Annotated in this window: 100 protein-coding genes and 2 tRNA genes (2 of these 102 running past the window's edge); 54 read left to right on the plus strand and 48 right to left on the minus strand. The window is 59.5% G+C overall.

The genetic code is table 11. From position 1 onward, the window contains the following. The 11 genes from hpt to HER32_RS15675 all read left to right on the plus strand — a co-directional run. Nucleotides 1–503, plus strand: partial view of a hypoxanthine phosphoribosyltransferase gene (gene hpt / locus HER32_RS15625; RefSeq protein ID WP_168682535.1) — the 3' portion only. Its footprint begins 37 nt before the window's first position; 503 of the gene's 540 nt are visible here — the last part of the coding sequence; its start codon lies off the left edge, out of view; its stop codon occupies nt 501–503. Between the two features lie 110 nt (nt 504–613). Continuing rightward, nucleotides 614–1,237 (plus strand): adenylate kinase, encoded by a 624-nt coding sequence (locus tag HER32_RS15630; RefSeq protein ID WP_168682536.1) that lies wholly within the window; start codon nt 614–616, stop codon nt 1,235–1,237. A gap of 217 nt (nt 1,238–1,454) precedes the next feature. Further along, on the plus strand, nt 1,455–2,450 hold the full coding sequence (obgE, locus tag HER32_RS15635) for a GTPase ObgE (RefSeq protein WP_168682537.1): 996 nt from the start codon (nt 1,455–1,457) through the stop codon (nt 2,448–2,450). A 235-nt stretch (nt 2,451–2,685) separates the two neighbouring features. After that, nucleotides 2,686–3,261 carry a nucleotide exchange factor GrpE gene (locus HER32_RS15640; RefSeq protein WP_168682538.1) on the plus strand — a complete coding sequence of 192 codons (576 nt, stop codon included), beginning with the start codon at nt 2,686–2,688 and terminating at the stop codon, nt 3,259–3,261. 113 nt (nt 3,262–3,374) lie between these two features. Then, on the plus strand, nt 3,375–4,514 hold the full coding sequence (dnaJ, locus tag HER32_RS15645; RefSeq protein WP_168682539.1) for a molecular chaperone DnaJ: 1,140 nt from the start codon (nt 3,375–3,377) through the stop codon (nt 4,512–4,514). Nucleotides 4,515–4,936: 422 nt separating this feature from the next. After that, nucleotides 4,937–5,446, plus strand: a complete 510-nt coding sequence (locus tag HER32_RS15650; RefSeq protein WP_168682540.1) for an RNA polymerase sigma factor — start codon at nt 4,937–4,939, stop codon at nt 5,444–5,446. A gap of 167 nt (nt 5,447–5,613) precedes the next feature. After that, on the plus strand, nt 5,614–6,090 hold the full coding sequence (locus HER32_RS15655; RefSeq protein ID WP_168682541.1) for a hypothetical protein: 477 nt from the start codon (nt 5,614–5,616) through the stop codon (nt 6,088–6,090). Between the two features lie 144 nt (nt 6,091–6,234). Beyond that, on the plus strand, nt 6,235–7,185 hold the full coding sequence (locus HER32_RS15660) for an ABC transporter ATP-binding protein (RefSeq protein WP_168682542.1): 951 nt from the start codon (nt 6,235–6,237) through the stop codon (nt 7,183–7,185). 48 nt (nt 7,186–7,233) lie between these two features. Further along, nucleotides 7,234–8,568 carry an ABC transporter permease gene (locus HER32_RS15665; protein WP_168682543.1) on the plus strand — a complete coding sequence of 445 codons (1,335 nt, stop codon included), beginning with the start codon at nt 7,234–7,236 and terminating at the stop codon, nt 8,566–8,568. A gap of 304 nt (nt 8,569–8,872) precedes the next feature. Beyond that, nucleotides 8,873–9,358: a hypothetical protein gene (locus HER32_RS15670; RefSeq protein ID WP_168682544.1), complete on the plus strand. Its 486-nt coding sequence runs from the start codon at nt 8,873–8,875 to the stop codon at nt 9,356–9,358. Next, nucleotides 9,333–10,235 carry a ChaN family lipoprotein gene (locus tag HER32_RS15675; protein WP_232066278.1) on the plus strand — a complete coding sequence of 301 codons (903 nt, stop codon included), beginning with the start codon at nt 9,333–9,335 and terminating at the stop codon, nt 10,233–10,235. Before HER32_RS15670 ends, HER32_RS15675 begins: the two co-directional genes overlap by 26 nt. Nucleotides 10,236–10,344: 109 nt before the next feature. On the opposite strand, the gene HER32_RS15680 is transcribed toward HER32_RS15675, so the two are convergent. Then, nucleotides 10,345–10,692 carry a HesB/IscA family protein gene (locus HER32_RS15680; protein WP_149070079.1) on the minus strand — a complete coding sequence of 116 codons (348 nt, stop codon included), beginning with the start codon at nt 10,690–10,692 and terminating at the stop codon, nt 10,345–10,347. 169 nt (nt 10,693–10,861) lie between these two features. On the opposite strand from HER32_RS15680, the gene HER32_RS15685 reads away from it, so the two are divergent. Further along, nucleotides 10,862–11,398, plus strand: a complete 537-nt coding sequence (locus HER32_RS15685; RefSeq protein WP_149070078.1) for a hypothetical protein — start codon at nt 10,862–10,864, stop codon at nt 11,396–11,398. A gap of 84 nt (nt 11,399–11,482) precedes the next feature. Here HER32_RS15685 and bshA read toward each other — a convergent pair whose 3' ends face one another. Both bshA and HER32_RS15695 read right to left on the minus strand, forming a co-directional pair. Next, nucleotides 11,483–12,622: an N-acetyl-alpha-D-glucosaminyl L-malate synthase BshA gene (bshA, locus tag HER32_RS15690; RefSeq protein WP_168682545.1), complete on the minus strand. Its 1,140-nt coding sequence runs from the start codon at nt 12,620–12,622 to the stop codon at nt 11,483–11,485. 186 nt (nt 12,623–12,808) lie between these two features. Next, entirely contained in the window at nt 12,809–15,763 is a 2,955-nt protein-coding gene (locus HER32_RS15695; RefSeq protein ID WP_149070076.1) for a glycoside hydrolase family 3 N-terminal domain-containing protein, read from the minus strand. A 288-nt stretch (nt 15,764–16,051) separates the two neighbouring features. Between HER32_RS15695 and mutL the strand changes: the two genes are divergently transcribed. The 3 genes from mutL to HER32_RS15710 all read left to right on the plus strand — a co-directional run bounded on the left by mutL (nt 16,052) and on the right by HER32_RS15710 (nt 19,824). Next, the gene (mutL, locus tag HER32_RS15700; protein ID WP_168682546.1) at nt 16,052–18,034 is read left to right on the plus strand and encodes a DNA mismatch repair endonuclease MutL; all 1,983 of its coding nucleotides are present in this window, start codon (nt 16,052–16,054) and stop codon (nt 18,032–18,034) included. A 76-nt stretch (nt 18,035–18,110) separates the two neighbouring features. After that, entirely contained in the window at nt 18,111–18,896 is a 786-nt protein-coding gene (locus HER32_RS15705) for a rhomboid family intramembrane serine protease (protein WP_149070074.1), read from the plus strand. A 40-nt stretch (nt 18,897–18,936) separates the two neighbouring features. Further along, on the plus strand, nt 18,937–19,824 hold the full coding sequence (locus HER32_RS15710) for a rhomboid family intramembrane serine protease (protein ID WP_149070073.1): 888 nt from the start codon (nt 18,937–18,939) through the stop codon (nt 19,822–19,824). Between the two features lie 105 nt (nt 19,825–19,929). On the opposite strand, the gene HER32_RS15715 is transcribed toward HER32_RS15710, so the two are convergent. The 3 genes from HER32_RS15715 to tilS all read right to left on the minus strand — a co-directional run bounded on the left by HER32_RS15715 (nt 19,930) and on the right by tilS (nt 23,174). After that, a complete protein-coding gene (locus tag HER32_RS15715) occupies nt 19,930–20,637 on the minus strand; it encodes a DNA alkylation repair protein (RefSeq protein ID WP_168682547.1) in 708 nt (235 codons plus the stop codon). A gap of 113 nt (nt 20,638–20,750) precedes the next feature. Beyond that, on the minus strand, nt 20,751–21,692 hold the full coding sequence (gene mdh, locus HER32_RS15720) for a malate dehydrogenase (RefSeq protein ID WP_168682548.1): 942 nt from the start codon (nt 21,690–21,692) through the stop codon (nt 20,751–20,753). Between the two features lie 153 nt (nt 21,693–21,845). Further along, the gene (gene tilS, locus HER32_RS15725) at nt 21,846–23,174 is read right to left on the minus strand and encodes a tRNA lysidine(34) synthetase TilS (RefSeq protein WP_168682549.1); all 1,329 of its coding nucleotides are present in this window, start codon (nt 23,172–23,174) and stop codon (nt 21,846–21,848) included. Nucleotides 23,175–23,414: 240 nt separating this feature from the next. Between tilS and HER32_RS15730 the strand changes: the two genes are divergently transcribed. The 8 genes from HER32_RS15730 (at nt 23,415) to HER32_RS15765 (ending at nt 31,616) form a co-directional block, all read left to right on the plus strand. After that, nucleotides 23,415–25,139, plus strand: a complete 1,725-nt coding sequence (locus HER32_RS15730; RefSeq protein ID WP_168682550.1) for an OstA-like protein — start codon at nt 23,415–23,417, stop codon at nt 25,137–25,139. A 53-nt stretch (nt 25,140–25,192) separates the two neighbouring features. Then, nucleotides 25,193–26,020, plus strand: coding sequence for an outer membrane protein assembly factor BamD (locus tag HER32_RS15735; protein WP_149070068.1), 828 nt, complete (start codon nt 25,193–25,195; stop codon nt 26,018–26,020). A 138-nt stretch (nt 26,021–26,158) separates the two neighbouring features. After that, nucleotides 26,159–26,491: a DNA-directed RNA polymerase subunit omega gene (locus HER32_RS15740; RefSeq protein ID WP_149070067.1), complete on the plus strand. Its 333-nt coding sequence runs from the start codon at nt 26,159–26,161 to the stop codon at nt 26,489–26,491. Between the two features lie 21 nt (nt 26,492–26,512). Beyond that, on the plus strand, nt 26,513–27,070 hold the full coding sequence (locus HER32_RS15745; protein ID WP_410503879.1) for a flavoprotein: 558 nt from the start codon (nt 26,513–26,515) through the stop codon (nt 27,068–27,070). A gap of 95 nt (nt 27,071–27,165) precedes the next feature. Then, a complete protein-coding gene (locus HER32_RS15750; RefSeq protein ID WP_232066279.1) occupies nt 27,166–27,849 on the plus strand; it encodes a phosphopantothenoylcysteine decarboxylase in 684 nt (227 codons plus the stop codon). 25 nt (nt 27,850–27,874) lie between these two features. Then, on the plus strand, nt 27,875–28,756 hold the full coding sequence (locus tag HER32_RS15755; RefSeq protein WP_232066489.1) for a DUF4835 family protein: 882 nt from the start codon (nt 27,875–27,877) through the stop codon (nt 28,754–28,756). A gap of 234 nt (nt 28,757–28,990) precedes the next feature. Next, nucleotides 28,991–30,664: a DNA repair protein RecN gene (gene recN, locus HER32_RS15760; protein WP_168682552.1), complete on the plus strand. Its 1,674-nt coding sequence runs from the start codon at nt 28,991–28,993 to the stop codon at nt 30,662–30,664. Between the two features lie 133 nt (nt 30,665–30,797). Further along, complete coding sequence (locus HER32_RS15765) at nt 30,798–31,616, plus strand: enoyl-ACP reductase (RefSeq protein WP_149070062.1); 819 nt, start codon at nt 30,798–30,800, stop codon at nt 31,614–31,616. A gap of 60 nt (nt 31,617–31,676) precedes the next feature. On the opposite strand, the gene HER32_RS15770 is transcribed toward HER32_RS15765, so the two are convergent. Then, complete coding sequence (locus tag HER32_RS15770; protein ID WP_168682553.1) at nt 31,677–32,297, minus strand: DUF3885 domain-containing protein; 621 nt, start codon at nt 32,295–32,297, stop codon at nt 31,677–31,679. 272 nt (nt 32,298–32,569) lie between these two features. Between HER32_RS15770 and HER32_RS15775 the strand changes: the two genes are divergently transcribed. From HER32_RS15775 to HER32_RS15785, 3 genes are all read left to right on the plus strand, one after another. Beyond that, nucleotides 32,570–34,669, plus strand: a complete 2,100-nt coding sequence (locus tag HER32_RS15775) for an ATP-binding protein (RefSeq protein WP_168682554.1) — start codon at nt 32,570–32,572, stop codon at nt 34,667–34,669. Nucleotides 34,670–34,757: 88 nt separating this feature from the next. Beyond that, nucleotides 34,758–35,801 carry a 3-dehydroquinate synthase gene (gene aroB / locus HER32_RS15780; protein ID WP_168682555.1) on the plus strand — a complete coding sequence of 348 codons (1,044 nt, stop codon included), beginning with the start codon at nt 34,758–34,760 and terminating at the stop codon, nt 35,799–35,801. 64 nt (nt 35,802–35,865) lie between these two features. Then, nucleotides 35,866–37,137, plus strand: a complete 1,272-nt coding sequence (locus HER32_RS15785; protein WP_232066280.1) for a 3-phosphoshikimate 1-carboxyvinyltransferase — start codon at nt 35,866–35,868, stop codon at nt 37,135–37,137. Nucleotides 37,138–37,199: 62 nt separating this feature from the next. Here HER32_RS15785 and HER32_RS15790 read toward each other — a convergent pair whose 3' ends face one another. From HER32_RS15790 to HER32_RS15815, 6 genes are all read right to left on the minus strand, one after another. Beyond that, nucleotides 37,200–38,003, minus strand: coding sequence for a helical backbone metal receptor (locus HER32_RS15790; RefSeq protein ID WP_232066281.1), 804 nt, complete (start codon nt 38,001–38,003; stop codon nt 37,200–37,202). Between the two features lie 63 nt (nt 38,004–38,066). Continuing rightward, nucleotides 38,067–39,137 (minus strand): M42 family metallopeptidase, encoded by a 1,071-nt coding sequence (locus tag HER32_RS15795; protein ID WP_168682556.1) that lies wholly within the window; start codon nt 39,135–39,137, stop codon nt 38,067–38,069. A gap of 36 nt (nt 39,138–39,173) precedes the next feature. Beyond that, nucleotides 39,174–39,704 carry a GNAT family N-acetyltransferase gene (locus tag HER32_RS15800; RefSeq protein WP_232066282.1) on the minus strand — a complete coding sequence of 177 codons (531 nt, stop codon included), beginning with the start codon at nt 39,702–39,704 and terminating at the stop codon, nt 39,174–39,176. A gap of 10 nt (nt 39,705–39,714) precedes the next feature. Continuing rightward, a complete protein-coding gene (locus HER32_RS15805; protein WP_168682557.1) occupies nt 39,715–41,280 on the minus strand; it encodes an acyl-CoA carboxylase subunit beta in 1,566 nt (521 codons plus the stop codon). 150 nt (nt 41,281–41,430) lie between these two features. Next, nucleotides 41,431–44,028 carry an ATP-dependent Clp protease ATP-binding subunit gene (locus tag HER32_RS15810; protein ID WP_168682558.1) on the minus strand — a complete coding sequence of 866 codons (2,598 nt, stop codon included), beginning with the start codon at nt 44,026–44,028 and terminating at the stop codon, nt 41,431–41,433. 139 nt (nt 44,029–44,167) lie between these two features. Next, entirely contained in the window at nt 44,168–44,788 is a 621-nt protein-coding gene (locus HER32_RS15815; protein ID WP_168682559.1) for a WbqC family protein, read from the minus strand. Nucleotides 44,789–44,905: 117 nt separating this feature from the next. On the opposite strand from HER32_RS15815, the gene HER32_RS15820 reads away from it, so the two are divergent. Beyond that, nucleotides 44,906–45,778, plus strand: a complete 873-nt coding sequence (locus tag HER32_RS15820) for a hypothetical protein (protein ID WP_149070054.1) — start codon at nt 44,906–44,908, stop codon at nt 45,776–45,778. Then, nucleotides 45,775–46,692 carry a lysophospholipid acyltransferase family protein gene (locus HER32_RS15825; RefSeq protein ID WP_232066284.1) on the plus strand — a complete coding sequence of 306 codons (918 nt, stop codon included), beginning with the start codon at nt 45,775–45,777 and terminating at the stop codon, nt 46,690–46,692. Before HER32_RS15820 ends, HER32_RS15825 begins: the two co-directional genes overlap by 4 nt. A gap of 78 nt (nt 46,693–46,770) precedes the next feature. Here the strand turns inward: HER32_RS15825 and HER32_RS15830 are convergent, their stop codons facing one another. After that, entirely contained in the window at nt 46,771–47,400 is a 630-nt protein-coding gene (locus HER32_RS15830; RefSeq protein WP_149070053.1) for an L-threonylcarbamoyladenylate synthase, read from the minus strand. A gap of 190 nt (nt 47,401–47,590) precedes the next feature. Further along, nucleotides 47,591–49,786, minus strand: a complete 2,196-nt coding sequence (locus HER32_RS15835; protein ID WP_149070052.1) for a Calx-beta domain-containing protein — start codon at nt 49,784–49,786, stop codon at nt 47,591–47,593. Between the two features lie 126 nt (nt 49,787–49,912). Here HER32_RS15835 and mltG point away from each other — a divergent pair, with 126 nt between their 5' ends. From mltG to HER32_RS15885, 10 genes are all read left to right on the plus strand, one after another. After that, nucleotides 49,913–50,986 (plus strand): endolytic transglycosylase MltG, encoded by a 1,074-nt coding sequence (gene mltG / locus HER32_RS15840; protein WP_168682560.1) that lies wholly within the window; start codon nt 49,913–49,915, stop codon nt 50,984–50,986. Nucleotides 50,987–51,009: 23 nt separating this feature from the next. Beyond that, nucleotides 51,010–51,321, plus strand: a complete 312-nt coding sequence (locus HER32_RS15845) for a hypothetical protein (protein ID WP_168682561.1) — start codon at nt 51,010–51,012, stop codon at nt 51,319–51,321. A 16-nt stretch (nt 51,322–51,337) separates the two neighbouring features. Beyond that, nucleotides 51,338–51,835, plus strand: coding sequence for an acyl-CoA thioesterase (locus HER32_RS15850; RefSeq protein ID WP_168682562.1), 498 nt, complete (start codon nt 51,338–51,340; stop codon nt 51,833–51,835). Between the two features lie 60 nt (nt 51,836–51,895). Next, the gene (locus HER32_RS15855) at nt 51,896–52,849 is read left to right on the plus strand and encodes a YihY/virulence factor BrkB family protein (protein WP_232066285.1); all 954 of its coding nucleotides are present in this window, start codon (nt 51,896–51,898) and stop codon (nt 52,847–52,849) included. An 82-nt stretch (nt 52,850–52,931) separates the two neighbouring features. Then, a tRNA-Ser gene (locus tag HER32_RS15860) sits at nt 52,932–53,018 on the plus strand. A gap of 56 nt (nt 53,019–53,074) precedes the next feature. After that, a tRNA-Ser gene (locus tag HER32_RS15865) sits at nt 53,075–53,159 on the plus strand. 292 nt (nt 53,160–53,451) lie between these two features. After that, a complete protein-coding gene (locus tag HER32_RS15870) occupies nt 53,452–54,129 on the plus strand; it encodes an SOS response-associated peptidase (RefSeq protein WP_168682563.1) in 678 nt (225 codons plus the stop codon). Nucleotides 54,130–54,313: 184 nt separating this feature from the next. Then, nucleotides 54,314–54,673, plus strand: a complete 360-nt coding sequence (locus HER32_RS15875) for a hypothetical protein (protein ID WP_168682564.1) — start codon at nt 54,314–54,316, stop codon at nt 54,671–54,673. Between the two features lie 27 nt (nt 54,674–54,700). Continuing rightward, complete coding sequence (locus HER32_RS15880) at nt 54,701–56,332, plus strand: PAS domain-containing protein (protein ID WP_168682565.1); 1,632 nt, start codon at nt 54,701–54,703, stop codon at nt 56,330–56,332. A 256-nt stretch (nt 56,333–56,588) separates the two neighbouring features. Then, nucleotides 56,589–59,627 (plus strand): M4 family metallopeptidase, encoded by a 3,039-nt coding sequence (locus HER32_RS15885; protein ID WP_168682566.1) that lies wholly within the window; start codon nt 56,589–56,591, stop codon nt 59,625–59,627. A gap of 84 nt (nt 59,628–59,711) precedes the next feature. On the opposite strand, the gene HER32_RS15890 is transcribed toward HER32_RS15885, so the two are convergent. Both HER32_RS15890 and HER32_RS15895 read right to left on the minus strand, forming a co-directional pair. Beyond that, nucleotides 59,712–60,503, minus strand: a complete 792-nt coding sequence (locus tag HER32_RS15890; protein WP_168682567.1) for a TVP38/TMEM64 family protein — start codon at nt 60,501–60,503, stop codon at nt 59,712–59,714. Between the two features lie 90 nt (nt 60,504–60,593). Then, nucleotides 60,594–62,711, minus strand: coding sequence for a hypothetical protein (locus HER32_RS15895; RefSeq protein ID WP_168682568.1), 2,118 nt, complete (start codon nt 62,709–62,711; stop codon nt 60,594–60,596). A 218-nt stretch (nt 62,712–62,929) separates the two neighbouring features. On the opposite strand from HER32_RS15895, the gene HER32_RS15900 reads away from it, so the two are divergent. Further along, the gene (locus HER32_RS15900) at nt 62,930–64,192 is read left to right on the plus strand and encodes a zinc dependent phospholipase C family protein (protein ID WP_168682569.1); all 1,263 of its coding nucleotides are present in this window, start codon (nt 62,930–62,932) and stop codon (nt 64,190–64,192) included. Between the two features lie 82 nt (nt 64,193–64,274). Here HER32_RS15900 and HER32_RS15905 read toward each other — a convergent pair whose 3' ends face one another. The 7 genes from HER32_RS15905 to HER32_RS15935 all read right to left on the minus strand — a co-directional run bounded on the left by HER32_RS15905 (nt 64,275) and on the right by HER32_RS15935 (nt 72,337). After that, a complete protein-coding gene (locus HER32_RS15905; RefSeq protein WP_168682570.1) occupies nt 64,275–64,688 on the minus strand; it encodes a hypothetical protein in 414 nt (137 codons plus the stop codon). Between the two features lie 210 nt (nt 64,689–64,898). Continuing rightward, the gene (locus HER32_RS15910; protein WP_168682571.1) at nt 64,899–65,333 is read right to left on the minus strand and encodes a hypothetical protein; all 435 of its coding nucleotides are present in this window, start codon (nt 65,331–65,333) and stop codon (nt 64,899–64,901) included. Nucleotides 65,334–65,445: 112 nt separating this feature from the next. Beyond that, nucleotides 65,446–66,858 (minus strand): TolC family protein, encoded by a 1,413-nt coding sequence (locus HER32_RS15915; RefSeq protein ID WP_168682572.1) that lies wholly within the window; start codon nt 66,856–66,858, stop codon nt 65,446–65,448. Nucleotides 66,859–66,913: 55 nt separating this feature from the next. Next, a complete protein-coding gene (locus HER32_RS15920; RefSeq protein ID WP_168682573.1) occupies nt 66,914–69,994 on the minus strand; it encodes an efflux RND transporter permease subunit in 3,081 nt (1,026 codons plus the stop codon). 45 nt (nt 69,995–70,039) lie between these two features. After that, complete coding sequence (locus tag HER32_RS15925) at nt 70,040–70,498, minus strand: GNAT family N-acetyltransferase (RefSeq protein WP_168682574.1); 459 nt, start codon at nt 70,496–70,498, stop codon at nt 70,040–70,042. A gap of 6 nt (nt 70,499–70,504) precedes the next feature. Next, complete coding sequence (locus tag HER32_RS15930; protein ID WP_168682575.1) at nt 70,505–71,680, minus strand: efflux RND transporter periplasmic adaptor subunit; 1,176 nt, start codon at nt 71,678–71,680, stop codon at nt 70,505–70,507. Between the two features lie 162 nt (nt 71,681–71,842). Beyond that, nucleotides 71,843–72,337: a ferritin-like domain-containing protein gene (locus HER32_RS15935; RefSeq protein WP_168682576.1), complete on the minus strand. Its 495-nt coding sequence runs from the start codon at nt 72,335–72,337 to the stop codon at nt 71,843–71,845. A 134-nt stretch (nt 72,338–72,471) separates the two neighbouring features. Here HER32_RS15935 and HER32_RS15940 point away from each other — a divergent pair, with 134 nt between their 5' ends. Continuing rightward, nucleotides 72,472–72,825, plus strand: a complete 354-nt coding sequence (locus HER32_RS15940; protein WP_168682577.1) for an MGMT family protein — start codon at nt 72,472–72,474, stop codon at nt 72,823–72,825. A 6-nt stretch (nt 72,826–72,831) separates the two neighbouring features. On the opposite strand, the gene HER32_RS15945 is transcribed toward HER32_RS15940, so the two are convergent. Continuing rightward, nucleotides 72,832–74,064 (minus strand): hypothetical protein, encoded by a 1,233-nt coding sequence (locus HER32_RS15945; RefSeq protein WP_168682578.1) that lies wholly within the window; start codon nt 74,062–74,064, stop codon nt 72,832–72,834. Between the two features lie 363 nt (nt 74,065–74,427). Between HER32_RS15945 and HER32_RS15950 the strand changes: the two genes are divergently transcribed. Next, a complete protein-coding gene (locus tag HER32_RS15950) occupies nt 74,428–77,229 on the plus strand; it encodes a TonB-dependent receptor (protein ID WP_168682579.1) in 2,802 nt (933 codons plus the stop codon). 81 nt (nt 77,230–77,310) lie between these two features. On the opposite strand, the gene HER32_RS15955 is transcribed toward HER32_RS15950, so the two are convergent. From HER32_RS15955 to xseA, 6 genes are all read right to left on the minus strand, one after another. Then, the gene (locus HER32_RS15955; protein ID WP_168682580.1) at nt 77,311–77,724 is read right to left on the minus strand and encodes a response regulator transcription factor; all 414 of its coding nucleotides are present in this window, start codon (nt 77,722–77,724) and stop codon (nt 77,311–77,313) included. Between the two features lie 64 nt (nt 77,725–77,788). After that, a complete protein-coding gene (locus tag HER32_RS15960) occupies nt 77,789–78,571 on the minus strand; it encodes a sensor histidine kinase (protein WP_168682581.1) in 783 nt (260 codons plus the stop codon). Nucleotides 78,572–78,617: 46 nt separating this feature from the next. Next, nucleotides 78,618–79,361, minus strand: coding sequence for a hypothetical protein (locus HER32_RS15965; RefSeq protein ID WP_168682582.1), 744 nt, complete (start codon nt 79,359–79,361; stop codon nt 78,618–78,620). Then, the gene (locus tag HER32_RS15970; RefSeq protein WP_149070028.1) at nt 79,361–79,675 is read right to left on the minus strand and encodes a hypothetical protein; all 315 of its coding nucleotides are present in this window, start codon (nt 79,673–79,675) and stop codon (nt 79,361–79,363) included. The genes HER32_RS15965 and HER32_RS15970 overlap by 1 nt, the downstream gene beginning before the upstream one ends. A 120-nt stretch (nt 79,676–79,795) precedes the next feature. After that, nucleotides 79,796–80,095, minus strand: a complete 300-nt coding sequence (gene xseB / locus HER32_RS15975) for an exodeoxyribonuclease VII small subunit (protein ID WP_149070027.1) — start codon at nt 80,093–80,095, stop codon at nt 79,796–79,798. A gap of 61 nt (nt 80,096–80,156) precedes the next feature. Continuing rightward, nucleotides 80,157–81,644, minus strand: coding sequence for an exodeoxyribonuclease VII large subunit (gene xseA, locus HER32_RS15980; RefSeq protein ID WP_168682583.1), 1,488 nt, complete (start codon nt 81,642–81,644; stop codon nt 80,157–80,159). A 169-nt stretch (nt 81,645–81,813) separates the two neighbouring features. On the opposite strand from xseA, the gene HER32_RS15985 reads away from it, so the two are divergent. Beyond that, entirely contained in the window at nt 81,814–83,922 is a 2,109-nt protein-coding gene (locus HER32_RS15985; RefSeq protein ID WP_149070025.1) for a M13 family metallopeptidase, read from the plus strand. 120 nt (nt 83,923–84,042) lie between these two features. Here the strand turns inward: HER32_RS15985 and HER32_RS15990 are convergent, their stop codons facing one another. After that, entirely contained in the window at nt 84,043–84,783 is a 741-nt protein-coding gene (locus HER32_RS15990; protein WP_168682584.1) for a peptidylprolyl isomerase, read from the minus strand. A 79-nt stretch (nt 84,784–84,862) separates the two neighbouring features. Then, nucleotides 84,863–86,083, minus strand: coding sequence for a zinc dependent phospholipase C family protein (locus HER32_RS15995; RefSeq protein ID WP_168682585.1), 1,221 nt, complete (start codon nt 86,081–86,083; stop codon nt 84,863–84,865). A 126-nt stretch (nt 86,084–86,209) separates the two neighbouring features. On the opposite strand from HER32_RS15995, the gene HER32_RS16000 reads away from it, so the two are divergent. Then, entirely contained in the window at nt 86,210–87,280 is a 1,071-nt protein-coding gene (locus HER32_RS16000; RefSeq protein ID WP_149070022.1) for a hypothetical protein, read from the plus strand. On the opposite strand, the gene HER32_RS16005 is transcribed toward HER32_RS16000, so the two are convergent. The 3 genes from HER32_RS16005 to HER32_RS16015 form a co-directional block, all read right to left on the minus strand. Continuing rightward, nucleotides 87,261–87,908 carry a hypothetical protein gene (locus HER32_RS16005; RefSeq protein ID WP_149070021.1) on the minus strand — a complete coding sequence of 216 codons (648 nt, stop codon included), beginning with the start codon at nt 87,906–87,908 and terminating at the stop codon, nt 87,261–87,263. The two genes, HER32_RS16000 and HER32_RS16005, sit on opposite strands and share 20 nt — an antisense overlap. Nucleotides 87,909–88,024: 116 nt before the next feature. Then, nucleotides 88,025–88,543: a CinA family protein gene (locus HER32_RS16010; RefSeq protein ID WP_149070020.1), complete on the minus strand. Its 519-nt coding sequence runs from the start codon at nt 88,541–88,543 to the stop codon at nt 88,025–88,027. A 112-nt stretch (nt 88,544–88,655) separates the two neighbouring features. Then, nucleotides 88,656–89,954, minus strand: a complete 1,299-nt coding sequence (locus tag HER32_RS16015; protein ID WP_168682586.1) for a metal-dependent hydrolase family protein — start codon at nt 89,952–89,954, stop codon at nt 88,656–88,658. 155 nt (nt 89,955–90,109) lie between these two features. Here HER32_RS16015 and HER32_RS16020 point away from each other — a divergent pair, with 155 nt between their 5' ends. Beyond that, nucleotides 90,110–90,361, plus strand: a complete 252-nt coding sequence (locus HER32_RS16020) for an acyl-CoA-binding protein (RefSeq protein ID WP_149070018.1) — start codon at nt 90,110–90,112, stop codon at nt 90,359–90,361. 91 nt (nt 90,362–90,452) lie between these two features. Here HER32_RS16020 and HER32_RS16025 read toward each other — a convergent pair whose 3' ends face one another. Continuing rightward, on the minus strand, nt 90,453–90,680 hold the full coding sequence (locus HER32_RS16025; protein WP_149070173.1) for a CDGSH iron-sulfur domain-containing protein: 228 nt from the start codon (nt 90,678–90,680) through the stop codon (nt 90,453–90,455). A gap of 66 nt (nt 90,681–90,746) precedes the next feature. Next, nucleotides 90,747–91,274 carry a GNAT family N-acetyltransferase gene (locus HER32_RS16030; RefSeq protein ID WP_149070017.1) on the minus strand — a complete coding sequence of 176 codons (528 nt, stop codon included), beginning with the start codon at nt 91,272–91,274 and terminating at the stop codon, nt 90,747–90,749. 138 nt (nt 91,275–91,412) lie between these two features. On the opposite strand from HER32_RS16030, the gene HER32_RS16035 reads away from it, so the two are divergent. Continuing rightward, nucleotides 91,413–92,066 carry a hypothetical protein gene (locus tag HER32_RS16035; protein WP_149070016.1) on the plus strand — a complete coding sequence of 218 codons (654 nt, stop codon included), beginning with the start codon at nt 91,413–91,415 and terminating at the stop codon, nt 92,064–92,066. A gap of 11 nt (nt 92,067–92,077) precedes the next feature. Here the strand turns inward: HER32_RS16035 and HER32_RS16040 are convergent, their stop codons facing one another. After that, on the minus strand, nt 92,078–92,521 hold the full coding sequence (locus HER32_RS16040) for a hypothetical protein (protein ID WP_149070015.1): 444 nt from the start codon (nt 92,519–92,521) through the stop codon (nt 92,078–92,080). Between the two features lie 289 nt (nt 92,522–92,810). Between HER32_RS16040 and HER32_RS16045 the strand changes: the two genes are divergently transcribed. After that, nucleotides 92,811–93,434, plus strand: a complete 624-nt coding sequence (locus tag HER32_RS16045) for a deoxynucleoside kinase (protein WP_149070014.1) — start codon at nt 92,811–92,813, stop codon at nt 93,432–93,434. Nucleotides 93,435–93,649: 215 nt separating this feature from the next. Here the strand turns inward: HER32_RS16045 and HER32_RS16050 are convergent, their stop codons facing one another. From HER32_RS16050 to HER32_RS16060, 3 genes are all read right to left on the minus strand, one after another. Beyond that, nucleotides 93,650–94,321, minus strand: a complete 672-nt coding sequence (locus HER32_RS16050) for a DUF2461 domain-containing protein (RefSeq protein ID WP_149070013.1) — start codon at nt 94,319–94,321, stop codon at nt 93,650–93,652. Between the two features lie 56 nt (nt 94,322–94,377). Further along, nucleotides 94,378–95,181, minus strand: a complete 804-nt coding sequence (locus tag HER32_RS16055; RefSeq protein ID WP_168682587.1) for a DUF547 domain-containing protein — start codon at nt 95,179–95,181, stop codon at nt 94,378–94,380. Nucleotides 95,182–95,367: 186 nt separating this feature from the next. Further along, nucleotides 95,368–96,186: an MOSC domain-containing protein gene (locus HER32_RS16060; RefSeq protein ID WP_168682588.1), complete on the minus strand. Its 819-nt coding sequence runs from the start codon at nt 96,184–96,186 to the stop codon at nt 95,368–95,370. 94 nt (nt 96,187–96,280) lie between these two features. On the opposite strand from HER32_RS16060, the gene HER32_RS16065 reads away from it, so the two are divergent. Then, on the plus strand, nt 96,281–97,048 hold the full coding sequence (locus tag HER32_RS16065; protein ID WP_168682589.1) for a DUF3667 domain-containing protein: 768 nt from the start codon (nt 96,281–96,283) through the stop codon (nt 97,046–97,048). A gap of 84 nt (nt 97,049–97,132) precedes the next feature. On the opposite strand, the gene HER32_RS16070 is transcribed toward HER32_RS16065, so the two are convergent. Beyond that, on the minus strand, nt 97,133–98,770 hold the full coding sequence (locus tag HER32_RS16070; protein ID WP_168682590.1) for a S8 family peptidase: 1,638 nt from the start codon (nt 98,768–98,770) through the stop codon (nt 97,133–97,135). Nucleotides 98,771–99,081: 311 nt separating this feature from the next. Here HER32_RS16070 and HER32_RS16075 point away from each other — a divergent pair, with 311 nt between their 5' ends. The 3 genes from HER32_RS16075 to HER32_RS16085 all read left to right on the plus strand — a co-directional run bounded on the left by HER32_RS16075 (nt 99,082) and on the right by HER32_RS16085 (nt 103,895). Continuing rightward, nucleotides 99,082–101,754, plus strand: coding sequence for a PIG-L family deacetylase (locus HER32_RS16075; protein WP_168682591.1), 2,673 nt, complete (start codon nt 99,082–99,084; stop codon nt 101,752–101,754). A gap of 258 nt (nt 101,755–102,012) precedes the next feature. Further along, a complete protein-coding gene (locus HER32_RS16080; protein ID WP_168682592.1) occupies nt 102,013–102,153 on the plus strand; it encodes a hypothetical protein in 141 nt (46 codons plus the stop codon). Beyond that, nucleotides 102,150–103,895, plus strand: a complete 1,746-nt coding sequence (locus tag HER32_RS16085) for a sodium:solute symporter (protein WP_168682593.1) — start codon at nt 102,150–102,152, stop codon at nt 103,893–103,895. Before HER32_RS16080 ends, HER32_RS16085 begins: the two co-directional genes overlap by 4 nt. Nucleotides 103,896–104,018: 123 nt before the next feature. Here HER32_RS16085 and HER32_RS16090 read toward each other — a convergent pair whose 3' ends face one another. The 4 genes from HER32_RS16090 to HER32_RS16105 form a co-directional block, all read right to left on the minus strand. Beyond that, nucleotides 104,019–104,903, minus strand: coding sequence for a DUF2911 domain-containing protein (locus HER32_RS16090; protein ID WP_168682595.1), 885 nt, complete (start codon nt 104,901–104,903; stop codon nt 104,019–104,021). Nucleotides 104,904–105,030: 127 nt separating this feature from the next. Continuing rightward, entirely contained in the window at nt 105,031–106,773 is a 1,743-nt protein-coding gene (locus HER32_RS16095) for an ABC transporter ATP-binding protein (RefSeq protein ID WP_410503880.1), read from the minus strand. Nucleotides 106,774–107,054: 281 nt separating this feature from the next. Continuing rightward, nucleotides 107,055–107,513 carry an energy transducer TonB gene (locus tag HER32_RS16100; RefSeq protein ID WP_168682597.1) on the minus strand — a complete coding sequence of 153 codons (459 nt, stop codon included), beginning with the start codon at nt 107,511–107,513 and terminating at the stop codon, nt 107,055–107,057. A gap of 53 nt (nt 107,514–107,566) precedes the next feature. Then, nucleotides 107,567–109,051, minus strand: a complete 1,485-nt coding sequence (locus tag HER32_RS16105) for a sodium:solute symporter (RefSeq protein WP_168682598.1) — start codon at nt 109,049–109,051, stop codon at nt 107,567–107,569. A 391-nt stretch (nt 109,052–109,442) separates the two neighbouring features. Between HER32_RS16105 and HER32_RS16110 the strand changes: the two genes are divergently transcribed. Continuing rightward, entirely contained in the window at nt 109,443–110,882 is a 1,440-nt protein-coding gene (locus HER32_RS16110; RefSeq protein ID WP_168682599.1) for a T9SS type A sorting domain-containing protein, read from the plus strand. An 80-nt stretch (nt 110,883–110,962) separates the two neighbouring features. Here HER32_RS16110 and HER32_RS16115 read toward each other — a convergent pair whose 3' ends face one another. Next, nucleotides 110,963–111,979, minus strand: coding sequence for an MBL fold metallo-hydrolase (locus tag HER32_RS16115; protein WP_168682600.1), 1,017 nt, complete (start codon nt 111,977–111,979; stop codon nt 110,963–110,965). Nucleotides 111,980–112,181: 202 nt separating this feature from the next. On the opposite strand from HER32_RS16115, the gene HER32_RS16120 reads away from it, so the two are divergent. From HER32_RS16120 to HER32_RS16130, 3 genes are all read left to right on the plus strand, one after another. Further along, entirely contained in the window at nt 112,182–113,243 is a 1,062-nt protein-coding gene (locus HER32_RS16120; RefSeq protein ID WP_232066286.1) for a cyanophycinase, read from the plus strand. A gap of 69 nt (nt 113,244–113,312) precedes the next feature. Continuing rightward, nucleotides 113,313–114,356 (plus strand): cyanophycinase, encoded by a 1,044-nt coding sequence (locus HER32_RS16125; RefSeq protein WP_149070170.1) that lies wholly within the window; start codon nt 113,313–113,315, stop codon nt 114,354–114,356. A gap of 182 nt (nt 114,357–114,538) precedes the next feature. After that, on the plus strand, nt 114,539–114,791 hold the start of the coding sequence (locus HER32_RS16130) for a hypothetical protein (RefSeq protein WP_168682602.1). The gene runs 401 nt beyond the window's last position; 253 of the gene's 654 nt are visible here — the first part of the coding sequence; its start codon is at nt 114,539–114,541; the stop codon falls past the right edge of the window.

Below are 114,791 nucleotides of genomic sequence, written 5' to 3' on the forward strand. Positions count from 1 at the left end.
TTGCTCCCTACTTGTCGGCGGCGCAACTCCAGGCTACCGTCACGGCACTGGCCGCCCGCCTCAACCACGACTATGCCGGCAAGCAGCCGTTGTTTGTAGCCGTGCTGAACGGCTCGTTCATGTTTGCGGCCGATCTGATGAAGCAACTGCACATTCCCTGCGAAATCACCTTCATTCGGGTGGCTTCCTACCAGGGCACCGGCAGCACGGGCAAAGTGCAGGAAGTAATGGGCTTGTACGAAAAGCTCACCGACCGCCACGTGGTGCTGCTGGAAGACATTGTGGATACCGGCCACACCATGCGCATGCTCCTGGATACGCTGGGCGAGCATAAGCCGGCCTCGATGGAAGTGGCCACGCTGTTTCTGAAGCCCGAGTGCTTGCAGCATGAGCTAGAGCTGCGCTACATCGGCCAGGAAATTCCCAATGACTTCATCGTGGGCTACGGCCTCGACTACGATGGACTGGGCCGCAACTACCCCGACGTGTACACGGTAATCTAGGTAGTTGACTTTTGACAATATTCTATTGAACTGCCCACAACGGCTTTTGCCTGCGAAGTAGTATCTTTCCTCTCCGCCCTCATTTACTTTTCCGCGAAACCACTCGCTATATGCTGAATATCGTGCTCTTCGGCCCTCCCGGCGCCGGCAAAGGAACGCAAAGCCAAAAACTGATTGCCCGCTACAACCTGGTGCACCTTTCCACCGGCGACCTGCTGCGTGCCCAGATTGCGCAGGGTACGGAGCTGGGCCTGCGGGCCAAAAAGCTCATGGACGAAGGACTGCTCGTGCCCGACGAAGTGGTTATCGGCATGATTAACTCGGCCCTGAACGACAACAAGCAGGCCGCCGGCTTTATTTTCGACGGCTTCCCACGCACGGTGCCCCAGGCCGCAAGCCTCGATGCTCTGCTTTCCCAGCACGACACCAAAGTATCGTGCATGGTGGCCCTGGAAGTAGCCGAGGAAGAGCTGGTAACGCGCCTGCTGGAGCGCGGCAAAACCTCCGGCCGCCCCGACGACCAGAATGAGGAAAAGATCCGCAAGCGCGTGACGGTATACAACACCGAAACCGCCCAGGTAGCAGGCTACTATGCCCAGCAGCAGAAATTTCACGCCCTCAACGGCATCGGCGCCATCGACGACATCTTCGGACAGATCTGCGGCATCATCGACCGGCAGCAGCCCGCCCCTTCTGAAAGCAGCCGTCAGGCAACCGACGAAGTAAAAGCGTAACTTTGCGACTCTAGTTCGCATAAAACTGTCATCCTGAGCGAAGCGAAGGACCTTACCACGACTGAACGAGGCGTTTCGGCGTCCAACGTTCATTTGGTGTGAGGTCCTTCGCTTCGCTCAGGATGACAGCTGTTTTTCAGACAACTCATGTTAGTGGCTGAATTTAAGGAGCTCATTTGCTTCTGAATTCTAGCCTCTAGCTCCTAACTTCTCAAGAGTGGCTTCCAACAACTTTATCGACTACGTCAAAATCAACTGCCGCTCGGGCAAAGGCGGGGCGGGTTCGCACCACTTTTTCCGGGCCAAGGGCCTGCCCAACGGTGGCCCCGACGGTGGCGACGGGGGCCGGGGCGGCCACATCATTCTGGAAGGCAGCTCCCAGCTCTGGACGCTGCTGCACCTGCAGTACCAGAAGCACCTGATTGCCAAGCCCGGCGAAAACGGCGGCGAAAACCTGCGCACCGGTGCCCAGGGCGACGATATCATTATTCAGGTACCCTTGGGTACCGTAGCCCGCGACGCCGAAACTGGGGAGAAGAAGCTCGAAATTACCGAAGACGGGCAGCGCCTCATCCTCACGCCCGGCGGCCGCGGCGGCCTCGGCAACGACCACTTCAAGTCGGCTACCAACCAGGCGCCGAGCTACGCCCAGCCCGGTGAGCCGGGCATTGACGAGTGGGTGATTCTGGAACTCAAGCTGCTGGCCGACGTGGGCCTTGTGGGCTTCCCCAACGCCGGCAAAAGCACCCTGCTCTCGGTGGTATCGGCCGCCAAGCCTAAGATTGCCGACTACGCCTTCACTACCCTCACGCCCAACCTGGGCGTGGTGGCTTACCGCGACTATAAGTCCTTCGTGATGGCCGATATTCCCGGTATCATTGAGGGCGCGGCCGAAGGACGCGGGCTGGGCCACCGCTTCCTGCGCCACATCGAGCGCAACTCCATCCTGCTGTTCATGATCAGCTGCGACTCGCCCGATATCAACGCGGAATACCAAGTGCTGCTGAGCGAACTGCAGCAGTTCAACCCTGAACTGTTGGACAAGCAGCGCCTGCTGGCCATTACCAAATCGGATATGCTGGACGAGGAGCTGGAAGCCGAAATCCGGGCCACGCTGCCCACCGACCTTCCCACCATCTTCATTTCCAGCCTCACGAACAAAAACATCCAACAGCTAAAAGACTTGATCTGGCAGACGCTGCATGCCAAGTAAGAAGTAGAAATAGGTCGTCATTCCGAGCGCAGCCGAGGAATCTTGCGGGTTGAGGTTGTAATAGTAATTACCACGCTAGCAAGATTCCTCGGCTGCGCTCAGAATGACGTTCTGCTTATGCAATCTACACTTGTGCCAAACTGGCAGCCCTAACCCCTTTGGCAAACTCCTTGCGCCCGCAGGGTGCCCAACGGCGAATCCCGTGAAAAACCCCTTCCGACGATATTTTTCGAAAATGGCTGACGAACAAAACCTGCCGCAAGACGACAACCTGACCGGCAACGCCGACCACGTAGCTGGCGAAATGACCGAGGAAACCACCGGCCCCGGCGAAGCGGCGGCTTCGGAGGGAGCCCCCCATGCCTCCGGCTCCAAAACCGATGCCGAGCTGGCTGACCTGAAAGATAAATACCTGCGCCTGGCCGCCGAGTTTGAGAACTACAAGCGCCGCACCACCAAGGAGCGCGCCGACCTGTTCAAAACCGCCAATCAGGAGCTGATGGTGGCCCTGCTGCCCGTTCTGGACGACTTCGACCGCGCCCGCCACCACACCAAAGACACCGACGACGCCAACGCCGTGCGCGAAAGCGTGGACATCATCTACAACAAGCTCCAGAAAACCCTGAGCCAGAAAGGCCTGGTGACCATGGAAGCCAAGGGTGGTGATTTTGACCCCGAACTGCACGAGGCCATTACTCAGATTCCGGCTCCCTCGGAAGACCTGAAAGGCAAAATCGTGGATGAAGTGGAGAAAGGCTACTCCCTCGGCGACCGGGTAATCCGTCACGCCAAGGTGGTACTGGGCCAGTAAGACAAATAGAATTGTCATGCAGAGCGTAGCGAAGCATCTCGCTAGTGTAGTAGTATTAAAACAGCACGCGAGATGCTTCGCTACGCTCTGCATGACAGCCGAAGTATAAGAACATGGCAACGAAGCGAGATTTTTACGAAATACTGGGCGTAGCCAAAAACGCTTCGGGCGACGAGATTAAGAAGGCCTACCGCAAGGTGGCCATCAAGTATCACCCCGATAAAAACCCCGACGACCCCACCGCCGAAGACAAGTTCAAGGAGGCGGCTGAGGCGTACGAAGTGCTGAGCGACGAGCAGAAGCGCGCCCGCTACGACCGGTACGGCCACCAGGGCATGGGCGGCGGCGGAGCTGGCCCCAACATGGAGGATATTTTCTCCCAGTTCGGCGACATTTTCGGAGGCGGCGGCTTCGAGGGCTTCTTCGGGGGCGGGGGCCGCGGCCAGGGTGGCCGGCGCGTGCGCAAGGGCTCCAACCTGCGCATCAAGCTCAAGCTCGACTTGGAGGAGGTAGCCAACGGCGTGGAGAAAAAGATCAAGGTGAAGCGCTACGTGGCCTGCAACACCTGCTCCGGCACCGGTGCCAAAAACGGCACCGACCTCAAAACCTGCCAGACCTGCCAGGGCCAGGGCCAGGTAAAGCGCGTGGTGCAAACCATGCTGGGCCAGATGGTGAGTGCCTCTACCTGCCCCACCTGCGACGGCGAAGGCAAAGTAGTAACTAGCAAGTGCGACGTGTGCCACGGCGACGGCCGCCAGCTCAACGAGGAAGTTATTCCCATCAACATTCCGGCGGGCGTAGCCGAGGGCATGCAGCTGAGCATGAACGGCAAAGGCAACTTCCCGGAGCGCGGCGGCGTGCCCGGCGACCTGCTTATTCAGATTGAGGAGGAGCCGCACGAGACGCTCAAGCGCGACGGCAACAACATCATGTTCGAGCAGTACATCAGCTTCGTGGATGCGGCTTTGGGGGCTAACCTGGAGGTGCCCACCATTGAAGGCAAGGTGAAGATCAAGGTGGAGCCGGGCACCCAGCCGGGTAAAATCCTGCGCTTGCGCGGCAAGGGCATCAAGGACCTGAACGGCTACGGTCGCGGCGACCAGCTCATTCACCTCAGCGTGTGGACGCCCAAGAACGTGACCAGCGAAGAGCGGGAGCTACTTGAGAAGCTGCGCGACGCCCGCAACTTCACGCCTAATCCGGGCAAAAACGAAAAGGGCTTTTTCGAGCGTGTGAAGGAGTATTTCCAATAAGACCACGGATTAGCGCGGATTTTAGCGGATTTTGTAGACGATTGTTTGGCCCGCCTTTCCTGATAGGGAAGGGCGGGCTTTTTCGCGCGCGTGGGTCGGGTGTTTTAAGTTATAGGAACGTCATGCTGAGCGAAGTCGAAGCATCTCTACCGCTTCGTTGTGTTCCTAACCAGTCATAGTTTATGGGGCCGTGCCGGTTGCTGTTCGGAACCTGTTACCCAACTGCTTTACGGAGACAAATGGGCTTGTACCCTATTCCGTACTACTTTCAGAATAAGGTACACGTCTGCACCCTATTCTGAATTGTCTCCGCAATAAGGTACACGGTTGGAACAAGGCCGGTGGTAGCCGGAAAATATTTTTCCGGTCGCCTGTAATGCCGCCGCCAAAGCGCCGATATATGCAGCAAACTTACCTACCGCATGTCTGCTGCCCCGATGCCGGAGTTCCTTAGGCTGCTTAATGAGTACCAGCCGCTGCTGCGGCGGGCGGCGCGCCTGTACTGCCCCGATGCCGACGACCGTCAGGATCTTTACCAGGAGATAGTATTGCAGTTGTGGCGGGCCTGGCCACGCTATGCAGCCCGCGCCGACATCAAAGTCAGTACCTGGCTTTACCGCGTGGCCCTGAACGTGGCCATATCGGATCTGCGCCGCCGCACCCGTATGCCCGACCCCGCCTACTTTGGCGCCGCCACTCTGCCCGACCTACCCACCCCCACGCCCGATGGCCCCGACGCCGACGATCTGGCCCAGCTTTACCGCGCTATTGAGCGGCTTTCCCAGGTAGAAAAGGCCTTCGTGTTGCTCTACCTCGAAGAGCGCACTTACGAGGAAATGGCCGACATCCTCGGCATCACCCAGAATAATGTACGCGTGAAAATGCACCGCGTGCAGGATAAGCTTCGCCAACTTCTTCCCCTCGTTGCCTGATGGAACTCGATGATTTTCGCCAAAGGTGGAAGCTGTCAGCTACGGTACCCGCTACTGAGGTACCCGCCACCGAACAGACACTCCGGACCATACGCACCGCATCCAACTCGTTGAACCCTTTGCTACGCCTGAAAAAAAATGCTTCCAAAGAGCTAAGTTGGGTAATCATGGCCTTCGGGCTGAATGTCTTGAATGTCCTGGTTTTTGCCCGCCACTCCGTGAGTCTGCAGCGGTTTGCAGCAGGCGTATTGCTCATGCTGGTAGTGGTTGGCCTGATTGTTTACCGGCGTCTGCAGATAATCCGGGAAATGGAGCAGCAACAGGCCAACGTGTTTGATGTGCTGAACAGCCGCATCGTCCAGTTTCGCCAGCTTATGCGCCTGCACGACTATGTAGGGGTAGTGTCGCTGGTCATCCTGGTTATCACGGTAGTTGTAGTGCGTTTTAAGGACTTGCGGGCTTATCTAAATGCCCCTCAACCTGACGGGAACTGGCATCTGCTCGTAGCGGTAGGCGTGGCACTGGCTGTGGTGGGTGTCATCTACGCTGCTTTTGTCGTGGGAAAGCGGGAGCACCAGCGCCGCTATGGCCGCCACCTCGACCAGCTGGAAGCTGCCCTCCGGGAACTGGAGGACGTGCGCTAACGAATGGGGGGCGGCGCGGTTCGGGGGTATTTTATGCCCGTTCAACCCCGGTAGCGGCCCGTTTGGTTGGAATTTCTGCGCAACCTGCATTTGAATCCTGTAATATTACACAAGCAACTCTCTTCCTTTTGGCCTTTCTGAGCTATGAAACCCATTCTACAAGTCCAAGACGTTCGTAAGCAGTACGCCAACCACACGGCCCTTGATGGCGTGAGCCTAGAAGTGCCCGAGGGCTCCATCTTCGGGCTGCTGGGTCCCAACGGAGCTGGCAAAACCTCCCTGATCCGCATCATCACCCAGATTACCGGCCCCGATGGCGGCCAGGTGCTTTTTCGCGGAGAGCCGCTGAATCCCTCGCACATCGGGCAGATTGGCTATCTGCCTGAGGAGCGCGGCCTCTACAAGAAGATGAAAGTAGGCGAGCAGCTGCTGTACCTGGCCCAGCTCAAGGGCTTGTCGAAAGCCGATGCGACAACCAAGATCAAGCGGTGGCTGGATCGGTTCGACATCAAGACCTGGGCTGATAAAAACGTGGAGGACCTCAGCAAGGGCATGCAGCAGAAGGTGCAGTTTGTGGCCACCGTGCTCCACGACCCGGCTTTGCTCATCCTTGATGAGCCATTCTCGGGCTTCGACCCCATCAATGCGAACCTGCTGAAGGACGAAATCCTGGCCATGCGCGACCAGGGCACCAGCATTATTTTCTCCACCCACCGCATGGAGTCGGTGGAGGAAATGTGCGACCATATTGCCCTCATTAACCGCTCCCAGAAAGTGCTGGACGGCCGCGTGCGCGACGTGCGCAACGCCTACCGCAGCCAGACCTACCAGGTAGAAGGCACCGGCAAGCTCCTGCTCATACACCCCGATTTTGAGGTGCTGGAGCAGAAGGAGCGCGAAAACGGCCACTTCTACGCCCGCATCCGCATTGTGCACGGCACGCCCAACGATCTGCTGCGCTACCTCATCGGGGCCGGGCAGGTGGAAGTGCAGGCCTTCCGGGAGCAGATTCCGAGCATCAACGAAATCTTTATCCGGCGCGTGCGCGAAACCCACCCCGACTACGTGCCCGAAACCGACTCGATGCCCGCGTAACCTTGCCCACACGTCTTTCCTCTCTCAACCGACCTCAACTCCCGAGCTATGTCTAAAATCTGGCTTATCGTGCAGCGCGAATACCTCACCCGCGTACGCAAAAAGAGCTTTATCATCATGTCCCTCATTGGGCCACTGCTCACGGTGGCGTTCATCGCCGTGCCGGTGCTTATCGCCAAAATGTCGGGCGACGATAAGGTGGTAGCCGTAGCCGATGCCGGCAACCTGTTTGCCGATAAGCTCCCGGATGCCAAGGACGACATCCGCTTCGTGCGTAGTACCCCCGACCTGGCGCAGGCCAAGAGTGACTTCAAAGCCGGGAAGTTCGACGCGTTGGTGTACATCCCAAAGCTCGACCTCACGAATCCCACCGGCTTTCAGGTTTTCTCCCGTAAGGGGCTGAGCGTGTCGCTCGAAAACGATATCAACCGCGCCATTAACCAGCAGATTGAAAACCGGCGGCTGGCTCAGTCTGGTATCGACCGGGCAACCCTGGATAAGCTCAAGGCCAATGTGGATCTGGAAACGGTGACGCTGAGCGACACCGGCGAGAAAAGCTCCAGCTCCGGCGTGAGCACCGCGGTAGCGTATCTCTGCGGTTTTCTCATCTACATGTTCATTTTCATGTATGGGGTACAGATTATGCGCGGGGTAATGGAGGAAAAAACCAACCGTATTGTGGAAGTAGTAATTTCCTCCGTGAAGCCCTTTGAGCTAATGATGGGCAAAGTGCTGGGAATTGCGGCCGTGGGTTTTACCCAATTGGCCCTGTGGGTGCTGCTTTCGGTAGGCATCAGCACGGCTATGGCGGGCTCGCTCAGCCCCGAAAAAGTGGTGCAGGACCGGGCGGACCGGGCCACGGCCATCGTGCGCCCTGATACGGTGAAGGACAAAGCGGCTAAGCAGGACAACGTGGCGGTGAAAATGATGACGGCCTTCCGCAATTCGGACCTGAATGTGCCGCTTATTGTGGCGTGCTTCCTGTTTTACTTCCTCGGCGGCTACCTGTTCTACGGTTCGCTGTTTGGGGCTATTGGCTCGGCCGTGGACAGTGAAACTGACACGCAGCAATTTATGCTGCCGGTCACCATGCCGCTGATACTCACCTTCGTGGTATCGCAGGCCATCCTCACCACCAACCCCAATGGCACCGTGGCGGTCTGGATGTCTATCATCCCCTTTACTTCACCTATTGCCATGGTCATGCGGCTACCATTCGGGGGAGTGCCCATGTGGCAGTTGGGCTTATCCATTGCTCTGCTCATTGGCGGCTTCGTGTTCACTACCTGGCTGGCGGGCCGCATTTACCGCGTGGGCATCCTTATGTACGGCAAGAAAGTAAGCTACGGGGAGCTGTCGAAGTGGCTGTTCTACAAAGGGTAAAGGGTAGTAGCCTGATCTGACGCTCTTACAAGCCCCACAGCTCGCCGCTGTGGGGCTTTTTGCTGATACCCGGTTGTCTTGTTCGTAGCAGGTTGCTTGTACCGCTGCTTTGGGAAGATCCAAAACAGCGGTACCCTATCTCGCCTCTGCTTGTACATACCTTTTCGCTTTCCGGACAAACCATGTACAACGGCAAAACGAGTGGGTACAAGTATTGTCGAAACCTTCTACTGCTTGTACAGCCCATAGCCCGGAAAGGCTGGGCCGGAACGCGTATCTTGCTCCTGCCTTAGAATAAACTGCTATGTTCAAAAATATACCCCGATTGGGCTTGTGGCTGGCCCTGCTGCCGCTGGCCGCCTGCCAGGATAAACTCGAAGAGCTGAAAGATGCCACCCGCTTTTCGGTGGCGTTGCGCGTGAAAGGGGAGAACCTGACCGGGCTGGGAGCGGAAATGGACTATGTTTCTACCCGCAATACCCTTACCAAGCCCGAGGCAGGGCCCAGCGGCCACCATACCTACGCCATTTCCGCCGATACCACGTACCAGTTGGGCGAGTTCGGCGTGTACGACGATGTGCTGGCCACCATTGTGCTCCGTAAAGCTACCTGCGACGCCACCACGCACCCCCGCCCAGGCAGCTACCTGAAGCTCGATATGCTGGTAAACGGGGTGGTGTACGATACCGAAACGCTGAGCAGCACGTCTGGGGCGCAGGTTACCTGCACACCCTACTGGACCATCAGCGTGGGGCCAACCTCCGATGGCGACAGTGACTGGGATGATTAAGCGCCGCATCATTTGGGCGTTGGCCCTTTGTCTGCTGGCGGTGCCTAGTATGCAGGCCCAGGACCGGCCCGCTTACCGCCTGTTCACGGCCAAAGGCAAGCCCGTAAGCTTCGGCACGATGCTGAAAGACCTGGCCAGTGCCGAAGTGGTGCTGTTCGGGGAGCAGCACAACGACCCCATGGCGCACTGGCTGGAGCTACAGGTAACCAGGGAGCTGGCCCAGCGCAAAACCGGGCAGTTGGTGCTGGGGCTGGAAATGTTTGAGCGCGACGTGCAGCCCCTGGTGCAGCAGTACAACACCGGCGAGCTACCCGACCAGGCCTTCGAAGAGCAAAGCCGCCCCTGGCCCAACTACGCCACCGACTACAAACCGCTGCTCCAACTGGCCCGCCAGCAAAAGTTTGCGGTAGTGGGCACCAACGTGCCGCGCCGCTACGCCTCGCAGGTAGCCAAAGGCGGCCTTGTGGCCCTGGAAAGCCTGCCGGCCGAAGAAAAAGCCTGGCTGGCCCCACTGCCCATCACCGTTGACTTCACGCTGCCCGGCTACGCCAACATGGCTAAGATGTTTGGCGGTGATGCCGCCCACGCAGCCGGGGTGCAGAATATCATCCAGGCTCAGGCCCTGAAGGATGCGACCATGGCCTACTTTATCCGTCAGAGTCGCCAACCCGGCCAGCTGCTACTGCATATCAATGGCAGCTACCACTCGGATAACCACGACGGCATTGTGTGGTACCTGCGTCAGGCCGAGCCGGCCCTCCACATCCGCACCATCAGCACCGTTACCCAGGAGCAGCTCCAGAAGCTGGATAAGGAAAATCTACAAAAAGCCGATTTTGTGCTGGTAGTGCCGGCCGATATGACGAAGACGTACTAAGTATTGTTCAGCTCACTTTTCTCTGCGCAAGATGAGAAGGGGTAACAGAAAAGCCCCGACAACCAAAGTTGCCGGGGCTTTTGCTTATACAAAATTTTAAAAGAAGTGCTTACGCCGAGAACGAAGAACCGCAGCCGCAGGTGCTCTTAGCCTGGGGATTGTTGAAGACAAAGCCACGGGCATTCAGGCCGTCCTGAAAGTCAACTTCCATGCCCATCACGTACATGGCGTGCTTCTTATCCATCACCAGCCGAACCCCGTCCAGGTCGAAGGTCTCGTCCTGTTCCTTGGGTTTGTCGAAGCCCAGCAGGTAGCTCAGGCCCGAGCAGCCGCCGCCCTGCACGCCCACGCGCAGGCCATATTCGGCCGGGACGTTCTTGTCACGGAGAATGTTTTTCACCTCTTCCAGCGCCCGGGGCGTGAGGTTGATGGGAGCAAGTTTCGTGGCGGTTGCCATAGTGTGTGCAGTAGAAGAAAAGTAGGCGGCAAAGATACAACGCCGGAAGCTGCCATACCACATTCCGGTTTGGAGCTATAACACGCAGCTAGCCCCGCTGGTTCAACGTATATCTTTGCACGCCTTCTGCTCTCGTTTGTCTTCATCTTTTTCTTCTCTTTCTCCTTTTATGGATACTTCCACGTACGTTTTCGACCTGCTAAAAATTATTCTGCCGGCCATTATTGTGGGAGGAGCCATTATCTGGCTGGTACAGCAGCACCTGGAAAAAGAGCAGCAACGCCGGCTGATTGAGCTTCGCCTCGAAAACAGCAAGACCACCTTGCCGCTCCGTTTGCAGGCCTATGAACGCATCACGCTGCTGCTGGAGCGCATTACCCCCAACAATCTGTTGGTTCGCCTCAGCAGCGCCGGACAAACGGCGGCCGACTACCATCGGCTGTTGCAGCAGGAAATCCGGGCCGAGTACGAGCACAACCTGAGCCAGCAGCTGTACATGAGCCCCGAAACCTGGGAATACGTGAAGCAAGCCAAGGAAAATATCCTGACGATGGTAAACCGCGCTTACCATGCCCTGCCAACTCCACAACAGGCGCGGGGCACGGAACTGGCCAAGCGCGTGCTGGAAACCATGATGGTAGAAGAAACCGACCCCACGGCCCAGGCGCTGCTGGCTGTAAAGCGCGAAGCCGCCAGCCTGTTTTGAATATATTAATGGGGTTGAATGTGCTAAGGTGATAATGGTTGTTCTTTCATTAGCACCTCAGCACATTCAACCCCATTAACACATTTATAAATTAGCCATTACCGAGTCGATAGCGCGCTGGTAGCAGGCTTCGTAGAGCGGAACGATTTTGTCGGTAGCAAATAGCTCGGCGTGGGCCCGGGCAGCGGCTTTGAAGCGCGGCAGGTTTTCGTCGGCCAGCACGTACAGGGCGTTTTTTACCATATCATCTACGTCGCCTACCTGGCTGACCATGCCGGTCAGGCCATGCTCGTTCAGTTCCGGAATACCGCCGGCATCGGTGCTGATGACGGGTACTTCGCACGACATGGCCTCCAGGGCAGCCAACCCGAAGCTTTCTTTCTCGGAAGGCATCAGGAACAGGTCCGACACGCTCAGCACTTCTTCCACGGCTTCGAGCTTACCCAGGAAGCGCACATCGTGGCTGGAGAGGCCCAGGTCGCGGCATAGCTTCTCGATGCGGGGTCGGTCGGGGCCGTCGCCCACCAGCAGCAGCTTGGCGGGCACCTGCTGCCGCACGCCATCGAAGATGCGCACCACGTCTTCCACCCGCTTCACCGAGCGAAAGTTGGACGTATGAATCAGCAGCTTTTCCCCATCGGGGGCAATAGCGGCTTTGAAGTGGCTCTTGTCCTGCTTTTTGAAGCGGGTAAGATTGATGAAGTTGGGAATCACCTCGATGTCCTTTTCAATGGCGAAGTACTCGTAGGTTTCCTTGCGCAAATCCGCTGAAACCGCCGTTACGCCATCCGACTGGTTGATGCTGAACGTAACCACCGGCTCGTAGCTGGCATCCTTGCCTACCAGAGTAATATCGGTGCCGTGCAACGTGGTGATGATGGGCACCCGGATGCCTTTGGTAAGCAGAATCTGCTTAGCCATAAAGGCTGCGGAGGCGTGCGGAATGGCGTAGTGCACGTGCAGCACATCCAGCTTCTCATTCTGCACAATATCCACCATTTTGGAAGCCAGCGCCAGCTCGTAGGGTGGGAACTGAAACAGCGGATACGCCGGCACAAACACCTCGTGGTAGAACAGGTTCTCGTTGAAGAAGTCGAGCCGTACGGGCTGGCTGTAGGTGATGAAGTGCACGCGGTGACCTTTCAGGGCCAGGGCTTTGCCTAGTTCAGTGGCTACTACGCCGGAGCCGCCGAAGGTGGGGTAGCAGACAATGCCAATGTTCATGAGATGGATGCTTTAGCAGGAGCGGGCGTGGAGCAAAGGCGCCCGGTGGGAGGTGAGTAACAGGAAATACAGCGGATAACACCGAAAGCTGCACCTTACAAAAAAACTGGCGGCGAATCATCTGGGAAGATGGTCCGCCGCCAATCGGCAAAATCAGTTAAGAAGCGCAGAACGCAGGACAACAGATCATGTTTTCTGTAAGGACTTGTAGATAACGTCGTGGATGCGCGTACGGATGTTGAGCTGACGCAGCTTGTTGTTACCCGCGTCGGGGTACACCCGATTGGAAAGAAAGATATACACGATTTTGTTTTCGGGGTCCATCCACACGCAGGTGCCCGTGAAGCCGGTGTGGCCGAAGGTGCTGGCGGGGGAGAGGTTGCTGGTGGGTCCTTCGGGCTTGCTAGGGTCGCCGTGGTCCCAGCCCAGGCCGCGGCGGTTGCCAGCTTCCGTAGAGCGGGCAAACTCGGCCACTACCGGGCTCTGGAAGTACCGCTGTCCGCCGTAGCGGCCATTCTGCAGGTTCATCTGCATGAGGATAGCCAGGTCATTAGCATTCGAGAACAAGCCGGCGTGCCCACTCACGCCGCCAATCATGGCGGCGGCTTGGTCATGCACGGTGCCTTGCACCAGCGTGTGGCGGTAGTAGGTGTCGTTTTCGGTGGGCGCAATGCAGGACTTGGGAAACTTATCCAGCGGGTGGTAAGTCATCGTAGCCAGCCCCAGCGGGCCGTAGATGTTTTCCTGCAGGAACTTCTCAATGGGCTGGCCCAGCAGCTTCTCGCTCAGTCGCTTGAGTACGATAAAGCTCAAGTCGCTGTACTCAGCCGGGTACTTGCCTTTTACTTTCGGCAAAAGCCCCGAGCGTACCGTCCACACCCACATGGAGTCCTCGGCCGATTTGGTGCTGTAGGTGCCGGGCACTACCTCGCGCGGAAACGCGTCGGTGCGGGTGCTGGCGTAGAAGGTGGGCTTGAGGCCGGTTTTGGTCACCGTCCGCTCCCAGAAGGGAATGCCGGGCTTGAGGCCGGCCTGGTGGAGCAGTACGTCGCGCACCACCATATCCTTCTTATTGGAGTTCTTCAGCTCGGGCAGGTAGTCGGAGAGCTTGGCGTCGAGGTTCAGCTTACCTTGGTCTTTCAGGTACATGATGGCCTGCAGGGTACCCGCCACTTTCGTTACCGAGGCAATATCGTAGAGCGTGGAGCTGGTAACGGGGTTAGCTTTATCGTAGGTGGTATAGCCGTAGCTTTTCTCATACACCACTACGCCGTCTTTGGCTACCAGAATCTGTCCACCCGGGGAGGCCGCGTAGGCCACGGTTTCGAGGGCAATGTTGTCGATCTGGGCCAGGATACGCGAATCCATGCCAACACTCTCAGGTGTACCGTAGCGCAGGCGCCGGAAGTCAGGCGTAGGCAGGCCGGTGCCAGCTTTCAGGTTTTCCGAAACTGTAACGGGCAGCTGGCCTTTAGCGGGCAGGGCTCCGAACAGGATTTGTGGTACCACCAGCTGCGAAGCCGCGTTGTCTTCGTAGCCGCACACCAGCGTCCGGGCGCTTTCCAGGTATTTCAGCGCGTAGGCATTGCCCATGGCCACTACCACCACTTTTTGCTTGGGGTTGGCCTGCAGGCGCTGAATAAAGCGCAGTGCCCCTTCGCCCAGCCCGTAGCTGTGCGTGGGCGTGTTGTTCATGCTGTGCAGGCTCACCACCACCGTATTATAAGGGGCCAGGCGGCTCACCAGCCGGTCGAAGGTAGAGTCGGGGGCGTAGCGGTTGGGTACGGCATAGGTGGCACAGGGCAGGTAGTTGCCCATGGTCTGGCCCAGCACGTTGCCAACCGGGGCACCAATGGCAATGGAAGCCATGCGTAAGGTGTCAAGCCGGTGGAAGGGCAGCAGGTCGTCCTGGTTTTTGACCACCGTAATGGCGTGCTCGTAGATGCTCTGCTGTACAGCACGGCTCAGGGGCCGGTTCAGGTTTTCAGTCAGGCGCGCTACATCTACTGGCTGGTAACGGTTAAGCCCGGCCCAGAACTTGGCCCGCAGGATCTTGCGTACCCGGTAGTCGATGTCCTCCTGGGAAATGCGGTTGGCCGCCACCATCTCCTTGATCTTCTGGACGGCCATGGGCACATCCTCCGAGAACAGCAGCACGTCGTTGCCCGCCATCAAGGCTAGAGCATCCAACTCACCGGCCTTATACAGGTTCGAGACGCTCTTCATGTTGAGCGCATCGGTGAACACGAGGCCTTTATAATTCATCTTCTCCTTCAGCAGCCCTGTAACAAGGTTGCGCGAAAGGGTAGTAGACTGGGTGCGGAGCGTGTCGAACAGCGGCATGTACAAGTGGGCCACCATCACGCCCATCACGCCGGCTTCAAACGATTTCTGGAAGGGGTAGAGGTCTACACTCGACAAGCGCGCCATGTCGGTATTGATAACCGGCAGGGCTACGTGCGAATCCGTATCGGTGTCGCCGTGGCCGGGGAAGTGCTTGGCTACGGCAATAACGCCGTGGTCCTGCAGGCCCCGCACGTAGGCTACGCCCAGCTTGGCTACGTCTTCCTTGCTTTCGCCGAAGGAGCGGTTGCCAATAACCGGGTTCGACGGATTGGAGTTGACGTCCATCACCGGCGAGAAACTCACGTGCACGCCCAGGGTTTTGAGCTTGAGGGCAATTTCGCGGCCCATCTGGTACACGTACTGGTCGTCGTCCATGGCACCCAGCGTCATCTGCTTGGCGAAGTGCATGCTGGAATCAAGGCGCATGTCGAGGCCCCATTCTGCATCCATGGCAATGAGCAACGGCACCTGGGCGGTGCTCTGGTAACGGTTGGTGAGCAGAGCTTGCCGGCGGGGGCCACCTTGCAAAAACATCAGCCCGCCAATGTTGTAGTTCTTGATCAGGAACTCCAGGTACTGGGCGTGCTTGCGGTCCTTGTTGGAATAAGCCGCGACCATAAACAGCTGCCCGAGGCGCTGGTCGGGGGTGAGCGAGGTGAAAACGCTATCTACCCACGACTGCTCGGCGGCGCTGGACGGCCGAATGTCCTTGTCCTTAGGGGCAGAAGATGAAATGATTAGACCCGTAAAGGCGAGAAAAACCAGTAAGAGCCTAATTCGAAAATCCTTTAGCATCTACTCCCGTTATGGTGGCCTACAATTGAATGCGAGCGGAAATACCCCTACTTTTGCCAGCACTGAAAAGTTCCCGCCGGGGCGGCTGTTTACCCTTTGGCGCCACGCCAAACTTCCCGGTAAACGCGCTTCTCACTGCCCCAAATCGGGCCTCCGACCGATACCCTACGGGTACAGGCTGACCGCAAACTTACGGATAATTTCCCGGGGCTGGACGCGTTGAATATCGTGCCAGTTGAATTTTTTTTCGGTAACCCGTTCATTTTCAAGCCTAGTTTTTTCTTTCGCATGCCCGATGTTATCCAGCTCTTACCCGAATACCTGGCCAACCAGATTGCCGCTGGCGAGGTGGTGCAGCGGCCGGCTTCGGTAGTGAAAGAGCTGCTCGAAAATGCCGTTGATGCCAACGCTACCCAGGTGCAGCTTATTGTGAAGGACGCCGGCAAGCAACTGGTGCAGGTGGTCGACAATGGCGCCGGCATGAGCCCCACCGATGCCCGCATGAGCCTGGAACGCCACGCCACCAGTAAAATCCGCACCACCGACGACCTGTTCCGCATCCGCACGCTGGGGTTCCGGGGCGAGGCCCTGGCTTCCATTGCCGCCGTGGCCCAGGTGGAGCTGCGCACCAAGCAGCGCGACCAGGACACAGGGTCCCTGTTGTTGGTGGAAGGCTCCCAGATCAGCAGCCAGCAGCCCGTGGCCTGCCCCGATGGCACCAGCATCAGCGTGAAGAACCTGTTCTTCAATGTACCGGCGCGGCGTAACTTTTTGAAAAGCAATGCGGTGGAGATGCGCCACATCTTGGACGAGTTTCAGCATGTAGCGCTGGCGAATCCGCAGATTACGTTTTCGCTCTACCAGAATGAATTGGAGGTATTCAACCTGCCGGCTGGGAAGCTAAGTCAGCGCATTGTGGCCGTGCTCGGTAATTCCTACAAAGAGCAATTGGCTCAGGTAGAAGAAGTGACGCCCTTTATTGCCGTGCGCGGGTTCATTGGTAAGCCGGAGTCGGCCAAAAAAAGCCGGGGCGACCAGTTCTTCTTCGTCAACAACCGGTTTATTCGCTCGGCTTACCTCAACCACGCCGTGCTTACGGCCTACGAGGGCCTGCTGCCCAAAGACACGCACCCGTTTTACGTGCTGTTTCTGGAACTCGACCCCAAGACCATTGACATCAACGTGCATCCTACGAAGACGGAAATCAAGTTTGAGGACGAGAAAACCGTGTATGCCATTGTGCGGGCCGCCGTGAAGCAGAGCCTGGGGTTGCACAACATGGCGCCCTCTCTGGACTTCGACGGCGACGTGAACTTCGCACCTATTCAGCCCCTGCGCCTTTCGGGGAACGAGCGGAGCTCCTTCGACCCCGACGATGCTCCCCGCGATGCCCTGGCTTCGGCCGCGGCCCGGGCGGCTGGCAGCAAAGCCTCTCCCCGCGACAAAAATGCCCGCCCTGATGCCTACGAGCGGCAGATTCCGCCCCGGCCCACGGAGCAGGCCAAACGCGAGCTGGAGGAGTTTTACAAAGCCCTGGGTCAGGTGAGCGTGCCCGATGTGGAGCACGAAGCCACGGCTAAGGGCGTGCTGGTACCCTCGGCTGTGGCGTTTACGGCGGCGCAGGCCGTGCCCCCAGAGCTGCCCGTGACCCCGGCGGCGGCTCCCGCGCCCCAACTGCCCCTGCGCGACACCGGTGGCCCCGGCCACAAGGTGCTGCAGGTGCACCAGCAGTACTTGCTGGTACCGGTAAAATCGGGGATGATGCTGATTGACCAGGTAGCGGCGCGGGAACGGATTCTGTACGAGCAATACGCTGCCGAGCTGGAGCGCGAAAACGGTGCTTCCCAGACCCTGCTCTTTCCGCGCACCGTCACCTTCACGCCCCAGGACTTTGCCGTGTTGCTGGAGCTGACTGAAACCTTGCAGGCGTTGGGCTTCCGCTTCTCCGAGTTTGGCAAACATACTATTGCCGTGGAGGGCATTCCGGCTGATGTACCTGCCCGGCACGAAAAGGAGCTGCTGGAAGGCCTGATCGAGCAGTTTCGAACCCACGCCGGGCCGGTGAAGCTGGACCGCCGTGAGCAGGTGGCCCGGGCGCTGGCGCGGCGGGTGGCGGGCAGCGCCGGGCAGGTGCGCCTCTCCGAAGTGGAAATGAACGCCCTCGTGGATCGGCTGTTTGCCTGCCAAGTGCCCAACTACGCCCCCGATGGCCGCCGCACCCTGGTGTTGATGGAATTGGGGCAGCTCCAGGATTTGTTTCGCCGCCCCTGATACTTTCGCTTCGCGGGCGGCGCTGAGGCCACCTTTTCCGTACAACCCGCGTCTATTTCGTTCGTCCCTGCTGCCTATGTTTCGCATCACCCCGGTTGTCCGGAACCTCATTCTGATTAATGTGCTCCTGTTTTTCCTGCAGGGCATGTTTCCCGAGCTCACTGTGTATGGCTCCCTGCATCCCATTGGTTCGTCTCTGCTCTACCCCTGGCAGTTTGTAACCTACATGTTTCTGCACGGCGGACTTGGACACTTGTTTTCCAACATGATTACCCTGCTGTTTTTCGGCGCCTCGCTGGAAGACGTCTGGGGCGGTAAGAAACTCGTTACGTTCTGGCTTATCTGCGGCCTGGGGGCCGGCATCCTTTACCAGGGGGTGCGTTACTACGAGCTGCGGGAAATGAACGAAAGCCGGTTGGCCTTTCACGAGCAGCCCTCGGGCGTAGCCTTTGCCGAGTTTTTTCGGGAACACGTGCCGCAAGCTGGCGAGTCGTACGCTCTGGTAGCGCGGCAGATGCAGAAAACCCCCGACGATGCGCAGTTGATGGAGGGCGCGAAGCAAACAGTGGACGCCATTTACCGCCAGGCCATGGATAGCCCGCAAAGTGGCATGCTGGGAGCCTCGGGGGCCGTGTTCGGTATTCTCTTCGCGCTGGCGTACCTATTTCCCAACCAGAAGATGTTTATTTTTCCGTTGCCAATTCCCATCAGCATCTGGCTGTACGTTTTCTTGTTTACGGCCTATGAACTCTGGAAAGGCATCCACCCCACGCCGGGCGACAACGTAGCCCACTTTGCCCACCTGGGCGGAATGCTCGTTGGGTTCATCGTGTTAAAAGTCTGGGAACGACGCGGGGTTTAGTGCTTGCCTGGTGTCGTTTGTATTTACTGCCCTACCACCCATGAGTATATTCCAAGACATCCGCACCGCCTTCAGCCGCCGCGACAACGCCCTTAATCAGCTGCTGCTGATCAACGTGCTGGTGTTTGTGGCCTTCCTGCTGTTTCGTACGATAATCTTCCTGGCTACTCAGAACCGGCAGGGGCATATGCCAGTGCTAGAATGGCTGGCATTGCCCTCGGTGCCCGGGACCTTGCTCACCCGCCCGTGGACGCTGCTCACCTACAGCTTCATCCACTTCGATTTCTTTCATATCCTGTTCAACCTGCTGAACCTGTACTGGTTTGGGGCGCTGGTGCGCGAGTACCTCGGCGACCGGCGCCTAGTAAGCCTGTATGTGCTTGGGGCACTGGCCGGTGCTGCTCTGTACCTGCTAGCGTTCAATCTGCTGCCTGTATTCCGGGGCACGCCGGCCATCCTCTATGGGGCTTCAGCCAGCGTTACGGCCGTTATTTTAGCTGCGGCTACGCTGTTGCCTGATTTTACGTTCAGCATCATCTTGCTGGGCCCCGTGCGCATCAAGTACATTGCTGCCGTACTGGTCATTGTTTCCATTGCGGGCGTCAATGGCGGCAATCCGGGGGGAGAAATAGCCCACATCGGTGGGGCTATACTGGGCTACTTTTTTATCAAACAGCTCCAGCGTGGGCGCGACCTGGGCCGCCCCGTGCAGGCCGTTGGCGACTGGGTAGGCCGACTGGTAACGGGGCGCCCCAACCTGCGCGTTACGCACCGCAGCCGCCCGGTAGAGTCGACTACAAAAGCTACTGGCCCCCGCAAGCCCGGCCAGGAGGAAATCGACCTGATTCTGGATAAGATTTCCCGCTCAGGCTACGAGAGCCTCTCCAAGGAAGAAAAGCAGAAGCTCTTTAAAGCCAGCCAGCAGTAAAAACCGCGTATTGAACAGATAAGCCGGGCGGATAAAACGGATGGGTGCCTGAATTGGTAAAGGTGTTAATACGCCCAGCAGGCCGCTGAAAAAGCTGAGTTACTCTTACTGGGATAAGTAGTGCTGACGACGCGCCGGGGGTAGCTTTTCAATGGCGTAGCGCAGCATCGTGCGGGGCATAGTGGGAGCGTGGTCAGCCAGAAACTCTTCCAGAGCGTCCTCGTTGCGCTTGCCTACTTCCCGCAGCATCCAGCCAGTGGCTTTATGAATCAGGTCGTGGCGGTGGGAGAGTAGCTGCTCAGCCAAGGCAAACGTGTCGGCAAACTGGCCCTTGCGGATGAATGCCAGCGTCGAGACGATGCTCATGCGCTGGCTCCAGAGGTGAGCCTCTGCCACCAAGTCATACAGCGGCTCCCGGTCCTGCGTGAGCAGGTAGCCACCCACAATGGTTGGGCAGGTCACATCCACCAAATCCCAGTTATTGATAAACCGCCGGTTCAGCAGATACCGCTCATAAATAGCCTGCCGCCCGGCGGGCCCAACCTTGGCAAACTGCAGCGTCCAGATGATAAGGCCAATGGAGCGGCAGTCGTGCCAGGGATTCTGCACCAGCTGCTCCACATCCGGCAAGGGCAGGCTCCGAAACTCCCGCGCCAGCCGCCGCTGCTGGGGCATGGAAAGTCCCAGGAACTGGTCGCCTTCGCCGTACTGCCCGGGGCCGGTCTGAAAAAAGCGTGCTACCGCTATTGCCCGTGTTGGGTCGGCCAGGGAGTGAATGCGGGCTAGCAGGTCGGCGCCAGTAGGATGAGACATGGTTTTATGGGACGTATTGAGAAAGTTAGAGCCTAAGCGCCTGTACCAGAGTTTTCACAAAAAAAGCTTCCCCGTTGAGGAAGCTTTTTTTGTGGATGGCAGCCGGGTAGTGGCTACGCGGAGGCTTTGCCCATGTTGTCGAGGGCGTCCATTACTTCTTTTACGTGGCCGCGGGAAGTTTCCAGCAGGGCCTTTTCGTCGTCGTTGAGCTGCAGCTCAATTACTTTCTCAATGCCGCTTTTGCCCAGGATAACCGGAGCGCCCAGGTACACGCCGTCGATGCCGTACTCGCCTTTCAGCTCGATGCACACGGGGAACACGCGGCGCTGGTCGCGCACAATGGCTTCTACCATCTGGGCCGCAGCGGCGCCGGGAGCGTACCAGGCCGAGGTGCCCATCAGCTTCACCAGCTCACCGCCACCTACGGCCGTGCGCTGCACAATGGCGTCGAGCTCGGCCTTGCCGATCAGCTCGGTTACGGGGATGCCGCCCACGGTGGTGTAGCGGGGCAGGGGCACCATGGTGTCGCCGTGGCCACCCATGAGTACCGCCTGAATGTCTTTGGGGCTCACGTTCAGCGCTTCAGCCAGGAAGGCGCGGTAGCGGGCCGTGTCCAAGATGCCGGCCATGCCAAACACCTTCTCGCGGGGTAGGCCTGAAGTGAGGTGCGCCTGGTAGGTCATCACGTCCAGCGGGTTCGACACCACGATGATGATGGTGTTGGGCGAGTACTTCACCACCTGCTCCGTTACCGACTTCACGATGCCGGCATTCACCGAAATCAGGTCGTCGCGGCTCATGCCGGGCTTGCGGGGCAGACCCGAGGTAATAACTACCACGTCGGAGTCGGCGGTGCGGGCGTAGTCGTTGGTGACGCCCACGGTGCGGGAGTCGTAGCCAATGATGGGGGCTTTCTGCCAGATGTCAAGCGCTTTGCCTTCGGCAATGCCTTCCTTGATGTCAACGAGGATGATTTCGTTGGCAATTTCGCGGGTGGCCAGTACATCGGCGCAGGTTGCGCCTACGTTGCCGGCTCCAACTACGGTAACTTTCATCAGTGGATGGAATTGGGGTGAACGTGTGGGATGGGCGTAAAGCTAAGCCATAGAAGTGAGAAGGTGAGCCATGAGAAGGGAGACTTTTATGCTGGCGACCTTACGCGTGGCACAAAGTCTCATATCTAACTTCTCCCCTCCGACATCTGACACCTACATCCGCTTTACCATCAGCACCCGCTCGGTTTCTTCGGTCACCTTAAATCGGTCGTCGGGCCGGAAACCGATAACCCAGGCAATTTTGCCGTCGGCGGAGCAGAGCACCTGCACGTTGTCTTTCAGGTTAAGGGGCACTTTCTGGTCAATAAGGAAGTCAGAGAGCTTCTTTTTGCCTTTCATGCCGATGGGCATAAACCAGTCACCTTCCTGCCAGGCACGTACCGTGAGCGGAAACTTGAGCACATCGGCATCCAGGGCAGCTACGGCTTTGCCTTTCGGGACTTCGTAGCCCTCGACTATTTCGTGCAACTCGGTGCGCAGGTGCAGTCCATCTATTTTCAAGGTTTCCTGCCCGGCCTGCAGCTGGTGCGTGCCGAACTTCTGGAGCTTACGCGGCGTGATGACCAGCTGGTCGCGGTCCTTCACTAGCTGATGCGTGGGCGAATCGAAGCGGCGGCCCGGCTCGGCCCCAAAGCTTTGTACAATGTCTTTGGTAACCAGATACGAGAAGCCGAAGGGCCGCAGCAGCTCGTGCAGCACCACGGCGGTGGCGGCGGTTTTCTGCAGCAGCCGGATGTCGAGGTAAGTGGCGTCCGGCTCCTGACGCTGGGCCTGGGTAGCGGTTTCCTCCACGTAGCGGCGCACAATTTCCTCGGCCGCACCCACCCGCTCGGCCGTCACGCTCATGGTCTGGTCGAGGTTGGGGTTGATGTCGCGCAGCACGGGCAGCACCTCCAGGCGCAGGCGGTTGCGCTGGTACACCGGCGAGTCGTTGCTGGCATCTTCGCGCCAGAGCAGGCGGTTTTCTACCACGTAGTCGTAGAGGTCGGGCTTGCTCACGGCCAGCAGGGGACGCACCAAGTGGCCGTTTTTGGGACGGATGCCGTGCAGGCCCGCCAGGCCGGTGCCGTGCGTGAGGTTGAGCAGCATGGTCTCGGCTGTGTCGCGCTGGTGGTGGGCGGTGGCAATGGCCGCGTAGCCCTGCTGCTGCCGAATTCGCTCAAACCACTCGTAGCGCAGGGAGCGGGCGGCCATCTGGGTGGAAATACCTTCCTGCTCAGCAAACTTCTTGGTCTGGAAAAACTCCACGAAATAAGGCGCCTCGTACTGCTTGGCCAGCTTGCGCACAAACTGCTCGTCGGCGTCAGCTTCCTCGGCGCGCAGCCCGAAGTGGCAGTGCGCTACCCCGAACTTCACGCCCAGCCGGTGCAGCACGTCGGCCAGCACCACCGAGTCGAGGCCCCCGCTGACGGCTACCAGCAGCTGGTCGGTAGGGGAGAAAAGGGCGTTTTGATCTATGAACTGTTGAATCCGGTCGAGCATGGGGTGGCGGGTGGCTGGCAGCTAATGGCTTGGTTGTTGAAGACAGAGCTTCGAGGGCGCCTGCCTAATAATTCACAAAGAAAGCCGTTATGCCGCTGATAGAAATTAGAGAGGGGCGAAGTCGTCTGACAAATCCGATACGAAAGAAAAGCCGGTAGCTAACCGCTGCCATACTTACCGCCGGGCCTTCCGTACCTTTGCGCTTAAATGTCGTTTTCCAAGCCACTTTTTCTTCTGCTTTTGTTGCTGCTACCGGCCCTGGGCTGGGCCCAGCAGCGCCCTATCAACCGGCCTGCTGCCCAGCCCACACCACCCAAGGGGCAGCGGGTGGAGCTGCTGCCGGGTACCCAGGAGCTGATTGGCGGCACCTTCAACGGCGTCGAAATCCGCAAGCTGATTGGCAACGTGAGCTTCAAGCAAGGCGACACGTTCATGTACTGCGACTCGGCCTACCAGTACACCGACCGCAACGCCATTGAGGCGTTCAGCAACGTGCGCATCGTGCAGAACGATACGCTCACCATCACCGGCGACCGGGCCACCTACGACGGCGACGCCCGCACGGCCCGCATGACGGGCAACGTGGTGATGCGCGACCCGCGTATGACACTCACCACGCCGGTGCTCGACTACGACCTGAACCGCAAGCTGGCCGTGTACAGCGGCGGTGGCCACCTCACCGACCCCGAAAATACCCTCGACAGCCGCCTGGGCTACTACAACACCGATACGAAAGTGTTCAGCTTCCGGCGCGACGTGCGGGTGCAAACCAAGGACTACCTCATCACCGGCGACACGCTGCAGTATAATACGGTGTCGAAGGTGGTGTACTTCTTCGGGCCTACGCGCATTAAAGGGGCCCGCGGCACGCTCTACGCCGAAAACGGCAACTACAACTCCCGCACCCGGGTATCGAACTTTGAGCGCAACGCCAAGATTGAAACTCCGGAGTACCTGCTGGGCGGCGACAAGCTGTTCTACGACGAGGCCCGCGAGTACGGCCTGGCTACCGGCCGCGTGTCGATGGTGTCGAAAAAGGACAACCTTACCATCCGCGGCGACGTGGGACGCTACTGGCGCGGGCAGGGGCGAGCCAAGCTCTACGGCAGCGCCGTGATGCGCAACATTGCCGACCGTGACACCCTGTACCTGGCCGCCGATACGCTGGTAAGTGTGGAAAGCAAAGTGCCCAACAAGCCCGGCGGCATCATCTATGCCTATCCCAAGGTGCGCATCTTCCGCCCCGACCTGCAAGGCCGCTGCGACTCGCTCACCTACAACCGTGCCGACTCGGTTATCTACCTCAACACGCGGCCGGTGCTCTGGAGCGAGAAAAACCAGCTCACGGCCGACAGCATGGAGCTGCGCCTGCGCCGGCAGAAAATCGACCAGCTGCGCCTGTATGCCAACTCCTTTATCGTAGGCCAGGACACGCTGCTCAACTTCAACCAAGTGAAGGGGCGCAACATGGTGGGGTACTTTCAAGCGGGTAAGCTGAAAAAAGTAGACGTGCTTGGCAACGCCGAAAGCCTCTACTATGCTCTTGAAGGCGACACCACGCTTACGGGTATGAACAAAGCCGTGAGTGCCACCATGACGCTCCGGTTTTCTCCGGATAGTAAACTGCAGACCATCAGCTTTTTGACCAACCCCGATGCCAGCTTTATTCCGCCCCATGAGCTCAAGGACGAAGATAAGAAGCTGAAAGGCTTTGCCTGGCGCAGTACGGAACGCCCCACCCGGCGGGGCACGTTGGGGAAGCATTTCGCCCCCGTGGCCAAAGCCAAACCAAAGTCGAAAGTCAAACCGAAAGCTTCCACCAAATCCCGCGCTACCAAAGCCAAGCCCAAGGCCAAACCGGCAGCGCTGCCCGCTAAGCCCGCCGCGCCCGCTCCAGCCAGGAAGCCCGGTACCGTAGCTCCGCCGCGCCTGGTAAAGCCCGCCGTGGCCCCGGCCCGGCGCTAGCACCTCCCGCCGATTTGATTCGGCCCCTGTAATCCGTTACCTTTGCGCCCCTTATGCCGTTCCAACGCCCTCTAGTATTTGTTCTGTTACTCAGCACCCTGCTGCTGGGCTCCTGCACTGGCTATCAGAAGCTACTGAAGAGCGACGACGTGAACAAGAAGTACACCGCCGCCATCCAGTACTACGAAAAGGGCGACTATGCCCGGGCCAGCACGCTGCTGGAAGAGCTGATTCCCTTGCTGAAAGGCCGACCGGAAGCTGAAAAGGCCGAGTTTTACTTTGCCAATACCAACTTCCAGGGCCGCAACTATACGCTGAGCGCCTACTACTTCCAGCAGTTTGCCGAAACCTATGGCTCCTCGCCGCAGGTTGAGGAAGCCCGGTTCATGCATGCCAAGTCGTTGTTTCGCGACTCTCCCGAGTTTGAGCTGGACCAGAGCAACACCTACACGGCCATCGAAGCCATCCAGGAATTCCTGAACCAGTACCCCGAAAGCCAGTTTCGCCCGGAGGCGGAGAACATGTCGAAGGAGCTGCAAACCAAACTGGAGAACAAAGCCTTCGAAAGCGCCCGGCTCTACTACCAGCTGCGCTACAACCAGGCCGCCGTGGTGGCCTTCAATACCTTCCAACAGCAGTACCCTTCGTCAGCCTACAGCGAGCAGGCTGCCTTCATGAAGCTCACGGCCCAGTACGAGTACGCCAAGGAAAGCGTGGAAGAAAAGCAGCGGGAGCGGTATCTGGAGGCCATTGCCTTCTACCAGAACTTCATCGACGCCTACCCGCAAAGCAAGGACCTCAAGGCCGCGGAAGCCATGTACAACGTGGCCCGCGCCGAGGTAGCCAAACTGAAACCGGCTGATACGGCAGCTACTAAGTAATGGGCGAAATGGGGGTATACTCGGTATAATAGGAGAACTGAATAGCCGCTCCCGGGTGGCGTTTTCTTTTCTGCCTCAGAGCCCGCAGCCCATCTAGCGCATTATTCTCTTATTTTGCACAACTAACACATTCATAAGATGAAAAGCCCGAACAACGTACCTGCTTCCATCGTGACGCGCAACATGTCGGATTTCACTACCGAAACCGGTAACGTGTACGAAAGCATTGCCATCATCTCCAAGCGCGCCAACCAGATTTCGGTGAAGCTGAAAGAAGAGCTGAACGGCAAACTGGCCGAGTTTGCTACCACCGTGGATAACCTGGAGGAGGTATTTGAAAACCGCGAGCAGATCGAAATCAGCAAGCACTACGAGCGGCTGCCCAAGCCCACTAACTTGGCCGTAGAAGAGTTCCTGGAAGGCAAAGTGCACTTCCGCACCCCGGCCGCCGACGAGTCGGGCGCCGAGTAGTTTCTGCCGCTAAGCTGCCGCATGATGTCGTCGCTGCACGGTCGGAAGATTTTGCTGGGCGTGTGCGGGAGCATCGCCGCGTATAAGAGTGCCGCCCTCGTGCGGCTGCTCGTGAAGGCCGGAGCCGAGGTACAGGTAATCCTGACTACCTCGGCTGCGGCCTTTATTACGCCCCTTACGCTCAGCACGCTTTCTAAAAAGCCGGTTCTCACGGGCTTCCTGAAAAATGAGGCCACCGGGGAGTGGCACAACCACGTAGCCCTGGGCCTCTGGGCCGATGCCCTGCTGATTGCGCCCGCCTCGGCCAACACGCTGGCCCAGCTGGCCCACGGCCACTGCCCTTCGCTACTAGCAGCCGTGTACCTCTCGGCCCGCTGCCCCGTGCTGCTAGCCCCGGCCATGGACCTAGACATGTTCCAGCACCCGGCCACTAAGGAAAACCTGCGCCTGCTGCGTTCCTACGGCAACTATATTTTTGACTCACCCGCCGGGGAGCTGGCCAGCGGCCTTGAAGGCCCCGGCCGCATGCAGGAGCCGGAGCAGATAGTGGCGGAGCTGGAGGAATTTTTTGGTAAATAGATGGCCTGTCATGCTGAGCGCAGCCGAAGTATCTCTACTGCTTTGTTGTCAGGCTATTTAGATGAAGCGGCAGAGATGCTTCGACTGCGCTCAGCATGACACGACAATACCACGCCTCCAATCAATTCATGCACGTCCTTCTCACCGCCGGCCCTACCTACGAACCCTTGGACCCAGTGCGGTTCATCGGCAACCGTAGTACTGGCAAAATGGGCTACGCGCTGGCCGAAGCATTTGCTGCTTCTGGCGCCGATGTGACACTCATCAGCGGCCCCACCAACCTGCCCGACCCAGCGCACCCACACATCCGCACAGTGCGCGTGCAGACGGCCGATGAAATGTATGCCGCTGCGGCCACCGAAGCGCCTGCGGCCGACGTGTGGGTATTTGCCGCCGCGGTGGCCGACTACCGCCCGGCTACCGTGGCCCGGGAAAAAATCAAAAAGTCCGGCTACACGCTCACGCTGGAGCTGGTGAAGAACGTGGACATTGCCGCCACGCTGGGAAAAACGAAGCGGCCCGAACAATTTTCCGTGGGTTTTGCGTTGGAAACGGAGCAAGAAGAAGAACATGCTCTCGGCAAGCTGCGCCGCAAGAACTTTGACCTCGTAGTGCTAAACTCCCTCCGCGACGCTGGCGCAGGCTTCGGCCACGACACCAACAAAGTGACGCTGCTGGCCGCCAACGGGCAAAAGACTATCTTCGAGCTGAAACCCAAAGCTGCCGTGGCCCACGACATTGTGCAGGCCGTTTTGTCCCGACTTACCACCCATGCCTAAGTATTTCTTTGCGTGTTTGCTCCTAATGCTGACCGTGCTGCCCTGGTCCGCGTCGGCGCAGGAGCTGAACTGTGAGGTCACCATCAACACAGAAAACGTGAACATTGCCGACCGGCAGCTGGTCACGCAGATGCAGAAAGACATTACCCAGTTCTTGAATACGCGCCGCTGGACCAACGAAACCTACCGGCCCGAGGAGCGCATCCGCTGCAAGCTCTACATTGGCATCAACGCCATTCCGCAGGACGGCACCTACCAAGCTACGGCTGTGTGGGTAAGCACCCGCCCGGTATATGGCACCGGCTACGAAACCAACGTTTTCTCGTTCTCCGATAAAGGCTGGGTGTTCAGCTACTCGCCCCAGAACCCGCTCGACTATTCCGAAACGTCATTCACCTCCAACCTGTCGTCGTTGCTGAGCTTCTATGCTTACCTGATGATTGGCATGGACCACGACACGTTTGCGCCCATGGGCGGCTCGCCGTACTACGACATTGCCCAGCGCATTGTGAACAACGCCGCCAGCCAGACGCTGGAAAACGACAAGGGCTGGAAAGATGGGGAGTCGCGCAACCGTTACTGGCTGCTCAACAACCTGCAAGATCCGCAGCTCAAAGACTGCCGCTCGGCACTCTACGCCTATTACCGCCAGGGCCTGGATGTATTCATTGAAAAGCCCAACGATGCCCGTGCCAGCATTCAGACTGGGCTGCAAGGTATTCAGCAGGCGGCCGTGCGGCGGCCCGGCACGCTCATCGTCCGCGCCTTCTTCGAAGCCAAAGCCGACGAAATAGCCAACGTATTCCGCACTAGCCCTGAGCAAAGCCAGAAGGAAAGTGTGGTCACCATGCTCTCAGAGGTAGACCCCACCAACTCGGCCAAGTACCAGACTATTCTGAAAAGGTAAAGGTAATTTTCTGTCATCCTGAGCAGAGCGAAGGACCTTATAACGTAGGTTTCTCTTGCGATTTAAGGTCCTTCGCTCTGCTCAGGATGACAGGCTTTAACTATATACGAATAAAAAATTTAGCAACTCACTAATTGAGTTAGTAGCTTTGTGATTAGCGGGCCGCACTCGGGCGAGTTGCCGGCCACTTGTTGGGTGCTAATCACGGGTCAGGAGCCCGTTTGTGCGCGGATTATGCTCGTTGACCTCCGAATTCAGAACTACGCTCTTATTGAGCAGCTTGAGCTTCGGCCATCAGCCTTGCTCAATATCATTACCGGCGAAACCGGGGCCGGTAAGTCCATCATGCTAGGGGCCATTGGCCTGCTGCTCGGCAACCGGGCCGATACCAAGCTACTCTTCAACACGGCGCGCAAGTGCGTGATTGAGGGCCAGTTTGATATTTCCGGCTACCAGCTCCAGGATATCTTTGAGTCCGAAGACCTGGACTACGACGCGCAGTGCATCCTGCGCCGGGAAATCAGCCCGGCCGGCAAGTCACGGGCCTTTATCAACGACACGCCCGTTACGCTGGAAACGCTCCGCACCATTGGGGCCAACCTGATGGATATTCACTCCCAGCACGATACGCTGCTGCTGGGGGATGCCGTTTTCCAGCTTAACCTGCTCGACCTTTACGCCAACCTGGTGCCCACCCGCGCCCAGTACGGCAACAGCTACCGCCACTACCGCAAGCTGGAGGCTGACCTGAAAGCACTGGAAAGCCAAGTGGCCCAGGCCAATAAGGAACTGGATTACCACAGCTTCTTGCTCAATGAGCTGGAAGAAGCCCGGCTTGACGGAGAAGACCAGGAGGTACTGGAGCAGGAAATCAAGCAGCTGGAGCACGCCGAAGAAATCAAGTTCAAGCTCACCCACGCCCTGCAGGCTTTATCGGATGGCGAGTACTGCGCCACCGGCAGCCTAAAGGAAGCCAGCCACCTGCTGGGTCAGGTAGCGGGGTTTACCAACGGCCTGCGGGAGCTGAAAGAGCGGCTCGACTCCTGCCTGATTGAGCTGCGCGACATTGCCGGCGGAGTAGAAGACACTGAGCGGCGGACCGAGGGCGACCCGGTGCGCATCGATGAGCTGCAGGGCCGCCTGAACGTGCTCTATAACTTGCAGCGCAAGCACCAGGTGCGGGATGTAGATGGCCTGCTGCTGGTGCGCGACGAGCTGCGCCGCAAAGTCAGCTCGGTGCTGAACCTGGACAAGGAAATTTCCCGCCTGCGCAAAGACGCCGACGGGGCGCTGGCTACCGTGACGCGCCAGGCCGCCAAGCTTTCCGAGGCGCGGCAAAAGTCTTTCCCCAAGTTTGAACGGGAGCTGGCCCTGCTGCTGGTGGAGCTGGGCATGCCGCACTCGCGCATTGTGGTGCAGCACAGCACTGGCCAGCCCGCTGCCAGCGGCATTGACGTGGTAAGCATCCTGTTCACGGCCAACAAAGGCGCCCAGCCCCAGACGCTGAGCAAGGCCGCCTCCGGTGGGGAGTTCTCCCGCCTGATGCTGTGCATCAAATACATGCTGGCCGACAAGACCGCGCTGCCCACGATAGTATTCGATGAAATCGACACCGGCATCAGCGGGGAAATTGCGGTGAAAGTAGGGCGCATGATGCAGCAAATGGCCCAGAAGCACCAGCTGATTGCCATTTCGCACCTGCCCCAGATGGCCGCCGCCGGCGACGCGCACTACTTCGTGTACAAGGAAGACCGCGCCGACCGCACCGTGAGCCGCATCCGCCTGCTGAGCCTAGATGAGCGTATCCGGGAAATTGCTCAGATGATTTCCGGGGCCAATCCCAGTCAGCACGCCTTCCAGAGCGCACGGGAGCTGCTGGCCATGCGCGGGGAAGAGTTGGTAGGGTAAGTTGTTTTGGGTTATTCGTTTCTGGTTGGTCGTAATATTGTAAACTTGGACTTCCAAATTGGTTGGGGCGTTGATTTCCATCAACTGAAACGACGAACCCGACTAAAAACCAACAACGAATAACCCACAACCAATGCCTAATCTACTCGCTGGCAAAGTCGGTATCATTTCCGGTGCCCTTGATGAACGTTCCATTGCCTGGAAAGTAGCGCAGAAAGCCTACGCCGAAGGGGCGCGCTTCGTGCTCACCAACGCCCCGCTGGCTATGCGCATGGGCGAAATTAACCGACTGTCGGAAGAGTGCGAGGCGCCGATTATTCCGGCCGATGCCACGTCCATGGAAGACCTGGAAAAGCTGTTCCGCGGCACCCAGGAGCACTTTGGCGGTAAAATCGACTTCGTGCTGCACAGCATTGGTATGAGCACCAACATCCGCAAGGGCAAGCACTACGGCGAGCTGAACTACGAGTGGTTCCAGAAAACCCTGGACGTGTCGGCCCTCTCGCTGCACCGCATGCTAGCCGTGGCCGAAAAGCAGGACGCCTTCAACGAGTGGGGCTCGGTGGTGGCCCTGAGCTACATTGCTGCCCAGCGCGCCTTCCTCGACTACACCGATATGTCGCAGGCCAAAGCCGTGCTCGAAAGCATTGCCCGCAGCTACGGTCAGCGCTTGGGCAAGCTCAGGAAAGTGCGCGTAAACACCATTTCCCAGTCGCCCACCAAAACGTCGGCCGGCACTGGTATCAGCGGCTTCGATGCGTTCTACGAGTACGCTGAGCGGATGTCGCCCCTGGGCAATGCCCCCGCCGAAGCCTGCGCCGACTACTGCATTTCGCTGTTCTCGGACCTGACGCGCTACGTGACTATGCAAAACCTCATGCACGACGGCGGCTTCAGCACTACTGGTATTTCAGAAGAGATGGTAGAGCTCCTCACCAACAGCAAGGGCTAAGCTTGCAGGTAGCTATAACCAAGAAAGCCCGGTCGTTTGGCCGGGCTTTTTTGTTGGCTATCAAGTAAAGAGTGCGTCTATTCTGGTCCGGTCATACTCAAGAAGGAGGGCAGCATGTTGGGTGTAGAGTGGCCGCAAGGAAGCCGGGGTAGGGCCCAAAATGTCCAGCCCACGGTCGTCGTACATGTGCAAAACAAGGCCGGTACGCTGGTTGAGAAAAAACAGCCGCCCATGAAGCGCCGGGCTTCGGCCGAAGTCCTGATTACTGATGGCCCTTAAAAGTGCCGCCAGCGGAATTTGCGCAGTGCTGGTTTCAAAGCTCGCTCGCACCCATTTACTCGGAGCCGGAATCCGCGGATACGGGTTGGGTATATTCTGAAAGTGAATAAGGGCTTTGGTCAGCTGAAACTGTTGGAGCAGATAGTTTCCGGGCCGTATTCGGTGTCTTTTGTAGCGGGCTTGCTGGTAGACTACCAACATGGGGTCGTGGGGCGCAAAGGCAGCTCCAAACAGCTGGCTTGCTCTGGCCACGACTTCATCAAAGTAAGCTTCTTGAGAAGTTGAAAGCTCCGCGTGCTGCAAGTCAAACCGGATGCTGAGCGGCCATGCATAGAACAGAGGTGCCCGTACAAGTAGTTTGGGGTAGAACTGCTGGAGGAAGAACTGGAGAGGAAGGAACATGCTACCAGGAAAAGTAGTGAAATAGTCTCTGCTGAGCTCTGCTATATTTTCTGCGCTAATGGGCGGAAAGTAGCTCTGCGGAGCTACCTATTCAGCGCGCCGCTGTTGCCGGCCAACGCCGGGTTACGGACCGAGGCATGGGCCCTGGCAGTCGGCGCCCAAGCCTAACGTGGTAGCCGACTCTTTTGCGGCCCGAAGTCCTACTGACAGCTGCCAGCAACAGAAAGCAGCCGACTGCTTAAGGACTAACAGATATTGGCTAATTTTCAGGCATGAAGTTCTCCTGCGTTGCCCTGCTAGGCTTCCTGCTCGCATTCCTGTTGTCTTATACCACCGTCGCTCAAAGTCCGCAAACGCCCGTTTTGCGCTATGCCCTCACGCAGGCGACAACTGATACCAGCCGGGTGTTGCTGCTGGCTGACCTCAGCGCTTCGTTTCGCTATTCCCGCCACGATTCGGTGCTGTACTACGCCCAACAAGGCCTGGACTTAGCACGGCGAATTCATTTTGCCAAGGGCGAAGGGCGCTGCCTGACCCGCTTAGCCCTGTTGCAGAGCGAGCGGGGTAACCTGCCCCAGGCATTGCGCCTCAACCTGCAGGCCCTGCAGCGCAATGAAGCCAGCCACGACATGGATGGCATTGCCCGTACCTTCAACCAGATCGGCCTGCTGCACCAGTCACTTGACGACCATCGGCAGGCTTTCCAGTATTACTTCCGTGCCTTAGCCATCTACCGGCAGATTCGTACCCACGATACGTCTCAGCTGGTGAGCGTGCTGGCCAACATCGGGGCCACCTATACCGGGGCCGGGCAACTGGATTCGGCGGCGTACTACCTGGAAAAGGCAGAGGCGGAAGTGTTGCGCGAAACCCCGGGGCGCTGGAGCAGCTGGGGCAACCCCGAACCCTACGTGCTGCGGGAGCTGGGCTTGCTGGCTGCGGCCCGGCACCAGAACCGGGACGCGCTAAACTACTACCGGCGCAGTGCCCAGGCGGCCATGCCCGAAAACGACCTGCGCAGTGCCTGCCGGGCCTACCAGTACTTAGCCGAACTATACGAAGACCAGCAGCAGACAGACTCCAGCGTATTCTACGGGCGCAAAGCCTTGCACATGGGCCAGAAGTTGTCCTATGTGGTGGGCATTGTGCATACCAGCCGCCTGCTGGCCGATGCGTTTGCCAGCCGGGGGCAGGCCGACAGCGCCCTGCAGTACCTGCGCATCAAGCAGGTGGCGCAGGATAGCCTCTACAACCCGCTGCGGCTAAAGCAGCTGGACGCCATTGCCCTGGCCGAGGTGCAGCGCCAGCAGAAGCTGGAGCAAGAACAGAGCGAGTACCAGGTACGTTTGTACATCTACGCCATGCTGGCCGGGCTGGGCGGACTGCTGCTGATTACGCTGCTGCAGGCCCGGCACAACCGCCAGCAGCGCCGCACCAATGCCCAGCTGCAGGAGCTGCATGCCCAGGTAGTAGAGCAGAAGGAAACCCTGGTAGCCAAGCGGGATGAACTCTCCCACATGCTCCGCGACCTAAAAACCACTCAGAACCAGCTGGTGATGCGCGACCGAATGGCCTCCTTGGGCGAGCTGATGGCCGGCGTAGCCCACGAACTGCAGCAGCCGGCCCAAGCCATTGACAACCTGGCGGGCATCAGCGAGCAGCTAAGCGCCGAGTTGCGCGGGGCCGTGCAGGCGTTGCCCTTGGAGAAAGAACAGGCCGAGCCTCTGCAGGATATGGTGCAGAGTCTGGCGCAGTACCAGGCTACGCTACGACGCCATGGGCAGCGGGTAAGCAACATCGTGCGCGGCATGCGGGAGTACTCCGGCAAACAGCCCGCCATGCGGCAGCTCATCAACCTGAATGAGCTGGCCGAGAACTACCTGCACCTCATCTACCACGATGCGCTGGCGAAAAACCCGGAAATGCAGGTAACCCTGGACCTGCAGTTGGATGAGGCAGTGGGAGAAGTACTGCTTGTGCAGCACGATATTGGCCGGGCCCTGATCAATATTTTTCTGAACGCCTTCCATGCCCTGCACACCCGCACTCACCAGCCCGATGTGCCGGCCGACTACGTGCCTACCCTCACGGTAGCTACGCTCCGCACTGGCGAGGAAGTTGAGCTGCGCGTGCGGGATAATGGACCGGGTATTCCCATGGATGCCCAGGGTCGGGTCTTCGAGCGGTTTTTCTCCACAAAATCTCCCGAGCAGGCTACCGGGCTGGGCCTGGCGCTAAGTCAGGAGATTGTGGCAGAAGGGCACGGCGGTACTCTGGCCATCGAAAGTGAGCCGGGTGCCTACACCGAGGTTATTATTCGGCTGCCTGCCCCACAGCTGCCTACCGTAGAATCGGCCGCCGCCACCGTTTGAGGCCGTAAAAACGCGGAAAAAGCGTCAGGAGCAATGCCGTGGTTCCGCGTACATTTGCCGCGTGCACCCCGTAACCTATGGTCCTGGCATGAACGAACAGTCAATCTTTATCGGCGCCGAGGCTTTGCCCGCGCTTCAGGCGTTGCTTGCCCGGCCGGCCGTCAGCCAGGTATTTGTGCTGGTGGATGCCAATACCCAGCGCTGGTGCTATAGCCTGATAGTGCCTTACCTGCCGGCAGGGCACCAGGTGATTGAAATTCCGGCGGGGGAGGAGTACAAGACCCTGGCCACGTGCGAAACCGTATGGGCCCAGCTCACGGAGGCCCGCACCGACCGGCACGCCGTACTAGTAAACCTGGGCGGGGGAGTGGTTACGGACCTAGGGGGCTTTTGCGCGGCGCTGTACAAGCGTGGTATTCGGTTTGTGCAGGTGCCCACTACGCTGCTGGCGCAGGTAGATGCCAGCGTGGGTGGCAAGACCGGGGTGGATTTCCTGAGCTACAAAAATCAGCTGGGGGTGTTTCAGGAGCCAGCGGCCGTGTGTATCGACCCCCGCTTTCTCGAAACGCTGGATCCTCGCCAGATAAAGGCTGGGTATGCCGAGGTAATCAAGCACTGGCTTATTGCCGATGCAACTGCCTTTGCGCACCATCGCAACCAGGGCATTACCACCGACGACTGGGAAAATATCATCCGCGAATCAGTAGCGCTAAAGCAGCGCATCGTGGCGGCCGACCCGCTGGAAAGTGGTTTGCGCAAGCTGCTCAATTTTGGTCATACCGTGGGCCACGCCCTGGAAAGCTACCTGCTCACCCAGCCTGGCCGCGAAATTCTGCACGGGGAGGCCGTAGCGGCCGGGATGGTGTGCGAGGCCTGGCTAAGCCACCAGAAAGGAATGCTGGACGCCGCGGCCCTGGAGCAGATTGAGCTGCTGCTGTTCTCGCTTTATGAAAAAGTGCAGTTCGTGACCCTGGAAACCGACGCTATAGCCGATTTTGCGCGTCAGGACAAAAAGAACGCCGGTACCATTATCAACTGCACGCTGCTGGAGGGGCTGGGCAATGGGGTGTATGATCAGCCCATTACCTTAGCCGAAATTGCGGAGTCGTTACGCCACTACCACCGGCTGTAGCTGCCGGCACCATTTCCCTGCTGTTCATCTGCGCGTGCAGTAAAGCGGCGCGCTTTTCTCGTGTATGACTACTCCTCTTGCTTCTGTATCTCTGACCTGGCCGGGAGGCCCTCTGCGCGGCACGGCCCAGGTGCCGGCTTCCAAAAGTGAGAGCAACCGCGCCCTCATCATTCAGGCTCTAGCTGAAGGCGGCCACCTGGCTAATCTGTCGGATGCCAACGACACCCAGCTCATGCAGCGTCTGCTGCAGGATTCGGCTGCTCCGGAGTTTGACGCCGAAGATGCCGGTACGGTCATGCGTTTTCTTACGGCTTACCTGGCCATGACGGGCCGCCAAACCGAAATCCGGGGCACCGCCCGTATGCATGAGCGCCCCATTGGGGTGCTGGTTGACGGCTTACGGCAACTCGGGGCCCGCATTGAGTATACGGGGCAGGAGGGTTACCCCCCACTCCGGTTCCTGGGGCTTACCCCACAGCCCGCTACGGATGGGGAGTTTGCCGAGCTGACCGTGCGCGGGGACATCAGCAGCCAGTACATTTCGGCGCTGCTGATGGTGGGCCCCACGCTTCCCCAGGGGCTACGCATCTGGCTGACGGGAAAAGTAGGCTCGCGCCCCTACATCCGCATGACGCTGGCCCTGATGCAGCATTTTGGGGCCCAGTGCCGCGACCTGGGCGAGGTGCTGGAAGTGCGCCCCGAGCCCTACCAACCCACTGACTACACCGTAGAAGGCGACTGGTCGGCGGCCAGCTACTGGTATGCAATGGTGGCCCTGGCCCCGGCTGGCTCTCACCTCACGCTGCCCACACTACGCCGCCATTCCTGGCAGGGCGACCAGGCCATTGTGGGCATCATGGAGCAGCTAGGTGTGCACACGGAGTTCCTCTCGAACGAGACGGTGCGGCTTACGCAGGTAGCGCCGGCCGCCGCCCTCAGGCAAGACTTCACCGATTGCCCCGACTTGGCGCAGACAGTGGCCGTAGTGGCCGCGGCGCTGGGAATACCGGCGGAAATGACCGGCCTGGAAAGTTTGCGTATCAAAGAAACAGACCGTATTGCAGCCCTGCAGGCTGAGCTGGCTAAGTTTGGCGGCGGCCTGACGGACGAAGGCGAGGGCGTGTTTCGGGTAGTGTCGGACAACTTCCACGTCAGCGGGCAGGAGGTAGCCACCTACCACGACCACCGCATGGCCATGGCCTTTGCGCCCTTGGTCTTGCGCGGTCCGCTGACCATTCAAGCGCCCCAGGTAGTGCGCAAATCCTACCCCCAGTTCTGGCGCGAGCTGGAAAAAACCGGCTTCACGACGGACCCCGCCCCGGCTCCGGTATTTTAACGCCGACTGACTTGCAAACCCGCAAGGCCGGCCGGTAGCTGCTGCTGGACGGCCTTGCGGGTTTATTGGGCTCGAAGCTGGCGGAAGTAGGCCGCTGAGTGCTGCAAACGGCTTCCGTACCAGCTAAACAACTCCCCGTCGACGACACGTACGTTGGCTGTGGGGCAGATAGCCTGAAACTCAGACAGGTGCTTTTCGCTAAAGGGGTAGGGCTCCGAAGACAACAGAACGTGTTGCGGGTCCGCTTCCCGCAAGGCTTCAGCTGAAACCTCCGGGTAGCGCGTGGCGTGGCCAAACACGTTTTCGTACCCTGCCCGTTGCAGCAGGTCGTTGATGAACGTCCCACCGGCGGCCACCATGTAGGGAGCCCGCCAGATAAAGTAAGCCGCCGTTTCGGTAGTTGCTGGGGGTGTCAGGGCTTCGAAGGACGCATTAATAGACACTGCCAGATTCGCGGCAGCTTCCGGGCGGCCCGTCAGCAGGCCTACGCGCCGAATCATGTCCAGGGCCTCTGGCAGGTTGCTGATGTCACTCATCCAGACAGGGTGCCTAGACGCCAGCTGCTCAATACCTTCCTGGTAGTTCTCTTCTTTGTTGCCCAGTATCAGGTCGGGATTAAGGGCAGTAATGGTTTCAAAGTGGAAGTTCTTCGTGCCGCCAATAACCTTGGCCTGCGTGCGGGCCGCAGGGGGGTGCAGGCAAAACTTCGTCACACCCACGACCCGGTCACCTAAGCCCAGATCAAACAGCAGCTCGGTTTGGGAAGGCACCAACGACACAATCCGTTGCGGGGGAAAAGGTACGGCTACGCGCCGGTTCATCTGGTCGGTAACGGTGAGTGGCGGCAGGAGAGGAGGCAGTAGCATAGCGGCGAAGCAACAGAAAAGGCTGACCTGTAGGGCCAGCCTTTTCCAAGCAAGTTAAATCGTTTACTTGAAGTAGCGGAAATCGTGCTGGTCTTCAATGCGCAGCAGCGTTTCGTAGATAAGCTGGGTGACGCTCTGTACATCGTCTTTGTGCACGGTTTCGACGGTGGTGTGCATGTACTTCAGCGGCAGCGAAATAAGCGCCGAGGCCACGCCCGCACCGGAGTAGGCAAAGGCATCGGTATCGGTGCCGGTGGCCCGGGTGGCGGCGGCGCGCTGGAAGGGAATTTCGGCTTTCTGGGCCGTTTCAATGATGAGGTCGCGCAGGTTGTTCTGCACAGCGGGACCGTAGGTGATGACCGGGCCTTTGCCGCAGAAAATGTCGCCCGAGGTCTTCTTCTCGTACATCGGCGACTGGGTGTCGTGGGTTACGTCGGTGATGATGGCCACATCGGGCTTGATGCGGTGCGCTATCATCTCGGCCCCGCGCAGGCCAATTTCCTCCTGCACCGCATTCACGATGTAAAGGCCGAAAGGCAGCTTTTTGCCGTTTTCCTTGAGCATGCGGGCTACTTCCGCAATCATGAAGCCACCCACGCGGTTATCCAGGGCCCGGCCCACGTAGAACTTGTCGTTGAGCACCATAAACTCGTCCTCAAACGTGACGACCGAGCCCACGTGAATGCCCATCTGCTCTACTTCCTCTTTGCTCGAAGCGCCGCAGTCCAAGAACACGGTTTCGATGGTGGGCGCTTTGTCCTGCTCCACTTTGCGCACGTGAATGGCCGGCCAGCCAAACACCGCCTTCACAATGCCCTTGTTGGTGTGGATGTTTACCCGCTTGCTGGGCGCCACCAAGGGGTCGGAGCCGCCATTGCGCCGCAGATACAGAAAGCCGGACTCCGTGATGAAGTTGACGAAGTAGCTGATTTCGTCGGCGTGGGCCTCAATCACCACTTTGTACTCCGCCTCCGGATTTACCACGCCTACTACCGTGCCGTAGGTATCCACGAAATACTCGTCAATGTACGGTTTGAGGTAGTCGAGCCAAATCTTCTGGCCTTCTTGCTCAAAGCCGGTAGGCGAGGGGTTGTTGAGGTATTTCTGGAGAAACTCGAAGCTTTCTGGACGCATAAGAAGAAAAGGTAAAGGCACTATAAAATGAATCAGCTACGATTCTGAGGGCGCGGTGGATGTAGAGGGAGCATACCAAGCCATTGGAATATCGGCCTCAATGCCTCGGGTAGTAGCTACCCGGCCGAGAAACCGGCCTTCCTGGTGGAAACCCAGCTGCTCATACAGAGCAATAGCCCGGGTGTTGCTTTCCCGCACCAACAACTCAACGCGCTGGACACCCGGAAATTGGGTCTGCACTGCCGTCAGCAGGGCGGTAAATAACTTTCGGCCCACGCCCTGGCCCTGGGCAGCAGGCGCTACGGCAACGGTGAGGTCGCCAAATACGTGCGCGAAGATCTGCAGGCCAGGCGAGTAGGTATGAATTTCCGCTACCAGCTGGCCGTTTTGCTCGGCCACCAGCGCCACCCCGCGCTGCAGACTGCGCGTGAGAAAGTTCAGCACATACTCATCCGTTATTTCCTCCGGCTGCCGGGCAAGGCCCCCACTTTCTCCCGACACCTGCTGGTACAGGCTTTTGATGGCTGCAGCATCCTGTAGACGAGAAGGCCTAAACGTAATCAGCATACCGTGGGTGCTACAGTGGAATGTTGCCGTGTTTCTTGCGGGGCAGGGTATCCACTTTGTTTTCCAGCATCTTAAAGGCCCGAATCAGCTTCTGGCGCGTCTGTGAGGGCAGAATTACTTCATCCACGAAGCCGCGGTGGGCGGCACGGTAGGGCGTAGCAAACTTCTGCTGGTACTCATCTACCTTTTCCTGGAGCTTGGCTTCGGGGTTTTCAGCCTGGGCAATTTCGCGCTTGAAGATGATTTCGGCCGCGCCTTTGGCGCCCATCACCGCAATTTCGGCCGTGGGCCAGGCGTAGTTCATATCCGCCCCGATGTGCTTCGAGTTCATCACATCATAAGCGCCACCGTAAGCTTTGCGGGTGATGACGGTGATGCGCGGGACAGTGGCTTCGCAGAAGGCGTACAGCAGCTTGGCCCCGTTGGTGATAATGCCGCGCCACTCCTGGTCGGTGCCGGGCAGGAAGCCGGGCACGTCTTCCAGCACCAGCAGCGGGATGTTGAACGAGTCGCAGAAGCGTACGAACCGGGCCGCCTTCGTGCTGGCGTTGATGTCGAGTACCCCGGCCAGCACGGCGGGCTGGTTGCCCACAATACCAATGCTCCGGCCGCCCAGGCGCGCAAAGCCTACCACGATGTTCTCGGCAAAGTTCTGGTGCACCTCCATGAAGGTGTCGGCATCAATGATTCCTTCAATCACCTCCCGAATGTCGTAGGGCTGGTTGGGGTTTTCGGGAATAATCGTATCGAGAACCGCACGGGTTTCGTCGGCCGCCGAGTAGGGCAGGGCCGGGGCAGTTTCCTCACAGTTCTGGGGCATGTAGCTCAAGAGCTGCTTGAGCTGCTGAATGATGGCTACCTCGTTCGGTGCCGTGAAGTGCGTAACGCCACTTTTGGCCGAGTGCGTGCTGGCCCCGCCCAACTCCTCACTCGTCACGTTTTCGTGGGTTACGGTTTTCACCACGTTGGGCCCCGTCACGAACATGTAGCTCGTGTTTTCCACCATCAGGATGAAGTCCGTGATGGCGGGGGAGTATACCGCGCCGCCCGCGCAGGGACCCATAATAGCCGAAAGCTGGGGGACGACGCCCGAGGCCAGGGTATTCTTGTAGAAAATGTCGGCGTAACCGCCCAGGCTCACCACACCTTCCTGAATCCGCGCTCCGCCGGAGTCGTTGAGGCCGATAACCGGGGCGCCGTTCTTCATGGCTAGGTCCATGATTTTTACGATTTTCTCGGCATGCGTTTCGCTAAGCGAGCCGCCGAACACCGTGAAATCCTGGGAGAAAACGTACACCAAGCGGCCATTTACCGTGCCGTAACCCGTCACCACACCGTCGCCGAGGTAGTACTCCTTGTCGAGGCCGAAGTCCTTGGAGCGGTGCATCACAAACTTGCCGATTTCCTCGAAGGAGCCCTCATCCAGCAGCAGATCCACCCGTTCCCGGGCGGTAAGCTTGCCTTTCTGGTGCTGGGCATCAATGCGAGCTTGGCCGCCGCCGAGCAGGGCTTCCTGGTTTTTGCGGGCAAGAATTTCGGTTTTGCTTAGTTGGGCTTCAGCGTGCGGATCGGACATGGGGTGGGGAAGTCGGTAGCTACATGGGTAAGGACGCCAAAGGTAACGTACTGAGCAAAAAAAGCTGCATCGTAATTTGGGCGAGTATAAAAAGCAAAAACGGCCGGCTCCCTCGCGGAAACCGGCCGTTTGCACTAAAATCTGGTACGCTTACTTCTTCGCGTCCGCGTCGTCACCCGTTTCGGGCTTTTCGGCGGGCCGCTCGTCGCTGGCGAGGTTGGGTGCTTCGTCGCTCTTGCTTACCGAGAACTTCAGCTCGTCTTTCCCAGCTTCATAGTCGGCCGTGATAACGTCGCCTTGCACCACCTGAGCCTTCAGGATTTCCTCGGCAATCGGGTCTTCGATGTACTTCTGGATGGCTCGGTTGAGCGGACGTGCGCCGTATTTGGGGTCGAAGCCCTTTTCGGCCACGAAGTCCTTGGCGGCTTCGGTCAGCTCTACGCGGTAGCCCAGCGTTTGCACACGCGAGAGGAGCTTGCTCAGGCTGATGTCGATGATCTTGTGGATATCCGACTTCTCCAGGGAGTTGAAGACGATAACGTCGTCCAAGCGGTTCAGGAACTCGGGCGAGAAGGTTTTGCGCAGGGCGTTGGTGATGGTGCCCTTCGTCAGCTCGTCCATGTTTTCCTGCCGCGCCTTGGTGCCAAAGCCGATGCCTGCGCCAAAGTCCGCCAGATCACGCGCCCCAATGTTGGAGGTCATGATGATGATGGTATTGCGGAAGTCCACCTTGCGGCCGAGGCCGTCGGTCAGGATACCATCGTCAAGCACCTGCAGCAGCAGGTTGTACACGTCGGGGTGTGCCTTCTCAATTTCGTCGAGCAGAATCACTGAGTACGGCTTGCGGCGGATTTTCTCCGTCAGCTGACCGCCTTCTTCGTAGCCCACGTAGCCGGGAGGTGCGCCCACCAGGCGCGATACGCTGAATTTCTCCATGTACTCCGACATGTCAATCCGCACCAGCGAATCTTCCTTGTCGAAGAGGTAAGTGGCCAGCACCTTCGCCAGCTCCGTCTTACCTACACCCGTCGGGCCCAGGAACACGAACGAGCCGATGGGCTTCTTGGGGTCTTTCAGGCCCACGCGGGTACGCTGAATGGCTTTCACCAATTGCTTGATGGCCTTGTCCTGCCCGATTACCTTGCCCTGCAGCTCTTCGCCCATTTTCAGGAGCTTAGAGCTTTCGTTCTGGGCCACGCGGCTCACGGGAATGCCAGTCATCATGGCAATAACCTCAGCCACGTTTTCTTCCTTCACGGTGTAGCGCTTCTTCTTGGTCTCCTCTTCCCAGTCCTTTTTGGCCTGGTCGAGCTGATCAATCAGTTTCTTCTCCGTGTCGCGCAGTTTGGCGGCTTCCTCGTATTTCTGCGACTTCACCACGCGGTTTTTCTCCACCTTGATGTTCTCAATCTGCTCTTCGAGCTTGAGAATATCCTCGGGCACCACGATGTTGTTGATGTGCACACGGGCACCAGCCTCGTCGAGAATGTCGATGGCCTTATCAGGCAGGAAACGGTCCGACATGTAGCGGTCCGACAGCTTTACGCAGGCTTCAATAGCCTTGTCGGTGTACACGACGTGGTGGTGGTCCTGGTACTTGTCCTTGATGTTGTGCAGGATTTCGATGGTTTCCTCGGGCGTGGTGGGGTCCACCATTACCATCTGGAAACGACGGGCCAAAGCGCCATCCTTCTCGATATACTGCCGGTACTCGTCCAGCGTGGTAGCCCCGATGCATTGAATTTCGCCGCGGGCCAGGGCCGGCTTGAACATGTTGGAAGCGTCGAGCGAGCCGGAAGCACCGCCAGCGCCTACAATCGTGTGTAGCTCGTCAATGAACAGAATCACGTCGGGCGACTTTTCCAGCTCGTTCATCACAGCCTTCATGCGCTCCTCAAACTGGCCGCGGTACTTGGTACCGGCCACCAGCGAGGCCAGGTCGAGCGTCACCACGCGCTTGTTGAAGAGCACGCGCGACACTTTTTTCTGGATGATGCGCAGGGCGAGGCCTTCGGCAATAGCCGTTTTACCAACGCCGGGTTCCCCAATGAGGATGGGGTTGTTCTTTTTGCGGCGGCTCAGGATCTGAGCGACGCGCTCAATCTCCTTTTCGCGACCCACAATGGGGTCGAGCTTGTCGTCTTCAGCCAGCTTGGTCAGGTCGCGCCCAAAGTTGTCGAGCACTGGGGTGCGGGACTTTTCGCCGGGCTTTTTAGCCGCCGAGCTGCTGCCGGACTTGGAAGCCGAGCCAAAGAGTTTGTCGTTGTCGTCGTCGTCGGTGTCGGAAGGACCGGCCGAGGGACCAGCGGCATTGCCGCGGTAATCGAGGGAATCGCGCACTGCTTCGTAGTTAACGTTGAACTTGGCCAGAATCTGGGAAGAGATATTGTCCTCATCGCGCAGGATGGAAAGCAGCAAGTGCTCCGTGCCGATGATTTCGCTCTTGAAGATTTTAGCTTCCAGGTAAGTGATTTTGAGCACCTTTTCCGTCTGCTTCGTGAGCGGAATAGAGCCGGTTATGCTAGTGCCCTGCGTAGCCGTGTTGCGGGTGGCTTGTTCCAGCGCGTACTTGAGCTCATCCACGGAAATGCCCAATTTCTTGAGCAAGCCAATGGCCGTGCCTTCGCCCTCGCGAATCATGCCTAGCAATAGGTGTTCGGTGCCAATATAATCATGCCCGAGCCGGATGGCTTCTTCCCGGCTCAAGGATATGACCTCCTTGACTCGATTTGAGAATTTAGCTTCCATGCAGATAAGTAGTGAAGAAAAAGGGAAACCCGCAAGTCTTCGTAGCTGCTTACGAAAAAACGGGATGGGCCGCTGGTATCTGATAACAGAGGAATACGGGCCAGGGTTCTGAAGAAGGAGGAGAGAGACGGCAAAAGCCCTACGCGAGAAAGCTGCCGGCGGCTGGTCCCTGCATAAACAGCAGGTCCAGGATGCTCAGCCCAGGTACAAATGATGCGCCAAACGTATGCGCGTAAGGCCGCACCGACGTCCTGTCAGGTTCTGGGTTGGTAGGTGATTTAGGCGTCAGCCAGTCGCGCCGGTCGTGCACGGCAGTGGAAGCATAGGTAGGGTGGTAGTCAGTGGTGAATTCAACCGGAAGCCGTAGCCGCAGGCAGCGCAGATAGAACTGCAGCAGCGTCAGATTCAGGTCAAAAAGTAGGGGAAATTTCTGTACGTAAATATCGTGCAGATAGTCGGCGTAGTACGCAAAATAGGGGCTGCCCCCGTAGGCCGTTTGTAGGGTGCGCCAGTGCCGGTGCACCCAGTTCTGACGGTAGTCGATTTCCAGGTTCCTGATTGGTACTTTCTCGCTGCGGTTGCCGTCTACAACGGGTACGGTAAGGGGCTGAACACCCTGGGCCGTCAGGATCAGGCAGCGGTTACGGTAAGTTTGCTTATGATAATGCTCATGCTGCTCCAGCCACAGCGCATCTTTTCCCAAAAGTTCAGCAAAAAACGTGGTAGGAGGATTATATTGGAGCTCAAACAAAACAGGCATGATGCTGGCTTAGCAGGCGGCGGATACGGGCCCATGCAAGGGGAACCCGCGCCAAAGTACGGGCGTTAGCCGCAGTACTTCGTTCCCAACACCTTTCTTTATTTCTGACATCCTGACATGAAATTCTACCTGCTTGGTATTCTGAGTTTGCTGCTGTCAGCCGTTGCGCAGGCGGCGCCCCCCCGGTTACTGCTGGACGTAGCCGCTTTTCGGAACACTGACACCAGCCGCAAAGGTGGCGTGCTGGAGGTCTACGCCACCGTAGACGGCAATTCCCTCACGTACCAGCGCCGGGCAGTAAAGGCCTTCCAGGCCTCGGCGGTGCTTACCCTGGAAGTACTGAAGGCCGATGGTCAGATCGTGTATAGCGAAACAATAAAGCTCAAGCCGCCCGTGCTGCGGGATACCGCGCAGGCTATCAAAAACCCGATGAGCTTTCAGAAGCGTGTGATCCTGCCCGATGGTACGTACACGGTGCGCGGGCAGGTGCGCGACCAGTTCAAGGCCGGCGGCAACCGTATTCTGGAGGTTCCGGTGGCGTTGCAGTTCGACCAGGCCGGCCTGCGCCTCAGCGACGTGGTAGTGCTGGCCAAAGCGCCTAGCCGCTCCTCCGATGAGTCGAACTTTACCCGGGGGGGATACCTGCTGATCCGCACGCCGGGCGGCCTCTACGGCCGCGGGGCCGACCGGCTGTTTGCCTACGCTGAGCTGTACAATGCCCCCGCCGAGCAAACGCTGGCCACTAAGTACCGGCTGCGGCTGGTAGGCGCTACCAAAGATGCCGCTACAGGCGCCGGCATGGCCAAAGCGCTGGGCAATGCCCCCCACCTCATTCTGGTAGACATGGATATTGCCAAGGTGCCCGCTGGGGAATACGATTTAATTGTGGAAGTTCGCGGCGCCAAAAACAAGCTGCTGGCCAGCAAAACCACCCGGGTGCTCCGGCAGCCCGATACGTACGCTCCGGCGGCCGCCGCTATTCGCTTATGAGTTCCTCTACTGCCCCCTCTCCCTATCCCTGGTACTTCCGGCCGCTCGATTGGGGATTGCGAGGTTTGGCCGCCCTGCCGTTGTTTGTACTCTACGGGCTGGCCGAAGTGCTGTATTTCCTGATGGCCTACGTGCTGCGCTACCGGCAGCGGGTGGTGCTTGAAAATTTGCGCAACTCGTTTCCGGAGAAATCGGCAGTTGAGCACCGGCAGCTGGCCCGGCGCTTTTACCGGCACTTTGCGCAGCTGATGGTAGAAATTCTGTGGTTGCGCCAGGCCACTCCGGCGCAGCTGAAGCGGCGCGTGGAGTACCCCAACAAGCACGTGCTGACCGACCACGTAGAAGCGGGCCGCTCGGTGCTGGCGTTGGGCTCTCATGCTGGCAACTGGGAATGGATTCTTACCTCGGGGCAGCTGCAGCTGGATGTGCCGGCCGTGGGCGTCTATCAGCCGCTGAACAATGGCTTCTTCGACGAATTCATGTACAAGCTGCGCACCCGCACCGGAGCTGAGTTGGTAACCATGCGCGAAACCATCCGCTACATGGCCGCCACCCGCAACCGCCAGAAAGTGCTCAGCATGCTTTCCGACCAGAGCCCCAGTAACCCCACCAACCGCTATTGGACGCACCTGTTGCACCAAGACACGGCTTTCTACACCGGGGCCGACCGGCTGGCCTCGCACTTTCAGATGCCCGTCGTATACGTCAGCATTCAGCGGGTGCGGCGGGGCTATTACCGTATCGTGCTGGAAGAGCTGTTTGACGGCCAGTCCGCCTTGGACCCCAACCAGCACCAGATTACGGAGGCCTTTGCCCGGGCTCTGGAACGCGACATTCAGGCCGCCCCGGCCGATTACCTTTGGTCTCATCGGCGCTGGAAGCACAAGCGAGAGGCAACCGAAAGGGTACACTGATAAGCGAACCGCTTTAAAAGAGGAAAGGCCACCCCTGCGTTTGCAGGAGTAGCCTTTCCTCTTTTAGGGGCTTGGCACCTACAGGTACTGCTCGATGTCGCCGGCACCCTGGCGGATTATGTTGAAGTCTTCGTCGGTACAATCGATAACGGTACTAGCCACGTTGTGCCCGAATCCGCCGTCGATGACCAGGTCTACCAGGGGGCGGTATTTCTCAAAAATCAGGTCCGGATCGGTGCTGTACTCCAGAATCTCGTCGTCGTCGTGCACGGAGGTGCTGACGATGGGGTTACCAAGCTCCCGCACCAGGGCCAAGCAGATGTTGTGGTCGGGCACGCGGATACCCACAGTTTTGCGCTTTACCCCGCCGTACTTGGGGGCTTTGGTGCTAGCCTCAAAAATAAATGTGAACGGCCCGGGCAAGGCTTTCTTCAGCACTTTATACACCGGGGTAGTAATGCCGTTGGCATAGTCGGTGATGTGCGACAGATCGGAGCAAATAAACGACAGGTTGGCTTTATCCGGCTTTATGCCTTTAATCCGGCAAAGCTTCTCCACGGCCCGGGCATTATGAATATCGCACCCCAGCCCGTAAATGGTATCGGTGGGGTAGATGATGACGCCACCACTACGCAGTACCTCCACGGCTTGCTGGATACGATTCTGCGGCGGGTTGTCGGGGTGAATACGGAGTAGGGTAGCAGCCATAGAAAGAAGTTGTTGAAAAGGGGGACCACGCAGAACCGTTTCCTGCCCCACTCAGATAGGCCGGGACAAGGTACTAGGCGGGCAACAAAACTGCTACCCAGCCCAGCGCTTTTCCGGATGCGGGTAGCCCCGCAAAAAAAAGCCCCGGCCGAAGCCAGGGCTTTTCTTACGCAAAACTAACCTGCTACGGTTACTGCTTCACAAAACGGCGCGTTACCGAACCATCTTTGGTGGTAATGCGCACCAGGTAAGTACCACGCTGCAGCGAAGCTACGTTCAGCAGGGCAACGTCCGAGGTAGCAGTAGTGCGGCTGATGCGCTGGCCCAGCAGGCTCAGCACTTCTACCGTAGCACCGCGGCCGGCAGCACCCAACTTCAGGTTCAGCTGACCGGCAGCGGGGTTGGGGTAGAGCTGCACCGTGCGGCCGAAGGCTGGCTCGCGGTTAGCCGTGGGAGTCAGCACGATATCGGCCATGCTGCGGGGGAAGATCTGGTAACCCGTATCGAAGGGCGAGTTGCTGTCGAACTGACCACCCAGGCCGGTTACAGCAAACGTGCCTGCAGGCGCCGACATGGCGTACAACCCGCTTACTTTGGTGATGCGCAGCTGGAAGATGGTGCCGGCGGCATCTTTAGCCTCTACGTTCGTGGCTGCGCCGGTGGTGGCTTCAGTAGGCCATTTCAAAGGATCTACCAGCGTCAGGCCATTCACGGTAATCAACTCCGATTCTTCGCCTTCGCCCACGGCGGTTACTACGCGTGGCGTTACCAAAGCAGCGTTTTGGCGGAATCGGGTGATTTCTGTAGCCGTAATCTGGGTCAGGCCGTTAAACTGAGCCAGGGTACCGGTTACGTCAACGGAGTCGCCTTGAGCCAGCACCAGGTCACCCAGGTTGGCCGAGGAGAAGATGCCGATGCCGCCCGTTGCGTCGATGAGGGCAAACTGGTAGCCACCGGCCGTGCGCAGGTTAGGTCCATACACAACACCGGTTGCTTTTACCCGCTGCGTGGCCTTTAGCGGCACGCCATTAGCGTCGTTCTGCGTAAGCGTGGCAATGGGGGTAACGTCAAGGGCAGCAGGAACGTCGTTGGCCAGAATCTTAACTTCCAGCGTAGCCGGCGTGCCCAGCGTAGCGCCGGTGGCGTCCATGAGCATGATCTGCAGGGTTTCGGAAGCTTCCTGCGCGGCGTCGTCCACAATCTTGAGGGTCACCGTCTGCGCGGTGTTGTCGCCGGCGGCAAAGGTCAGCGTCTTGTCCTCAAAGGTGTAGTCGCTGCTGGAAGCAGAGCCACCCGTAGTGGAGGCCATAACTTTCACCGTAACGGCGGTGGTAGGCACCGCGGAGAGCTGCACTTGGATGCTTACGTCTTGGCCTTCTTCCGCATCCACGCTGCTCTTATCCAGCGTGAGCACGGGCAAGGCTACCACCGCGTCGTTGGCGGCAATGGAAAGCGTGTAGTGGTCGGGGCTTACGGTAGCGGCGGCAGCGGGCAGGGCGTTTTCCAGGGAGAACATAATCGTCTCCAGGGCTTCCTCCGCGTTATCGTTCACGATGGTTACGTCTACCGTCTGCTCGGCGGTGGAGTTAGCCGGGAAGGTCACCGTCTGCTTGGTGTAGGTGTAGTCGTCGGTAGCCGTGGCCGAGCCGGCGGGCGTAGCCACCACCACATCAACCTTGATTTCCTGGGTGCTGGCGGCGCTCAGCTTCACTGGCACGCGCACCACGCCCGCCGACTCATCCACGGTAGCACCCGAAGAGGCGAAGGAAATAGTAGGGGCAGTAGTGGTGCCGGTAGTGACGGAGCCGTCTACTTTGATGTTGTCGAGGCGCCAAGAGCCACCTTCGGCTTCGGCTTTGTAGCCATAAAAGCGGAACTCAACGGCGGAGGTGAGGCCGGTGAAGGCGGCTGGCAGATCAATCTTCTTACCCACGCGCGTGTCAGAATCGTCTGGCACGGTCACTTTTACCAAGTCACTGGCGAAGTTGTCGAGGCTGGAACGCATTACCCACTCCGTGATACCGGTGCCCGAGCGGCGTTCGTCCAACGTAACGCTCGTAAGGTTAAGCGTAGCGCCGCTGGCCGGAGTCACCGAAAAGGTATAGTAATCGTTGACGTCGGGAGTAGCTGCTGTTGTCCAGCCCGTTGAAGCAAAAGCGCCGCCACCGAGCGAAGGCGTCACGCCCGAGCCCCGCGATATGGGGGAAAACGTTGCATTGGCAGGCTGGGCGTCTGCCGGATAAGTAGCCTCATTCCCCACAGAGGGGGTGGTAGTGCCAAAGGAATAAGTGGCCAGTTGCGCCTGGGCGGAAAAGGCAAATGTGAGACCAAGCATGCCGAGGGCGAAACGCCGCGCAACCATGCCAAGGGAGTAAGGGTGCAACATAAACAAAGAAAAAGTTGATGAAAGAAGAAGCTGTAATTTCGGGCCTTAAAGTTACCCGCTTCGCCCGGTTACGCAACTGGAAGTAGCATTGTCTTTGGATTACTTCATTTTTCCGCGCTGCCACTCATGGCCAAACCCCGCATCGACTACAAAGCCCAGGCCCTGCGCCGTCGAAACCGCTTCGCTTATACCGTGGGCGTGCTCGGTATTCTACTCATTACTTTCTCGTACTATTTCTATCAGGTGTTCTTCACGCCCAACGTGGAAACCAAGGGGAAGCCTACCTACGTGCTCGTGCGCCGGGGCCAGACAGCCAAGGCCGTACTCGACTCCATTGAGGCCACCGGCGTCATCGTTGACAAGCTGAGCCTGCACTTTGTGGCGCGGCTGATGAAGTACGACAAGCTAGTGAAGCCGGGCCGCTACGAGCTGAAAGATGGGGCCACCAACCGCCAGCTCATCAACGACCTGCGCACCGGGCGCCAGTCCCCGCTGAAGCTAACTTTCCAGAACATTCGCCTGCGGGAAGATTTGGCGCGTAAGCTTAGCACGGCCATCGACTCGCGCCCCGGCCAGTTTGACTCCCTGCTTAGCTCGCCGACCTACACCAAGGCCCTGGGCTTCGACACCACGAGCATCCTCACGATGTTTATCCCGAACACCTACGAGCTGTACTGGAACTCGACGCCCGACAACCTCATGCAGCGCATGAAAAAGGAGTACGACAAGTTCTGGACGCCCGCCCGCGACGCCAAGCGCAAGAAGCTGGGTCTCAGCCGGGCTGAGGTAAGTACCCTGGCCAGCATTGTAGAAGCCGAGCAGCAGCAGCACGCCGACGAGCGGCCCCGCGTAGCCGGGGTGTACCTCAACCGCCTCAAGCGCGGCATGAAGCTGCAGGCCGACCCCACCGTGGTGTACGCCAACCAGGATTTTGGCATCCGGCGCGTGCTGAACGTGCACCTGCAGAAAGACTCGCCCTACAACACGTACAAGTACGCGGGCCTGCCGCCCGGCCCCATCAACCTGCCCAGCATTGCCAGCATCGACGCCGTACTGAACCCCGAAAGCCACCAGTACCTGTACTTCTGCGCCAAGGAGGATTTCAGCGGTTACCATGCCTTTGCCCGTAATGAGCAGGAACACCTCGTAAACGCCCGCCGCTACCAAGCTGCTTTGAGCCGTAACGGAATTATGAAATAGACAATGGGCTTTAGATAATGAAATTGAAAAAGTTGACTTACGAAGAGTACCAGGCAGCATTTCAGGCACCAATGCTCGACGTGACTACAACCGCAGAGCCAGTGCTGGATATTTGGCCGTATGTCGAGGCAGTACCATCAGCTGATTTAGATGGCTATGTCCTCTTAGATGGTATAGTTAAGTATGTATATCAGCATCCTACTGAAAAGTTGCTTCATGTATTGGTTTCGACCGACGATAAAAACGTTTTCCTTGTTGTGTTAATAGATTTAGGTAAACCTGAAATTGTCGGTCACTATCTTCTGAATCTACTACAACTCTATAGCATTGCTTAATTCAAGCTACTGAACAATGTATCAACACGACACCCAGATTCGCGTACGCTATGCCGAAACTGACCAGATGGGCTACGTCTATCATGGCAACTACGCGGCGTACTTCGAAGTGGCCCGCACGGAGGCTTTCCGGCAGCTGGGCATCCGCTACAAGGATATGGAAGCCGACGGCGTGGGCATGCCGGTAGGGGAGCTGCGTACCCGCTTCCGCCGCCCGGCCCGGTACGACGACCTGCTCACGGTGCGCCTGCTCCTGAAGCAGCCGGCCGAAGGCTCCCGCGTGCTGTTCGAGTACGAAATCTACAATGAGGCGCAGGAACTGCTTACCGAAGGCCACACGCTAATGGTCTTTGTAAATGCTGCTACCGGCCGCCCCGTGCCCATGCCCGCCGATATTCAGGCCAAGCTGGTGCCCTACTTTCAGGAAGACGAGCTTACCAGCCCGCTTACGCCCCCGGCCAAGCCCTCCGAGGCGCCTGCCCCGGCGGCTTTTCCCAAGAAAAGCGGGGAATAACCGCTCCGCCATTTCCTTCGCCGCTACCAGATGTTGATGCGCTTACCTCGTCGCTATAGGGTGTCCGATGTACGCCGGAACCGCCCCTACCGCCGCCTGATGGTGTGGCTGAAGCGGCTGCGCTTCAACCGCGGCCAGGCCTCGGTGTACGACGTGGTCGACCACATGATTCAGGAATTGAAGCTGGACAGCGTAACCAAGCGCGCGTCCTACATGGCCTTCAACTTTACCATTGCCATCTTCCCCACCATCATCTTTCTCTTTACCCTGATTCCGTACATCCCGGTTCCGAACCTGAACCTGGACATCCTGCAGTTTCTCTCCGACCTCATTCCGCAGGGCATGTACGTAGTCATTGCCGATACCATCGAGGACATCGTCAACATTCCGCATGGGGGGTTGCTGTCCTTTGGTTTCGGCACGGCGCTGGTGCTCAGCTCCAACGGCATCATGGCCCTGCTCGATGCCTTCGACAAGAAGTACCACACCTTCAAGCGCCGCACCTACCTGCGCAAGCGCGTCATTGCTACCCTGCTCACCGTAGTGTTGGCCATGGTGCTGATTGTGGCCATTGCGGGTATCTTCTTCGGTACGTATATCATTGATACCCTGGTGTTCTACGAAATCGTGCCCGAACGCCTGACGGCCCTGCTGACGACCTTGCTGCGCTACGGCTCAGTGGTGGGGTTGTTTCTGTTCACTACCTGCCTGATTTACTACTACGTGCCGGCCGTGCAGGACCGGTGGCCCTTTCTGTCGGCGGGGGCGGTGGTGGCTACGCTGCTTATCTTTCTGGTGTCCTTTCTGTTTATTCTCTACATCAAGATTTTCGACTCCTACAACCATTTCTACGGCTCCATTGGGGCGCTGGTGGGGTTCATGGTCTGGCTGGATTTCGTGTGCATGACTTTGATTGTGGGATTTGAAGTGAATGTGAGCATCGATGCCGTAACCGGGCGGCTGAAACGCTATGTAGTTCGCACTGAGTCAGTAGGCCCGCCCACGTCAGCCTGAGCGAAAAAAAATGCGTGGCGCGCTTGCGCTAAGGGCTGGGAGCAGCTACTTTTGTCGTCCCAAACCACTCCATTTGGGCCTTAGAGAGGTGGCAGAGTGGTCGAATGCGACGGATTCGAAATCCGTTATACCTGCAAGGGTATCGGGGGTTCGAATCCCCCCCTCTCTGCTAAGGGCTTTTTTCCGCGGAAAAGTCTTTTTCTAGTGTACTTGCGCGGGCTACTCAGAGAAGTGGCAGAGTGGTCGATTGCGGCGGTCTTGAAAACCGTTGAGGGTTAAACCTCCGGGGGTTCGAATCCCTCCTTCTCTGCAACTGAGTATCATAGAGCAGCCCCCTTCCGGCAACGGCAAGGGGGTTTCTTTTTGATCTTTTCCGAAGGCAATCCACTAGGCAGGAAAAGAAAAAAAGCAAGAGCTGCCCCAGGCGTTTAGGGCGTTTTAGCGTTGCTGCTCTGTCCAGCAAGGGGAGGGGGAGGCCTCATGTCAGATGCCTCGTTGGGGCTAGCCGAAGGTAGCTCGACCAAACAGCACCGGAACTGCTGCGTACTACCAGAGGCACCCAGTAGTAACCACCACCTTCCTTCACCTGACCCTTCCTGCTTATGTGCGGCCGCTATACATTCACTGCTCCTGCTCCTGTAGTTGAGGCACGCTTCGAAGCCACTATGCCGGCCGATGCGGCCCCAACGTTCAACGCGGCGCCTTCCCAGCGCCTGCCCATTATCACCAACGTCGAGCCCGGCAAAGTGCAGCTCTTTCAGTGGGGCTTGTTGCCGGCCTGGGTGAAAGATGCGCAGAAAGCCAACAAACCCATAAACGCCCGCGCCGAGACTTTAACCGAAAAACCCTCTTTTCGCCAGCTGCTGCAGCGTCGCCGCTGCCTGGTGCTAGCCGATAGTTTCTACGAGTGGGAGCGACCAGCCGCGGGTAGCAAAGGCCCCAAGATTCCCCACCGCATTATGCTGCGCAGTGAACAGCCTTTTGCCCTGGCCGGGCTCTGGGATGAGTGGGTAAACCGAGAAACGGGAGAAGTACACCCTACATTCACCATCATCACCACGGAGCCAAATGAATTGATGACGGGTATACACGACCGGATGCCGGTGATTCTGCCGGGCCGGGAAGCCGAGCTGCAGTGGCTGGATGACGGCGGGGCGGCCAAAACCCAGCTGCTGCGGCCCTACCATGCGCTGGACATGAAGCAATACACCGTGGGAAGCCAGGTGAACTCGCCGGGAAACAACGACAGCGCCTGCGCCGCCCCGTTTACCTGGAGCTAGGCAAGTCCTGGTTCCTGCAGGCGCACAGGTTTGGTGGTTGGGCTTTTAAGCACTCCGCATCGAATCTTTTTAATCCGGCGGCGGTTGGTTTCTTCGCTAAGAAATGGCTTACGTTACTGTTGAGCTTAAGAAAAAGGCTGTACTTTCGTAAGCGCAACCGTACAGTTCGCTACCTCCACCGTCTATGACTGAGCTGCTATTTGATGTCAACCTGCAACAGCTGCCGGAGGAATATCTTGCGGGCGCCTGGCGGGTAGCAGATCGGGTACTGAACCGTACGGACCCCACGAGTACCTTGGCCCAGGTTACCCGCCTGCACCTGCTGCCGGGAGAGCTAAAGCTGGAAGCCACGCACGACGAGCAAGCCGGGTCGTGGTCGGTAGAGCGCGACGAGCTGCTGAAACGACCCTACCTGGAGATACAGCTGCAGCAGGAAACCACCCGGGCCCTGATTACTCGCCTGCGCCGCTCAGCTGATGGTTTGCACAGCCAGCTCAACCTATACTTCCTCTCGGGCATGGAAGTGCAGCTCACTCAGCCCTAAGCCCGCCCTGCTTTCTGCTTTCGTACCATGTCTGACTTACCGGATTCTTCTCCTTATGACAACCTGCACGCGGCCATCGAAGCGGCAGGAATAGGCACCTGGGATTTCAACCCCCTTTCGGGCTCCTTGCGGTGGTCGGACCGGTGCAAGGAGCTGTTTGGACTGCCCGCCGACGCGCCAATTGACTACAGCGTGTTTCTGGCCGGGTTGCACCCCGATGACCGCGCCAAGACCGATGCCGTGGTGCAGCAGGCCCTGCAACCTACCGGCACGGGCGAATACGACATTGAGTACCGCACCATTGGCTTGCAAGATGGTAAGCTGCGCCGGGTGCGGGCCACCGGGCATGCCGTTTTCGATGAAGCGCGTACCCGCGCCGTCCGCTTTGTGGGTACCGTCATGGACGTGACGCAGCGCTACCAGCAGGCCCAGGATTACCAGGCTGTTATTGAGTACATCCCGCAGATGGTGTGGCTGACAGACCCTGCCGGCTACCACACCTTCTTCAACCAGCGCTGGACCGATTATACGGGCTACACCTTGGCCCAGAGCCAGGGCACCGAAATGTGGAACAACCTGCTCCACCCCGACGACCGTGCCCGGGCGCAGCAGGTGTGGGGCCGTAGCCTGCAAACGGGCGAAGACTACGAAATAGAGTACCGTTTCAAAGGCGTTGATGGGGCCTACCGCTGGTTTTTGGGCTTGGCCAAGCCTATTCGGGACGAGCAGGGTGAAATTACCCGCTGGTTTGGCACGTGCACCGACATTCACGATCAAAAGCTGGCCGAAGCTCAGCTACGCTCCAGCGAGGAGCGCTACCACATGGCCTCGCTGGCTACCAACGACGCTATCTGGGACTGGAACCTGCAAACCAACTCAGTAAGTTGGAACGACGCCATTTTCCGGCTCTACGGCTACACCCGGGCTGAGGTAGAAGCAACTTCCCAATGGTGGTACGAGCACATCCATCCCGCCGATGCCTCCCGCGTAGTAGATGGCATTCATCGGGTAATTGACAATGGCCACACGATGTGGCAGGATGAGTACCGCTACCGCCGGGCCGATGGCTCCTACGCCTACGTGCACGACCGGGGCTACGTGTCGCATGGAGAAGATGGCCGCCCCATCCGCATGATTGGCGCTATGCAGGACGTGACCGAGCAGCGCCAGATCCAGCGCGCCCTGCGCGAACGGGATGAGGAGTTTGCCTCCCTGGCTGATAATATGGCCCAGCTGGCCTGGATGGCCAAGCCCGATGGCTACATCTATTGGTATAACCAGCAGTGGTACGACTACACGGGCACAACCCTGGCGGAAATGCAGGGCCAGGGCTGGAAGAAAGTACACCACCCCGACCACCTGGCCCGCGTGGCTGCAACCGTCGATGCGGCCTGGGACCTGGGAAAGGCTTGGGAGCTAACGTTTCCGCTACGGGGGCGCAACGGGGCGTACCGCTGGTTTCTGACGCGGGCCGTTCCTGTGCACAACGAGCAGGGCAAGCTGGTGCGCTGGCTGGGCACCAACACCGATGTAACCGAACAAAAGCAGCTGCAGGAGCAGCTGGAACGGGCCTACTCTGACTTGGAAGCCAAGATTGTCTTCCGCACCTTGGACCTGGAGCACCAGGTACAGGAGCTACGCCGCCGCCTTGGCGAATAGGCGACCAGCATAAAGAAGGCTCCTGAGCAGGAGCCTTTTTTATACCTGGACGAGGCTGTGTGGACAGGTAGATGAAGGTACCTCATGTCGAATGCAGCGAAGCATGACAGCCTGGTGAGCTTACAGTCCACACGGTAGCAAAACGGCGGTTAAGCATGCTATGTAGTTGGCTCACATTAATATGTGATTGTACTATGCGGGGAAGAGACGGAGCTTTGCAGAAGTAAATAGTCTACTCTGCTTCCTTCTGCTCGCTATGAAATACACTGTACCCTTGCTGACGCTGCTCAGCACCCTCGGTCTGGCCGGTTCGGCGGTAGGCCAGGGCACTCCCTTTAAAGCCCCCCGCCCAACGGTTGCCAGTCGGAACAAGCCCCAGGCCGTGGTGATTACGCCGGCCGTGCCGCAACTGGCCGCAACTAGCCCACGGCAGGCGGCCCGGCTGGAAACGCTGCCGCGCCCGGTAAGACGTGGCGGCCGCATCAGCGCTATTCAGGTGTCGCGGGCCCCGGAAACGGGGTTGCCGGTGTTCATTCAGGCCACCGGCACCAGGCGTCAGGGCGTGGCCTCTGCTAACCCCACCACGGCCAGCTTACAGTTCCTACAAGAGCTGGGCAATGAAATGCGGGTGCAAAACCCACAACAGGAATTTGTGGTGCGCGGAGAGATGCGCGACGAGCTGGGCCAAACGCACGTGCGCCTGCAGCAGCGCTGGCAGGGCATTCCGGTATATGGCAGTGAAGTGGTAGTGCATACTGATGCTACGGGCCAACCGCTGCTGCTCAGCGGGCGGTACTTTGCGTCGCCTGGCCAACTCAGGAGCACCACGCCCAGTCTTTCGGCCAGCAGTGCCGCTGGCGCCGCGCTGGCCGCATTGCACACCAAAACCCGGGTAACGGGCCTTTCCGAAGCGGCCCGAAAGCTGCTGGACTACCAGGGGCCGGTTACGGAGTTGGTCGTCTACCATGCTACTCCGGCGGCCGCGCCGGTGCTGGCTTGGCACGTTACGTCCCGGCCTTCGTTTCGGGAGAAGTGGGAGTCCTTCGTGGATGCGGGCTCGGGCCGGGTGCTGGAGCAGTACGAGTCGTCGTGCGCAGCGGATGGCCCCCGCACGGCCAAAGCCCAGGACCTGAACGGCGTGACGCGCACCATCAACACCTACCAGTGGGGCAACGGCTTTTACCTGCTTGATGGGGCCCAGCCGATGTTTAACCTGGCCAAGTCGGCCATGCCCGACGACCCGGCTGGGGCCCTGCTCACGCTGGATGCCAACAACTCGGCCCCGGCCAAGCTCAACCTCACCCACGTAGCCAACAACAACAACGCGTGGAGCCTGAAGGCGGCGGTATCGGCGCACTACAACGCCAGCGTGGCCTACAACTATTACCGCAACACCCACGGCCGCAACGCCATTGATGGCAACGGCGGCACCATCCTGTCCATCGTGCGCCTGGCCGAGGAAGATGGTACCGGGATGGACAATGCCTTCTGGAACGGTAAGCTCATTGCCTACGGAGAAGGTAACGTCGGCTTCAAAAGCCTCTCGGGCGGCCTCGATGTGGCGGGGCACGAAATGACTCACGGCGTGGTGCAAAGCACGGCCAACCTGGAGTACAAAGGCCAGAGCGGGGCGCTGAACGAAAGCATGGCCGACGTATTTGGGGCCATGATGGACCGCGACGACTGGACGATAGGAGAGGACGTGGTGCTGAAAACGGCTTTCCCGAGCGGGGCGCTTCGCTCCCTTCAGGACCCCCACAACGGCGGCAGCAACCTGAACAGCCGCGGCTACCAGCCGCGCACCATGGCCGAGCTGTACACCGGCACCGAAGACAATGGCGGCGTGCACATCAACAGCGGCATTCCCAACTGGGCCTTTTACAAGTTTGCCACGGCCATCGGCCGCGACCACGCCGAGAAAGTGTGGTACCGCGCCCTCAACGTCTACCTCACCCGCTCTTCGCAGTTCCTGGATTTGCGTCTGGGGGTCATTCAGGCCGCCACCGACCTGTACGGGGCCTCCTCTGCCGAAGTAACGGCGGCCAAAACCGCGTTTGACGCGGTGGGCATCACCAATGGCCAGCCCACCAATACCACCAAAGACCAGCCCACCAACCCCGGCCAGGACTTCATTCTGCTCTACAACACCGACGCCAACGTGCAGGGCACCCTGTACCTGTCGAAAACCGACGCCAGTGCTTTCCAGCGCTTGTCCAACACGGCAGTACTTTCGCGCCCGAGCATCAACGACAAAGGCACGGTAGCCGTGTTCGTGGATGGGGACCACAAGCTCCGGGCCCTGCAGCTGGGCAGCACCGTCAGCGAATCGGTGGTGCAGAACGACCCGATCTGGCACAACGTGGCCATTTCCAAGGACGGCACCAAGCTGGCCGCCGTGACCACCGACCAGGATACGTCCATCTACGTCTTCGATCTGGCGAAGAGCAAGGTAGCGCGCTTCATGCTGTACAACCCCACTAACTCCAGCGGGGTGAAGGGCACCGGTGTACGCTACGCCGATGCCCTGGAGTGGGACTTTTCGGGCCAGTTTCTGGTCTACGACTCCTACAACGTAATTCCGAATGCCTCCGGGACAGACATTGACTTCTGGGATATTGGCTTTCTGCACGTGTGGGACAACAGCAAGAAAACCTGGGGCACGGGGCAGATTGAAAAGCTGGTGCAGAACCTGCCCGAAGGCCTGAGCATTGGCAACCCGGTGCTGTCGAAAAACTCGCCCTACATCATGGCTTTTGATATGCTGGATGCCGACGGGGGCAGTACGCCTTTCTCCATTATGGCTCTGAACCTGGAAACGGGTGAGGGCAGCACCATCTACTCCGAAAGTGGAGTAGCCGGCACGCCCTGCTTTAGTAAGCTCGACGATAAGCTCCTGTTCACGGCTATGTCGTCGGAAGGCAACGAAATCCTGGCCTTTGCTCCTTTGACTAGTACCAAGGTGAATGTGAGCGGTACCCCGGTGGGCTTAGTAGACAAAGCCAAGTGGGGCGTATGGTTTGCGCAGGGCTCCCGGGTGCTGGCCAACCGCGACGAAGCCGCTATGCTGCCGGGCCTCGCGGCCTACCCTAACCCCACCCACGACGAACTGACCATCCAAACTGAGGCGGCGGCCACGGCTACCCTCTACGATTTGCTGGGCCGCGCCGTGCGCACCACCGCGGTGGGGCCGGGGCGGCGGGCCGTGGTGAGCCTGCAGGGGCTGGCCGCCGGTACCTACGTACTGCGGGCCACCGATGGCAAGCGCACCGCGACGCGCATGGTGGTAAAGCAATAGTCTGATCAGCCTCTACGGGCACAACAAAGCCAACGAGCCGGGCAGCAGAAGCTACCCGGCTCGTTGGCTTTTAGATGAGCTTGACTACTTGCGCAGGGGCGTATGCTGCGGCAGCGGGCCGGCGTCCTTCGGGCGTCCATCGGCGGGCTTTTGTGCCGTGGCCGGGTGGCGGCGCTTGTCCCAGAACACGTAGGCGCCAAAAAGCAGCAGGCTGATACCCGAAACCCATAACAGCCCTGATTTCAGCCGCCCGGTGTCTTCGCCCAGGTATGCCAGCAGCCCAATAAGCGGCAGAATGCCTACCGCCGTAGCCGAAATAAACTTGAGGTAGCCCAGGCGGCCCAGGCCGGCCACAAAGCTGATGGCATCGTTGGAAATAACGGGCGTGAGGCGGGCAATAAACACGGCCCCAATGCCGTAGCGCCCTACCTGCTCTTCCACCTTCTGCTCGTTTTTCCGGCCCAGGATTTTGGCTACAAAGGCCCCGCCCAGCATCCGGCCGAGGAAGTAACCCACGGAGGAGGCCGTAAGCACCGACACCCAGGCCAGCAACGACCCCCACCACGGGCCGTAAGCCAGAATAGCTACCAGAATCAGCAGCACATTGTTGATGACGACCAGAAACATCTGGGCCACCATAGCCACCACCACCAGCACCGGCCCCCAAAACCCGAACTGCTTTACCCAGGCCGCAATACGGGGCTTGTCGCCGCTGGTAAGCGTGCGGAAGGCTTCCAACACACCGTCGTGGAAGGCAGGCCAGAGGAAATAGCAGCCTACCAAAGCGGCTACAATGCCTAGGGAAACGTACAGCGGCAGCCGGCTGGAGGAGGCCTGTTCGTGGGGAGAAATTGGTGCGGATTCAGTGGTAGCCATGCGCAATGCGGAAGTACAAAACAAAGCCCACTCAGTAAGGAGAGCAGGCTTTGGGCTTTTACGCAGGCAAGGCAGGAAGGATAGGCCGGGTCAGAGGCGCACCCCGATGCCGGGGCCAAGCAAGAAGAAAGGCTTGCCGCGGGAAAGCAGCCACCCGCCGCCCAGGTACAAGGGAAAGGAGAGTTTAGCCTCACGCCGGGTGGGGTACACCGAACCCAGCAGCACGATGCCCAGGTCACGCTCTACGGAGGTGTCGCTGCTGTTCAGGTTGAAGGCATTGAGGGCCACAAACCCGGCCCCAATCTTATAGGGCCGCAGGCGGTTAATTTTCTCGGGGTGATAGAAGCTCAACTGGCCCAGCATGGCCAGGGAGATGCCACCAAAAGAGCCAAAACCAGTGTCGCCGGGCTTGCGCGTGAGCAGGCCGCCGGGGAAGCTCACGTCAATGTCGAACTTGATTTTGCGCTTGAGCACCAGCTCCAGCTTCTGCGAGAAGCCGGGCTCCTGGTACTGGCTCTGGGTGTGGCGTACCGTGATGATGATGGTGCTCCAGTCGTCCAGATCGTGGGTTTTACGGGCGGAAAGCAGGTTGTTGAGGCTCAGATTGCCTACCTGGCACTGCTTGTCCTGGTAAAACGCCGCCCGCACCGAGGAGCCATCCGGGCACACCACTATGTTGTCGACGGTGCGCATCTCAATCAGCTCGCCCTTGCTGTTCTGAGTGCGGATGTCGAAGGTGAGGTACTGCTTGCCGTAGAGCTGCTGCTCGGTGTCGATGCCCCCGGAGTTGAAGCTGAACACGACGTCGCTGATGGTGCGGTCGTAGAGAATGGGGCCGTTGAAGCGCGTGATGGGGCGGGGCACTTCCCCAAAGGTAATACCAACGAAGTCGAGGGGGTGGGGGCGCTGAAACTCGCGCACCGCCAGCGCAAATCCCGTGGGCTGCCCGGCGTTAAAGATGTTGATGCGTTTCTTGTCGCTCGAAATCGGAATCTGCACGCGGTACACCACCGAGGCATCGGAGCGAATGCTGGAATCGGAAGGCACCACCTGCACATCCTCGAAGTGAAACCGGGCCCGCTGCAACGACTCCCCATCCAGGCGCACGTCCACCGTTTCGCCGGGGTTCACGGCATTATTGTTGGTCCAGTCGCCGCCCCGGTGCCGCACGCTCAGCCCGCTGATGGTGGTCTTGGGAGAGATGTTGAAGTTGGTAACGTACTTGGCCAGGTCGTTTTCCTTGATGTAGAGGTAGCTGTCGGTCTGGCGGTGGGTGTTGTACACGCGCAGCCAGCACAGCACCCGGTCGTTGGTGAGGTACTGGCGAATGTAAAGCTCGGCAATCAGCTCCCCGCCGGGCTCCTCCTGGTCTTCGATGCGGTAGGTGCGGCGCAAATCAAACGTGCGGCCATTGTCCAGAATCAGCTCCACACCCTGGCGGCGGGTGGCCTCTACCAGGGTAATTTCCTTTTTATCCACGCTCAGAAACCGCAAACGCGAGGCCTTCACCGTGAAGTCCTGCCGGATGGGTGGCAGCGCGTAGCTCAGGCGGCGGTTGTTGTCGGTGAGAAACGGCTTTTCCGTCTGGGGTCGAACGGTGAGGATGCGGCTGCCGATGGTATTGGGCAGCACGTGCAAGCGCAGCTGGCCCTTTTCCTGGGTGAGGCGGTAGTCGATGTCCTGGCCGCGCGTCCACTCCCCGGTGGTGCGCACGTTCTTAGGGTTGTTGCTGCCGATGTCGAACACCTTTTCCTCGCCCACGAATAGCTCCGTATCGGAGGGGCGAAACTCCAGCGTGGTGCGCGTGACGGGCAGCAGATTCACCGTTTGGGAAAGGGGCGGGCGGCCCGCCGTATCGGCGGGCGCCGTAAAGGTGAGCCGCAGAAACTGAGCCGCCGTCAGGTCGCGGAAACGCAGCTTAGCCCGGTACGAGGCGCCATCGGGGCCCAGGGTAAGAGAGTCGAGCAGCTGAAAATCGGCGGAGCGCACCAGGCGCAGGGGCTTGCGCACGTCGGGCTGGGGCGACACCAGCAGGTCAACCGTTTCGTCGTCGCGGCGGTAGCTGAAGTACAGGTGCGGCTCGCCTTTCACCGAAAACACGTGGCGGCTCAGCTGGTAGCTTACCGTATCGGTGCGCAGGATAAGCTCCCGCAGCAGCGGGGCCCCGGCCTGGGCCTGCGTATGCTGGGCCCGCAGCCCGCCCATCACGAGCAGTAGCCCAAAAAAAATCCAACGAAAACCTCTAAAGCGAAACAGCAATTCCCAGTGCTTTTACTTGCCTAGCCCCACGCCCGGCGGCGCAAAAATAGGCCGGCCTGCCGGCATCCGTAGCATAGGCAGCAGGGTTTTGTGCAAACCTTAGCCGTAAGCCCGACAACAGAAAGTTCTTTTTACACGTTGCGGGCCTACGCTTCCCCTGTTTTTCTATGCTCCGGTTTTTTCTGCTTGGTCTGTTGCTGCTGGCGTCAGCGGCTTCGGCCTCCGCCTATTCTGTGCTCACCCACCAGGCCAACATCGACTCCACCTGGCAGCGGTGCCTGTTGCCCACCTTACAGCGGCGCTTTCCCGGTGGCACTTCGGCGGAACTGCAGGATGCCAAAGCCTACGCCTACGGGGGCGCCATCATTCAGGACATGGGCTTTTACCCCTTTGGCTCGAAGCTGTTCACCAACCTCACCCACTATGTACGCTCCGGCGACTTCGTGCAGCACCTGCTGGAAGAAGCCCACGACCGGAATGAGTACGCGTTTGCGCTGGGGGCCCTGGCGCACTACGCCGCCGACATCAGCGGCCACCCCGAAGGCACCAACAAGGCCATGCCCTCGGTTTATCCGGAGCTGCAGGCCAGGTTCGGCAACGTCATTACGTACGAAGAAGCGCCTGCCCAGCATACCCAGCTCGAGTTTGCCTTTGATGTGGTGCAGGTGGCGGCCGGGCGCTACCGCTCCGACGACTACCACAACTACATCGGGTTCAAGGTGAGCAAGGAAGTGCTGGAGCGGGGCTTCGAGAAAACCTACGGCCTGAAGCTGGGGCAGGTCATTGCCAACGTGGACCTGAGCATCAGCTCCTACCGCTTTGCCGTGAAGGAGCTGATTCCGCTGGCCACCCGGGCCGCCTGGCAAAGCAAGCGCGACGACATCAAAAAGCTCAGTCCCAAAGCCCGCCGCCGCGACTACGTGTACCACCTCAGCCAGCGCCAGTATCGCAAGGAGTTTGGCGGCAGCTACCAGCGGCCGGGCCTGGGGGCGCGCATGCTCTCGGGCATTGTGCGGCTGCTGCCCAAGATAGGTCCCCTAAAACCGTTTGCCTTCGTGCTGCCCACGCCCGAAGCCCAGAAGCTCTTTCGCAACTCCTTCCGGGTGGTGATAAGCAAGTACTGCGGACTGCTGGAAAAGCAGGGCCCCGGCCCCGTAGCGCCCCTGCCCAACACCGATTTCGACACGGGCCACCAAACCAAAGCCGGTGAGTATGCCCTGGCTGACGAAACCTACGGAGAGTGGCTGCGCAAGCTGGATGACAAGAAGTTTGAGGGGCTGACCACTCCTCAAAAGGAGCATCTGCTTACTTTCTTTGCGGTGGCCGCGGCACCCAACCAAGCTGCGAAGGAAGAAAACGAAGCCAGTACCCAGCGCAAAACCCAGGAGGCCCTGGCTCACCTGAAAGTAGCCGTCACGGCGGCCGAATGACCCCACCGCAGCCGGAATAGCGCGGCCAATGGACTCTGCCGCGGGGCGGCGGGTGGGTATAGGGCCCGGGGAAGTTGTTGGCTTACGCAGCCAGCAGCCAGTGGGTAGCGGGGCCTTCGTCGTTGAAAATAGCTACGTCGTAGCCCCGCCTGGGGTCGGAGGCCTGCTGCACACTGGCCTGCAGGGCGGGGCTATCCTGCAGGGCCTGCTCGCGGCTGGGCGAAATAAGGTAAGCTAGGCGGGCCCGCCGCGGGGCTAACGCCGCTACTACTTCGGCCAGCCATACATTAGCAGCCCACGCGGCCATATCCGGAGAGGGGTGGGGGCGGCGGCGTATATCAATCAGCCAGCGCGTCGTGCCGTGTGCCAAAGCCTCGGCTAGGATGGTGTGGTAATCCTGTCGGTACTGCTCAGGCTGCAGCGAATCCAGCCAGCGTACGGTGAGCATGTCCAGATCGGGGCGGTACTGAATGGTAAGCGTGGGCGACGAATACATACAAGAAGACAACAAAGAAACAGCGCGGCTGGCGCGTAGCGCCTTTTCCGGCGGAGGCTACCGCAACGGAATGCGCCCTGTAAACTAAGGCAAAAGCGTTTGGTTTTGCCAAGGCCCGGGAGTAGCAGCCCCTGGCAGGATATGCTAGCAGCAAGCCTGTTCTTACCTCTGCTTCCTTATACCCCGGTCACCCGACGCGGCCTACGGAGGCTAGTGGGGCTGGGCCGTAAGCCAGGCGAGTGCCTCTGCCTCGGTCAGAAACACGGCTGTGTGGTAGGGCTGCTCTGGGGCCAGGGCACGGTGCACGGCCGGGGCCACCGTAGTATCGGAGCTGAGCTGCTGAAGACGGGCCGGGGATCTGAGAGCAGCCAGGAAGAGCGGGTGCGGAGCTAGGGACCGCACCGCTTCGGGGAAGAACTCTTCGGTAAGCCACTGCGTCACGGGCAGGTTGATGGGCCCTTCGCGGCGACCATCAAGCAGCCAGTGCGCACACTGGCATTCCAGCGCCAGGGCTAGAAGCTGGCGGCAGGAGGCCTGCATATCGGGCAGAGACAGCGGCCGCAGCCAGCGCAGAATCAGGAGCTGAAGGTCGGGGCGGTACTGGAGCTGGTAGTCGGGGGTGGAGAGGGTGTGGGGCAGCTGCATGGGAGGAAAAACGTGAAGCTAAGGCTTTTGTTTGGGGCAGGTGGCAGCTGCCTGCGGGGGCTCTCACAGCTCTAGGCGGGTTGAGCGCATAATGGCTGATTGCCGGCCGGGGCTACGGCTCCTGCACGAGGCCACTGCTGAGGCGGCGCAGGGTAATTTCGGCTTGCTTAGCCTGAAAACGGATATCGAGCAGGCGGTTTTCGGCGTCGAGCTGGCTACGCTGAGCCTCGCGCAGCGCCAGGGGCGTGAGCAGCCCCAGGCGGTAACGCTCCAAGGCAATTGCCACGTTCTGTCGGGCTAGCTGAATGTTTTCTTCCTCCAGCTGCAGCAGTTGCAGGCGGTTCTGGTACTGGGCCCAGGCCTGCTCGGCTTCGGCATCCAGCTGAAGCTGGGTTTGGGCCACCTGCAGGCGGCTCTGGTCCTCGGCAATGCGGGCATTCTGAGCTAGGCGGTTGCGGTTGAAACCGTCAAAAATGGGTACAGATGCTACCACTCCGTAGTTGAACCCTAGCTGGCGGCCGGTGTTGGTAGTAAGCTCGGTGCCGAAAAAAGCCTCTCCGTTCACGTTGCGGTTGAAGCCATAGCCACCCGTGAGGCCCACTTGTGGAAAGCGGGAGGCGCGCACCAGCTTGCGGTCATACGCGGCCACCTGGGTGTTGATTTTAGCTTGTTGCAGGCGGGGGTTGTTTTCGCGAATGGCCGCCAGTACGGTTTCGCGGTTCAGCTCACGGCTAACCACAATAGAATCAGCGGGCAGGAAGTCGAGGGCGGGGGCGCGGCCCAGCAGGTTGTTGAGGTTGACTTTCGCCGTTTTCAGGGCCTCCTGCTGCTGAATCAGAGCAGAGCGGTCGGCGTTGTAGTCGACGCGGGCCGTCAGTACTTCCACCTTGGCGCCCACGCCCACGTCGGCGCGGGCCTGGGTTAGGTCGATGCGCTGCTGGCCGATGCGTAGGGCCTCCTCGAAGCTTTGGATCTTGCCCGCTTCCCGCACCACGGTAAAGTAGGCCTCGGTGATGCTGGCCACAGTCTCCTCGGCCGTAGCGCGGGTGAGCTGCTGCTGGCTCTGGGCCACGGCCCGCAGCCGGTCGTAGGCAACGAACATCCCGAACCCGTCGAAAATCGTCCAGGTAGCGGCTACGTTGGCGTTCAGGCGGTTAGACTGGGCCCCGCTGGCCGTGCTGGGGTTAGGCCGCGAGGCCGACTCCTGGCGCACGTTGTTGAGCGTGAAGGAGCGGGTGAGGTTGCCGTTGACGACGGGCAGCTGGCCGGCATTGCCGCGGGTTACGTTGTTTTCGACAATGCGGGCATCCTGCCGGCTGAGCTGGATACCGTAGTTGTTTTCCAGGCCGATGCGTAGGGCTTCGGCCAGCGTGAGGCGGGGGGCGGGGGCTACCGTTTCCGGTTTTTCGGTCTGGGGTTTAGCCTGGGGCTGGGCCGCCGGCTGCCGGGCGGGCAGTGCTGGCTGCTGCGCCCGCACCGGGAAGGCGGCCACAACCAGCAGAGCAACGAGAAGAGAACGAAGCATGGAGAAAATCAACGGCTGAAACGGGGCGTCGCTGGGAAACAAAAGCTGCACCTGACTAGGCCGCAACGGCTTTTTCTGCGGCCGCAGCGGGTTTGTGCTTTTTGGCCGTGGCGAAATACGAATACATAACAGGCACTACGTACAGAGTGAGGGCCGTAGCGAAAAACAGCCCGCCTACGACGCCAATGCCCATGGCCCGCCGGCTGAGCGCGCCCGCGCCGGTGGCAATGGCAATGGGCAGGATACCCAGGATAGCGCAGAGGCTCGTCATCAGAATAGGGCGGAAGCGGGCCGTGGCCCCCTCAATCAGCCCGGTCATGTAGTCCTTGCCATTTTCCACCTGCTGGTTGGCAAACTCCACGATGAGAATACCATTCTTGGTCACCAGCCCCACGAGCATGATGATACCGATTTGCGAGAACAGGTTGAGCGTCTGGTTGAAGTACCATAGGCTGAGCAGTGCGCCGGACAGGGCCAGCGGCACCGTGACCATGATAATGACCGGGTCGCGGAAGCTCTCAAACTGGGCTGCCAGCACCAGGTAAATCAAGACCAGCGCCAGCCCGAAGGCAAATACCAGGCTGCTGGAGCTTTCCTGGAAGTCGCGGGAAGCGCCGGCCAGCTCCGTTGAGAAGGTGTCGTCGAGGTTCTTGTCGGCAATGGCTTGCATGGCGGCAATACCGTCGCCGAGGGTGCGGCCGGGCGCCAGCGAAGCCGAGAAGGTGGCCGAGTTGTAGCGGTTGAAGCGGTAAAGCTGGGGCGGGGTGCTGCTTTCCTCCAGCCGAATCACGTTGTCTAGCTGAATCAGCTCCCCCTGGGCATTCTTCACCGAGAGCAGGCGCACATCCAGAGGCTGGCTGCGGTCTTCGCGGGCCACCTGTCCGATAATCTGGTATTGCTTGCCTTCCCGGATAAAGTAGCCGTAGCGCTGCCCGCTCAAGCCCGATTGCAAAGTCTGGCTGATGCTCTGCACCGATACGCCCAGGCTCTGGGCCTTTTCCCGGTCGATGTTTACGCGCAGCTCGGGCTTGTTGAACTTCAGGTTCACGTCTACGAACTGGAAAGTAGGATCCTGGCGGGCCGCATCCAGGAACTTGGGCACGGCCGTGCGCAGCTTGTCGAAATCCTGGGTCTGAATAACGAACTGCACCGGCAAGCCACCTCCTCCGCCCCCGATGCTCTGGTCCTGGCTCACGGAGGTGCGGGCCGCCGAGAGCTTTTTCACGCCCGCGCTGAGCTTATCGGCAATGGCGGGCTGGGGCAGAGGGCGGGCATCGGCTTCCAGCAGCAATACCCGGGCAATGCCCGAGTTTGCCCCACCCCCGAAGCCCGGCGACGTCACGGCAAACACGCTGCTCAAATTCTGCTTACCAGCCGAGTCCATGGCCATTTGGGTAAGCTGAGTCATGTAGGTATCCATGAACTCAAACGAGGCCCCCTCCGGACCAGTCGCGTTCAGGTTGATGCGGCTGCGGTCTTCCACCGGGGCCAGTTCCGAGGGAATGGCGCCCATGAAGTACCAGATACCTACGCCCGTGCCCGCCACCACCAGCCAGGCCAGCCACCGGTTGCGCAGGAAGGTTTCGAGGCTCTCCTTGTAGCCGCCAATCATCTTCTCGAAGAAGGGTTCGGTTTTGCGGTAAAACCAGTTGTGCTTTTCCTCGCGCTTGAGCAGCACGGAGCACATCATGGGCGTGAGCGTGAGCGACACAAACGCCGAAATCAGCACCGAGCCGGCCACCACAATCCCAAACTCCCGGAACAGCCGCCCGGTGATGCCCGTGAGAAACACCACCGGCAGAAACACCGCCGCCAGCACAATCGTGGTACTGACAACGGCCATCAGAATTTCCTCGGAGCCCTTAATGGCGGCCGTTTTGGGGTTCTCACCTTCCTCAATGCGGGAGTAGATATTTTCCAGCACCACAATGGCGTCGTCGACTACCAGGCCAATGGCTAGTACCACGGCCAGCAGCGTGAGCACGTTGATGGAGAAATCCATCAGGTACATCACGAAGAAGATGCCTACCAACGACACCGGAATGGCCACCACCGGGATGATGGTGGAGCGCCAGTCGCGCAGAAACAGGAAGATAATCACCACTACCAGCACGAAGGCCTCAATGATGGTGTGTTCCACCTCGTTGATAGACTTGCGGATAAAGACCGAGTTGTCGAAGCCCGGCCTTAACTCCAGGTCTTTGGGCAGGTCCTTGCCGTACTGCTCCAGGCGCTTGTTGAACTCGTCGGCAATGTCAATCTGGTTGGAGCCCGGCTGCGGAATAACGGCCAGGCCCACCATCGGTACGCCGTTTACTTTGAAGATGGTCTGGTCGTTTTCGGGGTAAAGCTCGGCGTAGCCGATGTCCGAAAGCCGCACCAGCGACGATTCGTCCTTACGAATAATCAGGTTGTTAAAATCCTCCACCGTGCTCAGGCGTCCCATGGTGCGGAGCGTAAGCTGGGTAGCCTGCCCCTGCACCGAGCCGCTGGGTAGCTCCACGTTTTCGCGGGTGAGGGCCTGCTGCACGTCCACGGGGCTCACGCTTAGGGCCGAGAGTTTCACCGGGTCCAGCCACAGGCGCATGGAGTACTTCCGCTCCCCGTACACCCGCACCTCCGACACGCCGGGAATGGTCTGCAGGCGCTCCTTAAGGGTGTTGTTGGCGTAGTCCGTCAGCTCCAGCAGCGTCCGTTTGTTGCTGCTCAGGTACGTCATCACAATGGGCTGGGAGTCGGCGTTGGCCTTGCTCACCACGGGAGGGTCAATGTCGCGCGGGAGGCGGCCCTGCGCGCCCGATACTTTGTCGCGCACGTCGTTGGCCGCCGTTTCCAGGTCGGCGTCGAGGTCAAACTCCACCGTAATCTGGGTGCGCCCGTCGCGGGAGTTGGAGGTCAGATTCTTGATACCCTGGATGCCGTTGAGGGCTTCTTCCAGGGGTTCGGTCACCTGGCCCTGCATCACATCGGCCGAGGCCCCGGTGTAGGAGGCCGATACGGTGATGATAGGCGGGTCCACGCTCGGATATTCCCGTACGCTCAGGTACCGAAACCCAATCACCCCGAAAATCACAATCACCAGGCTCATCACAATGGCGAGAACCGGGCGGTTGATACTGGTGGAGGATAAGCTCATGGTGTAGCAGTTAAATGGGGCAGGAGGCGTTGCGCGAAAGAAAACTTACCGGGGCAACACCTTCACAAAGCGGCGGGATTGGGGCTCGTAGCCCGCCCGCTGGTAAAAACGATGGGCGGCTTCCCGGGGGAAACCGCTAGTAACCTCAACGCGGCCGCAGCCCTCTTGCTGGAACTGGTGTTCGGCAGCGGCCAGGAGCTTAGCTCCAATTTGTTGGTTTCGGTAAGCGGCTAATACCCCAAGCGTCACGATGCGGCCATCGGGGGCTCGGTGCAAAAAAGGCGTGCGGTGCAAATGGACCATCCCAATCACCTGGGCCTGATATTCCGCTACCAACACTTGGTCGCCAGCCGCAGTAAGCTCATGGAGGCGGGTGCGAAGCAGCGCTGGAGCGGTAGGGTAGTCCAGCTCTGCTACTAAGTCGGCCAGTGCCTCGGCATCGGTGGAACTGGCTGGCCGAATGCTCACCTCAGACAAGGAAACGGGCGGAGTTGAGGAGGCCATAGTCAACTATTGGCTGTTAGGCTGAACCTTCACCGCATCACCCGGCTTCACCTGCAGAATGCCCGTGCGGATGACCGAGTCGCCCACGGCTAGGCCGTCAGTAATCTGGATAAGCCGGTCGGAGCGCACCCCAATCTTCACCTTCTTCGGTACCATCTTACCCTGCTGCACGGTGTACACACTGTAGCCGCTGGCTTCGGGAATGACGGCCTCGGTGGGCACCTGCAGGGCATCGGAGGTCTGGCTAAGCTGCAGGTTCACTTTCACGAAGGCGCCGGGGCGCAGCTCATTGTTAGTATTGGCGAAGCGGGCGCGCACGGTTTGGGTGCGGCTCACCGGGTCAATCTGCGGGTCGAGGGCATAGACTTTGGCTTCGTACTTTTTGTTAGAAGCCTCGTCGGTGATAGTAATAGGGTCGCCGGTGCGCACCAGGCTGGAGAAGCGGCTGGGCACCGTGAAGTTGATTTTCACGGGTTTCACGCGGGAAAGCGTGGTTATTTCAGCCCCGGGGCTCACGTAGGTGCCTACGGTGGCCGTCGTCAGGCCCAGCACCCCGGAAAAGGGGGCCCGCACGTAGGCTTTGGCCAGCGAAGCCCGCAGCGTCTGCAAGTCAGCCTGGGCCGTGAGCAGCTGGTTGTTGGCCTGCTCGTATTCCTGGGCGCTGATGTATTCCTTGTCGAGCAGGACGCGCTGGCGCTTTTCCTGGTCGCGGAACAGCTTAATGTTGTACTCCTGCTTGCGCAGGTTCGACTGTATCTCGTCGGCGTTGATGCTGAATAGCAACTGCCCTTTGCTCACAGGCTGCCCTTCCCGAATATTGAGGCTGGTAATCTTACCCGAAATTTCGCTTTTGATGACCACCGATTCCTCCGCCAGGATAGAACCCGTGGCCGCTACCTCATCGGCTAGGCTAGTGGCCTTCACTACGTACACCTGCACCGGCAGCTTCTGGCCGCTGCCCTTGCCGCCCGCCCCGCCGGGGCCACCTTTGCCCGGCGCACCGGCTGCCCCCTTGCCACCGCCGCCTCCACCTTTGCCCGCCTCAGCGGTCTGCGACGGAAAAAACTTGATTTTCACGAAGGCCAGCACCGCCACCACCGCCAGCGCCAGTAGCCACCAGCGCCACGCGCCGCCTTTGTGTTCTTCTTCCTGAATAGTGTCTTCTTGTTGCTGCGTCTGCATGTAATGTCGTAAAGTGCCCCCTGCCACCTGCTTACTGTCACCCGGGCCGGGTTCTCAAAACGCCGGCAGCCCTCTAAAAGTTAGGCGGGACGTAGATTCCTAAATGGGTAGACACCAAAAAAGCCTGCATGTTGCAGGCTTTTTGGTAAAAGGGCGGGGAAGTTACATGGCCCGCTGGTTGATATAGCTCTTGGCCAGGTCGTTGAGCTTGGTGTCGGTGAGCTGCTCTTCCTGGAGCGTTTGGCGCAGCAGGGAAGCGGCCTCCGTGTGGCCCAGGCGCTCGGCATAGTGCGCTGCCGTACCGTAGCCCGATATTTCGTAGTGCTCCACGCGCTGGGCAGCGGCAATCAGGGCCGCGTCTTTTACTTCGTCGGTAGCGTCTTCCGAAATGGTTTCTTTGCCCTCGGCTACCAGGCCCTGCATGGCCTTACACGTATGGCCCGAGAGGTCAATGTTCAGGCCCCGACCAATCTGCTCCAGGCGGCTTACCTGGTTCATCGTTTCCTGCAGGTGCTTTTCAAAGCCCTGGCGCAGGCGCGCATCCCGGGCTTCGCTGGCCATATCGGGCAGGGCTTTCACCAGTTGGGTTTCGGCGCTATATAGGTCTTTGAGTTGTTCTGTGAACAGGTCGTCGAGGCTTTTGAGTTTATTGAACATGGGTAGGAGAATAAGATGAAACAAGTAATGCAGCCGGAATTGGCTGCTTGCTGCCTTACTTACGCCCGTACTCCAGGGACAGTTGTTACGTTATTTTGGCCTTTCTTCCCGCCTAAGTTCTTAAGCTCCACTGTATGCTGAGCCCCGCTGCTGCCGACAAACACCGCAACTTTTTTCAGGATATACACGAGGTAGTGCGCCTGGTGCCACCCGGCCGCGTAACCACCTACGGCGCCATTGCGCACTACCTTGGTGCCCGGCACGGGGCCCGCATGGTGGGCTGGGCCATGATGGCGGCCCACACCGCCGATGCTTACGTGCCGGCCCACCGCGTCATCAACCGGCAGGGCCTGCTCACGGGGCGGCAGCACTACGCCACGCCCACGGCCATGCAGGAAGCCCTCGAAGCCGAAGGTATTCGGGTAGTGGATGACCAGGTGCAGAACTTCGATGCGCTGTTCTGGGACCCCAGCACGGAGCTAGGGTAGATTAGGCTAACGGTCAGGCCGCATTTTCTTGGTGTAAAAGATGCCCTCCTTAGCGGGTACTATCACCAGCGTTGGCTTGTCGGCCGCAGTTTTCTGCTTGATTTCCACGTAGGTAGTAGCCGTGAAATCGGGTGCAAACGAGAGGCAGGCTGTTCCTGTTTCGGGTAGGCACAGCTGTAGCTCTTTGGTTTTGCTGGTCCATGGAATACGCACAAACTGGCTGCCCGGCAGCTGGGTTAGTGCCTGCCCGTTGAGCTGCACCGCCACAGCGGAACCATTGCCGCGCCGGAAAAGCACTACTTGGGCAGTATCACCTTGCGATATGGCTTGCTGAACATGGGTATCCAGTACGCGACCCGTACGCAGGCTTAACGAGTAGGGGTGAGGTGGGCTGCTGGTGGCCGCACCGGCAATGGCCGCACCAGCCAGACCGCCCACTGCGGCTCCTACGGCTACCGCTTCGGCGTCGGCCGTGCTTGGCCCGGTGAACTGAAACGTCTGCCCGGCGCGCTCCAGCGGATACAAGTGGTTTCGATAACGGATATACGCTTGCTGGCCATCCGAAAATCCCCAGGCTTTATTGAGCTGTTTCTGCAGCGCCGGGTTGGAGGAAGTGACCTTTACCTCCTCCATACCCTGCCACCCTGCTCCCGTGCGGGGCTGGCGCACCAGCGTGAAGGGCACGCGGGCATCGGGCTGGTTGCTGCGAAAATCCTCGAAGGTGGCAAACATGCCCTGACCTGGAGCCGCCGTGAGCAGAATGGGGTAGGCGCGCAGCATGGTTTGATAATCGGCGGCAGCCAGGTAGTCGGCGGCTGAGAGCGGAGTGGCCGCGGCTATAGCGTCGGGCCAGTTAAGGTTCTGCAAGCGCAGGAGGGCTTGGCGGAAGCCAAAGGCTAGGTTATCGTCGTGCAGGCCGGTCGTTTCGAGGCCGCCTTTCCGGATGGTTTCGAGGTAGCGCACCAGTATCACGTACGAGCTGTCGGGCTGCTGCACGGCAAAATCGATATCAAACACGGCCAGGGCGTGTTCGGACGCGGCCCCAACTTCCTCTTCGATGGTGAGTTCATGCACGCGCACGATTACCGGCCGGGTGCTCGGTTGGGCCGGCAGTTGGGTGCTGAGCCAATGCGTAAGGCCTGCGGCCACGCCGCCCGTCAGGTTGGCCGGTACCGGCTGGTTGATCAGCCCCTGATGCACCCAGCCAATGCGGCTGCGGTCGGGGCGCAAATCCAGCACGCGGGCTATGTGAAACGTAGCAGCAGGCTAAGCTTTTGGTCATTGAGGCGCACCAGGAACGGATTGGTCTGGGCCGGGGCCCTCAGGGCCGCCAGAAGGAGGGTTATGACCAGAAGAAATTTCATACTCATGGAATGCTGCTGCCACCGTGGCCTTCGTCCGGGCAGGAGTGGATAAGAGATATAGAAGGAGGCTAACCGCCACAACGGAGTACTGGCGGTCAGCCAAAAATACGTCTCCGGCGGATGGTTTTTCGGCGGATCGGCCGGCATAGTGCAAAAACATCGGCCGGGCAGTACTAGGGGCTTCTCCTCAATCCCTTACCTTTGCAGCGCGCATAGCCGTTACCCCTCTGCTTATTGCATGAAACACACTGTACTTTCCCTATTACTGAGCCTGCTGACCATCCTGACGGCCGCGGCTCAGACGTATTCCATCAAAGGCCGCGTGCTCGATAAGCTCACCGGCGAATCCCTCCCCGGGGCTACCGTGCAGGTAACGGGCAATGGGGCTAACACCGGCGCCGGCGCCGACCCCGAGGGCAACTATCAGGTGCCGGGCCTCAAACCCGGCACGTACGTGGTGCGGGCCTCCTTTATCGGCTACAAAATGCTGGAGCAGCGCGTAACGGTGGGCAGCCAGAATGCCGTGGCTACGTTCCGTTTGGCCTCCGATAACGCTACGCTTAATGAAGTGCAGGTAATTGCCTCCGTGGCCGTGGAGCGCGAAACGCCCGTAGCCTACGCGGCCGTGAATGAGGTGAAGCTGCGCGAAACCCTGGCCGCCCGTGACCTGCCCATGATTCTGAACGAAACCCCGGGCGTGTACGCTACCCAGGGCGGCGGCGGCACGGGCGACTCCCGCATCAATGTGCGCGGCTTCGACCAGCGCAACGTGGCCGTGATGATCAACGGCGTACCCGTAAACGACATGGAAACCGGCCAGGTGTACTGGTCGAACTGGGACCTGGGCGACGTAACCAAGAGCCTGCAGGTACAGCGGGGCCTGTCGGCCGCCAAAATTGCCGTACCCTCGGTGGGGGGCACCATCAACGTACTCACCAAGGGCTTCGACGACAAGCGCAGTGCCTTGGCCCGCCTCGAAACCGGCTCCAACAACTACCGCAAAGCCTCGCTGATGCTGAGCAGCGGTAACCTGCCCGGCGACTGGGCCTTCACGGCCTACGGCTCGCGCCGCACCTCCGATGGTTGGGTGCAGCAGGCTTTCGACGATGCCTGGACGTACTTCGGCAATGCCAGCAAGCGCCTGGGCCGGCACCGCCTCTCGCTCACGGCCTTGGGCTCGCCCCAGAAGCACGGCACCCGCTCTTTCCAGTCGCTAGTAGGGTTGTACTCCGATGCCAAAGCCCGCGCGATTGGCGCCAAGCCCGTGGTCGGGGGTAACCGGGGCTTCGATTATAACCCCTACTGGGGCACGTTGCGCCGCTACGACCGCGACCCGGAAACCCGCACCGCCAGCAACCTGGGCAAGGAAGAGGTGCTGAACGAGCGTAGCAACTATTACCACAAGCCCCAGATCAACCTCAACGACTTCTGGCAGGTAAACGACCGGCTGTTCGTGACTGGCGTGGTGTATGCCTCTTATGGTAATGGGGGCGGGGTGAGCGGCCTAACTAGCACCAACTCCAGCTCCCTGGACGTACGCGACTACCAGACCGACTTCCAGGGCATCTACGACGAGAACGTGCGCAACCGCGACGTGGCGTCGATTGTAAAGGTGCCTGCTCCAACGCCCGATAATCCTAACGCTCAAAGGGAGGATACCACGTTTGACGCCGAAAGCCGCTCCAAGCAGTTCTTGGTCAACAACGTGAATAGTCACCGCTGGTACGGCTTTGTGCTGGGCGGCGACTATACTCTGCGCGAAAACCTCACGCTCTCGGCGGGGGTGGATGGGCGCCTCTACCGCGGCCTGCACTACCGCCAGGTGCGCGACCTGCTGGGTGGCACCTATGCCCTGAGCATCAACAACCGCAACGAAGACCCGGCCACCCGCCTGCGCGAGGGCGACAAGATCAGCTACAACTACGATGGCAAAACTCAGTGGCTGGGTGGCTACACGCAGCTGGAGTACAAAACCCCGGCGTTGTCGGCGGTGGTCAGCGGCACGGTTTCCCGCATCCGCTATAAGCGCATCGACTACTTCAAGGCCCGGCAAGTGACGGTGAACGGGCAGCAGTACGACGTAGGCTTCAACCAGACCCAGACCATCGACGGCCGTACCTATACCGCCGCCGACGGCAAGACGGCCGAAACCGACTGGGCTTCTTACCTGGGCTACAGCGTGAAGGCCGGGGCCAACTACAACCTCACGGAGCACAACAACGTGTTTGCCAACGTGGGCTACAACAGCAAGGTGCCCTTCTTCAACCTGGTATATACCAACCAGGGCCGCCTCTACGACAATGTGAAGCCCGAGGGCATCACTAGCATCGAACTGGGCTACGGCATCAGCTACCCCAGCATGAAGGCGACGCTGAACGCTTACTACACGCTGTGGGCCAACAAAACCACGAACTCGGTTACCAACTCCTCCGGCAGCATTGTGTATAACACGGTGCGCAACGTCAATGCTCAGCACATGGGCATTGAGATGAGCGTAGCCCAGGAAATCAGCCGCAGCTTGCAGCTGAACGCGGCCATTGCCCTAGGCGACTGGCGCTGGACGGGCAAAGGGGTGCTGGTGCAGACCAACGAAGCCGGCGACTTTATTAACCCCAGCGAGCCGGAACAGCCCGTGTACCTGGAAGGCGTGCACGTGGGCGACGCGGCCCAGAACCAGTTCCAGCTGGGCTTGCGCTACGAGCCCGTGAAGCGTTTGTACGTACGCCCTTCCTTTCTGCTGTTCTCCAAGTATTTCGCGTCCTTCAACCCCGAAACCATCGTAATTGAGAGCAGCCGTACCGACTCCTACCGCCTGCCCACTTCCTACAACCTGGACTTTCATATGGGCTACGATCTGCCGCCCCTGCGCCAGGGGAAAATGAAGCTGGGCTTCAAAGCCTCGGTGCTCAACGTGCTGAACCAGTTTTACTTCACCGACGTCTCCAACCGCAACAGCGCCAACGTAATCGACCCGAACCTGACGCAGGCCTTCTTCAACCGGGGCCGCACGTTTACGGTGGGGATGTTTGTAGAGCTGTAAGCTGCCTTAGGCTAAACGCAGCAAGGCCCGGTTTCCAAAGGGAACCGGGCCTTGCTGCGTTTACGGGGTAAGCCGGAAATGTTAGCCCACCACCGCGCAAAAGGATTCTCCGGTGTGCGCGGCTTCGATGGCGCCCCGCACTTCGTCGGGGTTGGCATTTTTAAGCAGGTAGCCATGGGCTCCTTCCGAGCGGAGCTGCTCGATAAGTTCGGGCTCGTCGTGCATGGAAATAATCACAATCCGTACCTGGGGGTACTGGGCCCGTAGCAGACGGGTAGTCTGCAGTCCGTCGAGCACCGGCATCTGCAGATCCATCAACACGACATCGGGCGGAATGGACAAGGCATCAATGCATTCGAGCAGTTCTTGTCCGTCGCTGGCTTCAAAAAGCACCTCCACGTTGGAAAATCCTTCTAGCAAGGCCCGTAGTCCTTTGCGGAACAGCAGGTGGTCGTCGACCAGGGCCAAACGGATGAGGGAAGCAGAAAAGGTCATATACGGAACGCAGGAGAGAGAAAAAAGCCAGGCAATATAGCGTTGTTTTAATATAAAAGCCGCCTTAGGTAGCTGCAAAGTAAGGGACCGGGAAAGATATCCAGACCTGCGTGCCGGCCCCAGGTGTAGACTGGTGGCGGAGTGTGCCTTGCAGCAGTTCAATGCGGCTGCGCATATTGGTAAGGCCAAGCCCGGTGCGCGTTTCGGGCGGGGGCGGCGTCTCCGATTGGATAGGGTCAAAGCCTACCCCATCGTCGGTGTAGGAGATGAGTACCCGGTTGGGGGCAAATGAAACCTGTAGGTGAATCTGGGCGGCTTTGGCGTGGCGCAGCCCGTTGCCGAGCAGTTCCTGCACAATGCGGTAAATAGCTAGTTCCTGCACGGCATTGAGGCCAGTAGGCTGCCCATGCAGCTGCAGCTCTACGCAGGTGCTGCCCGCCGGCACGGCCCGCGCCAACGACTGTAGAGCGAAGGCTAGACCAAACTTCACCAGGGCCGCGGGCAACAGGTTACGGGAAATGCGGCGTACCTCGCCAATAGCCTGGTCGAGCAGGGCCGTCATGTCCCGGGTTTGCTCGTGCATTTCCAGGGCCGTGAGGTGGAGTTTCACAATGGCCAGGGTGGTGCCTACTTCATCGTGCAGGTCGGAGGCTATGCGGCGGCGTTCTTCTTCCTGGGCCAGCAGAGCCGCTTCCAGGGCCTGGCGCTGGGCCGTTTCGCGCACGGAGCGCAGGTGGTCCTGCTGGCGCATCAGGCGCCGCTGGTGGCGCACCATAAACGCGGCTATGCTCAGGGCCAGGAGCAGGATAATGGGTATAAGAATAGCCGCTAACCGGAGAGCATCCATGCAGGAGGAAAGGCAACCAGGCTGACTGGCCTAGCTGGTAAGATAATTAATAGGACACCCTTACTCTTTCATCTTGCCGGCCGCAGTTGCGGTATGCCCACGTAAGCAGGACATAGCTAAGCAGTGTAACACTGGAAGAAACCAGCCCAAATACCGGCATAAGATATTTCCTGGTACTAGCGGCATGAACATCAATATTCAGTGAATTCATCAGAATATCCATTATCAGCGTGCCTGCAAAGAACAGAATAGTGTAGATGGTTACCCAGAACATAGGGTTGTGCTCTACCCGGCTTACAGGCAGTTCTACCAGAAGCTGTTCCAGATAGATGATGCTCAAGCCTAAAACAATTAGGCTTTCAGTAACCTGCGTAATGGTGTTGGGTTTATAGTTGGCAAATGGATTTAAATAAAAGGAATCCAGTAGGGCTAAAGCTACCAGCACGGGAACTAACAGCCGGATGACTTTGCAAATCTGTTTATTATGAATGGCATAGTAGAACACCAGTAAGTGTCCCAACCCGTGGAAGTTACTCTGGAGGTGAAACAACGGCCAAGTAGACAGATTTGGATTTGTCTTAAAGCCGAAAAGCCGAACAAGCGTCGGTAAAGCCAACAAGAAGCAGTTAGTTTCCACCACTACCAGCACCCAGAACAGTACTTGCAGCGGCTTGGTCCAGTAAGCGCGCCGTTGCCAGGCTAGCCACAAAGGAATAAGTAGCGCTACCTGACAAACCCAATACAGGGTATTACCCAGCGTAACAAGCCATTCTGGAAGTACAATATCCATTAGCAGTTCAGCACGCAGTTCACGCCCTGACTGGGTGGTTGCGGTAAACCTGAATCGGCTACAATGCGGCCACCTAGCATATCGTTTTGGTTGGCATCGGCACCCACCAGCACCAGTTTGGGTACTCCGGCTGAATCCTGCCCGTAATAGATACGGATGCCTACGCAGCCCGACTGGCTAAGAAGCCGTTGTAGAATGTTCTTGCCAAAGAAATACGCCGTTATTTCATCGGGGTGTTCGGCCCGGTAGTTTGCGGTCCAGCCGGCGGCCGTAGTAACTTCAATTGGGCCACCTTCAGCTCCTGTAAAAGCCATAATTAGGAGAGTAAATTGTGAAAAAATCGGTCTGGGCAGTAGACCAGTGTTTCAAATATAGAGGTTGAGGCATGCATTACAAGCTCAACTGGGGCTTGCCTGCTGCCGCCCTGCGCCCGGCTACTCAAATAGGCGCGGGCTCAGGCCCGCGCGGGGTGCTGCCGGCGTTGGTTTCGAAGTTGCCTCCGGGGCCACCGGCTCCCCGGTTGGCTCCCAGTCGGGCTCCTCATCCAGGTCGTCAAACACCCGGTCAATGGCAGTTTCGGCAGCGCGCAGCTTTTGCTTGCACAGGCGAATGAGCTCGGAGGAGCGCTGCACCTTGGTCGTCAGCTCATCTACGTCCACGGTATCAGTTTCGAGGGCCCGCAGAATGGCTTCCAACTCAGCAATGGCGTGGCGGTAAGTGGCGTCGGTGGTCATACAACTACAAAAAGACAAGGCTAAAAATACAAACTCCGGAGCGGGAAGCTAGCGGCGCGGCTTAGGTACTGGCACCGGAGTCGGGCAGCACCCGGACGGCCACCTGCACTCCGGCCTGATGCAGGTGCAGAATGGTACCCGCAGAAGGCACGGGGTGCAAGGAAATGGGGGCCCCAGCGGGTGAATGTACCCGTAGCATGGCGGCGGCCTGATACTGCCGCTGCTCGGCCAGGGCCAATTGATAACCAAGCTGCAGCACAAGGCGCTGGGTGCTTAGCTGCAGCTGGTAGCGGCGGCGCAGCAGCTGCTCCCGCCGCCGTAGGTGCACGTGCCGAAAACGGTGGGCCAGCTCCCGGCCCAGCTGCCGGAGCTGCTGCTGCTGGCGCCGGGCCGCTTGGTGCGCCGCCCGCCGAAGGGCGCGGATGTGTGTGCTCAGGTCGGCGTGGGCTTGCTGTACTTGCTGGTGGGCTGCCTGAGACACAAGGCGCTGGAGCGTGTCCAGCTGCGCTTGCTGCTGCCGGGAGGTGCCTTTTGCCGCGTGGCGGAGCTGGTGGGCCAGCGTCAGGAGCCGGGACTCGTGACCCTGCCGCTGCGCCAGGGCCAGCTCCCGGATGCGCCCCCCGTACCCGTCCAGCACCGCGTCGAGGCGGGCCAGGCGCTCCGTCAGAAACACGGCTACGGCAGTGGGCGTTTTCAGGGCAAGGTGGGCGGCCAGGTCTACCACGGCTTCGTCCCGCTCGTGGCCAATGCCGGTGAGCACGGGCAGGGGAAAAGAGCCAATGGCGGCCGCCAGCCCATAATCGTCAAAGGCTAGCAAGTCGGTTTTAGAGCCTCCGCCCCGAATCAGGAGCACGGCATCAAACTGGGCGCGGCGGCGCCGGATCTGCGTGAGCGCGCCCAGGATGCTGGTCGGCGAATCGGTGCCCTGCATGGTAGCCGGGAACAGGCTCACGCTGAAGTCGTAGGGGCTTTCCCCGAGCTGCTCCAGAAAATCCTGCCAGCCCGCGGCCGTGGGCGAGGAGATAACCGCCAGCCGCTGCGGCGCCAGGGCCAGCGGCAGTTCCTTTTGCCGCTGCAGCAAGCCTTGGGCCTCCAGCTTGGCAATAGCCTCTTGCCGCTGCCGGGCCAAATCTCCCACCGTGTAGGTAGGGTCGATGGCCAGCACATCCAGGCTCAGGCCGTATTGTTCATGGAACTTCACGCTCACCCGCACCAGCACGCGCAGCCCGGGACGAAGCGTCTGGCCGGTTTGCTGCTCAAACTGGGGGCCCAGCTGCTCAAATCGTGCCGCCCAGATGGTGGCGCGGGCCTGGGCCTTGAGCTGGGCTCCCCGGGTGGTCTGGCTTTGGTCGGTGAGGGTGAGGTAGCAGTGCCCGCTGCCGAAGCGCGGCAGCGTGAGTTCGGCAATTTCGCCGGCCACCCAGTAGGCATCCGGAAACGACATCGTCAGGGAGTCGCGCACGCGCCGGAGTAGTTCGGCCAGCCCCATAGGAGCAGGGCGCTGGGAAGGAAGTCCGGCCTCTGAGCGGCGGTTGTACAACGGAGCCATAAGCAGGCCGCAAGGTACGCATTTGACTACGGGCAGAATACAACTTGCCAGGAAATACGCCGTCAGCAAACAGGGTAGCCCGTTCAGCTGTTAGGCTACAGGGGGCAGTAGTCATAGTTTCGCGGTATATTCCGGTCGATTTTCCACCCCTGTTACCTAAATCCACCACATGAAAAAACGCAATAGCGTAACGCTGCTGGCTGCGGCAGGACTGGCCCTGGCGGGCTGCGCCGCCAGCACCACGGTGCCCACGGCTGCCACTACCCCGGCTCCGGCCGCTGCTCCGGCTCCCGCCCCCGAAACCTTCCCCCAGGGCGTGGGGCTGAACACCGCCAACATCGACGCTTCGGCGGCCGCCTGCGACAACTTCTTTCAGTACGCCTCCGGCAACTGGCTGAAAAACAATCCTATTCCGGCGGCCGAAGTACGCTGGGGCTCTTTCCAGGAGCTGGCCAACAAGAACAACGCCGTAATGCGGCAGATTCTGGAAGAGGCCGCCGCCAACCGCAACGCGGCCAAAGGCACCAACCTCCAGAAAGTGGGCGACTACTACGCCTCGGCTATGGACTCGGCCGCCATCAACGCGGCCGGGCTGAAGTACCTGCAGCCGGAGCTGGCCAAGATTGCGGGCATCAAAACGCCCGATCAGTTGCAAACCTCTATGGCCCGGCAGCAGGTGCTTGCCACCGGGGCTTTCTTTGGCGCCTACGTGGGGCAGGACGATAAAATTAGCTCCCAGTACGCCGTAAACCTGTACCAGGGTGGCCTTTCCCTGCCCGACCGCGACTACTACCTGAAAGAAGATGCCCGCTCCAAGAGCATTCGGGCGGCTTACCAGACCTATCTGGTAAACACGTTCAAACTGCTGGGCGACGACGAAGCCGCTGCCCGCAAAAATGCTGCTACGATACTGCGCCTGGAAACGCGTCTGGCCAAAGCCAGCAAGAGCCGCGTGGAGCTGCGCGACCCGTACGCCAACTACAACAAAATGACGGTAAGCCAGCTGCAGAAGGCTTATCCTAACCTGAACCTGCAGCACATCCTCACCGATGCCGGCATGGGCTCGGTGAAAGAAGTAATTGTGGGTCAGCCTGCCTTCTTTAAGGAGGTGAATACAATGGTGAAGAGTGAGCCCCTGGCTGACCTGAAAACCTACCTGCGCTGGCACCTGGCTACCTCGTTTACGCCGGCGCTGCCCCAGCAGTTTGGGGATGAGTCCTTCCGCCTGCAGCAGGTGCTCAGCGGCGCCAAGCAGCAGCAGCCCCGCTGGAAGCGCACCTTGCGTGCTACTGACGCTGCCCTGGGCGAAGCTTTCGGCCAGCTGTACGTAGACAAGACCTTCCCGCCCGCGGCCAAGCAAAAGGCCCTGGAAATGGTGAACAACATCAAGGCTTCCATGGGCGAGCATATCCAGCAGCTGAGCTGGATGAGCGACGCTACCAAAAAGGAGGCCATGCGCAAGCTGAGCACTTTCACCGTCAAAATCGGCTACCCCGATAAGTGGAAGGACTACTCGGCTCTCACTATCTCGCGCGACTCCTACCTGAAAAATGTGGTGGCTGCCCGCGAGTGGGGCTACAAGGATATGACCAGCAAGCTGGGCAAGCCCGTCGACCGCACCGAGTGGGGCATGACCCCGCCCACGGTGAATGCCTACTACAACCCGGCCATGAACGAAATCGTGTTTCCGGCCGGCATCATGCAGCCCCCGTTCTTCGACCCCAACGCCGATGACGCCGTCAACTATGGTGGTATGGGGGCCGTTATCGGCCACGAAATTACCCACGGCTTCGACGACCAGGGCCGGCAGTACGACGCCGAAGGCAACCTGAAAGACTGGTGGACCAAGGAAGACGCCGCCAACTTCACCCAGCGCGCCGATATGGTGGGCAAGCAGTACTCCGCGTTTTCTCCCCTCGATTCGGTATTCGTGAATGGGCAGCTGACCATGGGCGAAAACCTGGCGGACCTCGGCGGCCTGAGTATTGCCTACTCGGCCCTGCAAAAGCAGCTCCAGCAGCAGTACGGCAACAACCCGCGTCCCAAGTACGACGGCCTCACGCCCGAGCAGCGCTTTTTCCTGAGCTGGGCCCAGGTGTGGCGCACCAACGCCCGCCCCGAGTACCTGCGCCAGCAGGTCCTGACAGACCCGCACTCACCGGCGCAGTTCCGTACCAACGGCCCGCTGATGAACATGCCCGAGTTCTACGAAGCCTTCGGCTGCAAGGAAGACGGCAAGATGGTCCGCGCTCAGCAGGAGCGCGCCAAAGTGTGGTAGGCTAACTGAGCTGAGGCTACGTAGCCCACTGTCTATTAAAAAAGGCCGGTTCCGTGAGGGGCCGGCCTTTTTCTGTAAGCTTTGATTTAAAAGCAGTCGGCTGAATAGCCACTCAGCTCGTTACTTCACCACGGTTAGCTTCATACCCACGTCCTTTTTCGGCCATTTGTAGGCGTCTACGGGCTCGGCGGCAATTTTATCGAGGACTTCCAGGCCTTCCACTACCTCCCCGAATACAGTGTATTTTCCATCGAGGGAAGGCACGCCGCCAATCGTTTCGTAGGCGCGCAGCTGCTCGGGCGTGAGCTTGCGACCCGCCATAGCCTGGGCCTGGTAGGGCGTGAGCTTTTCGCCCTGCACCATGTAGAAATCAATGCTGGACGAGAGCTTGCCCGGGTTTTGGTCGTCGTCGTAGCGGGCCATGCCCAGGGCACCCCGCTTGTGAAAGTGGGGGCCCGTTATTTCGGGCGGCAAATGGTAGCGGCCCAGGCGGATGGTGCGGTTTTCGGTGCGCCCGCCCTGCACGGCAAAGCCCTTCACCACGCGGTTGAATACCGTTTCGTTGAACACGCCCTTGCGCGCCAGCAGCAGAAAGTTGGCTTTATGAATCGGCGTGTCATCGAACAGGCGCAGGCGGATGTTGCCCAGCCGGGTCTCCAGCAGCACCTCCGAGCCCGGGTACTGCGCGCCGTAGGCTTTCAGCTCGGCCACGGCGTTGGAGTCGCTGAGCGTAGCGAGGTTGGGGCCGGGTACGGGCGGTGGGGCCGGGGCCTGCGCGGGCTGCTCCTGCACGGGCGCTTGTTGCTGGCAGCTACCCATACTCAAGGCCACCAGGCTGCCAATCCAAAGCAAACGATTCATGTCGATAACAAAAAAAAGTCCCCCGAAGGCAACCATGCCTCCGGGGGACAAACATACAGGTTCGGCGGAAGTCGCGGGCCTACCAGCCGTCATCCACCTTCTTTGGTGCCTTCTTTTCCGGCTTTTTCTCCTTGACTTTCTGCTTCACAGTGCCGTCCTCCGTTTTGGCCTTGGCCTTGACTTTTTCAGTTTCCGCCGCGGCGGGGGCAGTAGTACCTGCATTGCTGGCGGCGGCCGGCGCGGGCTGCGGGGTAACCGGGGGCGGAGGGGCCATATCCGCGGCCGGGCGGATCTGGTCGGGGGCCTCCACGGCTTTTTCCTTCAGCTGCGCGAGTAGCATGTTCTGGGGCACCAGCTGGTTGTCTTTCCAGGCGCTCAGCTGCTCATCCAGCTTTTCGGATTCTTCTTTACGAATGGGCTTTTTAAGCAGCTTTTCCAGGTTAGGGCTGCCAGCATCTTTCCAGGCAGTCAGCCACATCGACCCCACGAAGGAGGACGCCAGCTGCATGCGGAACATCACCATGCCACCAATCTGCTCCTTGTGGTAAGCATCGGCAAACGCGTCGGAGTAGGCCCGTCGGGTTTGGCCGAAGCGGTGCGAAAAAATGTATTTCTGCTCAGGTGTAAAGCCGCGGGTCACTTTCTCCTCAAGGTCGAAGGTAGCGCCCAGGAAGCCGTACGAGTCCTGAATAGCCTGCCAAGTGTCGTTCAGGGGAGTTTTGGTGTATTTCGCCGGCTTATTGTGGAGCTTATAGTCGCCGATGTGCCGCTCGGGCAGCTTGTTTTCCCACAGCGGCTGCAGGCCTTCCTGGTTGGAGAGCTGCCCGTTGTGGTTTACCGTGGTGCGCAGGGGAGAGTAGGCGTCGGCCACATAATGGCTCAGGTCAGCCGAGAGTGACACAATCTGGGCCGTATCGCCGGCCCGGAACGCCTGGGTGAGCTTTTCGCGCACCTCGTCTATCACCCAGGGCAGGGTGCCGTACTTGCGTAGAGTATCGGCTTTGTACTTGGCCGTGGCTTTTTCCCACTGCTTGGGCACCGCCCCAAACGGGTTTTCGCCGTAATGGTCCATGTAAATGAAGTGCCGGCTGGCCTCCATGGAATCAGTTTCGGCGCGCTGATCGGCAGCATTGGAAAGCTGGACCAGCTGGTTCAGGTTGCGAAAGTAGAACCCCTGCATGCCCCCGGGCAGCGAGTATACCGCCAGCTGCGTAATTACTTTATGCCCAAACCCACCCCAGCCCGGCGAGAGCAGGGGGCAAAGCAGGACCACCAGTAACGTAAGCAAGATTTTCTTCATAGCAACTCCAGATAGGATGGGCAAGTCTCAAAGTTCGGTATTTTTCCGGGAGAGCAAAAAGCGCGCCCTTCGGTGGTTTTCCCCGGCCCTCCGTAACGTTACTGTCAGTTTCTGATTTCTGTTGCCGTGACTACCATCTCCAAGAAGAAAATTTCTTACCCGATTAGTGAGCGGCTGCGCCACTACCTGCAGCACTACGATCGGGAGGCCCCGCTGCCCGTCACCTACGCCGATCTGCTGCGCAGTGGGGGCGCGTATCCGCTGCTGGACCGCCAGGGGCGCGATACACTCTGGGAAACGGTGTTCTACGAGCCCCAAACCCTGCAGGAGCTAAGCGTGGGCCTAACGGAAGTATACGCCCTGCTCAAAACCGGCGGCGACCTTTCTTTTTCCGAGCACTTGCTGGCCGACCGCATCGACTACTGCCGCTTTGGCAACAGCAACCCATTCCGGGTGCGCATCGTCAACCAGTTCAACGATAACTACGATTATTTTTATGTGAAGCGGGCCGATGCCTCCCGCGTGTACGGGCTGGAGCTGGAGCACCTGCTGGCGCCCAATTCTATTAACTACCTGGTCAGCGGCGCCACCCTGATTGAGGAGCACATTGCCGGCATTCCGGGCGACGACTTTATCCGGGACCGGCTGCAGCGGCCCCACCTCAACCAAGTGCGCATTGCCAAGGAGTTTGTGAAGTTCAACGAGCGGTGCTTTGCCCGCCTTCTGGGCGACATGCGCGCCTACAACTACGTGGTGGATGTGACGGCCGATTTCGAGGATGAGCAGTACCGTCTGCGCGCCATTGACTTCGACCAGCAAAGCTACGAGGGCAAAAAAACGATGTATCTGCCCCAGTTTTTCAAAGACAACCGCTCCCTGGTTCAACTCTGTGCCCGGCTGCTGGCCCCGGAAAGCATCCGCCAGTACCAAACCGAGGAGCGCACCCTCATGCTCCGGCGCGCCCGCGCCGAGCGCTACCGGCTGAAGGATTTGCTGGATTGCATGCGGGCTGAAACGCTGGCCCCACCCGAAAAAGTAGCCCTGCTCCGGCAGGAACTCAACCAGCACCACCACACCACCCGGTTCGACCGGTGCGACTCCATGGGCGACATTGTGCGCCTGCACCTCAAGCTGATGGTGGTGCGCCAGCGCCCGGGCGAGGGAGGAGCTAAGGGTGCTAGCGCGGGCCCAGGTTGATGGCCAGCCCCAGGGAAATTTCCAGGCCGCCTGGGCTGATGGCCTTCACCACGTTTTGCAGCTCAGGAGAAGGCGTAGGCCCCGGCTGGTAGGAAATGGGGTTGCCGGTAAACCGCACGCCGTATCCAAAAGAAGCCAGCATACCCAGGCGGCCGGGCTGCCAACGCAACCCGCCGCGCAGGTGCAGCACGCCGCTGGGCGCCATGCTGTACACGGCCCGCTCCTGGTTTAGCTCTATTTCCACGTTGTCGAGGCGCCCAGTGCGGGCCAGGTTTAGCCCCAGGTACGGAGACAACTCACGTTGCGGCTGCAGGTAATAGCGTAGCCCCACCCCAATTTTCCCGCCCACTCCAATGCCCAGACCCGCATTCAGATCAAGGTTGGGAGCCACTAAGTAGGCGTACGACAGGCCCCAGCCGTAAGGAGCACCCCAGCCCGCTTCGATGCTCAGCGTGGAGGCGTGGTAGCGGACCGGCTGTTCGCTCAGCAGGGGAGCCTGCGTCGGCATGGCGGGGGAAGCGGGCAGGGGGGTAGCTACGTTGGGTTGCGTTTGCAGCTCCGTTTGTGCCTGCGCGAAAGGCAGCGTGGCCAGAGCCAGGGCTGCAGTCAGAATAACCGATAGTTTCATAGGTGCCACAAAGATGGGATTATGGCCCAATAGCTGAGTGGCTCCGGCAATAAAAAATAGGGAGTGCCTAAAGAAGAAACCGCAGCCAGCTGCTCTGGCCGGAACCCGCGGCTAGCCTAGCTGCCGTGCAGCTCGCCGGCGGGGGCCTGCTGCCGGCGTTGGAGTAGCTCGGCCAGCTTGCCGTAAATAAAGTCTGCAGCTTGGTCGCGCAGCTTTTCGGTGGGGCCTTTCAGCAGCTCGCGGTACTCAAAGGCTCGGTTTTCCAGCAGCATGGTCACGAAAATAGTGCCCGAAGGTTTGTCGATGGTTTCGGAGGCGCCGGGGCCGAAGAGTCCGGTAATGGCCACGCACACATCGGCCGTGGGCAGGTGCTGGTGCAGCCCCTGGGCCATTTCATTGGTAGTTTGCTGGCTTTCGGCTGAGTACGTGTCCAGGGTTTTCTTTTTAACTCCCAGGAGCCGTTGCTTGGCTTCGGCATGGTAGGTTACGACTGAGCCCAGCAGAACCTCGCTTACCCCCTGAGCCGGGGCCAGCTGGGCCGCCACCCAGCCACAGGTGCAGCTTTCGGCCAGGGCCAAAGTGAGTTTGTGCTGCAGAAACAGCTTCACGAGGTCATCAACAGAACTAGCTTTCATACAGGGCAGAGCAGGAAGTAACATCCGTCCATACGCCGGGCAGCCCCTGCAAAGTTGCAACGGTGGAGGTTGCTTGCTATTGGTCCGGGTAGCTTCAGCCAGCGCTCAGCGGCTACTCCTGCCGGTATACCACGCCCTGCTTCATCACGAACCGCACGCGCTGCATCACCTTGATATCGGTTAGTGGGTCGCCCTCTACGGCTACCACGTCGGCGAGCTTACCGGCTTCCAGTGTGCCCAGGTTGCTGGTTTGGTTGAGCAACTCGGCGGCACTTACCGTGGCGCTGCGCAGGGCCACCAGTGGGGGCATGCCGGCTTCCACCATGTACTGAAACTCCAGGGCGTTTACTCCGTGCCGGAACACGGAAGCGTCGGTGCCAAAGGCAATTTTGACGCCGGCCTTGTAGGCGCGCCCAAACGTGTCCTGCAGCTTGGGGCCTATGGCCAGAGCTTTGGGCGTCACCAGGGCCGGATAGTAGTTGGGAATCTTGGCCGAGTCGGCCACGGATTTGCCGGCCGTGATGGTGGGCACGTACCAGGTGCCGTACTTTTTCATGAGCTTGATGCCTTCGTCGTCGAGCAAGGAGCCGTGCTCAATACTCGTTACGCCCGCCCGAATGGCCCGCTTGATGCCCTCGGGCCCGTGGGCGTGGCAGGCTACGCGCAGCCCCAGGTCCCGGGCCGTTTCCACCACCGCCTTTATTTCTTCCTCCGTCATCTGGGCCCCGCTACCGTCTTTGGCCACGCTGAGCACCCCACCGGTAGACGCTATTTTGATAACGTCGGCCCCGCGCTTGTACTGCTCCCGCACCGCCTGCCGGCATTGGTCGGGGCCGTTAGCTACGCCATCGGCTGGCCCGGGTACGCCCATCAGGCTTTGGCGGTAGCCGTTGGTAGGGTCCATGTGGCCGCCGGTGCCGGATATGGCTTTGCCCGCCGTGAAGATGCGCGGGGCTACCACCAGGCCGCGAGCCGCCGCGTTGCGCAGGGCCACGTTCACGCCGGAGCCGCCCAGGTCGCGCACCGTAGTAAAGCCCGCAAGCAGTGTTTTGCGGGCGTGTTCCAGGGAGTTGAAGGCAATGTCGGCCGGGTTCTGGGTGAATTCCTGCAGGAAGTTGTCTTTGCTGGTTTCCCCTTCCAGGTGCACGTGGCAGTCGATGAGCCCGGGCAGCACGGTGCGGTTTTTCAGGTCAATGACTTTGTCGTCGGCATTGGTGGGGGCGCGGTAGCCCCGCTCCACGGCCACAATCCGCCCGTTTTCCGTTACCACCGTCATTTCCGTCTGAGCCTGCTCGGTGCGCATATCCAGCAGCCGCCCGCAGTGCAGATAGGTTTTCTGAGCCTGGGCGGCCGAGGCCAGCACCAGGGAATAGCCCACCAGGAGGCCGCTTAGTACGCGTGCAAGTTTCATCGGGAAAGTAATTGGACGGGAAAGGATACCCGGCCAATATACAGCGGATTAAAATGCTGCATGCCGCCTATTTTGGCGGCAATCCGTATCTTTTGCCACCCTTACTCTGCGGAGCAAGGGCCTACCTGTTCTCATCACCCTCAACCACCTTTTTCATGGCTACCATCGAAGAATTTGAAGCCGCTGCGGCGCGCAGCAAAGAGCTGCCCGCCAAGCCCGACAATATGACTTTACTTAAGCTCTACGCCCTCTACAAACAGGGAAGCGAAGGGGATATTTCCGGCGACCGGCCCGGGGGCTTCGACTTCAAGGCCATTGCCAAGTACGATGCCTGGGCCGGCCTGCGGGGCAAATCCCAGGAGGAAGCTCGCCAGGAGTACGTCGACTTCGTGGCCTCTTTGTTTTAGCGGCTGCTCACACCGCAGCCCATCAACGTAAAGCCCCCACTTTCCAGGCGGAAGGTGGGGGCTTTGCGTGGGGCAAGAACAGAAAGGCCGGCTATACTTTCGGAGCTGGCAGGTCGAAGGCCTCGGCATTGTGCTCGAAATGGCCCTTGTGCGACCCGTCACAGAAAGGCTTGTTCTTGGAAAGGCCACAGCGGCAAATGCTGATCCGCTCCCGGCCGCCCAGGCCGTAGGGCGTGCCCTGGGCATCGACCAGTTCGAAATCGGTGCCCTCTACCCGGAGGGAGCCATTGCTTAGTACGGTGATTTTGGTGGCCATCAGAAAAAGAAAAAAGAGTGAGTGATTCAGGAAAATAGCACCTTGGTGCCCGTAACGACCGGTTTTTGGCTACTGCGCCAGCAGCTCCTTGCGCATCACGTAGTCGTTCATCCAGTACGGTCCGATGGGAATGTCTTCCTCACGGTGCCGCTGAAAGCCACGGTTTTCATAGAAGGCCAGGGCCGGGTTGTGCCGGTTTACGTTCAGCTCCAGGGCGCGGCCACCGGCCTGACGGGCCGCCTGTTCCACGGCCCCAATCAGCTGCTGGCCGAGGCCTTGCCCCTGGTGAGAAGGCAGCAGATAAAGCTTGTGCAGCTTAAAGATAGCATCATTGGCAATAGGCAGCCGGGAAAAGGAGGCATAACCGGCCGGGTGTCCGTCGGCCAGTAGCAGCAGAAACGTGTGCCCTTCGTCGGCCATCTGCCGCTGCAGCGAAGCCGGCGTATAAATCACGCGGTACATGTACTCAATCTGCTCCCGCGAAATAATGAAGCGGTAGGTAGGCTCCCAGGTCGCTTCGGCCAGGCTGATGATGGTGGGAATATCGGCCAGGGTGGCGGGCTGAATGGTAATGGCAGCGGCGGCGGAAGTCGTCATACGCTGCAAAAACGGCATTATTTCCGCTAAAACCGAACCTTGGTAGGCTAATTCCACGTTTTGGGCCGGAAATTGCCGGGCTCTGCCATACGGTAGCCCGCGCCCGGCGCGTTACTTCATCTTCACGATTTTCTGCCTATGAAACGTTGCCTGCTTTCCTTGGCTGTACTGGCCGCCCTTGGCCTTACGCCATTAGCTGCTGCTGCGCAGCAGTCCACCTCCAGTACTACGCCCACCTCCTCGGCCGTAGAGCGCGATTTGCGCACGTTTGTCGACTGGGTAAGTGAGAAAATGGATAAAGCTGAGGCCGGGGCCCGCCGGGAATGGCCTAAGATGATGGCCGACTTCGACCGTCAAAGCCAGCGCCTCGACCGCGCTACCGACAGTTTATCGGTTCAGTCGAAGCGGGAGTATGCGGCCGAGAAGGCCCGCTACAAGGCCTGGGCCGCCGAACAGCGCCGCCTCGAAGCCCAGGCCCGGGAGCCCGAAACGGCGCAGCAGGCCCAAGACCGGCTGCTCAACGAAAACGTGGTAATAAACCGCGCCCGGGCCACGGAGCTACCCGACCTGTATGAGCGCCTGCTGGCTACCACGCGCGAGCAGCGCCGACAGTGGACCCAGCGCGACTGGGCCGCCGCCAGCGAGGTCCTCTCACGCCTCAATGGGCGGTACGAGCAGGTGCGTCAGCAGCTGGGGCTGGAGGAGCGGCTCCGCATCCGCACGCTGCAGGGGGAGTTTCGCACGCTGGAAGGCGCCCGCGCTACCAAAGAATATCTGAGCGAGAAGGAGTAATAGCGGTTGCTTCAGGCCGTTTGCTGCTGTTGATGGAGCCAGTGCCGGGCCGCAGCTACGTCGTAGAAAAGCCGGGCGGGCAGCTGGTGCCCAATTTTCTCGATAAACCCGGCGCTGATGTACTGATTCTGTAAATCGGGCAGAAACACGTAGGCAAAGGCCCGCAGGCCATTTTCCATGGCCTGCGGCAGCCACTCAAACTCCAGCCACGACAAGGCATCCGACCAGTCACCCGTCGATTCGGTTTTGTCGTTCAGGATCAGGGGAATCTGCAGCTGTTCCTGGATGCGCAGCTCCTGCGTAGCCACCCGCAGCACGGCATCAGCTGTGATGTTGCCCTGCCACTGAATATACAGCAGTTGTTCGTCTGGGTAGTATCGCAGGGAGGCTACCGGGCTACCGTACTGGTCGGGCACAATACCCAGGTCGTCGAAGGGCACAGCGTGTGGGAGCATAAAGCAGAGAGCTAGGAGCAAGTGATATTAAACATAGTGGTTTATGCGGTAGGATTCTATTTATTCTGGTTTTGATTCCAATTGAAGTAGATAAGAATACGTGCTGCTGCCTGGGGCCAAAGGCAGCAGCAGGGCCGGGAGTAGGATGATGGAAAGCAGGAGTAGGAAGTAGCAGAGAATAAACGCGCTGGATGCAGACTGGGCGCATTTCTACCGAAGCTACGTGCCCAATGATGCCCGTGTTTCTGCTACTTTTGCGGTTCACGTTCCGCTCACGCCTGCCTTTCTCATGCATATTGCCATCGTCGGTAACATTGGTGCCGGCAAAACCACCCTAGCCAACAAGTTAGCGCATCACTTCAACTGGGAAGTGTTTCTGGAAGACGTCGACCACAATCCGTACCTCAAGGACTTTTACGACGATATGCCCCGGTGGGCATTCCATCTGCAGGTGTACTTCCTGAACAGCCGCTTCCGGCAAACCCAGCGCATTAAAGAGCTGCAGCAAGCCAGCAAGGGCGTGATTCAGGACCGCACCATTTACGAAGATGCCCACATCTTCGCGGCCAACCTGCACGAGTCGGGCCTGATGACGGAGCGCGACCACCAGAACTACCTGAATTTGTTTCAGTCCATGATCAGCATGGTGAATCCGCCGGATTTGCTGCTTTACCTGAAAGCCGACTTGCCGAAGCTGATTTCGCAGATCGAGAAGCGCAACCGCGACTACGAGAACAACATCAAAATCGAGTACCTCAAGAACCTGAACGAGCACTACGAGCGGTGGATCAGCAGCTACAGCTACGGCAAGCTGCTCATCGTCGACGTCAACCAACTCGACTACGTGAACAACCCCGAGGATTTGGGCGTCATCGTCGATAAAATCAACAGCACCCTCTTTGGGCTGTTTTGAAGGACTTTATGGATGAATGGCTCTGGGGTTTAATGGCTGCTGTATTCCTGAATAACCCGAAGCTCTCATTCAGCCAAAAAGGCCCGGCCGTCTACAGACGGCCGGGCCTTCTTATTTGTAAAACTTTGGTTGGTTTCCAAGTCATACAGCTGCCAGTAGTGCACTTTAAAGCCAGTCAACCAGCAAACCCATTCAGCCATTTACCCTAGCACAGTCTACTCCTCCCGCATAGCCTCGTTGAGGAAGCGGACGAAGGGCTGGGCTGCCTGCCAAGCGCCGAGTACCTGCTGCGGAAAGTCGGGGCTAAGCACCTGGGCATCCGGAATTGCCTGCCACACGAAGTAGCTTTTCAGCCGCAGCCATTCAATATCGGGGTCTTCCCGATCGTAGCCTTTGGGGGCCGTTTTCAGCGTTTGAGAGGTATCGAGGCCCTGGGGGAAAAAGCGCAGCAGCTCCGGACTCTGGCGCAGGGCGTGAAACTCGGTGGGGTTGTAGTGAATTTCCTGGCGGATGCGGGCGAGCTGGGCCGGTTCCGGCATCCAGCGGCCCGCACCCACGTAAGTTTCGCCGCCGGGCTCCAGGGCAATAAAGTAACCCGCCCAGGCACTGTGCCGGCCTCCCCGCTTGATGCCCGCGCCCATGTGCCGCTTGTACGGCTCGTCGCTTTGGTGGAAACGGTCGTTTTTGTTGATGCGGAACATCACGTCCGAGGGCGTGAGGGTACTCAGGTCGGGTTCGAAGCGGGCGGCGCCGCGCAGTAGCTCCGCCACCAGTTGGGTGTAGGCCGCGCGGGCACGCTGGTAATCGGCACGATGCTCGTCCATCCACGCTTTGTGGTTGTTGTCGCGCAGCTGACCGAGAAAATCCAAGACAAGGGCATTGTTCATGCCTGCTTCAACTGTGGAAGCGGGCGGCGGGTTGGGCTGCCCGCCAAAAAAAGTGCCTAGCGCGTCAGGGCCTGCGAGTCGCTCAGGGCCAGCCGGTCGTTGAGCTGCCAGTTGAACGGCAGGAAACCGAACGTAGTACCGGCCGGCAGGGGCACGTGGGCATAGCGGTTGACGAAAGCCAGCAGCGCTTCCGGAGTAGAGCCAAAATCTGCCGCATACCAGTCAAACAAGCTCGACAGCTGCGGGGTGGGGCCCATTAGCTGGTTGGCCACCGGGTCGTTGAGGAACCGGCGCGTCTGCGCCTCCAGCTGCTGCTCCAGGCGGCTGCCTTCGTAGGCCTCGTTGAGCAGGGAGGGAGAGGATACGGCGGCCTGTACCAGGGCAAAGTGAATGCGCGCATCCGGGGTAGAACCGCGCAGAAACTGCTTTTCTATCTGGTTGAGCGAGTAGGTATTACCCCCTACGAAAACCACGGGCGCCTCCCAGGGCGAAAAGCTGCCGGTAGACTTGGATTTGATACGCGTATCGGTCAGGCTGTTGAGCGGGTAGTGCTGTAGGACCAGGTCCACTACGCTGGCGTTGTAGGCATTGATCCAGTAAGCCTTCACGTCATTGGGCTGCCAGGAAGCATCGGGGGCCGTAGCGTCCAGTAGCTCCAAGTATTCGGCCAGTTCGTCTTCATCGGCCCGGAAGCCGCGGTAGTCTACGCGCCCGTCGGCCAGCACATGGCGGGCCAGCAGCGAGTTCCATTGCGCATGGGAGGGCGGGGCACCGGCAAGGGCAGCCAGTGGCAACCAAAGCAGCAGGATAAAGCCGAAAAGGCCACCCATAGCGCGGAAACCCGGGGGGAGTGAAAACACAGGAAAAGGAGGCAACAGGTGTGGAAGGGCAGATGCTACCGGCAGCGCAGCCCACCGTCCCGACTGCTCGGGAATCTGGTGGGCCAGCACGTAGAAATAGCATTTCAAAAGTAACACTTCAGCACTTGCTACACAAGCATTTGGCCGATTCAGTGCCGCCGCTAGCCCGGCCGCCGGGATGCCAGGCTAGCGGCGGCTCACTACGGCTATGGGGTCGCCCACGCGCAGGGTGCCGCGGCCGGGTCCCGTTACATTCTGCCCAAACATGACCTTGTTGCCCTGGGTGCGGTAAGTGGCTAGCGTGCGCAGAGGTTCGGCGCTTTTCTGGGCGGTCTGCTGGTCGATAGTCGTCATGACGCAGCGGCCGCAAGGCCGCACTGCCCGGAAGGGCAGGCCGCCCACCTGAAACTCATGCCAGGCATCTTCTTCCCAGGCTGCGCCGCCGCTGAACACCAGGTTCGGCCGGAAGCGGTTCATAGGCACGGGCTCGGCCAGGCGGGTGTTCAGCTCCGCCAGGGCTTCGGTGCCGGCCAGCAGGAAAGGATAGCCATCGGCGAAGCTTACTACGGCGTCGGCGGGGTTGAGCTCGGGCTCTACGTTGCGCACGACCATATCCGACATATATACCAGGCGGCATTCCCGGCCCAGGGCTTCGCTCAGCCAAGCGTCGGCCTCAGGGGTACCGCGCCAGGCAAACACCATGTCGTCCCAGATGGTCACGAACAAGGTGCGCTCGGGCGTGGCCTCGAAGGGCACGTAGAGGGGCAGCAGCTCCGGCCGCTGCTGGTGGGTAAGCAGGAAGCCGTTGTACGCCGGCGAAACGTGCAGCAACGCCATGTCGGCGTGCTGGCGCTGGGTCATGAACTGGTTGCGGTGGTCTACGATCAGCCAGCGCCGGTCGTGGCGCAAGCCACGGGGCTCTATCTCCGCTTCCGCCACGCGGATGCCGCCCAGGGATTTTACGGGGTAGATGTACAGGTCGGAGAGCAGGAGGGGAGCGGCCATAAGGTAAAGGTAGCAGACCCGCGCTTGTGGCCGCACCCGGGGCAGGTTGTGGGCGCGAAAAAAGTGGCGTACTTGCGCCGCTTATCCATGCTATATGGCTGCTCCTGAATTACTCTGCCTGAACTGCGACCAGCCCCTGGAAGTGGGCCCCTACTGCGCCCACTGCGGGCAGCAGCGGCCGCACCGCCTCTCCGTGGGGCATGTGCTGCACGAACTCCTGCACGTATTCACCCACGCCGACAAAAGCATCTTTGGCTATGCGGGAATGGTGCTGACTCGTCCCGGCCAGCTGGTGCACGACTACCTGCGGGGCCGGCGCAAGCGGTACTTCAACCCGTTTCAGTTCCTGCTGATTACGGTTGGTATCGTAACGCTGCTGGCCAATGGGCTGCACTACTATGATTCCGTGGGCGACGCCGTGCAGCAGCAGATGAGTCGCCGGGTATCGGCCGTGCAGCTTCACCACGTGCAGACATATTTTCACGCTTTGGGGAAGTACTTTAACGTGTGGTGGCTGGCCCTGCTGCCCCCGCACGCCCTGCTGACGTGGCTGGTCTACCGACGGCGGGGCCTCAACTACGCCGAGGCCTTTCTGGTGCAGGTGGTGGTTAGCAGCGCGTATCAGGTGCTGCTGTTAGTACTCTTGCCAGTACTCACGTACCTGCCCTGGCGGGTGCCGGGCAGCAGCACGGCTATGTTGGGTGGCATCATCACCGTGCTGTACCTCACGCTGGTAGGCCGGCAGGGCTTTGGGCTCGGCTGGGCCGGGGCATTCTGGCGCGCGTTGGTGACGGGTATCCTCTATGCTGTCATCGACATCCTGCTTAATTACTTTGTTTTCAATTGGTACGTGTTCCGGTAACGTGCCCCTGGCAAAAAAGCAAAACGTCATGCCCGGGCATGACGTTTTGCTTTCGCAGGAATAGCCGGCCCAGACTGGCTTAGCCTATTTCTTCGGGGTGGCAGCGTCTTGCTGCTGGGCCAGGAGCACAGCCTGGTACAGGTTTACCAGGGCACCGGTGCTGGAAAGCGTGCTGAAGTCCACCAGCTTATCGGTGCCAGGCTGGCGTACCTGCAGCTTGGTGGGCACCGCCGACTGCATGATGATGCGCTTGAGGTCCTGGGCCGAGAGGCGGGGAAAATACGACTTGAGTACGGCCGCTATGCCCGCCACTACGGGGGCGGCCATGCTGGTGCCACTCAGGTTGCCGTACTGGCTGCCCGGCAGGGTGGAGTAGATCTGTACGCCCGGGGCAAACACGTCTACCTGCTGGGGGCTATAGTTGGAGAAGTCGGCTACCAGGTGCTCGTCGGCGGTGCGGGCCGCCGCGCCTACCGTGAGCAGATTGGCAAAAGGCTGACCGGCAATGGTGCGGGCGGCCGGGAACTGCGCCACCTGGTCGAGGTTGTTGGCTTCGTTGCCGGCGGAGTGTACCAGCAGCACGCCCTTGCTTTCGGCATACTTGATGGCGTCTTCTACGGCCTGGCGCTGGGGTGAGAAATACTTGCCAAAGCTCATGTTGATGATCTGCGCCCCGTTGTCCACGGCGTAGCGGATGGCGTTGGCAACGTCCTTGTCACGCTCGTCCCCGTTGGGTACAGCCCGCACGGCCATGATGCGCACGGGCCCACCGGCCACGCCCAGCACCCCCAGATTATTCTGGCGGTCGGCGGCAATGATGCCAGCCACGTGGGTGCCGTGCATGGGGTCGGGGCCCATCACGTCGCGGTTGCCGTAGCTGCGGTCCTTCGTGTCTTCGGGGTTGTCGCCCACGATGGTGCGCGGGTTGAAGGCCGGGTCGAGGGAAAACTCTACCAGGTTTTTGTTTTGCTCGTAGGCATCCTTCATTTCCGCCAGCACCGATTCCAGGTCGGGCTGGTCGTACTGGCGCAGGTTGAGGTAGTACATCAGGGCTACTTCGCGCAGCTGCTCATCCTGGGTCACGGGGTTGCGCAGGGTGGCCGTATCGAGGTGGGTGACGCCCAGCTCCTGGCGCAGCTTTTCGGCCAGCTGCTGGGTCTGCTCGTAAATCGGCTTGATTTGCGCGTACTGGGCGTGGTCCTGCTCGTAGTGCTCCTTGTAGGACTTTTTCACCTGCTGGTACAGGTCGTACTCCGCGCGTTTGGCCTCGGGCACGGCCGCGCGGGCTTTGCCGTCATACAGAGGCTTGAGCTTGGCGTAAAGGCGGGTATCCTCGTAGGATTCTACGTTCACGTTGCGGCCATCTTTGCCACCCAGGAAGTTCCAGCCGTACACGTCGTCCACGTAGCCGTTGCGGTCATCGTCTTTGCCATTGCCAGCAATTTCCTTGGCGTTGCGCCAGAGCACCCGCTTCAGGTCGGCGTGGGTGGTGTCGATGCCCCCGTCAATAACGGCCACCAGCACCGGGTTAGCCACCCGAGTGGTCAACAGCTCGCGGTAGGCCCGCTGGGCGCTGATGCCCTGCACGCCATCGGCTTTGGGGTCGAGCAGGTGCCATTGCACGGCGGCAGGCGCCGGGGCTACTGGCGCTGATGATTGGGCCTGGGAAAGAAAGGGCAGGGAAGAAAGGCCCAGTAAGCCAACGAAAAAGGGAATACGCATGCGAAGAAATCAATAAGGCAAACAGCCCCTGGCAAATTCGGGGCCGGGAAGATACGGGACACTACCGACGCGGCCATGCCGGGCAGGGTTGCCAGCTTCGGGTAGAAACCGCAGCCGGCGGCTAAGTGGTTCCGGGCCTTACCCCTCACAGCAGCTGTTTAGGAAGTGTCAGCCTGAGCATGTCGCGCATTAAGCTGCAAAGTGGCGTGCTGCGTTCTTCGCCCGCGCAACCTCGGCGGGCTTGGCGGGTTCTATACGGCCGAAGGGGAAACCCAATACCTTTACGCCCCCGCGTTCCTCTTAGCTTTCGTATGCGCATCCGCTTTACTTGCTTCCTTCATGCCGCCCTGCTGGCGGTTTTCATTACTAACTCATTCTCCGCCGCGGCCCAGGCGCCCAAAACCTGGACGTCGTCGGAGATACTGCTGGGGCTGAAGAAGCTGAACGTGCTGGGCTCGGCTCTGTACCTGGCCGCCCACCCCGACGACGAAAACACCCGCCTGATTGCCTACCTCGCCAACGGCCGCCTGGTGGAAACCGGCTACCTGAGCTGCACCCGTGGCGACGGGGGCCAGAACCTCATCGGCCCGGAGCTGCGCGAGCAGCTGGGCGTCATCCGCACCCAGGAGCTGCTGGCCGCCCGCCGCATTGATGGTGGCCGGCAGTTTTTCACCCGCGCCAACGACTTCGGCTTCTCCAAAACCCCGGAGGAAACCTTCACCATCTGGGACAAGGAACAGGTGCTGGCCGATATGGTGTGGGTTATCCGGCAGCGCCGCCCCGACGTGCTCATTACCCGCTTTCCGCCCGATGCCCGGGCAGGACACGGCCACCACACGGCCTCGGCCCTGCTAGCCATTGAGGCGTTTTCGGCCGCGGCCGACCCCAAGCGCTTCCCCGAGCAGCTGAAGTTTGTGCAGCCCTGGCAGGCCAAGCGCCTGGTCTGGAACACCGGCTCCTTTTTCGTGAAGCCCGGGGAGAACATGGACGGCTACCTCAAGCTCGATGCCGGCAGCTACAACCCGCTGCTGGGCCAGAGCTACGGAGAAATTGCGGCCCGCAGCCGCTCCCAGCATAAAAGCCAAGGCTTTGGCTCGGCCGCTACCCGCGGCGAGGCGCTGGAGTATTTCCAGCTGCTGAAAGGGGAGCCCGCCAAAACCGACCTGTTCGAGGGCGTGGACATGACCTGGAACCGGGTGCCCGGCGGCGCGGCCGTGGGCAAGCTGATTGATGAGGTGATTCGCAAGTACGACCCTAGCAACCCGAGTGCGAGTGTGGCGGGGCTGCTGAAAGTGCGGGAGGCTTTGAAAAAAATAAAAAACACCGAAGATCAAAAAGGTAATTCAATAGCAAATGTTGAATGGGATAATGATGGAGCTAGCAAGCAGCAAAAGGCTATTGACAACCTACCAAAGCCATTCGATACTTTTTGGATTTTAAATAAGCTTGAAGCAGTAGAAACGCTAATTAAGGGAGACTTAGGTTTACACCTTGATGCAATAGCATCTGAAGCCACCACAACTACAGGTAGTGCTATCAATCTTGTTGTTGAGGCGGCTAATCGTTCGTCAATACCCGTGGTTTGGAGAAGGAGCAATGTGCGAGGGTATAATGTTAGCGATACAACAATTAACCGTTCTTTAGCTCAAGGAGTAGTTGTGCAGCTTCGTCAAACTGTTGTTAGTGGAGATATGGCTTTGTCCCAACCTTATTGGCTGCAATTTCCAGGCACAACAGGAATGTATATGTTACCCGGGGCGCTTAGGTTAGCAAGTAGTCCAAGCAATAAAATCAAAGGAGTTGATCCTGCAATGGCAGTGGTACGTCAAGAGGACTTAATAGGGCTCCCAGAAAACCCAGCCCACCTGAGTGTGACATTTGAACTTAATGTTGCTGGCTCACCAATTTCGTTTAAAGTCCCCGTCCAATACAAAAGCACCGACCCAGTAGAAGGGGAGAAGTACCGCCCGCTGACGGTGGTGCCGCCAGTGGCCGTGAACATCGGTGGGCGGGCCTACGTGTTTGCCGATAACCAGCCCAAAACGGTGCCGGTAACCTTGCGCGCCGGCAAAGCGGGCGTGAAGGGCAGCGTGGCCCTTACCCTGCCCGCGGGCTGGAAGGCCGAGCCTGCCAGCATCTCCTTCGAACTGGCTGCCAAAGACGCCGACCAGACGGTGTATTTCCAGGTGCAGCCCGGCGCGGGTGCGGCCGAGGGCAAAGCCGAGCTGCGGGCCGTAGCTACCGTGGACGGCCAGCAATACACGCGCGGTATCCAGACCATTCAGTACAACCACATTCCTACCCAAACGCTGTTTCCCGAGGCCGTGGCCCCGCTCGTGAAGCTCAATCTCAAGCGCAAGGGCCAGGAAATCGGCTACCTCATGGGCGCCGGCGACGAGGTGCCCGACGCCCTGCGCCAGGTGGGCTACACTGTCACCCTGCTCAAGCCCGAGGACATCACGGAGGAGCGCCTGCGCCGCTTCGATGCCGTGGTGCTGGGCGTGCGCGCCTACAATACCGTGGACCGCCTCCGCTCTTTGCAGCCCACGCTGCTGCGTTACGTGGAGCAGGGCGGCAACCTGGTAGTGCAGTACGTGGTGAACCGCGGCACCGTGCTCCCCGAAATCGGCCCGTACCCGCTCACGCTCTCCAACGACCGGGTGACGGTGGAAAACGCGCCCGTCACGCTGCTGAACCCCAAGCAGCCGTTGCTGAACACGCCCAACAAGATTACCGCCCAGGATTTTGAGGGCTGGGTGCAGGAGCAGGGCCTCTACTACCCCAGCAAGTGGGACCCCAAGTACCAGACCGTCATCAGCAGCCACGACCCCGGCGAGCCGGCCAAGGAAAGCGCCATCCTCGTCGCCGACTACGGCAAGGGCCACTATATCTACACCGGCCTGAGCTTTTTCCGGGAGCTGCCCGCCGGTGTGCCCGGTGCCTACCGCTTGCTTACGAATATGGTGTCGTTGGGGAAGAAGTAGGGCGTGCGTCATGCCGAGTGAAGCGAGGCATCTCGCGTGCTGACGTTGCCAAAGTAACTGTCATGCTGAGCTTGTCGAAGCATCTCTACCGCTTTGTTAGGTTACTATTACAACGAAGCGGTAGAGATGCTTCGACAAGCTCAGCATGACGTGCTTTAGTAATGAAGCTCCTGATTAATACCTAAACAACGCATAAACCACCCCGCCCTTCGGGCACCCCTCCTTCAAAAAGGAGGGGAACACCGCAAAGCTCCACTCATGCCCGTTTCGCCAATGCCGCCACCTTCCGATAAACCGCCGTTGCTGCCTTCGTGGCGGGCCTGGTACTGGCTGGTGCTGGGGGCACTGGCGGTAGAAGTGGCCTTCTTCACCTACCTCACCCGCAGCTTCGCCCCATGAGTTTCCTCGACTGGCTGGTGCTGGGTGGCACGCTGCTGTTTATTGTGGGCTACGGCACCTGGCGCACCCGGCGGGCGGGCAACTCCCTGGATGGCTATCTGCTGGGCGGGCGGCAGGCGCGGTGGTGGGGCGTGGGGCTGAGCATTATGGCCACCCAGGCCTCGGCCGTCACGTTTCTGAGCTTGCCCGGTCAGGCCTACGCCGACGGGATGCGCTTTATCCAGTTCTACTTCGGGCTGCCGCTGGCCATGGTGCTCATTGCGGTAGTGGCCGTGCCCATCTACAGCCGGCTGGGCGTATACACCGCCTATGAGTTCCTGCAAACCCGCTTTGATAGGCGCACCCGCACGCTGGCGGCGGGCTTGTTTCTGGTGCAGCGGGGCTTCAGCAACGGCCTGAGCTTATACGCCCCGGCGCTGGTACTGTCAGCCATTCTGGGCTGGGATACCACGCTCACGGTCTGCCTGCTGGGCGCGGTCATGATTACCTACACAGTGAGCGGAGGCACCCGCGCTGTTACGGTCACGCAGCAAGGGCAGATGGCCGTTATCTTCACCGGCATGGTGGTGGCGGGCTACCTGCTGGTGCACTACCTGCCGGCGGGCGTGGGCTTCACCGATGCCCTGCACGTGGCCGGCCGCATGGGCAAGCTCAACCTGGTCGATTTTAACTTTGACTGGGAAAACCGCTACAACTTTTGGACCGGTATGACGGGCGGCCTGTTTCTGGCCCTGTCCTACTTCGGCACCGACCAAAGCCAGGTGCAGCGGTATCTGTCGGGGCAAAGCGTTACGCAAAGCCGGCTGGGCTTGCTGCTGAACGGGCTGGTGAAGGTGCCCATGCAGTTCGGAATTCTGCTGATTGGGGTGCTGCTGTTCGTGTTCTACCTGTTTCAGCCCGCCCCGCTGTCCTTCAACCGGCCGGTGTACGAGCAGGTACGCCTGAGCTCCGCCGCCGCCCCCGAAATGACGCGCCTGGAAAAGGAATACGCCCAGGTGCAGCAGGCCCAGCAGGAAGCCGCCACGGCCCTGGTAGCCGCCCGCCACGCCCAGGATGCGCCCTCGCAGGCCCAGGCTGAGCAGCGCCTGCAAACCACCCAGGCCGCCGCCGCCGGCCTCCGCACCGACTGGAAAGCCCTGGTCCAGCGCACCGCCCCCACCGCCGACGCGAAAGACACCGACTACGTGTTCCTGAGCTTTGTGCTGCGCTACCTGCCCCAGGGCGTAGTGGGACTGCTGCTGGCCGTGGTGCTGAGTGCCGCCCTGGGCAGCGCCAGCAGCGGCCTTAACTCCCTCGGTTCCACTACCGTCATCGACCTGTACCGCCCGTTCACGCGCCGCCCGCTGGCCCTTTGCACCGATAAGCACCTGGTGCGCGTGTCGCGCGGGGCCACGGTGGGGTGGGGGCTGCTGGGGGTGGGCTTTGCCTTGTTCGCGGCCCGCATGGAAAACCTGATTCAGGCCGTGAACATCCTGGGGTCTTTGTTTTACGGGACCATCCTGGGCATTTTCGCGGTGGCCTTCTTTCAGAAGCACGTGCACGGCCGGGCCGTGTTTTGGGCGGCAATGATAACGCAGGTGGCCACGCTGCTGGCCTTCTGGCTCACTGATATTGCCTACCTGTGGTACAACGTGCTGGGCTGCTTTCTGGTGATGGGGCTGGCCGAACTGCTGGAGCGGACTTCATCTTCCAGCTCAAGTGGGCCTCTCTCTCCGGCGGATACAGGAAGCCAGCCGAATTGATAACGGCGCCAGGTCGGTGGTTTATGCTTCCAGACTGATGATCATGCCGGGCAGTTTCCAGGCATGAAAAAGCCCGCAGACTAGGTAGTCTGTGGGCTTTTTGTCAGGATAGTGGTAGCTGGATTAGAGCTTGCCTTCCTTTTTGGCCTGCACCATCAACTGGTCGTTCATCACGGCGTAGTCGTTGTTTTTGGCGTCGAGGGCCAGCTTTTTCGACTGCTCAGCGGCCGTTACGGCGCCTTTGTAGTCTTTCATTTTCAGGCGAATCTTGGCTTCCGTGTGCACGTTCCAGAACTTGGGGTCGGTGGCGTTGGCCTTTTGTAGCCAGGCCAGGGCCTGCTTCAGGTCCTTGTTGTTGTCGTAGTAGTACGCGGCGGCGGCGGCCAGGTCATTGGCGTTGGGCGAGGCGTTCTTCACTACTTTCTCGTCGATCTGCGCCATTACCTTCGACTCAACATCGGAGGATATTTTGAACTTGGCACCCGTCAGTTCCCACTCCAGGGCCACGTTGGCCGTAGCGGGGGTGAGGTCGGTGAAGTTGATGGTGAAGGTTTCGACTTTGGCGGGCAGCTTGGTGGTTTTCACCGTGAAACGAGCCACGTCCTCGTCGTCCTTGAAGGCGTCCACGTCGGCGCCCATCTTGGTGCTTTTGTTGAGCACTACAATCCATTCGCCCTTTTTGGGGATGGTGTAGATACCGTATTCACCGGCCGGCACTTTCTTGCCTTCGATGGTTACCTCGTCCGAGAACTTAATGCTGGTGGTGGCATTGGCGCCGGTGCGCCAGCGTTTGTCGAAAGGCACCAGCCCCCCGAAGACGGCGCGGCCTTTGGCGCTGGGGCGGGAGTAGGTGATGGTTACGTCGGTGAGGCCTACGCGCTGCTGCACGGTGCTCTTGGGCGAAGCGGCGGGCGTGCTCAGTTGGGCCTGGGCCGAGGAAATAGTCAGGACAAACGCGCCAGCCAGGGCAGTGCCGGCCAGCAAAGTGTTACGGGAAATAGCGTACATGGAAACGGGTGAAGTGGGGTTGATACGTGTGGTAAAAGTACGGCTTTCGGGGTGCCACAAAAGCTATAACACCACAAAGCCGCCAACAAGAATCCGGCATCTGCTTTGCGAAAAGCAGATGCCGGATTTAGCTAAGCTCAAACTGGAGCTTGAGCAGATTGGCGTAGAGGCCGTTTTCGTTGTCGCTGAGTTCTTCGTGGGAGCCTTGCTCCACGATGCGGCCCCCGTCGATAACCAGGATTTTGTCCACTTTGCGGATGGTGCTCAGGCGGTGCGCGATGATGATGCTGGTGCGGTTCTGCATGAGCTCATCCATGGCGCTTTGTACTAGCTTTTCGCTTTCCGAGTCGAGGGCAGAGGTGGCCTCGTCGAGGAGCAGGATGGCGGGGTTTTTCAGGATGGCGCGGGCAATGGCTACGCGCTGGCGCTGCCCACCCGAAAGCTTCACGCCCCGTTCGCCCACTACCGTATCCAGCCCCTCGGGGAAGGAACTGATGAACTGCCAGGCGTTGGCCCGCTGGGCCGCGTCGATAACGTCGGCGTCGGGGGCGCCGGGGCGGCCGTAGAGAATGTTTTCGCGGATGGTGCCGCCGAACAGCATGGTTTCCTGGGGTACAATGCCGATGTGCTGGCGCAGCTCGGTCAGGTCCAGGGAGTTAATGTCGTGCCCGTCGATGCTGATGCGACCCCCACTGAGCTCGTAAATGTGCATGAGCAGCTGCACGATGGTGCTTTTGCCCGCGCCCGAAGGCCCTACCAGCGCTACCTTCTCTCCAGCTTCGATGCTAAAGCTGATGTCCTTAAGCACCGGCAGATCGGGGCGGGTGGGGTAGCGGAACTCCACGTGGTCGTACGCAATGTTGCCGTGCAGGCGCAGGGGCGGCGTGCCGGCCAAGCGTGGTTGGTGCACGGGCTCGGAGGTTTCATCCAGGATTTCCAGGATGCGTTCCGAGGCACCCAGGCTGCTTTGAATCTTGCCGTACATTTCCCCCAGCCCGGCTACCGAGGCGCCAATGAACATGGTGTAGAGAATGAACGCAACCAGGTCGCCCATATCCAGGTGACGGGGGTCGGTGAGGGGCAGCTCCACGTAGGTAGCGCCCCGCCAGAGCACCAGAAAGATGCCGCCAAAGATGGCCACGATGATAAAGGACACGAAGCCCCCGCGGTACAAGCTCGATTTTAGGGCAGCCTGCACGGTGCGGCTCAGGCCGGTGCCGTAGCGGGCTACCTCGTTTAGCTCGCTGGTAAAAGCCTTCACGGAGCTAATACCCTGCAGCGTTTCCTCCACAATGACGTTGGTTTTGGCTAGCTCATCCTGGGTTTGCTTGGAAAGCTTGCGGATGCTGCGCCCAAACAAAAAGGCCAGCAGCACCAGGGGTGGAAACGTGGCCAGCATAAACAACGACAGCCGCCACGACTGCCACATAATGAAGCCCACACCGGCCAGCAGGGTTAGAATCTGCCGGATAAACTCCGCCAGCGTAAGCGTAAACGTATCCTGGATGTTGGCCACGTCAGAAGTCAGACGGGAGGTGATTTCGCCCACCCGGCGCTGCTCAAAAAACGGAATGGGCAGCGTGACGAGCTTCTGATAGAGCGTGCGGCGAATGTCGCGCACCGTAAACTCGCTTACCCGCGAGAAAAAGTAAATCCGGAAAAAGGAAAAAATGCCCTGCAGCAGCACCACGCCAAATAGCACCGCCGCAATGCCGGTGATAGTAGAGGGCACGAAGGCCGGCAGCTTGCTGGTCTGGTGGTTGGCGATATTGACGAGGTAGCCTAGCATCTTGGGCATCACCATCGTGGAAACGCTGCTGAGCAGCAGCAGCAGCAGGCCCGCTATAAAGGGAACCTTGTACGGCAGCACAAAACGGAATATCCGCAGGCCTCGCTCAAAATGTTCTTTCGTAAGCTTGACCTTGGGGACATCGACCCCCGTTTGGCCACTGGTATTCATTCCGCTTCTGGCTGCCATTCTACTGTGTTAGAGCTTAGATAGGAGAACTGAGAACTTAGAACAGAGAACTTAGAAGGGAGATTTTTGAGTGGGGCACTGCCGCTAAGCACCAGCGTCTCACTTCGGGTGTCGCACTTCTAAGGTCTCACATCTAGGTTCTAGCTTCTCCCTTCTAGGTTCTAAAGACTCGTTTACTCAAATTTTACTTTACCCTTTTCAATTTCCAGGTTGGCCGCCGAGCCGAAGGTGAAGGGCAGCTGCACTGGCATAGCCAGGGTTTCGCCCTTGCGCTTGGCTGGCAGCCAGGCGGGCATCATCTGCAGCACGCGCAGGGCCTCGGCGTCGCACTCCGGCGTGAGACCCTGAATGATGTGCGGATCCGTCACGCGCCCATCGGCCTCCACCCGGAAGCCCAGCAGCACCTGCCCGGTAACGCCCTTGGTCCGCGCAGCTTCTGGATACTGGATGTTCATTTGCAGAAACTCGCCCAGGGCCTCGGCCCCGCCCGGGAACTTGGGCAATACATCGGGCCGGTTAGCGGAGGAGTGGCGCGGCACGCCCCGCTGGCCGGGTTTCAGCACCGTAGTTTGCTGGGCCCGGCCCACCTGGGCCGAAGCTACGAGCAACAAGATGAAGAACAGATGTTTCATGGCAAACAGGGCAATAAGGAGTGCAAAGGTACACCGCTTACCCTAACCGCGGGCTACCCGGCGGGGTTCAATTCGGCGGCCGTGCGGGGGCGGGAAATGGCCAGCAGCCCCAGGAAGGTAATCAGCCCGTTAAGCATCAGAATCTCAAAGCCGAACTTGTAGCCCCACCACGTCTCGGAGTGCTCGTTGATAAACCACGTCAGGAGCGGAGCCGCTACGCACACGGGCAGCACCAGCCGGTCGTGCAGGCCCCGGCGGGTGAAGATGCCAAAGGAAAACAGCCCCAGCAGGGGGCCGTAGGTGTAGCCCGCCGCCTTAAACACGGAGGTGATAACGCTCTGGTCGTTGATGGCCCGAAAAATCAGGATGATGATGATCAGCACGATGCTGAAGCCGAAGTGCGTGAGGTGGCGCAGCCGCTTCTGGCGTTGCTCGTCGTACTGCTGGATGTCGAGCATATCCACGCAAAACGAGGTAGTGAGGGCCGTCAGGGCCGAGTCGGCGGAGGCGTAGGTGACGGCAATGATGCCCAGGATGAACACGATGCCCGCAAACAGGGAGAAGTGGTTGGTGGCCAGCAGCGGAAACACATTGTCGCCGATAACCTTGCCGGTAGCCGGGTTGGTAGGCAACTGAATGCCCTTGGCGGCGGCAAACTGGTAGAGCAGCACGCCCAGCGACAGGAAGAAGACATTCACCACCACAATGGCCAGCGTAAACCAGAACATGTTTTTCTGGGCATCGGGCAGGGAGCGGCAGCTCAGGTTTTTCTGCATCATGTCCTGGTCGAGGCCCGTCATGACGATGGTGATGAAGGCGCCCGAGGCAAACTGCTTCCAGAAGAACTTGTCGTCCTTGGGGTCGGAGAAGTAAATCTGCGACATGGTGCTTTCCTTCACCGTTTTCACCAGGCCAGCAAAGCCCAGGTTCAGCTCATCGGCCATCAGGTAGATGCTCACGCCCACGCACAGCAACATGGCCATGGTCTGGAAAGTATCGGTCCAGAGGATGGTTTTGAGCCCCCCGCGGAAGGTATACAGGTAAATCAGCAAGATGCTGATGGTGACCGTGACGGCAAACGGCACGCCCAGCCCATCGAACACGGCCAGCTGCAGCACACCCGCCACCAGAAACAGCCGGAAGGCCGCGCCCACAGCCCGGGAAATCAGGAAAAACAATGCCCCGGTTTTGTAGCTCCAGAACCCGAACCGCTGCTCCAGGTAGGTGTAGATGCTCACCAGCCGCAGCCGGTAGTAGAGCGGCATGAGCACGGTGCCAATGACGAGGTAGCCCACAATGTAGCCCAGCACCACGGCCATGTAGCTCCAGCTTTGGGAGGCCACCATGCCGGGAATGGAAATAAACGTGACGCCCGACAGGGAGGTGCCAATCATGGCAAAGGCCACCATGTACCAGGGCGCGTTGCGGTTGGCAATGAAGAACGACTCGCTTGTGGCCTTGCGCGAGGTCAGAATTGAGATGATGATGAGAACAACGAAGTAGCCCGCAATCAGGCTAAGCACGAGGGTAGGAGACATGGTTGGGCTATTAGCTTTTGGCTGATGGCGGTTGGGCTTTTCGTTCGAGCCTGCCAGATGGCACCGAGTAGCTTGGATAAAGCCACCAACAACTACCAAAGCTAACAGCCATCGGCTAATAGCTAACAGCTTTTTTCTCACTCCCGGTCCTGCCAGCGTACCACCCGCCGCACCACGGGACGGGAGTAGTAGGCCTGGCAAAAAGCACAGGAGGAAAGCTTATAGCAAATTGCCGGGTTTTACTAAGCTCTTTCGGGGAAAAGAAAGCGGCGCCTAGTTTATGCATTTGAAAACGCACAATTTTAGGCCCTATTGCTTCTATCATCTTATTGTATACCTGCATCAGAAATATAGCGGCAATTCAGTAGTGCTTCATCTTCAGCTATAGCATATGAAAAAACACCTCTACTCCCTTCTGGTATTGTTGCTGCCGGCCGTTGCCTGGGCCCAGCCTACCCGCCCCGCCGCCCATTTACTTGGGCAGGAACAACCGGCCGGCCCTGGCGCTCTTGCCCGGTCTGCCACGGAAAAGCAGGTCGCCCGTACCCGCATAGTTTACACCTGGGATGCTGCCACGGGTAACTGGTCTGCCCAGCCCACCAAATCCACCATCACGTACACCAGCCAGGGGTACCTGGACCGGATACTGACGGTGGATTCGGCCACGAGCCAGGCCGTTTCCCGGGGGCAATATACCCGCAACAGCAATGGGTACGTGACCAAGTATCTACGGGAAGCGTGGGTGAATGGCCGCTGGCAGAACGAGGTGCAGTACGTGCAAGCCTACGACGACAAAAACCGCTATACCGACTTCCTGCAGCAGAAATGGACGAACGGGGCCTGGCAAAATGACTACCAGGATAAGCAGCAATACGATTACTACGGCAATAGCACCAATGAACACTACCAGGTATGGGAAAACAATGCCTGGCAGACCTATTACCACGTGCGCAATGCCTATTCCTACAACAGTGCCGGGAATATCACGGAAAAAACGGTGGACGAATGGCAGTACGGCATGGCCGCCGATGCTACTGTGCCGGCCCGCCGCTACGTATACACCTACGCTGATGCTACCTCCAAAAACTACTCCGAGCAGCTGTACCAAGTCTGGAATCAAAACAGCTACGCTGATGCTTCCAAGATAGATAACATCGTTTGGGATGCCAGTAACCGGATGACCTCCTCCATTGGCTCCAACTGGGCGAACAACACCTGGACGCCCACCAACCGCGTTACTACAGTATTTGGCAGCGGCTCCGGGAGCAGCCTGGGCTATGAGCGCCTGACCGAGAACTTCCTGGACAGCCAGTGGCAGAATAGCCTGCGCAGCGCCCAGCGCTACGACAAATACAACAACTACCTGGGGAATACTTATGAGCGGTGGACTGCCAATGCCTGGATGCAGACTTCCGGCAGCAGCTACACCCTTGCCTACAACAGCAACACCGACGTGAAAGCGTCGGTGTACAAGATCTACCAAAACGCTCAGGGCGGCTTTGTCAACCAAACGAAAACCAGCTTCAAAGACTTTGCTGTCGTCACGGCCGCTGCCAGCGTGGCCGCTTTGCCAACCAGCGCCCTGCAGGTTTATCCCAACCCCACCAGCGGTAAGGTGCAGCTGAGTCTGGCTTCCTGGTCGGCCAAACACGCACCCGTGCAGGGGGAGCTGATCAACAGCCTGGGCAAAGTGGTACAGACAATGCAGCTCGTACCCCGGCAGGGGGTGGCGACGCACGAGCTCAACCTAAGTGCGCTGACCAGCGGGGTATACCTGCTCCGTCTGCGTACGAGCGAAGGCACCGTAACGCAGCGTATAGTACGCGAGTAACGCCGGCACTCACCCATAACGTCAACGGGGCGCATCTGGTAAGATGTGCCCCGTTGACGTTACAGCGGATTGTTGCCCGGCTACTCCCAGTCCTGCCAGGGCAGTACTTCGCCCACGGCCGGGGCGTGCAGTTCCCCGCGCAGCATGCCGCCGTGGGCCACCATTTCCAGCTCCCGCAGGGGCTCCGAGGCGGGCTCGTCGCTCAGGTCGAAGGTGCCGTAGTGCATGGGCACCACGTGGCCGGCGCGGAGGATGTTGGCGGCCTTGGCGGCCTCGTGCGGGTTTACGTGGCTGAGCTGCATCATGTAGGCCGGTTTGTAGGCACCAATGGGCATCAGCACCACATCCAGGGGGCCGAAGTGCTTTTCTATCTGCTCGAAGTGCCCGCCCAGGGCCGTATCGCCGGCAAAGTAGAAGGTGCGGCCATCGGGCCGGCGCAGCAGGAAGGAGCCCCAAAGTACGTGGTTCATATCCGTAAGGCCGCGGCGGTGCCAGTGCGAAGCGGGCAGGTAGAACAGCTCAAACGACGCTTCCGGGCCCAGATCAAACTGCTGCCACCAGCCGGCTTCCTGCACCCGTAGCGTGGGGGCCATGCCTTGCAGCAGTCCACCCAGGCTCAGAGGGCCCAAGGCCAGCAGCTGGGGGTTCCGGCGGGCCACCAGCTTTACCGACTGCTCATCCAGGTGGTCGCGGTGGCCGTGACTGAGCAGCAGGTAGTCGATGCCGGTCAGGGCCTCGGGGGGGCAGGGCAGCGGGTGGCGGCGGCGCAGGCCGAAGGAGGAAAACAGCACCGGGTCGAAGAGCAGGGTGCGCCCGGCCACGCGCAGCAGAAACGAAGCGTGGCCCAGCCACACCAAGCCTTCCTCCGCACCGGCCAGAAACGCCGAGCAGTCGACCACGGCGGGTGCCCAGGTGTCTGCTTTCTTTTCTTCTTTCTGGGGGTTCTTGCTTAGCTGCCATTTAATGACCGTGCCGAAATCCGGCTCGTATAGCTCCTCCCCGTTGCAGTATTGGCGGCCTATCATCTTGTTGCCGGGGTACTTGGGCAGAATGGTAGGCAGGGCAGCGTTGCGGACGTAGCGGGGAGTAGAGGCCATAGACGGCAAAAGTGCCATTTTCTTTGGATGAATTTCCAAACGGCGGCATGAGCGTAGCGTTGGTTTGCCCGGGAATTGAAAAATTGCCCGAAAAACTATACTTCTTCCCGTAGAAATTTCTCTACTTTTCCGCTCACCCTACGCCGGCCTCAGCCTAGCCGCGGATGGCAGTTGACGGACTCGTATCATTTCCTGTAGGATTATGCCCATGATCTACTTCCCCTCCTTGCTGTTGAGAACCGGCGCACTGCTGCTTACAACGGTGGCTTGCCAAACTGAAAGTACCGTGGTGGCACCTACCGCTCCGCCCGTTGCGCACGTCGCTACCGGCTCCCTCGGCCTGGCCGGCGACCCGGCCGATGTTGCGGCTACCACCACCGGCGGAACCGTGCTGATGGGCGGTAGCGTGGAGGTAGACGCCGCCATGCGCTGGATGATCAGCAAAGCGGGCGGGGGCGACTTCCTGGTTATCCGGGCTTCCGGTACCGATGCCTACAATCCGTACGTATTTGCCGAGCTAGGCGGCGTCAACTCTTGTGAAACGTTGCTATTGAATTCGCGCACGTTGGCCAACGACCCGGAGGTGGAAGCCAAGATCCGGGGGGCGGAGGCCGTCTTCATTGCCGGGGGCGACCAGGCCAACTACGTCAACTACTGGAAAGACACGAAAGTGGAGGAGGCGCTCAACTACCTGCGCAACACCAAGCAAGTACCCATTGGCGGCACCTCCGCCGGCTGCGCCATTATGGGCCGCGACTATTTCGCCGCGCTCAACGGCACCGTCACGTCCGATGAAGCGCTGCGCAACCCTTACGTGAGCAAGGTCACCCTGGGCCGCAACGATTTCGTGGACAACCCCTGGCTGACCAACACCATTACCGACACCCACTTCAACAACCCCGACCGGCGCGGGCGGCTGGTAGCTTTCCTGGCCCGTATCAACAAAGACAACGCCACCTCCGGGGCCCGGGGCATTGGGGTAGACGAGCAGACGGCCGTCTGCGTGGAGCCCAACGGCACGGCCAAAGTGTTTGGCTTGGGTAAGGCCTACTTTCTGCAGCAAAACGGCGCCACCAACACCCCCGAAACCTGCATAAGTGGCACGCGCCTGCAGTGGTACCGCAACAAGCAAGCTGTGAAGGCTTACGTGGTACCTGGTACGGCCACCGGCACGGGTACCTTCGACCTCACCACCTGGCAAAACGGAAGCGGCGGCACCAGCCAGTTTTTTTACGTCGACCGCGGCAAGTTCTACGCGAATTAAACTAGTGCATGTACAGGCCCAGGCAACCGCCTGGGCTTTTTCTTTTATTCTTACCCTTTGCTGATGAGCATGATGCGTACCCTGTTTCTGGCGGCCCTGACTACGGGACTGGCCGCCTGCCAGCACACGCCCGACCTGGTCCGGCCCATTACCGCGGCTACCGCTTCCGCGGATGCTACTGGCTCCCTTGGGCTCGTGGGCGACGCTGCTGACGTAACCCGCACTACCACCGGCGGCACCTTGCTGATGGGTGGGGGCACCGATGTGGATGCGGCCATGCGCTGGATGCTTGCCAAGGCGGGCGGAGGCGACGTGGTGGTACTGCGCGCCACGGGCACCGATGCCTACAACAGCTACCTCTACGGGCTCGGGTCGGTGAACTCAGTGGAAACGTTGCTATTGAATTCGCGCACGTTGGCCAACGACCCGGAGGTGGAAGCCAAGATCCGGGGGGCGGAGGCCGTCTTCATTGCCGGGGGCGACCAGGCCAACTACGTCAACTACTGGAAAGACACGAAAGTGGAGGAGGCGCTCAACTACCTGCGCAACACCAAGCAGGTGCCCATTGGCGGCACCTCCGCCGGATGTGCCATTATGGGGGCCACCTACTTCTCCGCCATCAACGGCACCATTACCTCGGCCGCCGCGCTGACGAATCCATACAACTCCCTGCTTACGCTGGGCCGAAACGACTTTCTGAGCCAGCCGAATCTAACCAACACCATCACCGACACCCACTTCAACAACCCCGACCGGCGTGGGCGGCTGCTGGCCTTTCTGGCCCGGATGAGCAAGGACTACGGCGTGGTGCCCCGGGGCATTGGGGTAGACGAGCAAACGGCCGTCTGCGTGGAGCCCAACGGCACGGCCAAGGTGTTTGGGACGGGCACAGCTTTCTTCCTGCAGCAGAATGGCAGCTCCTACACCCCCGAGCGGTGCGTAAGCGGCTCTTCGCTGGACTGGTACCGCAACAAGCAGGCGGTGCGCGTGTACAAAGTGGTGGGCACCAGCACCGGGACGGGTACGTACAATGTAAGCACGTGGAGTGGCGGCACGGGCGGCAGTAGCCAGTACTACTATGCCAGCTACGGCACCCTGGGCGTTTCCTATTAGGACGCCGGGTCGGCGGACTGTTTAGCCACACCGCGCGCCACGGGCGGCAGTGCGGCGCGGCAATAAGCCGGTAGGTCGCTGATAGACAAGGGGAGGCAGTTGGGGTAAATTAACCTCAGCTGCCTCCCCTTGTGCTTTATCCGCCCCGGAAATTTCGTATCTAGCTTCCTGTTCTATTCTTTATGGCAGAGCTACGCACCTATCAGGCCTTTCCCACGGCCGGAGCCGCCTACCCGTTATTAGCCCTGCTGCGGGAGCACCAGATTCCGTTTGAAACGGTTTACGACCGGCCGCCCTTCGATGTCAACTTCGGGCATGCCGCCAGCAACCCGCGACTGGAAGTAAAACTCTACCCGGCTGACTTTGAAACGGTACGCCGCCTGGAAGAAGCAGCCAACCAACCCCAGGCCGATACCCTCGCTCCCGATTACTACC

It is taken from the genome of Hymenobacter sp. BT18, from assembly GCF_012273015.1.
Taxonomy (GTDB): Bacteria; Bacteroidota; Bacteroidia; order Cytophagales; family Hymenobacteraceae; genus Hymenobacter; species Hymenobacter lutimineralis.

What these genes read in the sequence shown, in the direction of transcription:
- HER32_RS16105 (WP_168682598.1), bottom strand. Translation starts at nt 109,051, where the DNA reads ATGTCTCCTACCCTCGTGCTTAGCCTGATTGCGGGCTACTTCGTTGTT.
- HER32_RS15705 (WP_149070074.1), top strand. Translation starts at nt 18,111, where the DNA reads ATGTTTCGCATCACCCCGGTTGTCCGGAACCTCATTCTGATTAATGTG.
- HER32_RS16050 (WP_149070013.1), bottom strand. Translation starts at nt 94,321, where the DNA reads ATGAACAATGCCCTTGTCTTGGATTTTCTCGGTCAGCTGCGCGACAAC.
- HER32_RS15765 (WP_149070062.1), top strand. Translation starts at nt 30,798, where the DNA reads ATGCCTAATCTACTCGCTGGCAAAGTCGGTATCATTTCCGGTGCCCTT.
- aroB (WP_168682555.1), top strand. Translation starts at nt 34,758, where the DNA reads ATGAACGAACAGTCAATCTTTATCGGCGCCGAGGCTTTGCCCGCGCTT.
- HER32_RS16125 (WP_149070170.1), top strand. Translation starts at nt 113,313, where the DNA reads ATGATGCGTACCCTGTTTCTGGCGGCCCTGACTACGGGACTGGCCGCC.
- HER32_RS15670 (WP_168682544.1), top strand. Translation starts at nt 8,873, where the DNA reads ATGTTCAAAAATATACCCCGATTGGGCTTGTGGCTGGCCCTGCTGCCG.
- HER32_RS15955 (WP_168682580.1), bottom strand. Translation starts at nt 77,724, where the DNA reads ATGACCTTTTCTGCTTCCCTCATCCGTTTGGCCCTGGTCGACGACCAC.
- HER32_RS15970 (WP_149070028.1), bottom strand. Translation starts at nt 79,675, where the DNA reads ATGGCTTTTACAGGAGCTGAAGGTGGCCCAATTGAAGTTACTACGGCC.
- HER32_RS15990 (WP_168682584.1), bottom strand. Translation starts at nt 84,783, where the DNA reads ATGAATCGTTTGCTTTGGATTGGCAGCCTGGTGGCCTTGAGTATGGGT.
- bshA (WP_168682545.1), bottom strand. Translation starts at nt 12,622, where the DNA reads ATGAACATTGGCATTGTCTGCTACCCCACCTTCGGCGGCTCCGGCGTA.
- HER32_RS15665 (WP_168682543.1), top strand. Translation starts at nt 7,234, where the DNA reads ATGTCTAAAATCTGGCTTATCGTGCAGCGCGAATACCTCACCCGCGTA.
- HER32_RS16115 (WP_168682600.1), bottom strand. Translation starts at nt 111,979, where the DNA reads ATGGCCTCTACTCCCCGCTACGTCCGCAACGCTGCCCTGCCTACCATT.
- HER32_RS15935 (WP_168682576.1), bottom strand. Translation starts at nt 72,337, where the DNA reads ATGTTCAATAAACTCAAAAGCCTCGACGACCTGTTCACAGAACAACTC.
- HER32_RS16070 (WP_168682590.1), bottom strand. Translation starts at nt 98,770, where the DNA reads ATGCGTATTCCCTTTTTCGTTGGCTTACTGGGCCTTTCTTCCCTGCCC.
- HER32_RS15675 (WP_232066278.1), top strand. Translation starts at nt 9,333, where the DNA reads ATGGCGACAGTGACTGGGATGATTAAGCGCCGCATCATTTGGGCGTTG.
- HER32_RS16100 (WP_168682597.1), bottom strand. Translation starts at nt 107,513, where the DNA reads ATGAAACATCTGTTCTTCATCTTGTTGCTCGTAGCTTCGGCCCAGGTG.
- HER32_RS15880 (WP_168682565.1), top strand. Translation starts at nt 54,701, where the DNA reads ATGTCTGACTTACCGGATTCTTCTCCTTATGACAACCTGCACGCGGCC.
- HER32_RS15820 (WP_149070054.1), top strand. Translation starts at nt 44,906, where the DNA reads ATGAAATTCTACCTGCTTGGTATTCTGAGTTTGCTGCTGTCAGCCGTT.
- HER32_RS15630 (WP_168682536.1), top strand. Translation starts at nt 614, where the DNA reads ATGCTGAATATCGTGCTCTTCGGCCCTCCCGGCGCCGGCAAAGGAACG.
- HER32_RS16015 (WP_168682586.1), bottom strand. Translation starts at nt 89,954, where the DNA reads ATGAAACTTGCACGCGTACTAAGCGGCCTCCTGGTGGGCTATTCCCTG.
- HER32_RS15915 (WP_168682572.1), bottom strand. Translation starts at nt 66,858, where the DNA reads ATGCTTCGTTCTCTTCTCGTTGCTCTGCTGGTTGTGGCCGCCTTCCCG.
- HER32_RS15735 (WP_149070068.1), top strand. Translation starts at nt 25,193, where the DNA reads ATGCCGTTCCAACGCCCTCTAGTATTTGTTCTGTTACTCAGCACCCTG.
- recN (WP_168682552.1), top strand. Translation starts at nt 28,991, where the DNA reads ATGCTCGTTGACCTCCGAATTCAGAACTACGCTCTTATTGAGCAGCTT.
- HER32_RS16035 (WP_149070016.1), top strand. Translation starts at nt 91,413, where the DNA reads ATGAAACGTTGCCTGCTTTCCTTGGCTGTACTGGCCGCCCTTGGCCTT.
- HER32_RS15850 (WP_168682562.1), top strand. Translation starts at nt 51,338, where the DNA reads ATGTATCAACACGACACCCAGATTCGCGTACGCTATGCCGAAACTGAC.
- HER32_RS15950 (WP_168682579.1), top strand. Translation starts at nt 74,428, where the DNA reads ATGAAACACACTGTACTTTCCCTATTACTGAGCCTGCTGACCATCCTG.
- HER32_RS15755 (WP_232066489.1), top strand. Translation starts at nt 27,875, where the DNA reads ATGCTGACCGTGCTGCCCTGGTCCGCGTCGGCGCAGGAGCTGAACTGT.
- HER32_RS16110 (WP_168682599.1), top strand. Translation starts at nt 109,443, where the DNA reads ATGAAAAAACACCTCTACTCCCTTCTGGTATTGTTGCTGCCGGCCGTT.
- HER32_RS15830 (WP_149070053.1), bottom strand. Translation starts at nt 47,400, where the DNA reads ATGGCTGCTACCCTACTCCGTATTCACCCCGACAACCCGCCGCAGAAT.
- HER32_RS15640 (WP_168682538.1), top strand. Translation starts at nt 2,686, where the DNA reads ATGGCTGACGAACAAAACCTGCCGCAAGACGACAACCTGACCGGCAAC.
- HER32_RS15695 (WP_149070076.1), bottom strand. Translation starts at nt 15,763, where the DNA reads ATGCTAAAGGATTTTCGAATTAGGCTCTTACTGGTTTTTCTCGCCTTT.
- HER32_RS15745 (WP_410503879.1), top strand. Translation starts at nt 26,513, where the DNA reads ATGATGTCGTCGCTGCACGGTCGGAAGATTTTGCTGGGCGTGTGCGGG.
- HER32_RS15650 (WP_168682540.1), top strand. Translation starts at nt 4,937, where the DNA reads ATGTCTGCTGCCCCGATGCCGGAGTTCCTTAGGCTGCTTAATGAGTAC.
- HER32_RS15960 (WP_168682581.1), bottom strand. Translation starts at nt 78,571, where the DNA reads ATGGATGCTCTCCGGTTAGCGGCTATTCTTATACCCATTATCCTGCTC.
- xseA (WP_168682583.1), bottom strand. Translation starts at nt 81,644, where the DNA reads ATGGCTCCGTTGTACAACCGCCGCTCAGAGGCCGGACTTCCTTCCCAG.
- HER32_RS15900 (WP_168682569.1), top strand. Translation starts at nt 62,930, where the DNA reads ATGCTCCGGTTTTTTCTGCTTGGTCTGTTGCTGCTGGCGTCAGCGGCT.
- HER32_RS16010 (WP_149070020.1), bottom strand. Translation starts at nt 88,543, where the DNA reads ATGAAAGCTAGTTCTGTTGATGACCTCGTGAAGCTGTTTCTGCAGCAC.
- HER32_RS15875 (WP_168682564.1), top strand. Translation starts at nt 54,314, where the DNA reads ATGACTGAGCTGCTATTTGATGTCAACCTGCAACAGCTGCCGGAGGAA.
- HER32_RS15710 (WP_149070073.1), top strand. Translation starts at nt 18,937, where the DNA reads ATGAGTATATTCCAAGACATCCGCACCGCCTTCAGCCGCCGCGACAAC.
- HER32_RS16005 (WP_149070021.1), bottom strand. Translation starts at nt 87,908, where the DNA reads ATGAAACTATCGGTTATTCTGACTGCAGCCCTGGCTCTGGCCACGCTG.
- HER32_RS15785 (WP_232066280.1), top strand. Translation starts at nt 35,866, where the DNA reads ATGACTACTCCTCTTGCTTCTGTATCTCTGACCTGGCCGGGAGGCCCT.
- HER32_RS16045 (WP_149070014.1), top strand. Translation starts at nt 92,811, where the DNA reads ATGCATATTGCCATCGTCGGTAACATTGGTGCCGGCAAAACCACCCTA.
- HER32_RS15770 (WP_168682553.1), bottom strand. Translation starts at nt 32,297, where the DNA reads ATGTTCCTTCCTCTCCAGTTCTTCCTCCAGCAGTTCTACCCCAAACTA.
- HER32_RS15680 (WP_149070079.1), bottom strand. Translation starts at nt 10,692, where the DNA reads ATGGCAACCGCCACGAAACTTGCTCCCATCAACCTCACGCCCCGGGCG.
- HER32_RS15775 (WP_168682554.1), top strand. Translation starts at nt 32,570, where the DNA reads ATGAAGTTCTCCTGCGTTGCCCTGCTAGGCTTCCTGCTCGCATTCCTG.
- HER32_RS15805 (WP_168682557.1), bottom strand. Translation starts at nt 41,280, where the DNA reads ATGTCCGATCCGCACGCTGAAGCCCAACTAAGCAAAACCGAAATTCTT.
- HER32_RS15740 (WP_149070067.1), top strand. Translation starts at nt 26,159, where the DNA reads ATGAAAAGCCCGAACAACGTACCTGCTTCCATCGTGACGCGCAACATG.
- dnaJ (WP_168682539.1), top strand. Translation starts at nt 3,375, where the DNA reads ATGGCAACGAAGCGAGATTTTTACGAAATACTGGGCGTAGCCAAAAAC.
- HER32_RS15930 (WP_168682575.1), bottom strand. Translation starts at nt 71,680, where the DNA reads ATGCAGACGCAGCAACAAGAAGACACTATTCAGGAAGAAGAACACAAA.
- HER32_RS15715 (WP_168682547.1), bottom strand. Translation starts at nt 20,637, where the DNA reads ATGTCTCATCCTACTGGCGCCGACCTGCTAGCCCGCATTCACTCCCTG.
- HER32_RS15885 (WP_168682566.1), top strand. Translation starts at nt 56,589, where the DNA reads ATGAAATACACTGTACCCTTGCTGACGCTGCTCAGCACCCTCGGTCTG.
- mutL (WP_168682546.1), top strand. Translation starts at nt 16,052, where the DNA reads ATGCCCGATGTTATCCAGCTCTTACCCGAATACCTGGCCAACCAGATT.
- HER32_RS15810 (WP_168682558.1), bottom strand. Translation starts at nt 44,028, where the DNA reads ATGGAAGCTAAATTCTCAAATCGAGTCAAGGAGGTCATATCCTTGAGC.
- HER32_RS16090 (WP_168682595.1), bottom strand. Translation starts at nt 104,903, where the DNA reads ATGTACGCTATTTCCCGTAACACTTTGCTGGCCGGCACTGCCCTGGCT.
- HER32_RS15995 (WP_168682585.1), bottom strand. Translation starts at nt 86,083, where the DNA reads ATGAAGAAAATCTTGCTTACGTTACTGGTGGTCCTGCTTTGCCCCCTG.
- HER32_RS16065 (WP_168682589.1), top strand. Translation starts at nt 96,281, where the DNA reads ATGGCTGCTCCTGAATTACTCTGCCTGAACTGCGACCAGCCCCTGGAA.
- HER32_RS15905 (WP_168682570.1), bottom strand. Translation starts at nt 64,688, where the DNA reads ATGTATTCGTCGCCCACGCTTACCATTCAGTACCGCCCCGATCTGGAC.
- HER32_RS15920 (WP_168682573.1), bottom strand. Translation starts at nt 69,994, where the DNA reads ATGAGCTTATCCTCCACCAGTATCAACCGCCCGGTTCTCGCCATTGTG.
- HER32_RS15940 (WP_168682577.1), top strand. Translation starts at nt 72,472, where the DNA reads ATGCTGAGCCCCGCTGCTGCCGACAAACACCGCAACTTTTTTCAGGAT.
- HER32_RS15825 (WP_232066284.1), top strand. Translation starts at nt 45,775, where the DNA reads ATGAGTTCCTCTACTGCCCCCTCTCCCTATCCCTGGTACTTCCGGCCG.
- mdh (WP_168682548.1), bottom strand. Translation starts at nt 21,692, where the DNA reads ATGAAAGTTACCGTAGTTGGAGCCGGCAACGTAGGCGCAACCTGCGCC.
- HER32_RS15660 (WP_168682542.1), top strand. Translation starts at nt 6,235, where the DNA reads ATGAAACCCATTCTACAAGTCCAAGACGTTCGTAAGCAGTACGCCAAC.
- HER32_RS15965 (WP_168682582.1), bottom strand. Translation starts at nt 79,361, where the DNA reads ATGGATATTGTACTTCCAGAATGGCTTGTTACGCTGGGTAATACCCTG.
- HER32_RS15890 (WP_168682567.1), bottom strand. Translation starts at nt 60,503, where the DNA reads ATGGCTACCACTGAATCCGCACCAATTTCTCCCCACGAACAGGCCTCC.
- mltG (WP_168682560.1), top strand. Translation starts at nt 49,913, where the DNA reads ATGGCCAAACCCCGCATCGACTACAAAGCCCAGGCCCTGCGCCGTCGA.
- HER32_RS15685 (WP_149070078.1), top strand. Translation starts at nt 10,862, where the DNA reads ATGGATACTTCCACGTACGTTTTCGACCTGCTAAAAATTATTCTGCCG.
- HER32_RS15835 (WP_149070052.1), bottom strand. Translation starts at nt 49,786, where the DNA reads ATGTTGCACCCTTACTCCCTTGGCATGGTTGCGCGGCGTTTCGCCCTC.
- HER32_RS16075 (WP_168682591.1), top strand. Translation starts at nt 99,082, where the DNA reads ATGCGCATCCGCTTTACTTGCTTCCTTCATGCCGCCCTGCTGGCGGTT.
- HER32_RS16030 (WP_149070017.1), bottom strand. Translation starts at nt 91,274, where the DNA reads ATGACGACTTCCGCCGCCGCTGCCATTACCATTCAGCCCGCCACCCTG.
- HER32_RS15815 (WP_168682559.1), bottom strand. Translation starts at nt 44,788, where the DNA reads ATGCCTGTTTTGTTTGAGCTCCAATATAATCCTCCTACCACGTTTTTT.
- HER32_RS16120 (WP_232066286.1), top strand. Translation starts at nt 112,182, where the DNA reads ATGCCCATGATCTACTTCCCCTCCTTGCTGTTGAGAACCGGCGCACTG.
- HER32_RS15910 (WP_168682571.1), bottom strand. Translation starts at nt 65,333, where the DNA reads ATGCAGCTGCCCCACACCCTCTCCACCCCCGACTACCAGCTCCAGTAC.
- HER32_RS15750 (WP_232066279.1), top strand. Translation starts at nt 27,166, where the DNA reads ATGACACGACAATACCACGCCTCCAATCAATTCATGCACGTCCTTCTC.
- HER32_RS15925 (WP_168682574.1), bottom strand. Translation starts at nt 70,498, where the DNA reads ATGGCCTCCTCAACTCCGCCCGTTTCCTTGTCTGAGGTGAGCATTCGG.
- HER32_RS15985 (WP_149070025.1), top strand. Translation starts at nt 81,814, where the DNA reads ATGAAAAAACGCAATAGCGTAACGCTGCTGGCTGCGGCAGGACTGGCC.
- HER32_RS16020 (WP_149070018.1), top strand. Translation starts at nt 90,110, where the DNA reads ATGGCTACCATCGAAGAATTTGAAGCCGCTGCGGCGCGCAGCAAAGAG.
- HER32_RS16085 (WP_168682593.1), top strand. Translation starts at nt 102,150, where the DNA reads ATGAGTTTCCTCGACTGGCTGGTGCTGGGTGGCACGCTGCTGTTTATT.
- xseB (WP_149070027.1), bottom strand. Translation starts at nt 80,095, where the DNA reads ATGACCACCGACGCCACTTACCGCCACGCCATTGCTGAGTTGGAAGCC.
- HER32_RS15800 (WP_232066282.1), bottom strand. Translation starts at nt 39,704, where the DNA reads ATGCTGATTACGTTTAGGCCTTCTCGTCTACAGGATGCTGCAGCCATC.
- HER32_RS15790 (WP_232066281.1), bottom strand. Translation starts at nt 38,003, where the DNA reads ATGCTACTGCCTCCTCTCCTGCCGCCACTCACCGTTACCGACCAGATG.
- HER32_RS15655 (WP_168682541.1), top strand. Translation starts at nt 5,614, where the DNA reads ATGGCCTTCGGGCTGAATGTCTTGAATGTCCTGGTTTTTGCCCGCCAC.
- HER32_RS16060 (WP_168682588.1), bottom strand. Translation starts at nt 96,186, where the DNA reads ATGGCCGCTCCCCTCCTGCTCTCCGACCTGTACATCTACCCCGTAAAA.
- HER32_RS15795 (WP_168682556.1), bottom strand. Translation starts at nt 39,137, where the DNA reads ATGCGTCCAGAAAGCTTCGAGTTTCTCCAGAAATACCTCAACAACCCC.
- HER32_RS16080 (WP_168682592.1), top strand. Translation starts at nt 102,013, where the DNA reads ATGCCCGTTTCGCCAATGCCGCCACCTTCCGATAAACCGCCGTTGCTG.
- HER32_RS16040 (WP_149070015.1), bottom strand. Translation starts at nt 92,521, where the DNA reads ATGCTCCCACACGCTGTGCCCTTCGACGACCTGGGTATTGTGCCCGAC.
- HER32_RS15870 (WP_168682563.1), top strand. Translation starts at nt 53,452, where the DNA reads ATGTGCGGCCGCTATACATTCACTGCTCCTGCTCCTGTAGTTGAGGCA.
- tilS (WP_168682549.1), bottom strand. Translation starts at nt 23,174, where the DNA reads ATGCTCGACCGGATTCAACAGTTCATAGATCAAAACGCCCTTTTCTCC.